This is a genomic window from Rhodococcus sp. NPDC060176 (genome assembly GCF_042728675.1).
Lineage (GTDB): Bacteria > Actinomycetota > Actinomycetes > Mycobacteriales > Mycobacteriaceae > Rhodococcus_F.
In genome coordinates, this window is sequence record NZ_JBHWYS010000003.1 from 846469 (window position 1) to 961248 (window position 114780).

Here is a 114780-nt window from a genome sequence, read left to right on the forward strand (position 1 = left end):
AGGGATTCAGATGAACGACCGCGATGCACTTACGGCCATCTCGACCAAGCTCGACACGCTGATCGGAGCGGAGACCAACGGTCTGCGGGACGAGGTTCCGCCCGGTTCCAGTGTTCAGCGCACCGAGCAGGACGGGGAGCACGGAAGGTGGGGTCACGATTACCGCCTCGCCAACAAGTATCTCGAGGCCCTCGACATCGGTCAGCCCGGGCTCATCGACCGAGACGAGATGGAACGTCTTGCACAGGAGTACATCTGATCGCCGAGACGTACCGTCAGAAGATTTCGCCCATCTCGGTGCGTAGCTGCTTCAGCGTCTGAGTGAGGATTCTGGACACATGCATCTGGGAAAGACCGACCTTCTCGGCGATCTGAGACTGGGTGAGATGACCGAAGAATCTCAGAACGACGATCGTGCGCTCGCGCTCCGGCAATGCAAGGAGCGCGGGCCGCAATGTTTCGTGATTGTCGATCTGACTGATCGCTTCGTCGTACTGACCCAATGTGTCGATCAGAGTCAGTCCGCTCCCGTCGCCGGCGGATGCGGTGTCGAGCGGTGTGGTCCGATACGAGTTGCCGGCGGTCAGCCCTTGTTCGACCTCGTCCGGCTCGATGTCGAGTTCTTTCGCGAGTTCCGCGACGGTCGGAGCACGCCCGAGCGTCTGGGACAGCGACGTCAGCGCCCGGTTCAGGGCAAGGTGTCGTTCTTGAAGGCTTCGCGGGACACGCACGGACCAGCCATGATCGCGAAAATGCTTGCGTACCTCACCCATTACGGTCGGGACGGCGAACGACAGGAAATCCGATCCCTTTTCCACGTCGAATCGCTGCACGGCTTGTACCAACCCGACACGCGCAACTTGTTCCAAGTCCTCGAAAGGCTGGCCGCGCCCCTGGTAGCGGCGTGCGACGTGGGTGGCGAGCGGCAGGCACAATTCGATGATCGAGTTGGTGATCTTTTCTCGGGTCGGATCTTCAGGCGGAAGCGAAGCCATCGAAACGAACAATTCGACAGCTAGTTCGTACTGGTCCTTCTTGTCCGGTGGGACAGTGGTCACGCACGCTCCTGGAGCAAGCCCTTTTCAAGCGTCATCGTCAGCGTGATGTGACCGTCCGCGTCGATTTCCGACTGTTCCAAGCGGACGGAATCGACCAGTGCCTCGAGAACGAACCATCCGAAGCTGTGCGACTTGTCGGGAATCTCGGAGTGCGCAATCACTGAAACGACGGTCCGAAGTGTGCGACCGAACGTCTCGAAACGGCAGGTCAAGTCGCTGGACGGTATCGCATGGCCGATGAGGATACTCGCGACTTCGTCCATCGCCAGGGCAAGATCGGCTGTCCCGTCGACATCCAATCCGGTGTTGTTGGCGACCGTGCGGGTGATTCCACGCAGAGTCGGAAGTTGAGAGTACGACGCTCGGACGCGGAGCGAGGCAATGGAGTCGTGATTAAGTTCGGCTTCGGTCGAACTCGACAGAGGGATCAAGGGACTTCCTGTAGGTAGATGTGGCGGTATTCCGGCAGAACGAGGCAAGGACCGGTAGCGGCCATGCGTGCCGACCATCTCGACCCCAGAGGTGTTCATGCCCTTCGATTACCCTTCGCCCGGCGAACTAACCCTCTTTACTTGAACTAGAGGATGAATTGTGAGACACATCACCTGTGGTGCGCTCGTACCGAATCTCATCTTTCATTTGTGGCGCCTTCGGGTACTGCGACCTCATGGGCACACATTCGGACAGGCAGATCCCCGTACACATACGACCGGAAGGCGTCACGGATGATGCGGTGAAGGCGGCGGGGGTGCTGTCGAATGCCCTCGAAACCGTGGAGCGCGCGCGCGGCGCTCTGTACGACTTCCATCAGCTGATCGGGCACGCGGATTTGATGCTCGACGAGGTCGTCGAGCATCTGCGCACCAGCGGCAACGACGAACTGGCGGATCAAGTCGAGGACGAGTTGATGGGCCGGAACGTGGTCGAGGGGCGTTGGACTTTCCAACTGGTCGAGGAGTTCGACGAGAACTACTGGTCCTTCTTCCGCGAATGCGAGAAGGTGGTGCGCGACCGACTGGCGGGCGGAGTGCCGCATCTCTTCGAATCCGAGATGAAGGAGCGTCGACGCACGCATGGGCGTCGACACCACGAGGCGCGGCCCTGAGTTTCCGCTCTACGAGGTCTGTCCCCGAAGTTATTGCGCCGGTGGGCTCGATACAGCACTGACCAGTGGTCCAGTTCGCGCCTTACGCAACGATTCTCGTTCGGTGGCCGTCATCCCGCCCCAGATGCCGTGTGGTTCCCCGGTCTGGATGGCGTGCACCAGGCATCTCTGCACGACGGGGCACCTGGCACACACCAGCTTCGCCGAACTCTCGCGCTTCGCCCGCCTCGATCCGCGCTCGTTCGTGTCGTCGTAGAACAGAGCCGGGTCGGTGTCGCGGCAGGTGCCGGACAGTTGCCAATCCCACTCGTCGGCAAGGGGCCGCGGAGATGTGTAGGAGCGCATGAACATGGACGTTCCCTTCGCTGCGTGACGAACTCGACTCGGATCGCGGATCCAGGTCGGGTGTTAAGGCAAAGCTCGGTCCCGCCGGCCTGAACCGGCGGGACCTTCGAGGCTCCTCCCTCGAGAGGGAGGATTTCGGGGGTACCTCTGGTCGGTCATTACCCAGCCGCACAAATTTTGAATCCCGGTCGTCAGGAATTCTTTTGATCCACGGCTCGTCTCTCTGCTGCGGCGACAAGACCGCCGGCTCGTCTCTCTGCTGCGGCGACAAGACCGCCGGCGATGTCGCGCACCTTGACGTTCCACTCTTGCGACATCTCGACCAGTAGGTCGAAAGCTTGGTCGGCTGAGCACTCACGCTCGGCCATCAGCAATCCCTTGGCCTGCTCGATCACGGGCCGAGAATCCAAAGCTCTTCGCAGTTCGTCATTTTCCGCGCGAAGGCGGGCGAGTACGTCTGGCGCCGAGCTGGACTGCTGAGCCTGCGGTCGTGAAACCTCGTACACACGATGAAGCACCCCGATCACCCGGCCGTCGTCATCGGTGACGGCGGAATTCACGGTGTTCCAGTAGCGCGTGACAAACAGCCCGGAACCGCGCTCGTCGCGCACGTCGTACCGTTGAGTCGGCATCGCATCACGAGATTTGGTTTGCATCACCCGCTCGAACGACATTGTCAACGAGGAGATTCCGTCGGCAAAAGAGTCGGCAGGATTGTCGGGAAAGGCCTCGAACACTTCCACTCCGTGCAGCTGATCCAAACTGCGATCGGACATGGCAAGGTATTCTCCGTTTGCTCCCCGGACACGAAAATTGCTGTCCACGAGGAGAAGAGAAGAAGTGCTTGCCGCAAATCGATCGCTACTGGCGATCGAGCGGAGAGTGCTCGAACTCATGATTGTGTCGTTTCTGTCCTGTCTTCGACGGCTGCGGCGCCTGGTGATTCAGAAGTAGTTGATTGCGAGGACCCCGAGAGCAGTGCCTGCCACGATCGATCCGAACAACAAACGCTGCTGCAGTACGAACATCTGATACTCGCGACGCGTTTGTGCCGACGTGCCGCGCGAGTCCGCAGACATGCTCCTGCCCTTTCCGGTTGTGGGGAACGCGATTTCGGCCGACCCCCGATCGGCCGAAATCGAGGACGGTGAATCAGTTCTGGCGTGCCTCATTTGCGGCATCCAGCTCGGTGGACGCGCCTTCGTGCACGAGGCTGCCGCCGGAGTTCTCGAGGTGCGCGCGAACGAACCACTGGAACTTTTCCAGCTGTGCCGTCTGGCCGATCAACATGTCTTCGGTGATCGGGTCGATCTTTCCGACGCTCTCGATGGCGGCGCGACTGTCTGTGATGACCCCGGTGTACACCAGGTCGAGCGCCGCGAGGTGAGCGCGAGCATCGTCGCGGCCGACGGAGTAGTCGTCCCACGTCCGGTCACGTTCGATCGCTCCTGCGGTGCCCTTGGGCGAGTTGCCAAGTGCCGCGATACGTTCCGCCACATCATCGGCATAGCCGCGAACCAGTTCCACCTGCGGGTCGATCATCTCGTGCACGCCGATGAAGTTGGGTCCGACGACGTTCCAGTGGACGTGCTTGAGCGTGAGGTGCAGATCGTTGTAGGCGCTGAGGCGTTCCTGCAGGGTGTCGGCGACGGTCGAGCCGTCTGCACTGCTCAGCCCCGGTACGGTGAACTCGGACATATGTTTTCCTCTCGTCATGATGGGGATCGCCCTCCATTGGGGCGGTCGCGCGCCATCGTCAATCGGATCGCGGGTCGGTCAGGTTCAGTGCGCGAGTGCGACTGGTTCCTCTGTCACCGGGTCGCCGAACATCATCGCGATTCGGCGCTTGACCTCTACGGTCGTCAAAGTCGCGCTTGCGGCTGTGATCCCGATGCCGGTGCTGCTCTCGCCCTGTGTGGGCGGGATGTCGATCGTCGTCATCTTGCTCCCGGTGAAGAGTGTGCCGTGAGGGAGTCAGCTGAACCACCAACTCCGACGTCTGGGTGTTCTGCAGCTTCGAGCGCCGGTTTTGGCGCTTTCAGGTGCTACAAAATCTATATCAGCCGATGTAGATAATTGGCAAGGTAGCGGCGTTGCAACTGCGGAAGCAAGTTGCGTGCCGCTTCCGGTCGAAAACACTCCTCACCTGCGCTTACGTGCTCCGTCGGCTCCTCATTTTTCGCCGCAAGTGGTCCTGGACACCTTTGAATCTATGTCGCCGGCGTCAGATTCACTGCCTGATGATGCTAAGGTCGGATGACGCCGACGAAGGCAGCCGACACCGAACTAGGAGGTTCCAGTGACGTCGGAATCTCAGACCCGGGCGCTGCGTGGCGTGTACGGGATCTCAGTGATGTCAGAACTGTCCGGAGTAGGACCTCAAACGCTGCGCCTCTACGAGCGAAGGGGCCTGCTTACACCGACGCGCACGGATGGCGGTACGCGCCGGTACAGCGAGGCTGATCTGGATACGCTCGGACGAATCACCGCGCTGATCGACGACGGAGTCAATCTTGTCGGAATCCGTTTGATCTTGTCTCTCGAGGCCGAGAATGCCGTTCTGGCCGCTCGGATCAGTCAGTTGACTGCGGAAGCCGGCTAGCTTCCGTGGGGTGCGTCGGTGCGGCCAGGGGCGCCGAAATCTGCATCTGCGACGATTTTGTTGCCGGCGCGTTCGATCTGCTCCAGCGCTGTATCCAGGGCATCGACCAGCCATTGATGCGACGCCTCTGCGAGCAGTTGATCGGGAGTGTCGGTCAGTTCGGACTGAAAGAATCTCACCAGCCACAAGTCGCCCAGATCAGGCTGATCCGAAAGCCCGGCAACGGTATTGGTGGCGAGCAGGTATCGGTTGTACTCGAGATCAACACGAATCGCATACTCGCCGAACAGATTCACCACATTGGCCGGCCGATGAGTGGCGGCGGCGAGCGCAATGAGAGCGTCGTTGTAGGTCTCGGAGTACTTCATCGTGAGGGGCATGGTCGGCCTGTCTTTCTGGGCCGATGCAGCATTGCACGGCTATGGCGAGGAGATCAGTTCGCAGCCGCTGCTTGACGATGAACTGAAACCAATCCTAGCTCGAGTATCTGCTCACCCTTGACTCAAGCCCGCGGTGGTCAGTTGTTGCGCGCGAAGTCGGACTCACGCTCCGTGACGAACTGATCTTCCGGGCGCGGTTCAGTCGGGGCAAGGGCGGTCAGGAACGATTCGGCCCACTGATGCACGTCATGCGACATGACCTGGCGATGCAGGGCAGCCATGCGGTGACGGCCCTCTTTCGGATCCTGATGAACAGCGGTCAGGATCGTATTCTTCACGCCGTCCAGATCATGCGGGTTGACCAGATATGACTGTCGTAGTTCCATTGCAGCGCCGGTGAACTCGCTGAGAACAAGAGCGCCACCGAGGTCACCGCGGCACGCTACGTACTCTTTGGCCACGAGATTCATCCCGTCGCGCATCGGCGTCACGAGCATGACGTCGGCAGCGACGAACAGCGCGATCAGTTCTTCTCGGTCGACCGGCTGGTACAGGTAGTGAACGACGGGGCGGCCGATCTGACTGTGGTCGCCGTTGATTCGACCCACCTGTTCCTCGATGACACTGCGTAGATCGATATAGTGCTGCACGCGTTCACGACTGGGCGTGGCGAGCTGCACCATTGTGTACTTCTCCGGGTCCAAGCGGCCCTCGTCGAGAAGTTCCTTCAGTGCCTGCAGCCGCAGGTCGATGCCTTTGGTGTAGTCGAGGCGATCGACTCCCAGAAGGATCTTCTCGGGATTGCCGAGCTCTTCCTTCAATTCGCGTGCTCGGCGCAACACCGATTCGCTCTTCGACTGGCGCTCGAGTTCGGCGGAATCGACGGAGATGGGAAATGCTCCCACCTTGACGACGCGAGAATCGAAATCGACATGCCCCAGCGCACTTCGCACACCGACGCCCGCTGTTGTCGTCTTCAAGCCGAGTAGTTTGCGGGCCAAGAACAGGAAATTGTTTGCGCCACCGGGTAAGTGGAAGCCGATCAGGTCGGCACCCAGCATCCCCTTGACGATCTCCTTGCGCCACGGAAGCTGCATGAAGAGCTCGACCGGAGGAAAAGGAATGTGAAGGAAGAACCCGATAGTCAGGTCTGGCCGCAGCTCACGCAGCATCGCCGGCACGAGTTGCAATTGGTAGTCCTGCACCCAGACGGTAGCTCCGTCGGCGGCGCAACGCGCGGTTTCCTCGGCGAACCGCTGGTTGACCGCGACGTATGTGTGCCACCACGACCGCTCGAACGTCGGAGCCACCAGAACATCGTGGTAGAGCGGCCACAACGTGTCGTTGGAGAACCCCTCGTAGTACTCGGCGAGGTCCTGAGAGGTCAGTTCGACGGGAAATAGGCGGAGGCCGTCCACAACTATGGGATCGACCTTCTCGTTTGCGACGCCCGGCCAGCCGACCCAAGCGCCGTCTCGCTGCCGCAGGATGGGTTCGAGCGCGGTGACGAGCCCGCCCGGACTTCGCTTCCAGTTCTTGCCACCGTCGTCGTCGGCTGCAGTGTCGTCGATTTCCAGATCGACGGGCAGTCGGTTGGCGACAACGACGAATTCGGAAAGCCTTTCGAGATCGTTACTCACGCCGACATCGGCTCCGCCAGGGTCTCGTCCATGATGGCGGCAGCGGACAGGTACGTGACCGCCTCGGCCACAGAGTCGGTGAACACGATGTCGGCATCCATCTTCAACAGGGACAGCGGGCGCCTGACAGGGTGCGCTGCGATCAGTGTCCACGGGACGCCGAGCCTTCGAGCCTTGGCCGAGAGAGTTTCGATGATGGAAAGACCTCCGACGGAGATGAACTGGACGTCCGAGCAGTCGACTACGAACGGGTGACGCTCGCTGATCAGATCATCGACGCACGCCGCAAAATCAGCTCGGGACTGGATGTCGATCTCGCCGCTGACCACCAATGACTGAATGTTTTCCGCAGACGTGACGGTGAAAATGGGGGGACTGTCGGCACGCTCATCTGTAGTTCTCGAAAACTCGTTCATCGAAACTCCTGACGGATTGCTCGAAACGGTTCGTTCGAATCGGTCTGGTTCGAAACGGCCTAGTTCGAAACGGTTTCTTGCGAAACCGGGGAAACGGCACGGGAAGCAACACGCGAACCGTGCACGTCTTCAACGGCTGGGTGCTCAACCGTGCTGAGTGCCTACCCTACCGCATCACGAAACCGCAGGTGAAAAGCGTTAGATCCGTGAGGATTTCAAGGTCCCGTGAGCGCGTGCTCACGGGACCTTGGTCCCGATGATTCAGTTCGGGCGAGATCAGTCGGTGTCGGTCGCCGGACCGGTCGTTGTGGCGCCACCCTCGTCGGCCCACGTGCGCTCGCCCGACGGATCGGTCTGAACGTCCTTGTGCGCGGTGCCGGTGCCGGTGCCGGTGGTCTGCGGCTCGTCCGACTGATCGGTGTGGTCGGTGGGATTCTGTTCGCTCATGGTGTCTGCGTTCCCTTCGGGAAGTAGTTGTTCATGTACTCGTCGTTTCCTGCTCACCCGCGAGGGGTACTCAATAGGAGGTAGTGCGTCAGGTCGAATCGACAACCAGCGAAGTCAGCTGTCACCGAAGCAGGAGATTTCACGTGAACCATATGACCGTGACGACCGAACACCTGCGTGCACTACTTGGCAGCGGCCCCCATTCGGAATTGGTAGCGGTCGGGGGCGAGATCGAGATCTACGTCCCCGATGAAGAAGGGTTCGGACTCGAGGGTATCTCGCTTGTCACTCGCGAGCAGTTGGCCGAACGCCTGCCTTCCTCGCCCGACAACCCCGACGAAGGCGAACTGCGTATCGCTGCAGAATCGTTGAGCGAGATGATCGCCGAACTCGGCGGCTGAAACGCTGCAGCAGCCGACTTCAGATCTGCGGGATCGGATCCGGGGGATACGGGTTCGGTGGCGTCGGAGTGGGCGGCACGGGTGGCGGATTCAGCGGATCGGGTGGTGTCGGCGCGGGAGGTGTCGGCGACCCCGGGTCGGGAACAGGGCCCGGATCCGGGGGTGGGGGAGTGGTCATGAGTGCCGGGTTCCCAAACACGTGCTGAACAAACACCTAGTGTTCGGAACGGCTTTTTGTATTTTTCCCGGCAGGTAGATCGTCGACGATGTCGGTCACGGCGATGTGAACGCTCGCTGCAGAGACCGGTGGTTCCATATTGCCGAGGATCATGTGAACGACATCGACGACCGTGAATCGCACCCGATCCGACAGCTCGGCCAGATCGACTCCGTAGGGCGCAGCCAGTTCGATACGTAGTGAACGTATTTCGTGGCCGTCGACAAAGAATTCGATGCTGCTCGGTGAGCAGTGGTGTCGAGAACGTATCTCTGCGGCGAGGTGGGTGCGGAGGACATGGTCGCTTACCGACACCGTGCCTAGACGCGGACCCTCGGACGCGTGCGCGTTCAGTGGCCAGCCCGATGCCGAGGTCGATCGGAGCGCCCGGATCACCTTGTCGCTGATTCGATCCCAGCCTGGCTCCGGGGCATTTCGCAGGACCTCGGATGCGTGCGCCATCAATGCGTCGGTTCGTGATTCGATCATCGCCACCTCGTCATTCGTTCACTCAGGTTAGCCCGTGCACGATGGTGATGCCCACGCACAGCATCCGGAGTGAGTCTTAGAATCTTTCCGATTTGAACGAACGTGAGCATCTCCACCTCTCGCAGCGTCCAGGCCGCGCGCTGGCGGTAAGGCAATTCCCCCAACGCTTCCTCCAGCGCCTCCAGGAAGGCGGAGTTCGAGGTCGAGTCGAATGGACCGGCCTCGGGAGACGGTACAAGAGGGTCGAGCAGTTTGTCGTCGATCGGTTGAGCTCTCTTGATTCGGTAGCTGTCCACGATCTTTCGTGAACAGATCGCGAAAAGCCATGTTCGCATGGATGATTCACCGCGAAACGATTCGAGTTGACGCCATGCGGCCACGAAGGTGTCCTGGACTACCTCGAGAATGTCGCCTTCGTCCGCGAGCATTCGACGTGCATAGCGGTGGAGCGCTGGTCCGTAGTGGTGCACCAGTGACTCGAATGCTTCTCGGCCGCCGAGTATCGCAGCGTCCACTGTCGCGGTGTCCAAGCCTTCAGGCGCTTCCGTGAGCCCCTGTGTGTGCGGTAACGCCACAGTCGCTCCTCTCGCAGAAATGCGGAAACTCGGCTGCGTTCGAAAGTTGTTCGTCCGGCCGGGGCGTTGAATGTTACGGACCGTAACTAATAAATGTCAGTGATGCACGTCACTCGAATCAGACATTCGGTTTTAGCTTCGAGTCACGACTACACAGGTAGATCGATCAACAGGAGGAGATGACAATGGTCAGCACGCAGGTTGCGACAGCATCTACGAAGGATGTTGCATCATCGAACGACTCGGCTCTGGTGAGCTCGCAAGGAAAGACGTCGATCGCCGACACCGTTGTCTCGAAGATTGCCGGAATCGCCACCAGAGAGGTGAGCGGGGTGTACGACGTCGGCGGCGGAGCATCCCGGGTGGTCGGTGCACTGCGCGAGCGGATTCCCGGCGCAAGTGTCAACCACTCCCAGGGCGTCTCGGTCGAGGTCGGCGAAAAGCAAGCAGCGGTGGACATCGACATCGTGGCCGAGTACGGCGTATCTCTTGCAGACCTGGCCACCGGCATTCGCCGCAACGTCATCGCAGCGCTCGAACGGATGACAGGTCTGGAGGTGACCGAGGTGAACATCACGGTTCACGACGTCCACCTCGACGAAGGCGGCGACGACGAAACAAACGAGTCCAAGACCACACGGGTGCAGTGAGTTCCGAAATCGCTGACACCGTCGCTGAGGCAGTGACGGCTGTACCTGGCGTCGCATCACTTCATGCCGGAATGTTCGGCGAGGTCGGCACCTACCTTCCCGGTCGTCGAGTCGTCGGCGTGCGGGTGACGGAGTCGTCGACCGACGTCCACGTCTGCATCTTCGCCGACGCCGCCGTTCGTGAGACCGCTTTACGTATCCGACAAGCCATTTCGGGACTCGTTTCCGGCCCCGTGAACGTGACGGTGGAAGACGTAGTAGGCCGCCCGCACAATGCCTGAGCGTTCTCGTGGTACTGAACCTGATCGCCGTTCTGCACGAAGAGCGGCGATCAGGAAGCACCACCCTGATGCAGGCGGATCAGCCGCCGCGCTCAATCGAGCGCTCGAACGCATCGACCGGGACTTCGCATCCCCGATCGATGTGGGTGTCCGCACGACGCTGCGCGGCACGATTCGGCAGATAGTCAAACCCGTTCGGGCCCAGTACACCCGGGTGCGCGCTCGGCTACCGGGCGCCAAGACCTATACCGAGATCTGACTCGCACCCTTGAACATCATCCACAACGGAGGATTCACATGACCACCTCGACTGTCGGCCTTCTGGCAGGACTACTTCTCGGAGTCGCAGCTGCTGCAGGCGGTTTCACCGGATTCCTCATCGCGCTGGTTCTCGGCGTGGTCGGTTACCTCGTCGGTGGTCAGCGTGACGGTGAGTTCGACCTCGGTGTGATGCTGAAGGGTCGCGGTCGTGGCTGACACAGCTCTGCCGGAGGCTGTGCTTGGCGAGCCGGGCGAACGCGGAACGCTGACGATTCGAGACAGAGTCGCGCAGAAGCTGGTGATCGAGGCGACTCGCGGAACGCCAGGGGTGCGTCAGCACGCCGGTGGCATGGACAAACTGACCGGGCGCGAATTGCCGAGGGCACGAGTGCTGGTGTCCGGCAGGCGGGTACGAGCCAAGGTGGACATCGCGATCGAGTGGCCCGGATCCTTGTCGGTCATCGGCACCGCGGTGCGGGACAACGTGAGGGCCCAGTTGGAATCGGTCTCGGGACTGGACGTAGACGGTGTGGACGTGTCGATAGTGAGCGTTCTCCCGGCATCGACCAACGGTGATGCGGGAAGGAAAGTGCAGTGACTTCGGACAAGGTCGTACCACCTACCGCCTCGAGGGTTGCGGCTCCGGTTCCATTGGCGACGCCAGGAGCTACGTTCACCGGATTTCTGGTCGCCGCGGCGGTACTGGCGCTCGGCGTGGTCGGGATCCGAGACGTCCTTGTGGACACCGGCGTGATCACGGGGTCGCAGTGGATATCGGGTGCTTTCGAATATGTGGACGGGCTCGCCTTTCAGAGTTGGATGTTGCCGGCCGGAATCGCAGCCGTCGTCATCGGTCTGTGGTTCGTGATCCTCGGACTCAAACCGCGGCGAAAGAAAGCCAATGCCTTGGTCGGAGTCGTTGACACGTGGATCGATCCCGCAGATGTCGCGGCGATAGCGTCGGTACGCGTCGAGTCGTTGACCCACGTTCGCTCCGCTTCGTCGCACGCGACTCGGCGCAAGCTCGAAGTGAAGGCCACGGTCACACTCGATGGGGCCGCGACCGCGGAATCGGAAATCCGTGCCGTGCTGGGGGACTTGACCCAGACGCTGTCACCGTCCCCTCGAATCAAGATTCGCATCCAGACGGGGGAAAGATCATGACCCGAACGGCGACGGTGATAGATCGCGTGGCGACGTGCATCGCGGGACTGCTCTCGATAGCGCTGGGAGTCGCAGCGATCCTCTGGAATCTCGACGTGATCAAGGATCTGCCGGCGCAAATCGACATCCCGTGGGTTGAAGATCTCGGCGACCGCTCGTGGTGGCCGTGGGCTGTCGGGGCTGGTGGGGCTCTGCTTGCCCTACTCGCGTTGCGGTGGTTGATTTCTCATGTGCCACTTCGGCGGGTGAAGGAGATCACGGTTCCGGGGTCGAACTCTCACAATTCGATCACCGCGGATCTGGGTGCGGTCGCCGAAGGAGCGAGTGCATCATTGGAAGGCTTCGACGAAGTGTCGCGTGTTCGAGGAAAAGCGTTGGTCGACCGCGGAGTTCGAACAGTCGATTTGCGGGTGACCTTGAGACGGAGCGTCATATCCGGATCGGAAACGCTGCCCGAGTTGGTTTCTCGGGTCGCCAATACCGGCGATCAAGTCCAAGCGGTAGTCGGTGATCCGTCCGTCGCGACCCGAACTCGCATCGCCGTTGAAAGTGCGAAACACGATGAGCCGAGAACTCTCTGATCAATCGAGGTTTGAGCCGCCTGACGACCGGGTACTGGTAGACCTCCCCATCGCGCACAGAATCATGGATGTTGCTGTGGCACTGTGTGTCACGGTTCTCGTGGCGACTGCGACATCGATGGTGATCGCAATCGTCGTGACGCTGATCATGTGTGGGTCGGTGAGTGTTGTTCGTCGTATGTGTTGAGTAGCCAGTCGTTTTGGTTCTGTCGTGACCACCTGATAGAAAGGTAAGCAGACAATGTGGCTGCTACCGAGTGCACGATCTCCCGCGTCGTGCGGCGGAGAGTCCGGCTGTGTGCAAACACAACCCGCGATCACGGTCTAGTTGCGCGGGCCGATCGCGTGGAACTCTCCCTTCGCCGGCAGTCTCTCATTGCGCCGTCCCTTACCTCAAGGAGTCACAATGCTCTCACTCGGAATCATCGCCTGGATCATTATCGGTGGACTGGCGGGTTGGATCGGCAGTAAGATCATGAAAACCGATGCCCAGCAAGGAATGCTCCTCAACATCGTGGTCGGTGTCATCGGCGGCCTGATCGGTGGCTTCCTGCTGCGGGTCTTCGGTTTCGATGTCGAGGGTGCAGGCTGGATCTTCAGCTTCCTCACCTGCCTTCTCGGTGCCGTCATCTTGCTGTTCCTGGTCAAGGCAGTCACCGGAAAACGCTGACCCACATCTATTCCACGCTGTTCGAGTTCGACCAAATCCCACGACCAAATCTCACGGCCGAATCCTAGAAGGAGAAACACATGTCCGACTTCATCGACAAGGCAAAGCACCGCGCTGAGGATCTCATCGGCGAGGCGAAGGAAAAATTCGGAAATGCCACGGGCAACGATGATCTGGCTGCCGAAGGTGTTGCCGATCAGGGCGAGGCAAAGGTCAAGAAGGCCGGAGACGCTGTCAGTGACAAGGTCTCGGATATCAAGGACAAGTTCACCAACTGAGTGAGCTTCGGGCGCGGTTGATCGGCAAGTCCGATCAACCGCGCTTTTGTGTGTCTCCTCGGCCGTTGCGGCTACCGCGATACGCGAACTTCCGCGTTTCCGCGAGCCACTCCGGAAGCATGCGCATGTGGGTCGGCCTGTGCAGAATCGGATCGAAGGACGGCTGGAGGCAATCCGGGTGGTCCGCGACTTCGTCGAGGCAGAGGTGTCCGATCGGAATCAACTGAAGTTGGATTCTCGCAAGGTAGACGGAGAAGTGCAGAGGGGAATGATCGACGGCCGCCTTCAGCGCGGGCAGTGAAGTGCCGGTCGGGTGGACGCCGCGCGGTGTCACGATCAGCCACGCTGCGGCGCCGCCCGCGCGTGAGTACGGAACCAGTGTGCTGTATCTCGCGCCGTTCCATGAGAATGCCGGAGCGGGAAACATTTTCGAGAAGGTAGAAAGTCCTGATGTTGCGAGAAGAATGTCCCACGGGATTTCATCGGCGCCGACATCATGCAACCGAAGAGCCAGGCCGAGTACGTCTGGTAGGTCCCCCGGTGTTCCGAGTGCCTTCGACATTCGAGCGCTGACGGTAATCGTCGACGACTCCGATACCGGCCACCAGGGAGTGGCCGGTTTCAGTGTTCCCTTCAGTTCGAGCCCGTAAGGGTGGAAAGCCCTGGCCCTGCGCAGCGATGATGCGAATTGGAACGGTGCACCGATCAATGTTCCGATCGCGCTCTTGCCGACGGGGATGATCGAATTGATCGTCACGGGATCCTTATCTGAAAACTTTCCGCCTGCGAAACGCCCAGACTGGACGGACGTTCAGGCGTTTTGACGGGCTTTTTGGCGGCTTCTGTCGGCTTCCCAGTGGCGGTGATTACTAATCATGTGACGTGCCGTAACAAAAGTCTCGCCCGTCGGGATAATTAGCCAAACGCACAAATTGGTCGTTATGGTTTGTTTGTCCGTAACGGTGCGATCGGACCTGTGACCGTCGCGAACTGGCGAGATTGCTACTCGTGATTTGTGTTTGGTGATCGCGCGGAAACAAAAGATGTCGAGGAGACACATTGATGGGCCACACTCGAACTTGGCTGACGCGCGCGCTGGCAATGCCGGTGGCGGTCGCGGTTACTTTAGTGCTTCCGCTCGGCACTGTGGCCTCGGCCCAGGATTTCGAGGACGACTCCGACACTTCGGTTGTCGCCCCAGCTGTTAGCCCGATCTCCTTCACCGAACTCGGGCGGGGAACAGACATCGTGTTCTCCTCCGACGACGCGCCCGTGTTGGTGACCGTGCCGGTGCCGGACGGACTGACCGCAACTGCTGTGACCGGCATCCTGACTGCCCCGACCGACTTCAGTCGGGGGTGGCTCGAAGTGACTGCTGACGGACGTCTGGTAAGCCGCGTCGATTTCGACGCAGGGCAAGCCGGAACCGGTCTACCCATCTCGGTTCCCTTGCAAGGCCTCGAAGTAGTCGACCGAAGCGTGACCGTGTCGATGATCGCTCACCTCGTTCCCGTCGACAACCGCTGCTACGACAGAACGAGATACCAGCCCCTCGCGCTCCGGGATGCTTTTGTCGCCTACGACGGTACCGAGCAGCAGCCGACAACTGTGGCAACGTTCTTTCCTCCGATTTTGAGGAAGGCAACCATCTACGTCACGGACGGCTCGTCGGGGTCGCAGCAGAGCGCGGCTTTGCAACTGAGTGCAGCAATTGTCAACAAGTACGGAAGTCAGCCCGATGCCGTGGTGGTGGAGCAGCTGCCGAACGGCCAGAGCCTACCGTCCGCCGAGCCGGGACTCTTCGAGCGAGCTGTTGTGCTCGGCAACAGCGGGGACGCCGGCATCGATCTTGTGGCGACTCCGAATGGTTCACCTGTGCTGCGGATTTCGGGGGACGACAAGACACTCGTTCCTCAGGTCAGTCTCTTGGCGGCGAACTTCGACGGCTACTGGGCAGCTAGTAGAGCGCTTGCATCGCCGGACAACACAGTCGCCCAGATCTCCCAGGACGCGATCACCGTCGGTGAACTGAAGCTCGGAAAGTTGACAGCTTCCGGTCTCAATCACATCGAGGTCGACGTCCCGTTCAGTCAATCGCAGTTGGGGCGTCCGATGAAGGACGTGTCGGTAAGAATGATCGGTTCCTATGTGCCGTTGCCGAATTCGCGCAACGGAGAGCTTTCGATATCGCTCGGGGATACGAGACTTGCCTCGCAAACGGTGAACGAGACCGGGCGCTTCGACATCGGGGTCGATGTTCCGAACGAACTCCTGCGGCGCGATTTGACGTTCGAGGTCTCGATGGACGTGACTGGCGACTTCCAGTGCGGCACGAGTAGTCCTTCTTCCCTCACCGTCGACCCGGCCAGCACCATCACCTCCTCTACCGGATTTCCGCCGACCCCAGGAGGATTCCAGGCCTTGCCGCAGTCAATGCTGCCAACGCTCGACGTCGGTTTGAGTCGAGGTGATTTTGCCGATCTCATTCGAGCTCAGCGCCTCGTTGTCGCGATGCAGCGGTTGAGCTACCTGCCGATGCAACCGCGTGTACTCCCGTTCGGCGAAGCCGCGACCAGTTCGCTGCCGGCGTTGTTGATCGCGGCGGACGGAACCCTGCCCACTCCGGTTGCTCTACCCATGGACACGGCAGATCAAGGGCTCCTGCGGTTGCAAGGCCTGGAATTCGGTGGGCAATACGGTGCTTTGCAGGTGGTTTCGGGTTCGCACAACGAAGTGGTAGCGCTGACGTCTGAAGGTAATGCGGCCGATGCCGACGCTCTGCTCAACTGGTTGGAGGGCGGGAAGGACAGATTCGCAGAACTGACGGGCGATCTACTGGTGGCGCCTGCGGGCGGAGAGCCGTTCGACATCGGAGTCAACGTCGCACCGTTGGGCACTGCGACATCCGCCGAAGAAGAGACCGGCCTGAGTGCGGTCACAATCGGCTGGATCGGATTCGGGACCGTGGTACTGATCGCTGTGGCCGTCGGTGGTGTGCTCGTGACGAGGCGTCGAGGACAGTGACCGTCACCGATCGCCCGGCCACGTCCGTCGCGGTCCACGATCTGTCGGGCCGAAAGCCCTGGCGGATGTTTGTTGTCCTCTTCGCGATCTACACCGCGTTGGGGGTGTGGATGAACACGGGCATCGGCTTCATCTTCACCGACTCGCTCAGCCGTGTTGCCGCGGTGTCGGCAATGCTGCTCAGCCGTGATCCGCACTTCGCGGCGATCGGATTCGTGTTCACCCCGTTGACGGCGGCCGTCCAGATTCCGATGGGTCTGTTGGGCCACTGGTGGCCGGATCTGCTGCGGTGGAACATCACTGCGGTCGTGATGTCCGCGGCGTTCATGGCTGGTGCGGTGATTCAGATACGCGGGATCAGTCGCGACCGTGGGTGTGCGCGATGGGTCACCGTCGTCCTTACCGTGCTGTTCGCTGTCAATCCGATGATCGTCATGTACGCGGCGAGCGGAATGAGCGAAGCCCCGTTCCTCTTCTTCGTTCTGTGGGCGACTCGTCGTCTGATTCGGTGGATGCGCAGCGACGACGTGCACGACCTCATCGGTGCCGGCCTCGCATTTGCACTGGCGTACCTCACTCGATACGACGCATTGGCACCGCTGTTCGTCGCAGTGGTGCTGGTGACTGTGGTGAGTTGGCGTCGTTTTCAACCGACCGCGGAGGAGCGGGGCGAGGGTGCGGGACCTGGCCTGCGGCTCTGGGCAGCGGCCCTCGACGGTGCCGTCGTGATGATGCCGGGGTTCCTGGCGTTCGTCTTGTGGTCGTTTGCCAGCTGGCTCATCACGGGCCAAGCGTTCCAACAGTTCTCGTCGGTGTACGGGAACAGTTCCATCCTCGAGCAGGCTGGGGCCGGAACCGACTCACCGATTACACGCCTTACCTTCTCGATTACCGAAATGGCCGTACTCGGGCCGGCGCTCCCGGTACTCGCGGTCCTGGCAATCGTCTACGCACTCCGGCGGCGGGACACCGAAGTGGTCGTGCCTCTTGTGCTGTTCGGCGCGATCCTCGGCGCTCAGACGCTTCTGTACGTGATGGGCTCGACGTTTCCCCTTCTGCGCTTCTACATTTCGATCATTCCGCTGTGCTTCGTGCTGGTCGTGCTGATCGCTCCACGCGGCATTCCGGTCGTCACGCGTCGGCCGGGGGCTGCTGCGTCACGCTCGGTGACGACGTACCCCGAACAGTCGGGACCTTCTCTGCCCCTTGTGATCTCTCTGTGCCTGCTGGTGGGCTCGACGTTGGTCACGTTTGTCGCGATGGGTAATGCCCGGCTCGCAGTGCTCGAGCATTCCATTGCCAGCGCGATCATTCCGGGCCGGCAGAATCTCGAGGAGCAGACGAATCTCCGCACGTTTGCGGCGGAGCGTCGCATCGCCAAGTATCTGGACGACTTGCATCTGCCGGAGGGCTCGGTTCTGCTCGACACCGTGGAGAGTTACGCCGTCGTGGCGTCCTCGAACAACCCTCGGCAGTTTGTCGTGCCCTCCGATGCGGACTTCGTGCGCGTACTGAACAACCCCGCCGAACATCACGTCGAGTACATCCTGTCGGTTCCGAATACCGGTCGTGGCGTTTCGGACGCCGTCAATCGGCGCTATCCGACGATGTACGACACCGGTGCAGGCGGGGTCGGTGCACTGGTGCTCGAAGTACCCAACGACGGCGGCATGGACCCGTCGGCCTGGCGTTTGTACCGCATCACCGGTGAACGCCAAACGGGTCGATGAGGCAATTCGTGTGGGAGGATTGTCTGTATGACGTGGATGGTTGCAGATGTCTTCTGAAGAAGTACGTCCGCGTGAGCGTGGCGCAGTCCGGCGCCGTGTCGCTTCCGCTGTAGCCGCCGTTGTGACTGTCGCTGCGGTCGTGGGCGTGTTCACGATGCCCGCAGGCGCCGATTCTCCCGAGCAAGTTCGGGTCGGAGCGTCGTCGAACGGACTGACGCTCGACGGCGAGCCGTGGTGGCCTACCGGGCTCAATGCCTATCAGCTGGCCACTGATTGGTCGGTGAACTTCGGCTGCGGCGCCATGGTCGACCTCGACGCGTACTTCGGTTCGCTGCCACCGAACTCCGTCACACGCTTCAACGCCTTCCAGGCTCTTGCGGTGAACAAATTCTCCGGAGAGATGGATTTCGGCCCGATGGACGCGGTGTTCGACGCTGCGGCGCGACACAACCAGTTCACGATTCCGGTGCTCTCACCCCAGGACAGTGGGTGTGATGACGGGCAATTCAAGTCCAGGGATTGGTACACCGACGACTGGAAGGTCGCGAACCTGATCCCGGGTCGAGCCACCATGAGCTTCCAGGACTGGATGCACACCGCCGTCGACCGTTGGAAGAACGAACCTTCCGTCGCGGCGTGGGAATTGGTGGGGGAGCCGGAGCCAAGTCTGTGTACCGACGCGGCCTGCAATTGGTGGACGAGAACGTGTCCGTCTGATTCCGCGCAGGTGTTGCGGCAGTTCTTCGACACGGCAGGCGCCGAGCTTCGGGCGATTGATCCGAACACTCTGATCACGGCGGGATATGTCGGGGGCGGTCAGTGTGGCACTGCTGGTGACGACTACCAATACGTGAGCGAGTCCGACTTCGTCGACGTTCTGCAGTATCACGACTACGGAGCGGACGGGGTACCGCTTCCGGGCGATCAGTGGAACGGACTGGCGCGTCGCATCGAACAGGCGACGACCGTCGGGAAGCCGTTGTTGGTCGCCGAGACAGGCGAATTGGCGGGCAGTTGTGAATCACTGGCGACCAGAGCCACGAATATCGAGACAAAGCTGACGGGGCAGAAGTCAGCCGGCACGGCGGGAGCCCTCCTGTGGGCCTTCGTGCCGGATCCACGGCCGAACGAATGCACAATGGACATCGGGCCTGACGATCCACTCTTCGACGTGATTACTTCACTGGCAGGTTAGCGCGGTGTCCGGTCGACCCCTCTACTGTTCGCGCAGCGGATATTTGATCACGATTTGATAACAACCTGAACGTGTCTTCGTGATGTGATGATCGTATTTCGTTTGTATTCAATGGCATTCAGTGGCATTCACCTGCGGATAACCGAACTTGAAAGCCGGCGCGACGGGGCGGGACCATCGACGCGGCGCCCGCAGGACCTACGTCCGGTCGCACGAGGACGGTCAGATCGGACCGCTGCGGTCGGAAGTTGTGCTGTACCTGCCCCTTTGGTTGACAGGGCGGTCCCGTTCTGATTGACGTCGAAATGCGGGCACGACCGTTCGCCGTGGTAACGGGTAGTGAGCGGAGTTTGGTGCGACCCTCGTGGGAGTGACAATGCGGGGCGGTGTGTAGCTCTCGCGCGCAACGAATTCCGAGGTCGAGTCAACTTGCGGCAGCATCGGTCGCCCGGTAGACCTTGTGCGCAGGCTGTACATGCGATGTGAGCTTTCGGTCGTCGAAATGAGGGGACGACCGCTGCATGCGCGTAACGGTAAGTGTGTGGAGCATCGCGTGAGCGGAGAGGTGAACGATGACTGGATACTCTGAACGGCCTTTCAAGACTGCGGTGGTACCGGCTGCCGGGATGGGGACCCGCTTCCTTCCGGCCACCAAGACGATCCCGAAAGAGCTACTCCCTGTCGTGGATACGCCCGGGATAGAACTGGTTGCCAGTGAAGCGGCTCAGGCCGGCGCGGAAAGATTGGTGATAGTGACCGCGCCCGGAAAGGCGTCGGTGATCGGGCACTTCGTCGAGGATCTCGTGCTCGAGGGCAAGCTTGCCGCGAGTGGAAAGCACCATCTGCTCGAGCGCGTGCGTCGAGCGCCGGGTCTTATATCCGTGAAGCCTGTCGTACAGGAATCCCCACTCGGCTTGGGGCACGCTGTCGGTCTTGTCGAGTCAGTGTTGGATGCCGACGAGGACTCGTTCGCTGTGCTGCTTCCCGACGACCTGGTTCACCCCTGCGGGGTTCTCGACGCGATGGCGAAGGTGCGCGCCGAGCGCGGTGGTTCCGTGCTGTGCGCGTTCGACGTCGCGCCGGATCGTGTTGGTGCCTACGGAGTGTTCGACGTGCAAGCGCCTGTGGAGGGCGACGATCCCGATGTGCTTGCGGTCGTAGGCATGGTGGAGAAGCCGGACCCGGCGGATGCTCCGTCCACTCTCGCCGCAGCCGGACGCTACCTTCTCGATCGCGCCGTGTTCGATGCGCTCCGGCGAATCTCGCCAGGGCAAGGGGGCGAGCTGCAACTGACGGATGCGATAGCGCTGTTGATCGCGGAGGGGCATCCGGTTCACGTCGTCGTCCATCACGGCACCCGCCACGATCTGGGTAACCCGGGCGGCTTTCTGCGAGCTTCTCTCGACCATGCGCTCAGCCGCACCGAGTACGGACCGGAATTGAGAGTCTGGCTCAAGGAACGGTTGGATCAGCCGGATCCGCAGTTGACCTACTGAAAAATGCCGCCCATGACACCAGAGGTCGAAATATGTTTTGGTGCAAGAGAATCCGCACCATTTCTGCGTGCGCGCATGTGAACGTCGGTAGCCCAGGCTCATTCGGGCGCGCCCGCGATCAATTCCTGTCCCAGGCTAGATGCGATTCTGGCAGCTCAGTGTTGATCGATACCGCTGTGTTGGTCGATACCGCTGTGTTGGTCGATACCGCTGTGTTGGTCGATACCGCGGCGGGCGAGTTCGTCCACCAGGGCTTGCGTCGCGATCGAATTCAGAACCGACGGTGGGGTCGTTCCCGGCCGCGCTTCTTCAGGAGTCAGATAACCGGCGGCTACGAGCACCTCTGTAATCGGAGCGTCGAAGACCTGACATGCCGTCCGCATCGTGTCCTGCGTGGGAGGGCGCTTGGCCGAAAGCCATCGACTCAGTTCGGAAGGTCGAATCTTCAGCGCACGCGCAGCTTCCTGGATGTCGCTGAACGAGCGAAGTTCCAGTTGATGCTCGACCCATGCGGAGAAACCACTCATAGCGGTCATATTGCCTGAGCCGAGAGGTATATGCCACTTCCTTTCGGCTACAAGTCGAGGACATTTGGATATCTGCCATGCCGTGGCAAAGTTTTTCGCCGACGATTCGCTTATTTGCAGTTACGCGACGTCGCTGACGGGGACTGACTTCTTCTCTGAGCGGGGATTATTCAGTCGGCCGTTGGTGAAGGGTGAAATTGAGGGTGAAATGCAAAAAATTCGATTGTCGGAAGCGGGAACTCAATGACAACGCCGAGTCAACTCAGACTGGAAGGCCTTCGCGACGGTGTCGCTCCGACGGCAAGACGAACAGCCAGAATTCCATTTTCGCCTACCATCGTTATCTGGATGGCGATTGCGCTCGTAGTTCCGATATACCGCTCGTTGCCCGGCACGGTCACGCAGTTGTGGGCGATGGCAGTGCTTGTGGTCATCGTGGCCTCAGTAGCGCTGGGACGAGTCGCTCGGCCGCAGTTTGTCAGCATCTGGTTGATAGCCGGCTACGCAGCTCTCGTCGCGACGGTAACGGCGACACGTGGCAGTGATGTCACCGGAAATCTCTACGTTGGAGTCCAACTTTTCATTGTTCTCGGGCTCGGGATATTTGTGATGGTCGCCAATGTCCAGCGTGATCCGGCTTTTGTCAGGCGTGTCTGTATTGCGTTCATAGCAAGCCAATCGGTTTCTGCTCTGGTCGCCGCCATCCAACTGGCTGGTTCATCCGTCTTCGGTTTCGGTGTTGTGAACGGTCGTGCTCCAGGTCTCGCAGGGCATCCGAACGTTCTGGGCATCATGTCCTCACTTGCACTGATTCTCTGCCTGGGGGCTGCGGTGCGAAAGGCGGAGAATCGGCTCGTTCTGGTGCTGATCTCGATCGTGAACGCGGTGGGACTGCTGGCGACCGGTAGTTTGAGTTCGTTGTCGGCCTGCGCGATCGGACTGATCGTCGTGGCGATAACTTCGCGAGTGAAGATCACCACCATCGCCAAGAGTTTTGTCGGTGCCGCCATTCTCTTCTGGATCGCAATCACCTATACCGAGTTCGGCAAGCACCTGGAGACGCCGGCCGATCGATACCTCCAGGTCACCGGCCAGACCAAGGCTGTCAGCACGCTCGAGATCCGTAACGACACTTACGGATTCGCGTGGGACGCGATTCGTGCGCATCCGCTGTCCGGCGTCGGTTTGAACTCGGCGAATGCTGCCTCGTTCGACAACGTCACAGTCGTTCACAATGTGTTCCTACGATCCTGGTACCAAGGCGGGGTGGTCCTCGCCCTTGCCGTGGCACTGATCATCTGCGCGACGGCACTGGTCGCGTTCAGATCGATGAAGTCCGGCAAGAACGCTGCTGCGGCCGGCGTGCTGGTCTCGATGATGACATTCGCTTTGACATCGGCGTTCTTCGAGCAGGCCTACTACTGGCTACCAGTCGTACTCGCCTTTGCATGTTTGTCGACGGAGAGTGATCGGACCGCAAGCTCCAAAGCTCAACCCGCGCAACAAGCGTTGATCGGGAATTGAGACTACGTGTTCAAGCCGTGGAAGGTCTTCTCCCAGTAAGACGGGTTGCGTATCAACTGATATGTGCCTTTGATGGCCGCGATGCTCATCAATACCCAGTAAAGCGGAGCGGTCAGGCAAGCTATCAGCAGCATAGGATTTCGGGTCTCTCGGCATGCCACCAAGTTCATGTAAAGGACTGCGGCGTTACCGAACACGAGTGACACGAGGGCAGGAAAATAGACGTAATTGGGAAACACGTCATGGATGACCTCGGGCTGGCCGAGAATCCAACCCAGACTGATCAGCCAGAACGCCATGTTCAGTGTCGCCACAATGGGTGTCCCCGCCATCAAGATGGTGAAGCGTAAGAATCCGACCGTGCCGAGTCCGCGCCACAGTTTCAACGGTTGACGCATATGGACCAACCAAGTCTGCAGGTAACCCTTGTACCAGCGTGAGCGTTGGCGGATCCAGTTGATCGTGTCGCTGTTGGCTTCTTCGAGCGTCGTCGAGTTCAGAACTGCGGTCCGGTAACCGCTCTCGGCGATGCGGACTCCGAGGTCTGCATCCTCGGTGACATTGAAGGGATCCCAGGCGCCGATCTCGTCGAGCACACTTCGGCGAAGATGATTGGACGTGCCTCCCAGGGGGATTGGTGATTGGCTGCGCATCAGTCCGGGGAGGATGAAATTGAACCAGAGGGCGTAATCGGCCGTGAACCATGCAGTCAACAGATTCTGAGTTCCGTTGTGAAACGCGAGTTTGGCCTGCACACACGCAGTACTCGCTGGAAGCTTCGCGAAAGTCGCTACTACACGGCGTAACTGAAGAGGATCCGGAGAGTCTTCGGCGTCATAGATGGTGATTATCTCGCCGGTCGAGAAGTGCAAGCCGTAGTTGCAGGCTTTGGGTTTGGTACGTGGATCTGCAGCGGGGACCTTCAAGATGCTCACCACTTCATCGACTCCGGCGGCAGTCGCAGCGTCGATCGTGACAGCGTCATCTTCTTCGAGGAGCAACAGCACTTGCAATTTGTCCGAGGGGTAGTCGATTGCACGCATGGCGGAAATCAGGTCCCCGACTACTTCCGGTTCGTTGTACGCCGGAACAAGGATTGTGTAGTGCGGGAGATCTTCATCCGAAAGTGCGCTTGCCTCTTGATCGCTGATCGTCACGATCGAGGAAGCATCCAAACCGCGTGTGAACAACACAAGTCGATCCACCATCGCCCATACGTACCCGAGCGTGCACACCAATGTGAGAACGATGAGCGTGGGAGTCAGGAAGAAGACAAGACAGGCGATTGTGATCGCGAGAATCACGAGCAGGATGTTGCGCTGCCAAGGATAGAACGCAATTGATGCCGATGAAATCGGTTTGCGTTCACGCAGCCCGTTCACAGCGTCGTGGAGTGCGGCTCGTTTGAACTCCTCGGAGCTTTCGTCCTCAACAGAGAGATTGGGAATTACCACTTCTGTGCCTCCACGACAAGCCTTCCGAGTGACTGGAGCATACCTAGGTCCTTGTACTGAGATTCACTGTCCACCGTCGATATCCGGCCTCTGAGCAGAACGGCCAAGGTATTGCTTCCATTCGACGCCATCGATGGTTTCGGTTCGGGGAACAAGGCATTCGGTTCGTGATTGTCCACTGTCAAGAGTGTGACGCGCTGTGCGGCGCCGTCGCCACGTGTCCACACGAAATTGAGATTGCTCCAGGTGAGGAGGAGGGAGTCGTCGACAACGGTGTACATTTCTGCGACCACCCCACGGCTCAACTCAACTCGTACCGTTGGGCTGACACGTGCATTCTGGAGATCATAGGTCGTGTTGCTCGGGTAGACAGCCAAAGTGGATGGGCGACGCACTTGAACAACGTCCATTTGAACGGTGCGTGGACGCATCTGGCTGTCCCATGCAGGGTTGGGCGTGTCAGCACGAATCGTCTGGCGAGTGAGTGCCGAAGTGGAACCGAAGTACTTTCTCGGCCAGTCGTATTCGTTCGTCGAGATTTCACGCCAACCAGCGGGGACGACGAGTCGTGGATCGGATGTCGCCGGTGGCCCCACCGAGACCGGAACGTTCTGTGCGGTGGGCACTGGCGTAAAGAACATCACAATCGCTGCGGCGAACACCACCAGGATCGTCCAGTTGCTGGTTGACGTCGAAGGATTCCGGAGCGGGCGTTCGAACGGCTTCAACGACTTTCCGCGTCGCTCGTACAAGTAGAAGAACCCACCTACCAGCAATGCGCTACCTAATGCCGGTAGCAGCTGGATGCTGAACAACGGTGCAGTCGGGTACTGACGGGAGAGGTAGTAGACCAAGGCTGCACCCAAGACGGACGAGCCGACGAACCCGGCGAATCCCCTCCTCCACGTTCGACTGACGGCGATCGTCGTGGCGGCCGAAGCGACCAGCACCATGATGATGCTGTAGTCGAATCGTGTGCCGCCGAGTTCAGTCGCCAACGTGCGGTAGATGAGCGGAGCCAGGAGGATCGGAACAACCCAAATTGCCCAGTAACGATTCACTGGACGTAATCCGAACATGAGAACCGCTGCGCTCCAGACAAATACCCAAGCCGCGATTACATCGATATGCATCAATTCGTAGTTCTCGGCAAAACGCGGCATGAGGAGTGCCTGCAACCCCAGAGAGACCAGTAAGCCGATACCGCCGACAATCTTGTCCGTCTCTCGGTCGTGGATCGGAAGATCCGGGCCTCGTCGTAAATCTGTTCCGACGGCAGCTATCAGGCACAGCAGAGGGAGGACGAAAACGTATCCGATGGCGGTGCCACTCGCAGTGCTCCTCCACAAATTGGTCCAGGTAGGCCAGAAAGCAAAGATTGTCGCGGCTGCAATCATCAGCCAACGAACTGCGAGGCGGGGGATAATTCCCGACTGCGTGCGTAGGTCGCGAATCTTCAAGATATGTAGTCCTATTCGAACTGGTCGTCTACTCGGGCTGTGCCGGCCGTGTCGGCTGGCGTGATCTTGTGTCAACGAACCCGACTTTTGTCGACCTTACGTGATCGGTCACAAGGTGCGAATCCGAACACTCACCGGCGTGGAATGGCTGAAGCCGGGTAGAAATCTCACATAGTGAGACGAATGGAAAATTCATTTCAGCGATCGGTTTGTCGCAAACTGGACAAGTGACCTGATCTTGGTTCCGAGGTGCTACTTGTATCAGCAAGGGCTGTATGGCTATTCGCCTTCGAATTGCACATCGAATCGGCAGTAGGGACCAAGATCCCGGCCGGGGACGTAGGTCCCCAACGGCGCAGGCACCTTCTGTCGGCGAAAGTCATTGTGTCGGTTACCGAAGGAAATGATCCTCTATTCAGGCGGTATCGGTAATGCGATGCGCTGTGGCAACCGCCTACTGACGAGTAAGGTCCTTCTGTTTGCTGCACTTTCGACGAAGTAACGCGAAAGTTGCTTCTGAATCGATTTTTCGCCCCGTTGTTCCGGTCGAGTTGCGTCCGAAGGGCGAGTCGCAAAGAGGTTGTGCTGCGGTCAGATTGGAATGTGTGGGGGCGTGCGGGGCTACGGGCCTGAACTGGGGCGACTTTGCGTTTGATCCTGCGCGCGGACAGTGCTGAAATGTAATCCACTCGGAGCGTGAGAGCGTTCCGATTCTCGAGGAATTGCACTTTTCGGATCGAAGCGAGCGATTTGCTGTTCCAGCGTATTGCTCGTTCTGGCGAATCACGCTCAACACCTGTCAACGACGTACGAATTCAATGACGCACGGATTCCACGAATGAGGAAGGGACTGATCACGTGACGGCGCTCGACGTGTCCACGCTGGGCAAGAACAAGCACACGCTTCCCCGTGCAGTGCCCGACCTCCGCCGCGGATCGACTTCACGGCGGGAATGGGAAACGGCATACCGCAGGAGACTGTTCCTGGGTGACTCGGTGATCATCGTGGGGACCGTTTTCCTGGCTCAGTGGCTACGGTTCGGCGGAGACGGCCGTGCGGTGAGTACCGGCATCCTCGGGCAACTGAGTTACACAGGTGTGTCAATTGCGTTGTCGGCAATATGGTTATCGTCTCTGGGCATCTTCCGCACTCGATCGATCCGTGTGATCGGCAGTGGCCCCGAAGAGTACCGGCGAATTTTCGTAGCGACAGTGCGCCTCTTCGGACTCATTGCGATTGTCAGTCTTCTGCTGCAGTTGGACATCGCGCGACTCTATCTGGCCTTTGCCTTCCCGGTTGGTCTGACGGCGCTGATGGCAAGCCGCTGGATCTGGCGAAAGGTCATCGCGCGGAAACGGTCTCGAGGCGACTTCCAGACGTCCGTGTTGGTTGTAGGAAGCCCGGTTGCAGTCAAGAAACTGGCCCAAACCTTCGAACGAGCTCCCGGCGACGGTTATCGGGTGGTGGGCGTGTGCCAACCGAGTCAACTAGGTCGTCGGGACAGAGTCATAGTCGTCGACGGCAACGAAATACCGGTTCTCGGGGACGAGCACGACGTGACCGACGCGCTCGACTTGGTCGGTGCCGATGCAGTGGCGGTCACTGCGACGGAACACCTCGGATACGACGGTATGCGGAAGCTGGCCTGGGATCTGGAGTGCAAGGACGTTGATCTTGTTGTGGCGCCTGGAATCCTGGACGTTTCCGGTCCCCGGCTTTCGATGCGGCCGGTGGCCGGTCTTCCGCTGATTCACGTCGAACGTCCCCGTTACCACGGTGCGCAACGGTTCGCCAAGACAGCATTCGACGTCGTCTTCGCGTCTGTCATTCTCATCCTGATCAGCCCGGTGTTGATCGCGACGGCGTTGGCAGTGAAGTTCACCAGTCGGGGTCCTGTGCTCTATCGGTCAGAGCGAATGGGATTGGACGGGGTTCCTTTCCCGATGCTGAAGTTCCGAACGATGGTTCAAAACGCCGACACACAGGTCGACAGTCTCCTGTCGGACAACGAGGGCGCCGGCGTTCTGTTCAAGATGCGTGACGATCCTCGGGTTACCAAGGTAGGGCGCGTCATTCGAAAGTTTTCGATAGACGAGTTGCCCCAGTTCGTCAACGTGCTCCGTCGCGAGATGAGTGTGGTTGGTCCCCGGCCGCCGTTGAGGCGTGAGGTAGAGGCGTACGACGGGGCCGTGAAAAGGCGACTGCTTGTCAAACCAGGGATCACCGGTTTGTGGCAGGTGAGTGGGCGTTCGGATCTTTCGTGGGAAGAAACCGTGCGACTGGACCTGTCCTATGTCGACAACTGGTCGATGGTTGGGGACGTCATGATCGTCGTGAAAACGCTCAAAGCCGTAATGGCAAGTGACGGCGCTTACTGATCGGTTCTGTCATTCTTTCGTATTCAAATCGCGAATCCGATTCGCTATTCCCGGTGAATGCAGCCTGGGATCCGGAGTAGAGGGAATTGCGCAATGCACACTGGCCAATCGGTCACACTCGATGAGAAATTTAGGGGAACCGTTTCGATGTCATCGTCGAAATATTCGATGTACTTAGCGGTAATTCCAACATATCGTAATCCGTGCATCGAAGTGTTGCGCGAGATGGAAAATGACGATCTCTGCATTCTTGCCTCGGACTACGGACTGGATCCTACGGTTCGAACTGGTATCGACAAGGATTTCTATGAGCGAGTTCGACGGATAGGAATCTTCGGTGACAAGGTTCTTCTTCAGGTTGGCTCCTGGAGAAACCCGCTTACCGCTTCCGTGACCATCCTTGATTTGAACCCTCGGAGTCTCACGGCGTGGGGTATTTTAGCCCTTCGACGAATTATGCGACGCCGTACTTTGGTTTGGGGCCACCTTCATCCCAGAGAAGGGTCCTCATCGAAGACGGCTTTTCTTCGAAGGACGATGCGCCGGTTGTCTCAGGGAACTATTCTTTACGGGTACGCCAGCGTGGTCCCAGCCAGGCGGGAGATACCGCACCAGCCAGTGTGGGTAGCACCGAATTCTTTGTACAAGCGCGCGTATATCAACGCCGAGAACGCCACTGAATCGCGTAAATCAATAGTCTATGTCGGTCGATTGGTTGCCGAGAAGAACGTGGATCAATTGGTTCCGGCTTTCCATCGATCGGGCCTCAAAGACAAGGGCGCCGTCTTGGAAATCGTAGGTTTCGGAAATGCGTCGGAAACGATAGAGAGGCAAATTTCAGATCTCGGTCTAGAGGAATCCGTTGTTCTGCACGGACGTATCGAAAGCCCCGTCGAGCTTGCTGAAATCTATGCACGATCAATCATGTCGGTCTCTCCGGGATATGTCGGATTGAGTGTCACTCAGAGCCTGGGATTCGGAGTTCCGATGCTGTATCCCGAGGATGCCCCGCACGCCCCTGAGATCGAGCTTGCCGTAGTCGGTCCGATGCAGAGCTATTCGCCGACAACCGAGGAATCGCTGGCCGTGGCACTACGCGATTACTTTCTGTATCTGGACTCCAATCCCGTATCGGCTGGGGAAATATCAACGAAGGTTGGAGAACTCTATTCCGCTGAGTCGATGGCATCGGGTATCTCTGCCGCGTTGAGAGGGCAGGTCGTTGAATTCGACAAAGACGGATGGCCCAAGGAGATGGTCGCACGATGAGTAACCGATCCCGCCTCCCCTCAGGGGTTAGGCGAGCCCTTCGGGGAATCATGAATGGGCTGGCAATATCGAACGGCAATGTTTCAGTAGGACGCGACTTCAACGCCGGCCGTGGGGCAATCATCAGTGCGCCTCACGGATTGAATATCGGCGATAATGTCAGCGTCGGGCCTCGGACTGTTATCCAGGTAGACGGTTCGATCGGATCCCACGTCATGATCGGAATGAATGTCTACATCGTAGGGCGTGAAGACCACGCGATCGACGAAGTGGGTATTCCGATGCTCGCGTCGACGTGGGTGGGGGACCGAGAGCCTGGCGCTCGTGATTCTGTCGAAATTGGAACAGATGTATGGATAGGCGCTTGTTCGGTGATATTGAGCGGTGTAACGATAGGCGACGGAGCAGTGATCGGGGCAGGTTCGGTAGTGACGAGTGACGTCGAGAGTTTCTCTGTGAATGTCGGAGTTCCCGCACGGAAAGTCGGCGAAAGATTCGAGAGTGATACGCAGAGAAGTGCACACCTGCAAGCTGTGCACGGACTGTCGTCCTGAGTGAGCTGAAAAGGGAAATGAGCACGATGGATAATCGGGGAAACAAAATCCTGATTGTGGGAATCAACTATTCGCCTGAGCCAACCGGTATTGCTCCTTACACTGAGGGCTTGGTAAATGCGGTAGCGGATGCTGGTGCTGACGTCAGGATGGTGACGGGGTATCCACACTATCCATTCTGGAAAAAGATGGATGGTTTCTCAGGACTGTCTTCGGTCGAGAAGTCAGAGAATCTGTCAGTGCACAGACTTCGTCACTACATCCCTCGGAATCCCACTTTCCTGCGAAGAATCCTGATGGAGGCAAGCTTCGCTCTGAGGGCGTCCTGGGCGACTCTTTTCCACCGAGCGGACCTCGTTCTGTGTGTAAGCCCAACACTTTTGTCCTCAGCGGCATTTGTCATCAGGACCAGGCTCTTTCGGTCGCGCACACCCGTGGTGCTGTGGGTGCAGGACTTCTACGGACTAGGCGCTTCCGAGACCGGCCAGCTGAGCGGTGGATTGTCGTCTCTCGTCGATCGAGTCGAATCTTGGATCTTGCGAAAGTCCGATCACGTTGTCGTGATCCATCCGCGGTTCGCGAAACATGCCCGGGAGAACCTCGGCGTCGATTCGAGCAGCATCACGGTTATCAGGAACTGGACCCACCTCGACCTCTCCCAGTCTGCCTGCACCCGAGAGGATTCGCGAAGACGATTGGGCTGGGGGCCGGAACAGAAGATAGTGCTGCACGCCGGAAACATGGGTGCAAAGCAAGGGCTCGAAAACGTGGTGGACGCCGCGCGTTTGCTCGATGCACGGCAGTCCGACATCAAATTCGTGCTGATGGGTGACGGGAATCAGCGAGCCCATCTCGAAGAGTTGTCCAAGGGATGCTCGGGGATCGAATTCATGGATCCTGTTGGCAGCGAGACCTTCACCGACGTGCTGCGTGCAGCGGATGCGCTACTTCTCAACGAGTTGGCCGATCTTCGCAGCATGGCTGTGCCGAGCAAACTCACATCGTATTTCGCCTCAGGGGTGCCAGTCGTCGCGGCTACGTCTGCGGACAGTGCGTCGGGCGAAGAGATCGCCCTGTCAGGGGCGGGAGTACGCGTCGACGCCGGCAATCCGGAGGCGTTGGTTCGTGAAATAGAGATGTTGGTGGCGGACCCCGCCCGTTCTGAGCAACTCGCGCGAAACGGGAGGGAGTACGTGCACGAAGTTTTGTCTCCCGATTCTGCCACCATCGCGTTCGGCGAACTGCTCGACGGACTTGTCAACCGAGCGAGTTCGCCGACTCGATTGACGGAAGCCCGAGCGCGATGACCCACCCACAGCTCTCCCTCGGCGAGTTCACCGGGGCAGGATATGACAAGGGGCGTCCGGCGCCAGTGCAGATCGCCTGGCTCGCGGTAGCACCAGTGTTCCGGGCCTGGTTCGTGCCGGCACGCATGCGGGTCGCCATTCTCAGACTGTTCGGCGCTCAGATCGGCGAGGCAGTCCTGATACGGCACAACGTCAAGATCCATTGGCCATGGAAGCTGTCGATCGGCGATAACACCTGGGTGGGTGAGGGAGCGTGGATCCTCAATCTCGAACCGGTAAGCATCGGGTCGAACAGTTGCGTCTCGCAGGACGTTTTCCTGTGCGCGGGCAGTCACAGCAGAAAATCACGGACTTTCGAGTTCGACAACGGTCCGATCGTCGTCGGTGATGGCGTATGGATTGCGGCGAGATCCACCGTCCTCCGTGGTACGTCGATCGGTGACCACGCCGTTATCGGCGCGAATTGCCTTGTCATATCAGATGTTCCGGCGAGTGCAATTGTTCGTGCCCCGGTCTCGGAGATCGGACGAGGATGAGAAGCACACGGCCGAATTGCGCTGGAGTCTTACAGTCGTTCCGCCACCTGGTTGGTGCCACGTGAAGGTGATGACAAACCCCCTGGTGGTGCAGTTCACCGGAATCGCCGGCGGACGTCTTGTCGGTGCGTTGATTCAGGCACTGAGCATGGTTCTCCTTGCTCGCATCTCCGGTCCGTCCGGCTTTGGAATCTTTGCTGCTGCTTATGGCGTCGGACTGGTCCTTCAAACCGTTCTGAACTTCGGGTTCACTCCGTTTCTGGTTCGAATCCGTGCGTTGGGTGACCAGGAACCGCTCATCGCTTCGACTTTGGAGTTCTCGCGCCGCGCCAATCTGGCCGTTGGGGCCTTGCTTGCAATAATCGCGACTGTGGCCTCGGTCTTCGAACCGAGGCTTTGGTTCGTTGTGCCATTGGCAGTGTGGGTTGTCCTGGACAATTACGTCGAGACGTTGCTTTCGCTACCACTCGCTGACGGGAATACCTGGCAGAACGCCGTATCGTTGCTCCTTCGTCGAGCACTTGCCCTTGTCTTTGTCGCGGCCGCTTGGCTCTCGGGTGTCGATGCAGTGTTCTGGTATTCAGTGGGCCTCGCGTTCTCCTCGATGATCGCTGTCTTCGTGGCCATTCGGCTCGGACCGGTAATCACTCGGATCAGATCGAGGCGATCGTATAAGTCGATTCTTCGCAAGTCATCGCACTTCTGGTTGAATTCCGTTGCCACTCAAACGCGTAACTTCGACGTACTGCTGGTTGGACTCGTGACATCCCCGGCCGTCTCCGGAATCTACGGCGTGACGAGTCGTATCACTACTCCACTGCGGCTGATTCCCACTTCATTTGCGGCAGTTCTCATGCCGGCAGCGGCGCGCTCGACGACTGGGCGAATCACCCAGAGCATTCTGCGACCCGCGATGTATGTGTGTCTTGCCAGCGCGGTGATCTTCGGCGTGATCGCGGCAGTCATACCTGTAGTGGTTCCACCGGTTTTGGGCGCTGCATATGTAGACGCGGTACCGGTAATGCAGGTCGTCTGCTTCAGTTTGATCTTCGCAGCGATCTCGTCGCAGTTGAACGCCATTCTGCAAGGTACGGGCAGAGTTGAAGTTGTCTCCTACATAACTGTTTTGAGCACGTTGATTTGCCTGGTCGGAATCCTGGTGGCGGCTCCCCGCTACGGGGCGCTCGGAGCGGGATGGTCACTCTCGCTCAGCTACGTACTTCAAACCGCTTTCCTGACCTGTGTCGTTGTCGTTGCAATGAGGAGGGATCCCCATGCGTAGGTTCTTCATGAGTATTGCGGCAGCCCAGGGAAATCTGGGAGACATCGAGATACGCCGAACAGCAGTCGATTACATGCGCGACCTGGGATTGAGTCCCGTAGTCTTTTCGGGCCGTATGAGCGCGGAGTACGTCGATGCCTTCGATTGGGAACCAACCGACGAGGTCATGAATTCGGGCTTTCGATTCTGGCGAGCAGTTTTGGCCGATACGGTGCGCCGCAAGCGGGCAGTGATCGTCATGGCTCCTGGGCCTGCAGTCCTGGGAGCTTCGGTCGCGAGCGTCGTCAAACACTCGTTACTTGTGGCCGTCTTTGCGGTGCTTCGCATGTTCGGTACACGAATCCTCGTTTTGGGGCGATCGATCGAGGTGCGAAGTTCCTTCGCGGCGGTACCCGAGAAGATCCTCGTCGGCATAGCCGACGTCTATGCGGCACGTGACAAGCGGACGTGCGAGTATCTGCGAGGTAAGAGCCGGTTCTATCCCGATCTCGCTTTTCGGGGCAGTACTTCTGACGTGGCCAAGTCTGCGGGCCAAGGATCTGCGGCCCGAGAAATAGCGTTGCTTTCGCTTCGACATGACCGACCGGTGAACTACGCGACCCTTCGGTCGATCCACAATCAGGTCTCGGCAAATGGTTTGGATCTGATGGCCTGTTGCCAGGTTGTCGAGGACGACAACCACAACCGTGAAGTTGCTGCGACGCTCGGAATTCCCTACGTGGGATGGGACGATGACGTGACCCATCGGCAACAGGAGTTCGCTCTCCGTGCCCTGTACGAGCGCGCGGCCGTGACCATCAGCGACCGACTCCATGTTTTGATCCTGAGCGCGCGAGGTGGATCGATACCGGTGATGTCGGGCAGCAGTTCGGTACCGAAGCTGAGGGATTCGCTGGAACCGGTACTCGCGCCGCAGGCATCGTGGATGGACGACTCGGCGGGTGGCAGCTTGAATCTCGGGCACGACGAATCTGCCCGAATCTTCCACGGAATGGATTCCGCTGCCGCGGAACTGGAGGATTTGAGATCGCGGATCAAGGGGGCAGTAATGCCGTGAGGGTTTCTCAGTTCTGGTTGTGGGGTCGGTACTCCCACACAACACAATTCGGCCGATGACTATCCGCAGACAAGTATCTGCTTCGAGGACGGGGTTTCAAGTGAAACGCGCACTGATTACCGGAATTACAGGCCAAGACGGTTCATACCTGGCCGAGCTGTTGTTGAGCAAGGGATACGAGGTCCACGGACTTATTCGTAGGTCGTCCACGTTCAATACAGCTCGGATCGATCATATGTATGTAGATCCCCACACCCCCGATGCAAAGCTGTTCCTTCATTACGGAGATCTCAGCGACGGGGCGCGTTTGGTCACCCTTCTCGCACAGATACGTCCGGACGAGGTCTACAACCTCGCGGCGCAGTCCCACGTGCGGGTGAGCTTCGACGAGCCTGAACATACCGGCGACACGACGGGAATCGGGTCGATCAGGTTGCTCGAAGCGGTTCGAATGGCAGGACTCGAATGCAGGTTCTACCAGGCGTCCAGTTCCGAGATGTTCGGTGCGACACCACCTCCGCAAGACGAGCAGACCCCCTTCTATCCGCGGTCGCCTTACGGCGCTGCGAAGGTCTATTCGTATTGGATCACGAAGAACTATCGTGAGGCATACGGGATCTTCGCGGTGAATGGGATTCTGTTCAACCACGAATCCCCCCGCCGTGGTGAGACGTTCGTGACCCGCAAGATCACGCGAGCAGTCGCTCGAATCAAAGCGGGCCTTGAAAGTAACTTGTACATGGGCAATCTCGATGCAATTCGTGACTGGGGTTATGCGCCGGAGTACGTAGAGGGAATGTGGAGGATGCTTCAGGCTGACGAACCGGACGATTATGTTCTCGCGACTGGCGGTAACTATTCGGTCAAGGACTTCCTGACGGTGGCCTTCGAGCATGCAGGACTGAACTGGGAAGATCACGTGCGCTTCGATGAGCGCTATCTCCGTCCGACGGAAGTCGATGCGTTGATCGGGGACGCTGGAAAGGCCGAGCAGAAGCTCGGTTGGAAGGCGACAGTGCATACCCCCGAACTGGCTCGAATCATGGTCGACGCGGACATCGAGGCGTTGACATGTGAGGGCAAGCCTTGGATCGATCGTCCGAACCTGGTGGATTGGGAGCACGCTCGATGACAGGGGAGAACGTGCAGCGGCTCGATCGGAGCGAGCGTGTGTTCGTCGCGGGCCATCGTGGGCTCGTAGGTTCAGCGATTTGGCGTCGGTTGGAAGCCGATGGTTTCAACTGCCTTGTCGGACGCACGTCCGCCGAGCTCGATCTTCGCGACCGCGGTGCAGTGTTCGAATTCTTCGCCGAGGAGAGGCCGAAGAACGTGGTTCTCGCGGCAGCCAGAGTAGGCGGGATCTTGGCGAACAGCACACTGCCGGTGGACTTCATCTCCGACAACCTTCGCATCCAGGTGAACGTGATGGATGCGGCGGCCGAGTTCGATGTCGAGCGCCTGCTATTCCTCGGGTCATCCTGCATCTACCCAAAGTTCGCTCCTCAACCGATTCGCGAAGAGTATCTGCTGACCGGTCACTTGGAGCCGACCAACGATGCGTATGCGATCGCAAAGATCGCCGGAATCCTGCAGGTGCAGGCTGTTCGCAAGCAGTTCGGGCGTCCGTGGATTTCCGCGATGCCGACCAATCTCTACGGCCCTGGTGACAACTTCTCTACCAAGGGCTCTCATGTGCTGCCGGCGCTCATCAGGCGCTTCGACGACGCGCGCCGTGAGGGAGCGGCGTCAGTTGTGAACTGGGGTAGCGGGACCCCACGGCGTGAGTTTCTCCATGTCGACGACATGGCGGATGCCTGTCTTCATCTGCTCGACCACTATGACGGAGTTGAGCACGTCAACGTGGGTACAGGTGAGGACCAGAGCATCGCGGAGATCTCCGCGATCGTGGCGGACGAGGTCGGGTTCGGCGGCGAGATCGAATGGGACCGCACGAAACCTGACGGAACGCCGCGGAAGCTGCTCGACATCGGGAAGCTTCGAGATTTGGGTTGGCAGCCCAGGATCGACTTGCGTGAGGGGATCGCATCGACCGTGGAGTGGTATCGACAGAACGTCGATTCGATCAGGACATGAAGTACTACAGCATTATTCGACGTAAACCCGACTTCGACAGGCAGACATCGTTATGACTTCTCGTATTGCGGTATTCGGCACCGGCTACCTCGGGGCGACACACGCAGCATGCATGGCCGAGTTGGGTCACGAGGTTCTCGGGGTCGATGTCGATCCGAACAAGCTCGCTATGCTCGAAGCTGGGGAGGTTCCTTTCTACGAGCCCGGGCTCGAGGAAGTGTTGCGCCGCAACATAGCCGCGGGACGTCTTCGGTTCACGGCTTCCTACGAGGAGGCCGCAGAGTTCGCGGACATCCATTTCCTCGGCGTCGGTACGCCTCAGAAGAAGGGGGAGTTCGCGGCCGACATGCGTTTTGTCGATTCGGTGATCGAGACCCTCGCGCCTCTGTTGACCAGGCCGGCTGTAATTTTCGGGAAATCGACTGTGCCAGTGGGTACCGCCGAGCGATTAGGTGCACGGGCGCGTGAGCTTGCGCCTGCAGGACAAGACGTCGAGGTGGCGTGGAACCCGGAATTCCTCCGGGAAGGCTACGCGGTGAAGGACACGCTTCACCCGGACCGGCTTGTACTAGGGGTAGACCGCAATCGACCCGGACGCGCAGAATCGGTTGCGCGCGAAGTGTACGAGCAGCTCTTGAACGAAGGTATTCCCTTCGTTGTCACCGACCTTGCCACTTCGGAGTTGGTCAAAGCATCAGCCAATGCCTTTCTGGCGACGAAGATCTCGTTCATCAATGCGATCTCGGAGGTCTGTGAGGCCTCGGGTGCGGATGTCACCGTTCTTGCCGATGCTATCGGCCACGACGAGAGAATAGGCAGACGATTCCTCAATGCGGGAATCGGTTTCGGTGGGGGCTGCTTACCGAAGGACATCCGTGCTTTCATGGCACGCGCGGGTGAACTGGGAGCAGATCAAGCACTCACCTTCTTGCGTGAAGTCGACAATATCAACATGCGCCGTCGTACACGGATGGTCGAGCTGGCTCGTGAAGCGTGTGGCTCGCTGCTCGGAGCCCGTGTGGCGGTTCTCGGTGCCGCGTTCAAACCTGATTCCGACGACGTCCGTGACTCGCCGGCATTGAACGTCGCGGGTCAGATTCAATTGCAAGGCGCTGCCGTCAATGTCTACGACCCGAAGGCAATGGGAAACTCGAAGGCTTTGTTCCCCACTCTCACCTATACGTCGAGCGCACTCGAAGCGTGCGCGGGCGCTGATGTCGTCCTGGTCCTGACCGAGTGGACCGAATTTCGAAAATTGCTGCCGTCGGACCTCGAAGCAATCGTGCGCAAGAAGGTGATCATTGACGGGCGAAATTGCCTGGAACCAAGCACCTGGCGCGACGCCGGGTGGACCTATCGAGGGCTCGGAAGGCCGTAAATCTTTGAAACCAGCCGTAAATCGTCGCAACCGTCAGTGGTCTGCGCCTGGAACGAATCCGCCTTCGGGTGGATTCGCCGAAGCTCGGGACCAAGGTCCGTCGATGGATTCGCTGTGGCGGCGCGGCACGGCGGTTGCGTCCGGCCAATGGTGTCGCAGTGTGGAATAGTGCCTTGTTCTACTGGTGTGCAGTAGCTTTCGGCCTAGTGGTCCGTGGATGCACTTGCGTGGACTTTGGTCCTCGCCGTCCGGTGGCCGTGGGCGATCCTCGCTCGGACGGCGAGAACGAATGTAGCTGCACAGCTGCGCCGAATTGCTGTTGCGGTGGTGAAAAGGTTAATGACACAGTAGAGTTCAGCCCAGCTGTTCGTAGTGTTTGCTCCCAACTCGGACTGAATGCATGCGCTGGGGTCGCCGCAATGCGGTCTCGGCAAGCAAGGCTGGTACAGGAGACGTGGGAGAGGGCCCTGATGTCCACTACCTCGAGCCCGTCGCTACGCCTTCACGTATCGGCTGCATCGTGACGTGCCATATAGGAACGCGAACCTGCTCGTTCCGGACACAAAATCACACTATGTGTGTGCGATAGAAGATTGGCTGCCTCGTTCAGCCTGGATTGAGTGCAGCGGCTCGACAAGCGGCTGTCGATTACTACTCGAAGACGTGATTCGTGTTCGAGCCGAAGGAGATTCGACGATGGATGTACGGGACTACCTGAAGATTCTGCAGGCACGGTGGAAGATAGTCGCTGTCGTCACTGTAGTCGTGATCTTGGGTGCATTGGGCGCCTCGTTGATTGCCACGCCGATCTACCAGGCTTCCACGCGCCTGTTCGTGTCGACCTCTACCGGAACAACCGTGAACGAGGCTTACCAGGGCAACCAGCTCTCGCAGCAGTTGGTCACTTCCTATGCCAAGCTCCTCACCGGCGAGACACTCGCGCAGAGGACGATCGATTCAGTCGGGCCGGATCGGCTCGGCGGGCTTTCCGCTGCGGAGATTTCATCGAAGGTGACCGCCACATCGGCACCGGAGACAGTTCTTCTCGATTTGAGCGTGCAAGATGCGTCGCCTGAACTGGCTCGCGAGATCGCAAATGCGCTGTCGGACGAATTTGTCGTCATGGTCAAAGATTTAGGTACACCCGCCAACGGTGGCACGGCGCCGGCGCGCGTCGTTGTGGAGCAGCGAGCACAAACTCCTGCGGAACCGGTCTCGCCGAAGACGTCGCGGAACGTGGCACTGGGTGCCGCGATCGGGCTTCTGCTGGGGATCGGGTTAGCGGTGGTGCGTGACCGCTTGGACAACACTGTAAAGGAACGAAAGACCGTCGAGGACATCGTTGGTGCGGCGATGGTGGGAACAATTCCGTTCGACAAGGAACGTGAAGTTCATCAAGCGATCAACTTCCACGAAGGCAACTCCGCCAGTGCCGAGGCATACCGTGAACTACGAACCAATCTGCAGTTCCTGGCAGTGGATCGCCCCCCGAGTGTCATCGTCGTGACGAGTTCGCTTCCGTCGGAGGGTAAGACCACGACCGCCGTCAACATCGCACTCGTGCTGGCCGAGGCGGGCAAGAAGGTATGTCTCGTTGAAGGTGACCTTCGTAAGCCGCGTGTGTCGAAGTACCTCGGGCTGATCGGAAGCGTCGGGCTCAGTTCGGTCCTGGCCGGGCAAGCAGATCTGGACGACGTGCTTCAGGTTACGAGCAATGCAGACCTGACGGTTCTTGCCTCGGGTCCGATTCCTCCGAACCCGAGCGAATTGCTGGGGACTGACACTGCGCATGCAGTTTTTGCCGATCTCCGCAGAAGGTTCGACTACGTCATCATCGACGCCTCGCCGTTGCTTCCGGTTACGGATGCTGCAGTTCTGTCTGCTCTGGCTGACGGCGCACTCGTCATTGCTCGTCACGGTTCGACGAAGAGGGAACAGTTGAGCAGGGCGGTGGGCAACCTCCACAGCGTGGGTGCGACGATTCTCGGCACTGTCATAACGATGACCCCGCTGAACGGTCGTGGGGTTTACGAGTACAAGTACTACTACGACTCCGATCCTGTGGCGAGTGTTGACCAGGTGAAAGAGCCGCAGTCGGCGATCTCGGTGCGCTGAAGCTACGCAGCATTTTCTGGCGAGTCCGCCCGTGACGCGATCACTGCACTGATCGCCGAGCGGGCGGACTCGTCTGCGTCTGGCCACCATGTGAGTGCGACCGCGTTGGAGCAGATCGCAGGGGCCGGCAGCACTGCGAAAATTCGCAGATTCACACACTTCTGCTTTCGAAAGGCGTGCTGACGGCGGTGTTAGCAGTCACCGGATCGAGCGATACGGTGACGGGATGAACCAGGAGCAGGCCGATAGATATGATCGCGAATCGGGCATCATCGCTGCTGCGATCGTGCCCAGCTTGCCTGTCGAGGCTCGTACCTATATCGAGAGTGTCCTCGAGATTGGTGACCCTGCCTTTGCTGTCGATCTCGCTTTGCAAGGTGCTCTCGAGTTCGACCTTGTCATCCCTGTTGACATCCGAAGCAACATCGACGCGTTCGTCGTCCTGCTGACCGAGATCGGCGCTGGCGACGTAGATCGCATTCGCCACTGGACTGAACAGGTCAAATTCTCGGTCGGTTTGTGAGGTTGACTCTACCGACGAACCTATACAGAGGACCTGATCTCCTCGGTTGGCGCTAAGCCACGAATATTTGCGGCACCTGACAAAGCGCACCAAAAGCAGTGATACCGAGACCTACTCCCGCAATCCTCAACTCAACGACGGCACGTTTGCTCTCCTCGAAGGCAGCCTTCGCAAACGTGTCCTCGAACGCCTTCTCGATCCGCCTGTCCTCCGACTCGAATCTGGAAGCCTGTTGATTCAGCTCCTAGTTGAGCATGAACATCTCACGACGGATCGCATTCAGATTCGATTCGAGAGCCGCCACGCGCGGCCCCAAACGTTGGCTCGAATCTACATCTACCTCAACGAGCGCCGACGAACCGATCACAACGGATGTAGCAGTGCGGACATGGACGGTCGCGCTGCGACTACGCCGGAACGGAAACAACCTGCGAATCGACTCAGACCAGAACGGCGCGCCCGCTACAGAATGGCGCCAAGCCTTGATCAGACCGATCGCGGCGATTGCCAGGCCTGCAATCTCGAGGACCTTGCCAAAACGGAAAACTACTGGCGCAACGCCAGTGGTTGCTCAGTTATCTGCACCGGTGTTACACCGGTGCAGCCTCCGCGCTTTGTAGCTTCGGGCTGTCGGTCTATCTGTTCATGCGAATAGTGTTGTACTGCAAATATTTGCGGCATCCACACCTCCAGCGGGGGGAGGGGCTACCCAATTGGTCGAGAATTTCGTCTTCGCATATCGCGGCGGGGACCCAGCGGCGAAGTGTCGGACGATTGTTCAGAATTGCCGTGCGGCCGGACGGGCGATAGTTCGATTTGCAGAGCGTTTACCGTCCGCGTGCGGGTTTCCGTACAAACGTGGAGTCCAGTTGACCAAGGCAATGAAAACTATAGGTACGCAATATCAATGGTGAAACATGCGCGTACGTTCCCTCCTGGACGGTGAATAACTGATCTCAATGCTGGCGCCGGGAAGAAGTTAGGAAAGCGCTATTGCCACACTGTCCGGAATGTGGCAAACTCCTCACTGGTACTGACCAGCTAGCCAACTAGTTGCCATGATGTGAGTCGCGGCAATGTCGGGGCTGGCGACGTCAGCGGGCGACGAGAAATCGCCGATCGCCTCGTGTTTGGGTCGTTAGTGGACTCTGCTTCGACCATGGGGTGTGAGCTGCGGCAATGCCGCAATAATTCGACAGTTGGGCCGAGGCCTGGCCATAGTCGTCGCTAACTACAAGGCGCACGTAATGCGACCATTCGCACTGAACGCAGTAATGCGGAGCAGTTGCTTCGCCGTCGAAGTATCTGGATTCGGCAAGGCGGTCCGATGGACCTCGGCCGGCGAACAGCTTCGCGCCGAGTTCTGTGCGTGGGGAAAGGTTTCTGAAAACATGACGGTTCTCGAGATGGCCGCGCCCACGGAAGAACGGCCACAACAACATCGACGAGAGGCTCCGAAGAGGGCTGGCGGAGTATCCGCACGCAGGAAATGGCAATCTGCGTATCTTCGTCGTCTGGCGATTACCGACACGATTATCGTTGCGGCAGTTGTGTTTCTGGCGCAATGGTGGCGATTCGGTAGCGACGTTGATGTCGTCGACGGCGAAGCGCTCGGCCATTTCAGCTACACCGCACTGTCTTTCGCCCTGATTATCGGCTGGTTCGCTGTACTGAGAGTATTTCGCACCAGATCTCCTCGTGTGATCGGAAGTGGCCCTGAAGAGTACCGATTGATCGCTGTCGGAACGCTCCGCCTGTTCGGATTGATTGCGATCGCCAGCCTTCTCCTCCACCTCGAGATCGCGCGCCTGTACCTCGCCGTGGCATTTCCAATGGGATTGACGGCCTTGATCGCGAGTCGTTGGATCTGGCGACGAGTGATTGCTCGAGAGCGAGCCCGAGGTGAATTTCGAACTGCGGTACTCGTGGTCGGTGTACGAGGGGCGGTTGTCGATCTTGCACGGAACCTCGAGCGTGACGATGCCCATGGATACCGAGTCGTCGGAGTCTGTGTACCCGGCTACGGAGGAGACGTCGGCGAGGTTGTCGCAGTGAACGGCCGGGACATTCCGGTGCTCGGAGACGAGCACAGTGTCACCGACGCGCTCGAACAGGTCGGCGCCGACACGGTGGCAGTGACGGCGTCGGAGCGACTCGGGCCGGACGGGTTGCGCAAGCTGGCCTGGGATCTCGAGCGCGATCATGTGGACCTTGTTGTTGCGCCGGGGATTCTGGATGTGTCCGGGCCGAGGCTGTCGATGCGCCCGGTCTCTGGATTTCCGCTGATACATGTCGAGCGTCCGCGCTATCACGGCGCACAGAAGTTCACGAAGACGACCTTCGACATCGTCTTCGCGACGCTGGTACTCACAGTGATCAGTCCGGTGCTTCTGGCGGCTGCGATCGCCGTCAAGCTCACGAGCAAGGGTCCGGTTCTGTACAAGTCGGAGCGGATGGGGTTGGACGGTCAGCCGTTCCCCATGCTCAAGTTCCGCTCGATGGTCCAGAATGCGGATTCTCAGGTCACGGCACTGATGAAGGAGAACGAAGGCGCCGGAGTGCTTTTCAAGATGCGAGACGATCCGCGAGTGACGACGGTAGGTCGTTTCATGCGTCGATACTCGATCGACGAGTTGCCCCAGTTCGTCAATGTCCTCCGGCGAGAGATGAGCGTTGTAGGACCGCGGCCACCGCTTCGGCGCGAGGTCGAGATGTACGACGGTGCGGTCAGTCGCCGGCTACTGGTCAAGCCCGGTGTCACCGGACTGTGGCAGGTCAGCGGACGTTCGGATCTTTCGTGGGAAGACACTGTCCGCCTTGATCTTTCCTACGTCGACAACTGGTCGATGATGGGTGACGTCATGATCGTCGCGAAGACGCTCAAGGCGGTGGTGGGAAGTGATGGCGCCTACTGACAACAAGGCGGCACCGGCGCCTTGCGAGAACAAGGCACCGAACAATCCGCTGATCTTGCGAACGGCACTGGTGATCGCGGTCATCGGCGCGAGCGGAGCCTTTCAGGCGTACACGCAGAAGACAGCGCTCGGATCGTTGCTCGTACACGGTTCGGCCGCTCTCGCGGCGACACTGGCGTTGGTCTACTTCCTCGATCGGCGATACTCACGCAACACGACCTGGCCGGTCTTCGCGCTTCTGGTCGCGGCCGTCGTCCCGGCAACCAGCTGGTACTGGTCGACGTTGCCTCGGAACTCCGCCGTCGCCGGCATCGTCATCGTGTGCCTGGCGATCACGGGAATCATCGTCGCCCGTGAGTTGACGTTCGCGGTGCGAGTACGGACCGTTGCCCTCACCTTGATGGTACTGCTCGTGTTGTCACTGCTGGTCGTGTTCCTCGATCCTTCGACTGGCATCGACGTGGACACACGCGCTGTCACGTATCGCGGAATCTTCACGCACAAGAACACTTTGGGCCGAATGGCTGCGATCGAAGTTGCACTCGTCGCTGTCATGCTCATGCTGCCCGACGTCAAGCGGATTCCGTGGGTGGCGGCGCTGGCTGTCGCCGGCATCGTGTTGTTCGAAGCCCGGAGCCAGACCAGTCTCGTCGCAGCAGGGATTGCGCTGGCGACAGTTCTTGCTCTGAAGTGTTTTCGACGGACACCGAACGCTCACCTCGCCTCGACTGTGATCATCGGCCTGTACCTCGGGGTGTCCGGCGCGATGAAGGTGCTCGGACCCGATGTCGCAGAATTACTCTCGCGAGACGCCACGTTGACCGGCCGGCTTCACCTCTGGACCGTTTCGAACTACTACGCCGAACAGCGGCCTCTGCTCGGATGGGGCTTCGGCTCGGTGTGGGCGCCGGACAGTGCAGTGGGGCAGATGATTCGGTCCAAGCTTTCTTTCTCGGCGACCAGCGCACACAACGGAATGCTTGACATACGGCTGCAGATCGGTTGGATCGGATTCCTGCTGCTGTTGGCCGGCTACTACCTGCTTTTGAGTACTTCTCTTTCGCGTGCTCACAGCAGGACCGAGTACATCGCCATCGTCGCGCTGATGGTTCTCGTCTTCTCGATGGACTTGACGGAGTCGACGCTCTTCTTCGGCGCTATGTGGTTGATCGTGTGGGTCTTCCTGGCTCCGTACGGACCCTCCACACCCCGTTCACACGGTCCCCGCAGCGCCGAACTGTCTATCGGTGGGGGCCGTACCGACAAGAACATCGCCAACAAATCCGTTTCGCCGCGAAGAGGAGGCGAGTGAGATGTACAAGTCATTCGATGTAACCCGCACGGAGACCGATGTGAGCCCGACGCCCGACGTTCGATCGGCGGCACCGAAAGCACTGATGTTCCATGCGATCTATCGAAATCCGGGTGGTGAGGAACAGAGCTTCGCAAATGAGTCCAGGCTCCTCGAATCGATCGGGTACGAGACGGTTCGGTGTACCACCGAAAACAACAAAATCTCTCGAAGACCGTGGGCGGGCGCCGCAGCAGTGTTCAGTCCTCGGGTACTCGTCGATGCGTTGCGAATCATCCGCTCGGAGCGACCGGACATCGTTTACGTCAACAACCTCTGGCCGGCGTTTTCGGCTTCGTTGCTCGTGGCCGCAAGGGTCGCCGGAATTCCTACGCTGCAGGCGGTTCGGAACTATCGCCTGGTAACACCCTCGGCCAAGTTACGCGCCGATGGCACGTGCACCGAATGCGGTTCCACCAACTACTTCACGAGTTGTGTCCGCAACGGATGCTACGGAAACAGCCGACTGCAGAGCCTTGTCTGCTACCTGAGCGCTGCGGCAGTCAAGCTCAGCGTCTTGGGGTGGAAGCAACACAGGTTCGTCGCAACGAGCGCGATGACAGCACGTCTGGTCGAGGGACGACTGATCGAATCCGACCGCGTCGTGGTTCGTCCGAACTTCGGGTTCGAAGAAAATGAACCCGAATTCCGGAGCAATGATTCGGTTGTGTGTGTCAGCCGACTGACACCCGAGAAGGGCGTCCTCGACTTGGTGCGTAACTGGCCCCAGGGTGCCGGATGCCCCTCCCTCACAGTTCTCGGTGACGGACCGCAGTATGGCGAGATCTCCAGCTTGAGTGCAGCTCTCGACAACGTCACGATGGCCGGATTCACGTCACACGAAGATGTGATCGAGATACTCCGCCACAGTGCGGCGTCCGTGGTGCCATCTCAATGGGCAGAGCCGTTCGGACGCGTCGCGATCGAATCGATGTCGGTGGGTACCCCCGTCATCTACGCAACCAACGGTGCACTCGCGGACATCGTCGGACCGGGCGGAACGCCCCTTCATTCCCTGGAAGAATCGTCGATCCGCGAGGCACTCGCACGGATCCTCGGGGCGGACGACCGATCCGCGATACGCAAATCCGCATATCGTCACTACGCGAGTCGCTTCACCTCGTGCAAGGCGGCGACGTCGATGCGTGAGCTCATCAACGAGGTGAGGTCGTGAACGATCGCACTCGGCATGTGACATTCATGGCGGATCAGGGACTTTCGAGCATCCTTACTTTTGTCGTTCTCACCTCGGTGGCACGACTCGGTGGTCCGATCGAAGTCGGCCAGGTTGCCGTCATTCAATCGGCGGGTTTGTTGGCACTGGCGCTGGGGCGAGCGATCGGCGTCGACGTCTGGCTCTCACGAGGAGCGAGGTCCGACGAGCGTCGGCCGGCTTTGGCGCCCACGATCGTGCTGTCGGCAGTATCGGTGACATCGGTGTGGGCACTGTTCTTGATCGCCGGGTCGGACTCGATGAATCTCACGGTATATGCCTTGGCCGCAGTTGGTTTCGTGATCTTTGACGTGATACGCACGATGTTGATGCACGATGGTGCGAGTTGGATCTCCGCGTCGATACAGATCGTGACACTCTCGTTCGTACTTGTTGCAGCTTTCCTGGTCGAGAATCTGACACTTGCTCTCGTGACCTACACGGTCGGTGTCTTCGTTGCGCTCGCTCTCGGTCACGCATCCATGCGTCTGGTGCCGCCGGTGCCGTCGATCAGGTACTCGCGCACGCACCGATACAGATCCGTGCCGTTCGCGATCGAGATATTGATGGGATCAGCTGCGCAGCAGGCAATGTTCTTGATACTGACCGTGGTGGCATCGATCTCGATGATCGGTGAGATCAGAACTGCCCAGACACTGCTCGGTCCACTGTCCTTGATGTTCGCAGGTATCTCGCCGATCCTGATGCGCAAGTTCGGAAGTGGTGTCGAATCGATGAGCCCGAGCGAGTGCATGGCACTCGGTCGCCGAGTGGGATTGCGGATCTTCCTCGTCTCGATCGTCTGCGTTTCGCTGATCTGTCTCGTGCTCGAGATTCGGCTCTCGGGAGTTCGATTGACGGATCACCTGGTCGGGCCGCATTTCCCGAACTTGATGCCGGTCATTCTGCTGTGCGGACTGGCAGTGGCGTTCAACGGGATTCTTCTGGGTGTAGGAACGTCGATTCGAGTCGTGGACAAGACCGGAACGCTCAACACATTTCGCGCATTGCTGCTGCCGCTGCAGTTTCTGATCGTTCTCGGAGCGGGATTGTCCGACGATGCCGTCTATGTCGCAGGAGCATTGGCGGTATCTGCTGGTGTCAGTGCGAGCGTCGTGCTCCTGGTCTCGATGAACGACGTCTCTCGGCCGAAGGTTGGTCTCTCATGAAGGACCTGAGCGGCGTCATGGTCGCGATTTTGACGTACCGTCGCGAATCGGCACTTGCGCACTGCATTGACAGCGTCAGGGCGTCGATCGTGGCTGCCGGCGTTGCGGCCGAGATCGTGGTAGGCGACAACGATCCTGATTCCACCACACCGACATACGTCGTCGACGGGATCGAGCGACTGCATCTCGGGTTCGGCGGGGTATCGGCAGCGCGACGTGCACTCGTCGATCTCGCCAACGCGCGAGAACGTCGATACATCGTGTTCGTCGATGACGACGAATATGTCGAAGTCGACTGGCTGTCGAATCTCCTCGCCTGCGCCGCAGATTTCGACGCGGGTGCCGTGGCCGGTCCTGTGATTCCGGTGGGTCTGCCTGCTTCAGAACTTCCATTGCACGCCCGTGTTCGCCACACCACCGGCACTCCGGTTGCGTCGGCAGGTGCTGGAAACCTGTTGTTGGACCTGAAGGCTTTGAACGGCTTGAACTTCAGTGTCGATTGGGATCTACCTGGCGGCGAGGACACCGAGTTCACACTCCGGATGTGCGCCGGCGGTGTCCGGTTGCTGTGGTGCGACGAGGCAATTGCGTACGAACCCGTCGACGCGGATCGGCGTCGGGATTCCTGGCTCTTCGCACGATACGTCAACAACGGCCGGATCCTGGCGCTCTGTCAGGGACAACTCACCGCGCCGCAGTTGACGGTTCAGATCGTCAAGCGAGCTGCTCTCGTACTCGCAGCGGCCGTGGCGACACCTGTCGCCGTGTTCAGCCCGCGTGTCAAACGCATCATTCTCGATCACGGTGCACGCAACATCGGTTGGTTCTCACAGCAATTCGGCCGCCACGATTCTCGGATGTCACGCGCACAGAGGCTGGAGGTAGCGCGATGACACGGTTGTTGATGACGGCATACGCCTGCGATCCGAATCAGGGTAGTGAGTCCGGGGCGGGTTGGGCGCTTCTCTCGGCGGCTTCCGAACTGTGTGAGTCGATCACGGTGGTGACTCGCTCCGGTGAGGCTCCCACGTTGGAATCCGCGTGTGAACAACTCGGTTGCGAAGTTCGAGTCGTGCGAATGGCGACGTTGACCGCGGAAGAAGCCGGATCGTACGGTCGATACCTCCGATGGCTCTGGCACACTTCACTGTTCGTTCGGCGTGAAGCGGCACACTTCGACGTCCTTCACCACGCAACGTTCGCCTCCGACTGGCTGCCCCCACCGGTGCTGTTCGGTGGAGTCGGTGGCAAACGACTCGTGTGGGGGCCTGCCGGCGGAAACACCTACCCGCCGATGTCACTCGCCAGGAGTGTCGGTATGCGATACCTGGCCGCCACGGCTGTTCGCACCTGCTCGACGAAAGTCGTACGGGCACTGACCCACATCTTCGTGTCCGGGCGCGTCGACACCTTCATCGCGATGAACTCCGACAGCGGCCGCGGGGCCCCGCGAGCCTGCGACGTCGTCGTCCAGCCCAATTGCGTTCTGGACTACGACGGAATCGAAGTTCAATCGGTACCCAGACCGAAACGAAAACTGCTCTTTGTGGGAAGGCTGTTGCAGTACAAGGGGATCGACCTGATACTCGACGCGCTCGAGCATCTCGGTACCGATTGGTCCATGACCTTTGTCGGGGAAGGGCCCGCGCGAGCGCGAATCGAGAAGTCGCTGCCCTACCGGCGTGGTCAGATCACGCTTCACGGGTGGCGCGACAGATCGGAAGTGATGAGAGAGATGGGGGCCTCCTCGGCCTTGCTCTTCCCGAGCATGCACGATTCCGGCGGTTGGGTGGCCGCCGAAGCTGCCGCGGTGGGCCTCCCGGTGGTCTGTTTGGATCTCGGCGGTGTACCGACTCTGGCCGGTCGGAACGCCGTGGCGATTCCGGTTGCGCCGACATCCACGCTTCCCGCGCGTATTGCTCGATCGATTGTCGAGACCGAGCTTTCTCTCTTTGAACCGCAACGTGATTGGACTCGATCCCGGTTGGAATCGATCTTGTCGCGCAGTTACGGCCAGTGCAATGAACGTCAACAAACGAACTCGGAAAAGTGGTGAGACAGATGAGCAGTCCGTTCGAGGTCATCGAGGTAGGTGGCATTCCGTTTGCCGCGACCAATCTCGAGGGAGCTACCGATTGGGTAGTCAACGAGAGGCGGGAGGGGGTGGGAACCGGAGTCTCCGTGAGGTTGTCGAATTCCTACTGCGTGTCGGCGGCACACAATGATCGCGACTACTCCGCAGTGCTGAAAGGCCCCGGGGTGAACTTCGCAGACGGAACCCCGGTCAGCTGGGTCATGCGGTTGACAGGTGGCGGTGCCATTTCCGATCAGATCGGTGTGCGACCAGTTCGCGGTCCGTCGTTCTTCGAGGCCACGCTGGACAAGGGACGCCGCTACGGCCTTCGTCACCATTTTGTCGGCACGACAGAAGAGACGTTGAGTCTCTTGAGAGATCGAGTAGAGGAGTTGTACCCGGGCATCAAGGTGGCCGGCACCTATGCGCCACCGTTTGCCGAGTTCAGCAAGGAGTTCGTCGACGACATCATCACGAAGGTCGGTCCGTCGTCGCCGGACATCGTGTGGGTCGGTCTGGGTGCACCCAAGCAGGATTTTGTCACGAAGGCGATAGCAGACCGAACCGACTACGTGGCCGTCGGAGTGGGTGCCGCCTTCGATTTCCTGGCGGGAACTGTTTCCGAAGCACCAACTTTCGTCCAGAACTCGGGTTTCGAGTGGCTGTATCGACTTGTGTCGGAACCCAAGCGTCTATGGCGACGCTACCTGTTCGGTAACTCGACTTTCCTCCGGCTGGCATCACGTGACATACGAAATGTCTTCGGCCGTTCGGGGGGACGCACATGAGCAAGATCAAGACCGCCGAGCGATTCGGAGGAATACGGACCACAACCGTGGATTCGCAACCATCAGGCGGGCTGTCCCGCAACGGAAGGAACGCAGGATGAAACGCGCACTGATTACCGGAATCACGGGGCAGGACGGCTCTTACCTCGCCGAGTTGCTGCTCTCCAAAGGCTATGAGGTTCACGGACTGATCCGTAGATCTTCGACGTTCAACACTTCGAGGATCAACCACATCTACGTGGACCCGCACGATGCAGGTGCTCGACTCTTTCTTCACTACGGTGACCTCAGTGACGGAGCGCGTCTGGTGACGCTGCTCGCGCAGATCAAGCCGGACGAGGTGTACAACCTCGCTGCGCAGTCTCACGTCAGAGTGAGCTTCGACGAACCCGAACACACCGGGAACACCACCGGCGTCGGGTCGATCCGACTACTCGAAGCGGTTCGGATGGCCGGACTCGACTGCCGGTTCTACCAGGCGTCGAGCTCCGAGATGTTCGGTGCGACACCACCACCGCAGAACGAGGAGACACCGTTCTACCCTCGCTCGCCCTACGGTGCGGCGAAGGTGTACTCGTACTGGATCACCAAGAACTATCGTGAGGCGTACGGGATCTTCGCCGTGAACGGAATTCTGTTCAATCACGAGTCACCCAGGCGTGGTGAGACATTCGTGACGCGGAAGATCACGCGCGCAGTCGCACGTATCAAGGCGGGTATCGAGGATCACCTGTACATGGGCAATCTCGATGCGATTCGCGACTGGGGATACGCGCCGGAGTACGTGGAGGGAATGTGGCGCATGCTGCAGGTCGACGAGCCTGAGGATTTTGTGCTCGCCACCGGTGGCAACTACTCGGTGCGCGACTTCCTCACCGTCGCTTTCGAACATGCAGGTCTGAACTGGGAAAACCACGTTCGATTCGACGAACGGTATCTTCGGCCGACCGAGGTGGACGCACTGATCGGGGATCCGAGTCATGCCGAGCGCAAGCTCGGTTGGAAGGCCGGCGTCCACACACCCGAACTGGCCCGGATCATGGTCGACGCAGACGTCGAAGCGCTCGAGCACGAAGGGCGACCGTGGATCGACACTCCGGCACTTCCCGACTGGTTGGCGACGCGATGAGTGATTCGTTCGCGCCGCGACCCCTCGATCGAGACGCACCGTTCTACGTGGCTGGACACCGAGGTTTGGTCGGCTCTTCGGTGTGGCGACACCTGGAATCTGTCGGCTTCTCCAGGTTGCTCGGAAAGACGTCGGCCGAACTCGATCTACGTGACCGGGAAGCTGTTTTCGATTTCTTCGCCCGCGAAAAGCCGACCAACGTGATCCTCGCAGCGGCAAAAGTTGGTGGGATTGCGGCGAACAGCACGTTCCTCGTCGACTTCCTGTCGGAGAATCTGCGCATCCAGGTGAACGTGCTCGACGCCGCCCTCGCGCATGGTGTCGAGCGTCTCCTGTTCCTCGGATCATCGTGCATTTACCCGAAATTGGCGCCGCAACCGATCAAGGAGCAATACCTCCTCACCGGTCATCTCGAGCCGACCAACGACGCCTATGCAATTGCAAAGATCGCGGGAATACTCCACGTCCAAGCTGCCAGGCGGCAGCATGGTCGCCCCTGGATCTCGGCTATGCCCACCAACCTGTACGGCCCGGGAGACAATTTCTCGCCACGCGGATCGCACGTACTTCCCGCACTCGTTCGGCGTTACGACGAGGCGCAGTCGTGCGCAGTCCAGTCGGTTGTCAACTGGGGGAGTGGCAACCCGCGCCGTGAATTCCTGCATGTCGACGATCTGGCGTCGGCGTGTCTGCATCTGCTCGAAAACTACGACGGTGCATCGCATGTCAACGTCGGAACCGGCGAGGATCACACAATTCGTGAGATCGCTTCGATAGTCGCCGCGGAGGTCGGATACACCGGAGAGACGCGGTGGGACACCTCGAAGCCGGATGGAACGATGCAGAAACTTCTGGACGTGAGCATGATTCGTGAACTCGGGTGGCGGCCGACGATCGGATTACGCGAGGGTATCGCGTCGACAGTCTCGTGGTACCGCGACAACATCGGTGCCGTACGCACCTGAATCGCTTTTCCCATCAACACACTTCGCACACTCTCGAGAAAGCAGATCGAGCAACATGAGCACTCGCATAGCAGTATTCGGCACGGGATACCTGGGCGCGACACACGCGGCCTGTATGGCCGAACTCGGTCACGAGGTCCTCGGAGTGGATGTCGATGCGGCAAAGCTGGAGAAACTGGCAGCAGGTGAAGTTCCGTTCTACGAGCCAGGGTTGGGCGAGGTCCTACGAAGAAACATCGATCGAGGGCGACTGAAGTTCACGTCGTCGTACGAGGAAGCCGCACAATTTGCGGACGTGTTCTTCCTCGGCGTCGGGACGCCGCAGAAGAAGGGCGAGTTCGCCGCGGACATGATCTACGTGGACGGGGTGATCGAGACTTTGGCGCCGCTGCTCACCAAACCCTCGGTCATCTTCGGCAAGTCCACGGTGCCGGTGGGAACCGCGGAACGGCTCGGTAAGCGCGCGCGGGAACTGGCACCGATCGGTGACGGCGTCGAAGTCGCGTGGAATCCCGAGTTTCTCCGTGAAGGATTTGCCGTCCAGGACACGTTGCACCCGGACCGGCTGGTGCTCGGGGTCGATCGAAATGTCCGCGGTCGGGCAGAATCTGTTGCGCGCGAAGTTTATGCAGAGCTCATCGATGAGGGGATTCCGTTTCTTGTCACGGACCTTGCGACGGCGGAGTTGGTCAAAGCGTCAGCGAATGCTTTCCTGGCCACGAAGATCTCGTTCATCAACGCGATCTCCGAAGTGTGCGAGGCCGCGGGCGCCGACGTCACGGTGCTCGCCGACGCGATCGGGCACGACGTTCGGATCGGACGTCGATTCCTCAACGCGGGAATTGGTTTCGGCGGAGGATGTTTGCCGAAGGACATCCGTGCCTTCATGGCCCGCGCCGGGGAACTCGGTGCCGACCAAGCACTGACGTTCCTGCGCGAAGTCGACAACATCAATATGCGCAGACGTACCCGAATGGTCGAATTGGCTCGGGAGGCATGCGGATCGCTGCTCGGCGCGCGAGTTGCAGTTCTGGGTGCCGCATTCAAGCCTGACTCGGACGACGTTCGTGACTCGCCGGCACTCAATGTCGCGGGTCAGATTCAGCTCCAAGGTGCCGCAGTGAATGTGTACGACCCGAAGGCCATGGACAATTCGCGCGCGCTCTTCCCGACGCTGACCTACTCGGCAAATGCGTTGGAGGCCTGTGAAGGTGCCGATGTCGTCCTGGTATTGACCGAGTGGCCCGAATTCTTGAAGTTGCAACCGTCTGATCTCGACTCGGTGGTTCGCAAGAAAGTGATCGTCGACGGGCGTAACTGCTTGTCGCCAGCCGGCTGGCGAGGCGCGGGTTGGACATACCGCGGATTGGGACGTCCGTGAGCACAGGGCATGGTGCCTGCTGCAGTTGATCGATATCGAAGTTGAGAAAGCCCGGTTCGCCCTAGCGGCCTGACCGGCAACAACCGCTCAGACCCGCAGTGGGCATGCGTGAGCCGAAGGAGACATCAAGATGGAAATAATCGACTACCTCAAGATATTACAAGCCAGGTGGCGGACAGTCGCGGTCGTAACCGTGCTCGGAATCCTGGGAGCACTTGGTGCGTCCCTTCTTTCGACACCGATCTACCAGGCCTCGACCCGGTTGTTCGTGTCGACGTCGGCGGGAACCTCGGTCAACGAGGCACTTCAAGGTAGCCAGCTGTCGCAGCAGCGAGTTCTGTCGTATACAAAACTTCTGACGGGTCGAACGCTCGCACAGCGGACGATCGACGAACTGGGGCCGAGAGTGGTCGGCGGGATGTCGGCTGACGAGTTGGCCTCCAAGGTCACTGCAACGTCGGCGCCCGACACTGTGTTGATCGACCTCGCAGTCAAGGACGCGTCACCGGAACTCGCACGCGAGATAGCGAACACGCTCTCGTCCGAATTCGTCGCATTGGCACAGGAACTGGAGACACCCGAGAACGGCGGAACACCGCCTGCACGTGTGGTCGTCGAGCAGCAAGCTCAAGAGCCGACTGTTCCCGTGTCACCCAAGACTTCGCGCAACCTCGCGCTCGGAGCAGTGGCGGGACTGCTGTTGGGGATCGCTCTTGCGCTGATTCGCGATCGACTCGACAACACGGTGAAGGATCGTCGAACGGTGGAAGAGATCGCGGGTTCGGCGATGGTGGGCACGATCCCGTTCGACAAGGACGTCGAAGTGAACCACGCGATTGCTTTCAGTGAAGGTAATTCCGTGAGTGCCGAAGCGTTCCGCGAATTGCGCACCAACCTTCAGTTCCTCGAAGTCGATCACCCACCTCGCGCGATTGTCGTCACGAGTTCGCTTCCCTCCGAAGGTAAGACAACCACGGCAGTGAACATCGCACTGGTCTTGGCAGAGGCAGGTAAATCGGTCTGTCTGATGGAAGGTGATCTCCGGAAGCCGCGGGTATCGAAGTACCTGGGATTGATCGGGAGCGTCGGTGTCAGTTCGGTACTCTCTGGTCAAGCGACCCTGGATGACGTGCTGCAGCCGACCGAATTCGCCGGGCTGACCGTGCTGGCCTCGGGACCGATCCCGCCGAACCCGAGCGAACTGCTCGGCACGGACACGGCCAAACATGTTCTGGAGGAACTGCGGGCGCGATACGACTACGTCATCATCGACGCCTCTCCGTTGCTACCCGTCACGGACGCTGCAGTTCTGGCTGCCATGTCGGACGGCGCTCTGGTGATCGCCCGACACGGCTCCACGAAGCGTGATCAACTGGCGCGCGCCGTCGGAAACCTGCAGAGCGTGGGAGCACACGTCCTGGGCAGTGTCATCACGATGACTCCGTCTCGAGGACGTAATGCATACGAGTACAGCTACTCCTACGAATCGGACAAGTCGCTACCGCAGTTGACCGCGGTGCCGTCGCTCAGCCCTCACCGAAGCGAAGTCGGCTGAGCAACGGGCCCACGAGGTCGGCGATCTGAAGTCCGATCTCGTGAAAGAGCTTCTCTTCCTTACCCATCGGATCCGTGACGTCCTCGGGTTCGGTGGCACGAAAACGCGGTCTGGCGGCGGCGAGATCGTCGACACTGCCGGCGTCGGCGAGCGTGGCCAACCGTGCGGCCTCTCGAAGGGTGAAGGTGCGCTTCAGTCGGGTCGGAGCCATCGCCAGGACTTTGTCCCGGTGACTTTCGGTCATCGTGAGAATGAGATCGGCATCCGCAGCCAGCGCCGTCGTCAGACGTCGGGCTTGAAAATCTCCGGGGTCGCCGCCGAGATCCGCGAGAACCCGTGCCGCTGTCGGCTCGATCGGGTGTCCGACCATCGCCCGGGTGCCGGCACTCGAAGCGGTGAATCCGGTGGCCCGGGCTTCGGCGGCATAGGCACGCGCGAGGCGTTCACCGGTAGGTGATCGGCAGATATTTCCCGTACAGACAAAGAGAACGTGCATGGCAGAAGCATAGGTCGCAGGCGCGACGCACTCGTCGTACGCCCGATGTTGGTTTCGCGCCCACCTCGCGTACGCGTGTCGGAAAGTTCGGGCGCATACCAACAACACATGAAAATGACCGTGTTCGGAACGGGATACCTGGGGGCGACCCACGCAGTGTGTATGGCCGAACTGGGCCACGACGTGCTGGGAGTCGACATCGACCAGTCCAAGGTCGACAAGTTGTCTCGGGGGGAGGTCCCGTTCTTCGAGCCGGGCCTGACCGAAATGCTGGAGAAGAATCTGGGGGCTGGTCGGCTCCGGTTCACGACGTCCTACGCCGACGCCGCGGAATTCGCCGACATTCATTTTGTCGGGGTGGGGACTCCGCAGAAGAAGGGGGAGTACGCCGCGGATCTGAGTCACGTTCATTCGGTGATCGACATGTTGGCGCCGTTCCTTCGACGGCCTTCGCTTATCGTCGGCAAGTCGACCGTCCCGGTGGGCACGGCTGCGGCTCTCGGCGAGCGACTGCGGGCCACCGCGCCCGCGGGTGGCGCCGTCGAGGTGGCCTGGAATCCGGAGTTTCTGCGTGAGGGGCACGCTATCGCGGACACCCTGAGCCCTGATCGGTTGGTTCTGGGGGTTGATCGTGATCGACCGGGAAATGCCGAAGGTGTTCTTCGTGAGGTGTACGCCGAGATGTTAGGTGCGGGGGTGCCGTTCCTCGTGACCGATCTGGCTACATCCGAGTTGGTCAAAGGATCTGCGAATGCGTTTCTCGCGACCAAAGTGTCCTTCATCAACGCGATTGCGGAGGTGTGTGAGGCCACCGGCGCCGACGTCTCGATGTTGGCGGACGCTCTGGGATACGACGACCGGATCGGCAGGCGGTTTCTGAATGCGGGGTTGGGGTTCGGCGGTGGTTGCCTGCCGAAGGACATTCGGGCATTCATGGCACGCGCCGGCGAGTTGGGTGTAGACCAAGCGCTGTACTTTCTTCGTGAGGTCGACAGCATCAACATGCGGCGACGAACAAAAGCAGTGGAACTGGTGACGGCAGCCTGCGAAGGCGGTTTGCTGGGAGCTAACGTGTCGGTGCTCGGGGCCGCATTCAAACCCGAATCCGACGATGTTCGCGATTCGCCTGCGCTGAACGTGGCGGGAATGATGCAGCTTCACGGGGCGGCAGTTACCGTCTTCGATCCGAAGGCGATGGACAATTCTCGCCGACTGTTTCCCACCCTGCACTACGCAACCTCCACGTCAGACGCCTGCAAGAATGCTGATGTCGTTTTGATCGCGACCGAATGGGACGAGTTCGCCTCACTCGTGCCTGCCGATCTGGAACCCCTTGTTCGTCGACGCGTGATCGTCGACGCCAGAAATTGCCTCGATCCGAAGGTCTGGCGTGCTGCCGGATGGAACTATCGCGGATTAGGTCGCTAGGTCGAACGTCCAGGTTGCGAAAAAGTAGCTGCATCTGGCTGTTAGATGCGACGCGCGAACCTCGCGGACCACCCCTAGTGGGTAGACTTCCGGCCGGGGAATGACGGGGTCTGCTGACAAGACCCGTCCACGGTCGACGAAGGTGGATCATGAACTTGGTTTTGGGCGTGACGGTGGGAGCCAGCGCTGTGCGTTTGGCGCGACCGGGGACGCCTGACCACAGCGGTCCGGTGTTTCGATCGAGATCGGTTGAGCGGGGGCGGGACGTCCCGGAGGACATCGCTGCAGAAGCGACCCGAGTGGCGTTGTCCGAGAATGCCGAACTCAGCAGTCATACGGTCGTCGTCTACCGGGATCAAGCGCAAGCCGGTGCACTCCAGACCGCGTTCGAACAGAAAGGTGTCGACAACTTCGAGTTGGTTCCCGAAGTTTCGGCGACGCTCCGGATGCTCGAGGAACCCGGTGCGCTGACCGACCAGAACACGCTTGTCGTCGTCGACATGGGTAGTTCGGGATCGACGATCAGCGTTGTGGACAGGCATACGAGGTCTACCGTCGTGACCGCTCGGTCGACTCGGGTCAGTGGAGACCATTTCGACGACCTCGTCTACTCCGACCAAACGGTGCGTCGCCGAATTGCGACGCCGGCCGACCCGGGCGGCGACTCCGAACTGCAGGCGCGATGCCGACTTGCCAAGGAACAGCTGTCCACACGGAGCGCCGTGTGCCTGCCCGGCCCTGGTGGGCTTCTCTTGCTGTCGCGGGAAGTCTTCGATTCCCTGGTCATCACGTCGGTGGAGGCATTTGCGCGAGAAATACGCGAGGTCATCGCTACGTCCGGCCGCAACCCGGACGCGATTGTCCTCATCGGCGGCGGCGCGCGCGTCCCGATCGTGCGGGCGACTCTCGCGGCGTGGCTCGATTGCCCCGTCATCGCGCCCGAGCAGCCTGAACTGGTGACCGCACAAGGTGCTGCGCTGATCGCGGAGTTGTCCGTGACGCCGTCGTCACGCCCGGTCGCCGCGCCGGTTCAGGTCCCGGCGGTGGCGCCGATCTTCGCGCCTTATCCGATTCACACACCGGCGGAGGTGCCCGTCCCGGTACAGGCGTTCAGTCATGGAGGAGTCGCGACGCTCCCCGAATCGGAGCGACCGAAAGCTGCGCCGGAGGTTGCTGCCGAGGTGAAGTCTGTTCCGCAGGAACAGAGGTCGAGTCCGTACGCTGCGGAACTGCCGCAGCCACGACCGAACCGACACGAGCAACGATTCGACCAAAGTGCAGATTTTGTCGTCACTGACAGTGAACCGGTCACGGACGGGTTCGGGGCCGAGCAGGACGCCGATACCGTGGCCGTGATGGTTGACGCCCAGGCGTACTCGGCAGTGCGCGAAGACAAGGGAGTCGGAGCAGGGACCGCACATCCGTCGTGGCTCGCCGGAACACAGACTGTGGAAACCACATCCACCGAGCCCAGGAATCCACTGCGTTTTGCCGGCCTCGGCGCCGGTGTGATCGCGGCAGTCGTCATCGTCGGACTGGGGTTGGGCTACGGCGGAAAGGTCTTCGGAGACTCCGAACAAGCCGGACCTGTGGCAACCGAGGTGACTACGACAGCCCCGACGACCACGACCACTCCGCCGCCGCCGACCACAACGACGCCGCCTCCGACTACGACCGAGGAAGCCCCACCCGTCGTCGAGGCACCGCCGGTTGTGCAGGACACCTACATGCCGCCGGCACCAGCACCTGCGCCTCCGCCGCCCGCGATCTACATTCCCGGACTGCCGCCGATTCTGTTGCCAGTCCTTCCTCCGATTCCTGGACTCTGAGGCCCGGTTCTCAGCGTTTGGAGTGGCGTCCACCTGAAGTCGAACCGGCCTTTACCGCACTGCCGGGTGGCCGCGCGAGAATCACGGCGATGGCAGTGGTGAGCGGAACCGAAAGAGCCAGAGCTATTCCGCCGACCGCGGACCGTACGATTTCGATCGCGACGGCGTCACCGACCAAAACGTCTTGAAGCGGGCGCCCGCTGACACTGAAGAGCAGCAGCAACGGCAGAGCCCCGCCCGCGTACGCGAGAACCAAGGTGTAGACCGTGCTGGCGATGTGATCGCGTCCGACCCGCATCGCACCGCTGAAGACTTTTCGGCGGGACGCGTGCTTGTCGAGTTCGGCCAACTCGAACGCCGAGGATGCCTGGGTGATGGTGACGTCGTTGAGGACGCCCAGTGAGCCGATGATGAATCCCGCCAACAGCAGGCCGGTGATGTCTATGTGCTCGATGTACGTCTGAACATTGGTGTTCTGCTCTTCGGACAAGCCGGTGAGATGAGTCAGTTCGATACAGAGGTAGGAGAGAACGGCAGCGAGCACCATCGCGGCGAGGGTACCCAGCAATGCGGAACTGGTTTTCAACGAGACGCCATGCGCCAGATAGAGAACCGCGTACAAGATCACCGCCCCGGCGACCAGTGCAACGGGTATTGCAGGCTTGCCGTCAAGTAAGGCGGGGAGGAGAAATCCGACGACAACGCCGAAGGCGATCACCAGGCCGACAAGTGCGCGCAGTCCGCGCCACCGCGCAACGGCGATGATGACGACGGCAAACGCGACGACGATCAGCGCCAGCGGGAGTCCACGCGAATAGTCCTCGAAGGAGTACTGCGTATTGCCGTTCGGGTCCGTCTGACGCACGAGTCGAATGTGGTCACCCACGCGAAGGTCCGGCTGACCGGCACCTGGAATGACCTCGAGCAATGTCTTCGTTCCGGCATTAGGCCCGGATTCGATATCGACGATACTTCGCTGACATTGATAGGCAGAGGTGGGTGGCGGTTGCGGTGCGCCGACGAATACCCTTCCAGCGGAGGAGCTTCCGCAGTCGCCGAGGTCCTGCATCGTGACAGTGCCCGCTTCGGTTTCCACCGAGCTGCCGTCGGCGTTCTGAAACGGGAGCGGGACGGGAATGGTGTTCTTGTCCGGCCACAGCGCGATTGCTGCTGCGACGACGACCATACCGATGACGACGAGCAAGCCGATGACGACGCGGGATGCGGTGGGCCCGATCTGGATGGGTCCGCCGTGGCCGTGGCCGTGACTCATCGGAAACGGAGTGTCGGACTGGGGATTTGCACCGGTGCAATGTTATCGGCTCCGAAGCGAATGATCAGCTTCTGTGGATAGTGTCGATCGACGGCAGTTTTGATCAACGGCAGTGTTGATCAACGGCAGTGTCGGCACAGGCAATAACCGGGAGAGAAGTACCGGAATGTGAAAACTGGGATTGGTCGAGCTGGGTGGCGGGGAACAGGGGGGGTTGTCCCCGCCACCACCCTGGTATCCACAGGGGGGGGGAGGGATACCAGGTGCTCGCGGCACCGAAGTGCTGATAACTAATGTACCCAATTTCAAACCGATTTGGCGCGTTGTCCAACTACCAATTTCACAACGAATCACGTACCGGTTGGACCGTTTTCACATCAGGGCAGGTCACTAATTAGTTAAAGTGTCAATCAAACCGCGTGGTTTGCGAAATATGTGACCAAGGTCGCACAAATGCCCCGCCGTTTTACGTTTACGGGGCATTTGTACAACGAATTGTTTACTCGATTTCGCCCGGATTCGGCCGGAGAATCTACTGCTTGTAACTGGTGAGGAAGTTGCCGAATCGTTCGATGGCCACGGCAAGATCTCGGGCCCACGGGAGCGTCACGATCCGAAGGTGATCGTGGTTCGGCCAATTGAATCCGGTGCCCTGAACCATCAGGATCTTCTCCTGGAGAAGCAGGTCCTGAACCAACTTCTCGTCGTCGTGGATCTCGTAGACGTTCGGATCCAGACGAGGGAACGCGTAGAGCGCGCCGCGAGGTTTCACGCACGAGACACCAGGAATCATGTTCAGCCGCTCCCAGGCGACGTCGCGCTGTTCGAGCAGGCGGCCGCCGGGCAGGATCAGGTCCTCGATGCTTTGGTGTCCGCCGAGAGCGACCTGAATGGCGTGCTGTCCGGGAACATTGGGGCACAGCCGCGTCGACGCCAGGAGATCGAGCCCCTCGAGGAAGCCGGCCGCATGATCCTTCGGTCCGGTGATCGCCACCCAGCCGGAGCGGTAGCCCGCGACACGGTAGGCCTTCGAGAGGCCGTTGAACGTCAGGCACAGCAGATCAGGGGCAAGCGTCGCCAGTGAGATGTGCTTTGCGTCGTCGTAGAGGATCTTGTCGTAGATCTCGTCGGCGAGCAGCAGAAGCTGATGCTTGCGCGCCAGATCGACCAACTGCTGCAGAACCTCCATCGAGTAGACCGCACCCGTGGGATTGTTCGGGTTGATGACGAGGAGAGCCTTGGTCTTGTCGGTGATCTTGGATTCGATATCGGCGATATCGGGATTCCAGTCGTTGGCCTCGTCGCAGAGGTAATGGACGGGTGTGCCGCCGGACAAGCTCGTCATCGCCGTCCACAACGGGTAGTCGGGCGCTGGGATCAGCACCTCGTCGCCGTTGTTGAGGAGAGCTTGCATCGTCATCGTGATCAGCTCGGAAACACCGTTGCCGAGGTAGATGTCGTCGACGTCGAGCTCGGGGAAGCCGGGAACCAGCTCGTATCGCGTCACGATCGCGCGCCGCGCCGACAGAATGCCCTTGGATTCCGAATAGCCCTGCGCATAGGGCAGAGCAGCAATCATGTCCCGCATGATCACATCGGGAGCATCGAATCCGAACGGTGCCGGGTTGCCGATGTTGAGCTTGAGGATCCGGTGCCCTTCCGCCTCCAACCGGGCGGCATGCGCGTGCACCGGTCCACGGATTTCGTACAGGACGTTCTGGAGCTTCGACGACTGCTCCAGCTCGCGCTGCGGCTGACGATGGCGGGCGGGTTCTGGTGTGCTCACGAGTTACATGATCCCACCACTGTGCAAGTGCATTGTCGGGGACTGTGCAAGTGCATTGTCGGGGACCGTCTCGCACGACCCGTTGGCTATTGTCGAGCGATGACCCCGAGCGAGCAGATTGCAGCCCCGTACGGATCGTGGACTTCGCCGATCACAGCAGCTGATCTCGCTGCAGGCGGGCACCCAGTCGAGGGCGGACGATACGTCGGCGACGAGATCTGGTGGGCCGAACTCCGGCCGACCGAGAGCGGTCGGACGTCGATTCGTCGGTCTGGTCTCGACAACCAACCCGTCGACATTCTCCCTGCGCCATGGAATGCGCGGACCAGGGTTCACGAGTACGGCGGTGGCGCCTGGACCGTCACGGAGTCCGGGAAACTGGTCTTCAGTGAATTCTCCGATCAACGTGTGTACGTCCTCGACGGCCTCACTCCGCGGGCTCTGACGCCAGAGCCGGCGTCGCCGGCCGCGCTACGGTACGCGGACCTGCAGATCGTGAACGGCGAGGTGTGGGCGGTTAGGGAAGCGCACGCTGTCGACGGGACGATCACTCGCGACATCTGTGCGATACCGCTGGACGGCTCCGGTGAGATTCGCTCGATCGTCGGCGGCTCCGATTTCCTCTCCTCACCGAGGCTTTCGCCGAGCGGAACCAAGATCGCCTGGATCGCGTGGGATCATCCCCAAATGCCCTGGGACGGTACCGAACTTCGGGTCGCTCCACTCGTCGACGGCGTCGCGCAGGCGTACTCCGTGCTGGTCGGTGGATCCGAAGAGTCTGTTCTGCAACCGGAGTGGATCACCGACGACGAGCTCTACGCAATCAGTGATCGCAGCGGCTGGTGGAACATTTATCGCGTCGGCGCCGAGATCACCCCGATCTGCCCGACGGATGCGGATTTCGGTGGGCCGCAATGGCGATTCGGCGCGCGCTGGTTCGTCGAACTCGACAACGGACACCTTCTCACCGCACGCACCGTGGGAACCGACACACTGGCGGTACTCGACCCGGCGTCGGGAGAACTGCGCGACATCGCGATCCCTGGCGTCACCAGCATCGGCCTCATGCAGGTCCGTGGAGACCGACTGCTGCTCACCTCGGGCGGAGCAAAACTGGCGGGTGCGCTACGTGAATTGAACCTCGGTACCGGCGAACTCGAAGAAATCCGTTCTTCGGTCGAAGAATTGCCCGAGTCCGCCTATCTCCCGGAAGCGCGGGCCGTCGTCGCCCACGGGCAGGGGCGAGAAGTGCATGCCGTCGCGTATCCGCCGCGCAGTCCGCGATACAAAGGTCTCGACGGTGAACTGCCGCCGTACGTCGCGTTTGTTCACGGTGGCCCGACGGCACACGTTGCACCGGCACTGAACCTCGTCTACGCCTTCTTCACCAGCCGCGGAATCGGCGTCGTCGACGTGAATTACGGAGGGTCGACCGGTTACGGACGGGAGTATCGCAACCGACTGCGCGGACAGTGGGGCGTCGTCGACGTGCAGGATGTCGTCACCGCCGTCACCGGGTTGGCCGAGCAGGGACTTGCCGATCCGGCCCGCCTTGCCATCGAGGGCGGATCTGCCGGTGGATGGACCGTTCTGGCCGCACTGACAACCTCCGACGTGTTCGCTTGTGGTGCTTCCTATTTCGGCGTGGCCGAACTGGACCTGTTCGTGCAGGAAACTCACGATTTCGAATCGCGCTACGTCGACGGTTTGATCGGTCCGTTGCCGGAATCTGCCGACCTGTACGCGGAACGTGCTCCGCTCAACAACGTCGACGGGTTGAACTGCCCGGTGTTGCTGCTCCAGGGTCTCGACGATCCGATCGTGCCACCCTCGCAGGCGGAGCGATTCCGAGATGCCCTGGTGGCCAAGGGCATTCCGCACGCGTACCTGGCCTACGAGGGTGAATCCCACGGATTCCGCAAGCAGTCGACCATCATCAGCTCACGTAACGCCGAGTTGTCCTTCTACGGGCAAGTTCTAGGATTCACCCCACCCGGCATTCCGGCACTGGAGCTGTGGGAGCCGGCTGGTACCTGACCGGCCCGCGCGAGAAGGCCGCCGTGATCCGACCTGCCACCGCCGAAGGAGTCGACAGGTCGGACCAGGTCCACCTCGCTACCTGCCAACCTGCGTCACGGAGCCGGTCTTCGCGGAGTTTCTCGTTCCAGAGCACGTCCTCGGCGCTGCGACCGGCGGGCACCAGTCGGCCGTACTTGATGCGACCGTCGAACTCTCCGACAGTGCGCTGTTCACGCCACAGGAAGTCGACGCGACCGACCAGCCCGCGAGCGTCGTGGATTTTGACCTGTGGCTCGGGGAGCGGCAAGTGCTCGCGGATGAACAGCGCGAGGCTGCGTGATTCGCCGACGCTTTCGAGACGGGAGTCCATCGCAGCGAGGGCGTGGAGCGCGTGTCGATGTCGCGGGTGGTTCGGGCTGAGCGCAATCGAGTCCGTGAGCGCTTCCGTCGTCAATGACGACCGGTGCAGTGCTGAATTGCCAACCACGAGAGCCTGTTCGAAAGGTAGCACTCTGGCGAGATCGGCAACGGTGCGAGCCGGAGTCGTGACGCGCAGACCATCGACCTCGGTGATCTCGTTGTCCGTCAGCGATGTCGAGTGCACGTGACGTCGAGCGGACTTTCGGCCACCACCTCGCCGGTTCCGGGACAGGTGGACGGCCCTGAGCGGAGTGTTCCAGAGCTCGAAACCGTGCAGCACCGCAGCCGAGATGTGGCTGACAGCGGCACCGGATGAAGCGGCGCAGGCCACGGCCTCGGTCCGCAATCGATGTCGTCCGTATGCGTCGAGGCGGGACAGGTGGCCGCTGTCCACGTACGCACCACGATGGATTCTGGCCCAGGTTCCACTGGCGCAGGCCTGCCGGATCTCGGCATCGGTGCGACCGATCGAAAGTTGGTCCGGCCTGCGGATGATATGTGTCTGTTCCCCCATGTCGATCGATCTTGGTGCACGTGGCGACGAGAGGGAAGTGGTGATCCGGAGGTTGTGGATAAGTTCGAGTGAGCACCACTTGTCCACAGTGCGAACTGGTTTCATCCCGTTGGAGGGGGTGTTGAGTAGACGGAAACGGTGGCCGGTTCTCGACGTTGCGCTCGGGTGTTCCTTGCGTTCGGAGCGTTTGCGTGCCACGCTGTAGAACTATGACTACAGGAAAGGCGGACACCGCCACCGTCGCGTGAGCGCCGCACCGATTCGCTCGTCGGCATCACGTCGAGCGACATTGCCCGAGAACTTCAATCTCTTCGATGAAGACAGTCTGGCCCTGGAAAAGATCCGCGACGTTTGGCTCGAACGCGGATTGTGTACTCGTCCTGCTGATCGAAACACCGCAGAGTCCTCTGTCTCGCAGCTGTATCGGCGGTCCGGACTGCCGAAACCGGAGTTCGTCTGGGTTCCGTCTCCCCGTGCCGGTTCGGACCTGATCGTCACCGAAGGACTGTCGACCAAGATGTCCTTGGACGGCGCCGGACTCGACTGCGCATCTGGGTATATCGCGAGCATGTTTGCGGCATCGCGCCGACGCATGGACGCGCGAATCGAATGTCGGAGAACCGGCTGGCAGATAGAACGCCGGCAGAGGGAGCGTCTGATCAGGGCATCCGTTTGGGAATCGTTGCACACCACGCTGTTCGACGGCGTCGCAGCTGCGATACGAACGATGTTGACCCCGGTGGCAGGCAGGGTGACCTGGTACGGACAGCAAGAAGCCCATCGAATCGCGTACTACGACACGTTCCGCCGATATGGTCTTGCGACATTCGAGTCGGAAGACCGTGAGCTTCTGGACGTGCAAACGGCGCTGGCTGACTCGACCGGGTGGTGGTGGGCGTTCGACAATGTGTGCATCATGGCTGAACGACCCACCGCCTTACATGCCGAACCGATTCCGGGCAGCGCGCAGGGAGCGCAGCGGTTGCACCATTCTGATTCCCCCGCAATCAAATTCGACGACGGCACAAACGCGTTCGTTCTGCACGGGGCGATCGTTCCCGACTGGGTGGTGCTCGACCCGAACCCCGACCGGATCGCGCAGGAGCGCAATGTCGAGATCCGCCGATGTGCGATCGAGCGCGTCGGCTGGGATACCTACATCGAGATTGCCGGACTGACACTGGTCGACGAAACTGACGATCCCGGCAATGCAGGTTGTCTCCTTCAGCTCTACGCGTCACCGAAAGGCTGGGGCCGAAGTGGACGAATCCTGCTCGCGGTCAACGGCTCTCTCGAGCGCGATGGGCATCGACGGCGATACGGTCTTCACGTGCCGGGATGGTTCACGTCCGCGATGGATGCCGCCGGATGGACCTACGGCATCACCGGTGCCGACTATGCACGCCTCGTTCGCCGAACCTGAACGTCAAACGGACCCCAACCTCAAACCCCTGGTGATACTTATGAACTCGAACATGACCTTGTCCGCTCTTACCACCCTCACCGGCCTCGATGTCTTCGACTATCTCGACAAGGAAGTGTCCATTCCTGTGGTCGACGGTCTTCAGGCACAGGGCGATCTCATCGTGATCCCGTTCTCGCTGCTTGCAAACATCGTCGCGCCTCTGCCGTGGACTCGATCAGTGAACGTTCCGCTCTCCGGAGTGGAACTGCTGCGAAGTGCGGCGGGCGGGAACCCTCACAGCTTGGTTGCAGATGCAGGGGAGTGCAGGTGGTCGACGCCGGTGAAAGATGCGCGGGGCCTTGCACTCGGCGTGGTCGACACCCGGGTGACTGCGTACCTCATCCATCCGGAGCACGGCGCGACCGGCATCGCTCCGGGGCGTTACGTCATCGGACGGCAGCAGGAAAGGGGTGTCGGGCGTGCGCGCGGTGCGGTGATGCTTGTCGCTGATTGACACGCAGGCCTCGAGTTGGCGGGGGAGTGAGCACCACTTGCGTAGGGCGAGCACCGGTTTCCGCGTGCTGCACGGTGTGTTGGGTCGAGGGAAAGGGTGCTCGGTCGGCTAGGGGTTCCCACACAAACGCGAATGCCCCCACCATGACGGTGAGGGCATTCGCAGGTGGTGCGTCTACTTCTTGCGGCCGGGAGCCTTTGCGCCGGCCTTGAATCCGAGTCCGCCGGCCTTGGGGGCGGGCGGCGCGGCAGCAGGTGCCGGAGCTTCCGCGGGTGCGGACGCCTCAGCAGGTGCTTCTGCCTTCACGGGTTCTGCCTTCACGGGTTCGGCCTCCGCAGCAGGTGCCTCCGCAGTCGGTGCCTGCGCTGCCGGCGCCTGGGCTGCAGCGGGGGCTGCCTTCCGAGCACCGGGAGCCTTTGCGCCCGACTTGAATCCGAGTCCGCCGGCCTTGGCGACCGGTGGAGCCTTCGGAGCTTCCGCCTCGGCGGCCGGAGCCTCTGCCGGTGCAGTCGGTGCAGTCGGTGCAGCGGCGGGTGCTTCGGGCGCAGCGGCAGGTGCTTCAGAAGCAGGGGCTGCCTTCGCTCCAGGAGCCTTGGCCCCGCCCTTCATCTGCAGTCCCTTGCCGCCGGGAGCCTTGGCGCCGGACGCCAGGCCCAGACCCTTCGGCTTGGCGACGGGCGCAGCAGCTTCGGGTGCAGCAGCCTCAGCAGCGGGAGCTTCCGCTGCCGGTGCGGCAGCGGCCTTGGCTCCGGGTGCCTTGGCGGCGCCCTTCATCTGCAGTCCCTTGCCGCCGGGAGCCTTGGCTCCGCCCGCAAGACCGAGGCCCTTTGGCTTTGCCGCCGGTGCGGCGGGTGCTGCGGCTTCGGCAGAGGGAGCTGCGTCGGCTTCGGCAGGAGCGGCCTTCTTGGCGCCGGGAGCCTTTGCCCCGCCCGCCATTCCGAGTCCCTTGCCGGGTGCCTTGGCGCCGGGAGCTTTCGCTCCGGGTGCCTTGGCGAGGCCCTTCATGGCGAGGCCCTTGCCGGCGGGAGCGGCCTTGGCTTCCGGCGTCGCAGCTGCTTCCTCGACTTCGGCGACCCGATCCTGCTCGACGGTTTCGGCCTTTGCCTCAGCAGCGACCGGTGCCTTCTCCCGCGGGATCACCTTGATGTTCTCGGTGAGCTTGGCGGGTTCGAGGCGGGTGACGGAGTTGAGCATCAGCTGTGCGACGTCGACAACCTCGACGCCTTCGCCCTGGCCTTGCTCCTGGCGGGCAGTGACGCCGTCGGTGAGCATGACGCGGCAGAACGGGCAACCCGTGGCGATCTTCTTGGGGTTGGTGGAGAGCGCTTCGTCGACGCGGTCGACGTTGATGCGCTTGCCGATGTTCTCTTCCATCCACATGCGGGCGCCACCGGCACCACAGCACATGGAGCGTTCACCGTGACGCGGCATTTCGACGAGCTTGGCGCCCGAGGCTTCCATGAGTTCACGGGGAGCGTCGTAGACCTTGTTGTGGCGTCCGAGGAAGCACGGGTCGTGGTAGGTGACGTCTTCGCTCACGGATGCAACGGGGATCAGCTTCTTCTGACGCACCAGACGGTTGAGCAGCTGGGTGTGGTGCACGACCTCGTAGTCGCCGCCCACCTCCGGGTACTCGTTGCCGAGGGCGTTGAAGCAGTGCGCACAGGTGACGACGATCTTGCGCTTCTTTTTCTCGATACCGTCGAAGACGGAGTTGAGCATCTCGATGTTCTGCATCGCGAGCTGCTGGAACAAGAACTCGTTGCCGGCACGACGAGCGGAGTCGCCGGTGCAGGTTTCGTCGGCGCCGAGAACCATGAACTTCACTCCCGCGGTGGCGAGTAGCTCGGCAACGGCCTTGGTGGTCTTCTTGGCACGGTCTTCGTAGGCACCGGCGCAGCCGACCCAGAAGAGGTACTCGTAGTCCTCGAAGCTGTCGGCATCCTTGCCGAAGACGGGGATCTCGAAGTCCATCTCGCCTATCCAGTTGAGACGGTCCTTGGAGTTCTGACCCCAGGGGTTGCCCTTGTTCTCGAGGTTCTTGAACAGGCCGGCGAGCTCGGAGGGGAACTCCGACTCGATGAGGACCTGGTAGCGGCGCATGTCGATGATGTGGTCGACGTGTTCGATGTCGACGGGGCACTGCTCGACGCAGGCGCCGCAGTTGGTGCAGCTCCACAGGGTTTCGGCGTCGATGACCGGGGCCATCTCACCTTCGACGGTCTCACCGACGAGCTTGCGGTCGGCCTCGAGTCGTGCGGCCTCCGGGATCGCGGCGAGGGCGCCTTCCTTGACGTTGCCTTCGGCGTCGACGAGACCGATCTCGTCGCCGCCCATGTCCTTGCGTCCACCGGCTAACAGATACGGGGCCTTGGCATAGCCGTGGTCACGCAGCGACATGATGAGCAGCTTGGGGGAGAGCGGCTTTCCGGTGTTCCACGCGGGGCACTGGGACTGGCAACGCCCGCACTCGGTGCAGGTGGTGAAGTCGAGCCAGCCCTTCCATGAGAAGTCTTCGATATTTCCGGCGCCGAGGGTGTCGGTGTCGGGATCGACGTTGTCCATGGTGAGGGCTTTGCCCTTGGACATCATGGGCTTTGCGGCGCCGAGGGCGACGGTGCCGTCGTCCTCACGCTTGAAGTAGATGTTGAAGAACGCCGAGAAGCGGTGCCACGCGACACCCCAGGTGATGTTGCGGCCCACGATCGCGAGCCAGATCATGCCGGTCATCAGCTTGACGAACGCGAACACCGAGATCATGACGGGGCTGGCGGGAAGCAGTTTGGCGACCTGCATGGTGAAGAAGTCGGTCCACGGGTTGGCGTGGCCGTAGGTCGCGATCTTGCCGGCCTTGACCATGATCATGCCCAGGCCCTCGAGCAGGACGATGCCTTCGATGACGTAGGCAGCCTTGAAATTGGAGCCGCCGAAACGGGACAGGCGCGCGGGCAGACGCGGGTGGTTGAGCTGACGGATCACGATCAGCGTGGTGATACCGATGACGGTGCCAAGGCCGAGGATCTCGTCCCACAGGTGCCACGCCCACGTGTTACCGAAGATGGGCCAGTGGAACTCGGGGTTGAACGTCTGGCCGTAAGCCTCGAACCACAGCAGGAATCCGCCGAGGAAGCCGACCATGACGAGCCAGTGGGCCCAGCCGACGCTGCGGAACTTGTTCATGCGCGTGTGCGCGATGAACTCGATGATCATCTGCTTGAAGCGAGGGAAGAACGGGCGCCATCGATCGGGTGCCGACTGGCCGATGCGCACGGTGTTGAACATCCTCAATGCACCTGAGAGGAAGATGTACCAACACACCAAGCTCAGCAGTGCACCAATCGTGCCCAACGTAATCGTCAGGGCATTCATGTCGCGGCCTTTCGTTTCAGGGCGACGCGTCGGCCACCTCGGGACAGCCCACTGATACTAACCTGCGTTATGTTACCCGCCAGTAACTAGCATTACCAGCCTGTAGGTACCGGCTGGTAACCGCTCGTGGCCTGGAGAGATCAATCTTCTGCGTCCGACGGGCTTGGCCAGGCGCAGACATGTCTGGTCGTCACGTTAGGCGGTGCCCATCAGGTGTCCATCTGTCAGGCAGCCCTAACTCGGGTTCCGAGCAGGTGAGGCCAACCGACCGGCTGTTATCGTTACGCCCGTCACGCACAGGGGACACGGGTGGTGTGAGTCATCGACTTGCGCCCGCCCGATCCCGGGGAGGATTGAAAATGTTCATTCGTAAAGCTGCGGCCGTCGCAGCGATGACCATTGCCGCTACGGGCATCGCTGCAGGTACTTCTTACGCAGCTCCGGAGACGTCACCCGACGTTTCGTACACCGCCGAGGTCGTCGACCAGGCTGTCGTCACCACCATCGACGCCGGAGCATTCCGAGTCTCGGGTGACGGAACACACGTCGACCTGCAGAACAGCCAGGGCGCAACTCTCGTGAGCCTGCCGCTCGCGTTCAACCTCGGCGACGTTCAGTTCCCGTTCGACGAGACCGTCAGTGAGGACGGCAAGACCCTCACCCTCAAGCCGAACCTGGATCCGGCCAGCTCCAAGCCGAAGCCGGTCGCTGCCGAGTTCACCCCGGTCGCTTCGCCTGACGAGGATCAGAAGGCCATCGAGAAGTTCCAGTCACAGCTCGGGCTTGCCACGCAGATCGGTAGCCTCACCGGCACGATCGTCGGTGCAGTCATCGGTTGCATCGTGGGTCTGCCCGGCCTGGTTGTCGGCTGCCTGCCCGGCATGGTCACCGGCGCCGGTATCGGTGGAGTCGCCGGTACCATCCTCGCCGGCGGTGGAACCGCCATTGTCGCGGGTATGGACCTGATCAAGGTCCTGAACGCTCCGGCTGGAACAACTCTCTTCCAGTAGAACGTCACGGACTCCGAAACGGGCGCCACACCTTCAGAAGGTGTGGCGCCCGTTTTGCTACCTCAGGGAATGTGTGCGATCAGTAGTCGCGAACCTTCAGGCCCGGATTGGCCGCGAGGATGTCGTTGATCGGCGTCGCGTACTGCGTCGGTGCTTCCTGTCCGAACAATGTCTCGGCCTGAGCGATCTCGCACAGGGGCGAGGTGGCGACGTTGGAGGCACTCGTGATGCCCACTGCCAGCGTTCCGGAGACGATGGGGCCACCGCTGTCACCCTGCAGGACGCAGATGTTGGTGGTGAAGCCGTTGTCGAGGGTGTGATCCAAAACCTTGGCGACGCGGTTGACGCCGGTGACGACGCCACAGCTGAAGCCGGTGGTCGACCCTGCCTTGCAGACCGGGGCGCCCACAACAGGATCGGCGGTACCGGTGATGTTGACCGAGCGGTTGAACGGGACCCGCACGCTGTTGTTCTCGAAGCGGTACTTCGCGTTGTCGTCGATGTTGATGATCGAGTAGTCGCGTCCGTCGAAGCTGCTCTTGGCGAAGTATCCGACGCGGGGTCCGGTCTGGTTGTTCACCATCGGGAAGACCTGGCTGGAGTTCGAGGTGCCGGCGGCGGCGCGGTTGGGATCACAGTGGCCGGCGCTGATGTTGACCGTGCGTCCTGAACCGTCGGTGCCGTTGAAGCCGAACGAACAACGCAGCCCGGTGTTACCGGAGGTTGCGCCGAAGGCGTCTCCGCCCAGTGCGGCGTCGCCGGTGGCGGACCCGGTTGCGGGGATGAGGTCCGCGACGATCGGGGGAACCAGTAGCGGAGCAGCGGTGTGTACAACAGTCCGCTTCAGGAATTCAGGCAATTCGATGCCGGCGGCAGGATCGGCCGTGAGGGCGACTCCGTTGCCGACTACGTCGACGGCAATGCCACGCACGAGGTCAGCGACCTCGGCAGGCTGCGAATCGAGCCACGTGTTGAGCGCCGAGAGCTGACCCTGCAGAGCCTGCTCGCTCTGAGCGACGTCCTTGACCTCGAAGCCGGCCTTCTCGGCGGCCTCGCGGGCGGCGTCCTTGTCTCGACCGTCAGCGAGAGCGACGACGCCCTTGCCGAGGTCGTCGAGCCAGACACCGGCAAAGGAGTCGGGGAACTGGACGCGCGCGATGGCGGCGAACTCGGCGAGCTTCTGCGCGAGCTCGGAACGCGAGACGAACTGGTCGGGCGTCAGCGCCAAGTCATGCTGTAGAGCTTCGGCGAGTTCGACGGGCAGATGGGCTGCCTGATCGGATACCCCGGATTCGTTCGGTTCTGCGTTCGCGACCGCGGTAATCGGTCCGAGGAGCAGCAGCGCGGCCGAACCGAACACTGCGGCACGACGTGCGATGGAGCTTCGCATGAGGGCCTTTCCACTTCGTTGACCGCGTACCACCCCCCTGGGAGCACACGGATACGGCTCACGGACTTGTGGTGAGCCGATCACAGTCGACCATGACTATATGGGTTCGAACGCACTAATCCCACCCGTTACACAAGCGCGCAGCGGGGACTCCGACCGACAACAGCACTGTGCCCGCCGATCGAGAAACGGATCGGCGGGCACAGTGAGTAGCTCAGGGCTGGGTCAACCCGCAGTGCGAACGCGGATTCCGGAACCGACACCGCCGCCGGATGCGCGATCTGCCGCGTCGAGAATGTCTCCGACCGGAATGCCGAGATTCGAGGTTCCGCCCGAGGTCGCCAATACCAGGTTCGCTTCGTTGCAGCTCGGGGCGCCGCTGCTGTTGGAGCCGCTGGTGATGCCCAGCGCCAAGGTTCCGGAAACGATGGCGCCGCCACTGTCGCCGGCGAGGGTGCACGCGGTACCGGCGAATCCGCGGACTGTTCGCGAATCACCGTCTGCCATGACCAGCTGTGTTTCGACGCGATCCGCCGCCACGACGCCACAGGTGAAGGACGACGTCTGGCCCGACTTGCAGATGGGGGCGCCGATCACGGGACGTGCTGTTCCGGTGATCGCGAGGGTGGTTCCGTTGGCGCCGCGGACGGCAGCGCGGTCGAGGCCCGCATCGATGCCCGACTGGTCGAACTTGATGACCGAGTAATCGAGATCGCCGGCGTTGTTGCCGACCGAAGACTGTGAGAAGGCGCCGATCAACTGACTGTCGTCGACGTTCGCGTGATTCGGCAAGTAGACCGGCGACTTCGAACCCTCGGCCGGATTGCAGTGTCCAGCACTGATATTGAGTGCGTTGTTCTGATTGTCGACGGCGTTGAACCCGAACGAGCAGACCGAGATGTTCTCGGTCGGCGTCTCGCGAATGGGGCCCGTCGACGTGATGTAGGTGTCGCCGCCGAGTGCCCGGGGATCAACCGATCCGCCACCGTCCGGGCTGAGAACGATCTTGGTGTTCTCGAGCAGGGTCGGAAGATTGAGTGCCTGCCCGACGGGGCTGTTCGCGACGTCGATGACAACCTGGTTGTTCAGGACGTCGATGGTCGCCGAATTGACTGCGCGTGAGATTTCCTTGGGCAGCCCGGCAATCCATCCGTTGACGTCGGCCAGTGTCTTCTCGAGAGTGTCGGCGGAGACGGGGGCGACGTGCGTGCGGTAACCGTCGTCGGCGGCGATGCGTGCAGCTTCGGTAGTGGTGACGGCTACGACGGGTTGACCGTCGAGTCCCATCCACGAGCCGGCGTAGTCGCCGGGACGCTCGGACTTGAAATCCTGGGCGTACGCACCGAGCTCCTGAGCTTTGGCAGCGCGGTCCAGGTACTCCTGCGGGGAGATCTTCAGATCGCGGGTGATCGCCTCGACAAGCTCAGCCGGAAGCTGGTCGGCTTCGAGCTGTTCGACATGCGTGTCGGAGGCGGGCTCTGCCGATGCCGTCGTGATGAATGGAGCTGCGAGCAGTAGTGCCGAGGCGCCGACCACAGCGGTGCGGATCGCCAACGAGTTACGCATGAAATCCCTTCAAGTCCCCGGCACCGAGCCGGTAGGTACCGCACCCACCATAGGGGAAAAGTTTCGAGGAGGAATGTGCGCCTCCTGTCGAACAGTTGAATCCTATTGTCTAACCGGGCATTCCGGGTCTCGGGGCCACCGGCATTGCGGGCATGTCGGGATTCGGAACCGCCGGATCGGTTGTGTCGGTCGGGTTGGAGGGCTGTGTCGGCGTCGTCTGTGTATCAGTGGGGTCGGTCACGGTGGGAGTGTCCGGGGTAGCCGGATCGACAGGATCCAGCGGTCTGACGACCGGCGGCAGGTTCTCGATCCGAAGTGGGTCGATCTGGACGGTGATCGGCGATCCCTGCTGCACGGGGGCGTTCGCCGTTGTCGATTTCTCGGCACTGGCGCGTGGATTCTCCGGCGTGGTCTGGGATTCGGATGAGGTCGGATCCGCTTCGGATGACCACCACTGCGCCGTCGGCTGCGCGCCGAGTGCGGGTACTTCCGACGGGAGCGAGGTCGGTGATTGCGAAACCGCGCCGGACGGACTCGCCGCGGTGGCGGGCGTGGTGCCGGGGGACAAGGGAGATTGTGCGTCGAGAATCCCGGGTGCCGGAACTGTCGGGGTGTGTCCGATGATGACCGCTGCCGCACAGCCAGACACCGTCAGAAAAACTGCGGCGGCTGCTGCGGCGATGATCGGTCGGCGCTCCGACTGCCACTGACGATTGCGCCAACTGTCGGCACTCGCTGCTTTCGTGACCGCTGCCTCCACGTCGGATTCCGGCTCCGGTTCGATCAGGACGAACGGCGGAAATTCCTCGGGGGTCTCCTCCGGTTCGAAAAGAGCGGTTGGCTCGGGTTCGGAAAAGGCATCGGATTCGGAACACGGAGTGGTGATCGAGAAGGGCGCGGCCAACGCTGCGGCTCCGCGAGCCGCACTGTCGTCGGCATCCGGATCTGCGAGCCAAGCCGCGGAGGCGTCCTCTTCCGGAATCAGTTCGACGCCGTCGAGATCCATGCTGTCGAGTGCGACGCGCAGTGCGTCGACGGAATCGCTCGACCAACCTGCGGGAATCACGGCAGAGATGTCCAAGTTGTGTTCGGTGAGTGCGCGAACCTCCTTGACCAGGCAATACATGGCCGTCGCTACGAGTTCTTCCCCCCCGCGTCATGTGCTCGGAGAAGTTGTCGATATCGTCAGTTCCGACCCTGTCGAGGAACCCCCGCAACCCGGCGGAACCAGTCGCGGTTTCACCTAGCTGAACGGTGCCGTCAGGGGCGTGGTGCAGCACCGATTCGCGTTCGAGGGTCACCAGCACCGAGTCAGGTTTCGCGATCGCAGCAATGCTTCGTTTATTGCCGACGGCGAGTCCGACTCCCCAATTCATAGCGATCCCCGTTTCACAGTTACCGAACTTTGCTCGGCATGCAGGTCCTGATTCCTGTGAAAACTATCACTTAAACGGATATACGCAACCCTACGGACAATATTCAGCTAACTATTTGTTCGCCGCTGTCATGCTTCGAAGGATGGTGAGCAATTCCGAACGGGACTGTGCCCCGATGCGCCGCTTGATGCGTGCGACATGGTGCTCGACGGTTTTGGCGGAGATGTAGAGACGTTCGCCGATTTCCCGATACGTCAGGCCGACGACGACGAGTTCGGCAACTTCTTGTTCGCGCTCGGTCAGTACCGACGGTGGTGTCGCGCTGTCGGCCGAATCGGTTGCGATCGTTTCTGCCGTCGACGTTGTGCGTAGCGAGCGCGCAACGTGGAGCAATGCCGTCGCCGATTTGGTGTCCGGGGTGCGCAGCGCTGCTTCGCCGGCGAGGCGGGCCGCGTCCCAGGGGAGTCCGATTCGGCTGAGCGTTCGCGCAGCGGCTTCGACTTCGTCTGCGTCGACGCTGCCCTGCATGAGTAGGAGCCACTGGCGGCCGGCGGTCGCCAAACCGGCTGCGTAAGTGTGGGTTTTGGCTGATTCTGCGAGTGCATGCGCGTGTGGAAGGAGGTCGGCCGGCGACTGCGCGAGGATCGATGCCTGGACGCCGTACCAATGAAGCGGCGAAGACCACAGCGGCGGCTCGCCGAGTGCGCGGAGGAGTGAGCGCGCGTCGTCGACAAGATGCTCGACCTGCTCGGCCTCGTCGAGTCGTACTGCCGCAAGCCACAGTTCGCCGATGGGAAGCAAATTGAAGAGATCCACGCTGCAGGACGAGAGGGCGCCTGCCGCGCCGGACCAAGCCCGACGCAACTGGGCGAGATCGCCGGAGCGCCGAGCGAGAGCCACGATCAGAGCATGCAGAAACAGTGCGTCACGTTCTCGGAGGGGGCCGCGGACTACCTCGTCCGGTAGGTCGTCGACAGCAGTGTCGTTCCCACGGATCATCGCGATCCAGGCGCCGAGAATGTGAAGCCGTGCCCACGTGTGGCTGCTTGCGTCGTCGGCGGCGATCGCGGCGGTGACTACAGCGGCGGCGCGTTCATGTGCACCGTTGTGCAGGAGCGCCAGAGCGACCAGTGCCGGGGCGGAATCAGGCTGGAATTGCGAGGTGTCAGCGCCGCCGGGGAGGGAGAGCGCGCGTGACATCGTATTGAGCGCACTCGGTGCACTCCCCGTTACCGATTGCATCAGTCCGTTGGCGAGAGTGGCAGCGCCGACCGTGGTGCTCGACGGTGATCCGGTGTGTCCGGTGAGCGCCGCGTTCGCGTCGTCGACACTGCCGATGCCGAGGAAGGTGATTGCGGCGAAGGGGGATTCGGTTCCGGTGCGCTCTGGCCCGAGCCAGGCGTAGAGATCAGCAGCAGCGCCGAGTTGACCACACATGGCGGATGAAGCTGCGCGGACCCGCACTGCCGTCGCCAGTTTCGCGTTGTCGAGATCGGGTTCGGCGATGACGGAATCTGCCAGGCGGCACGCGGTGTCGAGGTCACCACTTCGAGCCGACACCTGGGCGTACAGCAGCGTGTCGGCCAGGTCGAGAGGCTCGATCGAATGCACACGACGAAAGAGATCTGCCGCGACCGCCGGCATGCTGCCGTCGACTGCGTCTCGTAGCACGGCCGTGAGATCGCGGTGGCGGATGCCGGAGTCGAAAAGCCTTCGTGCTGTGTCGATGTCGAGAGTTCGCGCGTGCGCGCGTGATTCGACGATTCTGATCAGCTCGCTGCGGATACGCCCGGTGCTGGTCGACTCTGCCAAGACGCTCGCGACGAGGGGAGATCGCGACCCGAACAGTCCGGACGCCAAGGCGCGGTCGAATGCGGCTGTGAGGCTGAACTTCTCCTGTCCCAGATCGAGTTCGAAAGCGTCGACGTCCGGGACGGCGAGTGAAACCTCGAGGATCTCCCGCTCGATCGGATGCAGAGCGGTGACCTGATGGAGAAAGTGTGTGCGTACGGCCGGCGCCATTTCCGGGCGGCCCGCCGAGGCGGCGGCGAAGTACGCTTCGATGGCACCGAAGGAACCACCGGCAAGGTGCTCGAGCGTCAGCATGGCGCGGTCGTCGAGCGGGACTCTTCGCTCTGCGGCGATCTTCCGAATATCGGATCGGTTCAACGGGTTCAGGTGAAGGACGGTACCGAAACTCGAGATGCTCGCGTAGATCGGTGCGAGTGGAGGATCGATTCGATCGGAGGCGATGACAACTCCGAGGTCGTCGCGTTGAACAAGCTCGTTCAGGGCACGGATTTCATCGGAGGTCAGAGCCTGCGCGTCCGCGATCACCACAATCGCATCGGCCGGGACATCATGTGCGAGCGTGGTGACCACGGGCTTGTCACCCGATTCGATTCTTTTCCGCACTGCCCTCGACACTTGGGGTCGAGCGCTGGCGTCGGTACCGGTGACGAACAGGCGCAGTGGCGATGCAGTCAGATCGATGCCGCGCAAAAGTCCTGCGATGTAAGACGATTCGGTGCCGCTGTCACGGTTCATCGAAGGCCTGCCGGTCAGCGGATCGGCGCGGTGACGCCGCCGACGACACCTCCGACGACGTTTCCGACACCACCGACGACGTTACCGAGACCTCCGACCACGCCGCCGACACCGTTCCCGACGCCGTCGACCAGGCCGCCGACTCCGTTGCCGATGCCGGTCGCAGCATCACCGACACCGGTTCCGACACCAGCTCCAGGTGCGGGCGCGGGCGCTGGTGCCGGGGCGGGAGCCGGTGCTGGTGCCGGGGCGCCGGGTGCGGCAGGTGCAGGCGCCGACTGGGCGGTCTCACCCGGTGCGGGCGCAGATCCAGCCGGTGCACCGGCAACCGGAACTGCCCCTGGTGCCGTCGTCGAACCGCCTGCGGCAGCGGGAGAACCGGGCTGATTGTTCTGAGTTCCGTTGTTCGCAGTCGTGGATCCGGTACCTGCCGCTTCGGCTGCCGTCGTGCTGCCGGGAGTAGAGCCTGCGGTGGTCGATGCGGTCGAGGAGGTGGACTCGCTCGTGGTGTTCGCTGAACTGGACGGGACGTTGATCTTGTCCATGGCTGTTCCGATTCCGAGCCCGCCTGCGGCGAGCACGATGAATGCTCCAACCACCGCAGCAACTACGCCCACCCTCGACGAGCGTCGAGTCGCCGTGTTCTCTTCCTCGGTCGGCTCGGCAAGCAGCGGAGTGGAGAAGGCCGGAACCGGTGCGGGCTTGCGGGTGGGCTCGGCGGGGACAACAGGGACAGCGAGTGCCGTGGTGGCTGTCATTTCTGTCGCCAGCGTCGCAGCGCCGGACGCCGCGCACGACGCCGGATCGGCATCGGCGATCACGGGAACACGAAGCTCCGCAGACAATAATTCGGCGACAAGGGGAATGGACGAACTTCCGCCGGCCAGAACAACCTGATTGACATCGCTGGATTCGACGCCGGCAGATCGCAGGCTTTCGCGAACCAAGGCCACCGATTCAGTGAGGGCGGGGCGGATCAGATCCTCGAGCTCGGAACGAACGAGTCGAACGTCGCTGATTGTACCGGGAAGTGCGACGCGGGCAACGGTTTCCGTCTCGGTGGAAAGCTCCTCCTTGGCTGCGCGAGCATGCTCACGCAGCGTTTCCAGCGCTTCAATCGTCTGGGGAGCAAAGGGATCGAGGGCTGCGAAGTGATCCGACACCGCATCGAGCAGGTGCACGGTGACGAGGTGATCGAATTCGTCACCGCCGATGTCCTCGCTGCGCAGCGGCTTGCCGAAGATCTCGCTCCGTCCGCCGGTCGTGGACATCATCGTGACGTCGAGCGAACGGGCGCCGAGGTCGTAGACGACGGTCAGACCGTCGTTGACAACAGTTCCGGAGGCGGCGAGCCACGCCATGACGGCCGCGGGTTCGGCGACGAGAGTTGCGCCGTGAACCCCGGCGCCATCCAGCGCGGACTCCATGGTGCGTGCTGTGTGGCGGTTCCACCCCACAGGGTGAGCCAGGACGACCGTCGGCCCTTCGCCGCTGCCCGCCTGGCCGACGAGCGCGTCTACCGCTGTTGCCGCGAGATCCTCGCCGCGGTACTCGGTGCCGTCGGCGGCAAGTATCGGAATCGGATCGCCGACGCGCTCGACAAATCCGGTGATGACGGATCCGTCGTCCAATTGCAGTGCACTGGGTAAGCGGACCTGTTGCGTTTCACCGGTTGAGCCGTCGCTGACAGCTACGAGAGTGGCCGAACCGATGCTGATGCCGAGCCCTGCCGCCATGAACGAACTCCCCTGGTCGTGGGCGACAGAAGGACTGTCGCGGTTGTCTGCGATGTCGGTTTCAGGACCAAGATCGTTACCGGATTGGAGGCGCTCCGACGAAGTAGGGGGCCGATCCCCTAATCGGGGCAAATCCCCTAATAAGGCCAGTCGTGGCCCGTAGGGGACTTCCCCGTCCGCCCCGGCAGAAGAGGGGGGTGCTCCCCGTTGGCCCCGGTCGCAAAAGTTCTTAGCGTTGATTCCACTCGCTACCTCTGGCAGCGCACCAGTTTCCGGAGCACCGGCAACAACCCACCGGCAACATCACGGTCAACATCACGGTCAACGAACTTCAGGAGAACCCGCCATGGCAACGAACGCCGTACTCGAATTCATCCTCGGGCTACTTCGCGACGACGAGGCAGCTGCCAACTACTGCGCCAACCCGACCGCGGCTCTCAACGCTGCAGGTCTGTGCGACGTCAGCCCCGCCGACATCGTCGCTGTTGCTCCGCTGGTCGCCGAGTCCGGACTCTTTGCCGGTGGCGGCGCCGACCTGTCCGCGATCGTCAACGCCGGCGCGTCCGCTGCCGGTGCGATCGGCGGCGGGCTCGGAATCGGTGGTGGACTCACCGGTGGCCTCGGTGGCGGTCTGGGGGGCAGCCTGGGTCTCGGCGCCGGTGCGGGCCTGGGAGTCGGAGGCGCCCTCGGCGGCCAGTTCGATCTGGTCGGCGACTTCGCAGCAGCCCTCAGTGCTGCGCTTGCCATCGGCGGCGAGATCAGTGCCGACCTCGGCGCAGCCTTCGGCGCCGTCATCGAAGCCGGCCTCGGCCTCGGTGGCGCACTCGACCTCGGCGGCGCACTCGATCTCGGTGCACAGCTCAGCGCGGCTCTGGGTGGTGCGCTCGGAGTGACCGGCGGCCTGACCGCGGAACTGGGAGCAGCGCTCGACGCCGCAATCGGCGCAGTCGGCGGACTCGACCTGACGGCAGGGCTCAGCGGAGCCCTCGCACCCGTCTTCGCCATCGGCGGCGACCTCGGAGCGGACCTCGGACTGGCTCTCGGTGGACTCCTCGGCGGCGCAGCAGACCTCAGTGGTCTCCTCGACATCGGCGGCGAACTGGGTGCAAGCCTGACCGGCGCACTGGAATCCGCCCTTGCCCTCGGCGGCGGCCTGGACCTGGCCGGCGCTCTGACGGGTGACCTCAGCACGGCGTTGTCCGGCGTGCTCTCCGGTGTCCTGGGAGCCGGCGGCACGATCGGCGCCGATCTGGGTGCATCGCTCGGCGGCGTTCTCGGCGCGATCACCGACGTCAGTGTTCTCACGGATATCGCGGGAGGGCTCGATCTCGGTGCTGCCCTCAGCGGCGCCCTCGGCGGAGCACTCGGCGTCGGCGGCGGCTTGGAAACCGCACTCGGCGGCGCACTCGACGCAGCACTGGGCCTCGGCGGCGGACTCGACCTCGACGCAGTGCTCGGCGGCGGCGCAGACCTCGGCGCTCAGCTCAGCGCGGCACTTTCCGGCGCTCTCGGTGCCGGCGGAACGGTCGGAGCCGACCTGGGCGGCGCACTCGGCGGACTGCTCGGGGGAGCACTCGACCTCGAAGGCGGACTCGGCGCCGACCTCGCGGCGGCTCTGGGCGGAGGCGCGAATCTGTCGACGGCCCTCGAAGGCGTCCTCGGTTCGGCGCTCGGCGTCGATGCCGGGCTCGCGGGCGGCCTCGGCGGCGCACTCGACGCAGCACTGGGCGCAGGCGGACTTACCGGAATCGACGTCGGTGGTGTACTCGGCCTGGGCGGCGAAGCAGGCTTGGCTGCCGGTGTGGCGGCGGCTCTCGACTCCGCTCTCGCAGGTGCAGGCGGCCTGGGTGCTGTCGGTTCGGTGGGTACAGACCTCACCGGCGCGCTCGACGGTGCCTTGGGCGCAGGCCTCGGGGCTGGATTGGGCGGCTCTCTCGACAGCATTCTCGGTGCCGAAGGTGCCCTCGGTGGAGCGCTGGACTCGGCACTGAACATCGGCGGAATCGGTACCGGCGCTATCGGCGCCGACCTGCCCTCCGTCGACCTCGGCGCAGTGAACCTCGGTCCGATCTCCGCCGAACTGCCTTCAGTCGACCTCGGAAGCATCGCGGCGGACGGCCTGAACCTCGGCGCTGTGACCGGCGATCTCGGAGCAACGGTGGGCGGCGCTCTGGACGCAACAGCAGGTCTCGACGCAACCGCAGGCCTCGATGCAGCCACGAACGCGGCGGCCGGCTTGGGCGGGTCGCTCGGCGGTGCAGTGAGCGGGTCGCTCGGAGGTGCACTGAACGGTGTCACCGATCTCGGTGGATCGCTCGGCGGGGCTGTCGGAGCAGTCACCGACGTGACCGGTTCGATCGGTGCAGACGCAACCGCGGCTGCCGGTGGCACCGTCGACGGTGGCGGTACCGTTGGCGGCGGTGGAGTCGCTGACCTGGGTGGATCTCTCGGTGGAGCGGTCAGCGGAGTGTCCGACCTGACGAGTTCGTTGACCGGTGCGCTGAACCCGTGGTCGTCGATCGATGCGACCGACGCTTTCGGTTCGGGTTCCGCTTCGGGCCTGAGCGCCGATACCGGACACTCGCTCTTCGCCGAGGATTCGGTTGCAGCACCGGTCGATCACATCGATCCGGTGGCGGTTGTCGATCACCTGCATCCCTGATCTGCTGACGCAGGAACTGAAATCGGTCAAAATGACCTGATGTAACAAATCCGGCCCTGCGCGCGCTATGCGTTCGCAGGGCCGGATATTCGAGTCGGGAAGAATTGCGGGTCAACGTAGCTCATGAGTGATTCAGCGAGTCAGGTAAGCAACCGGAAGGCGCGCGTCGCGTCGTCGACGGCGTCGCTGCTCGAACGGACAGCAGCAGTGGCGAAGGATTTCGGGCGCACGGATCTGGTGCGTCGACTCGAGAACGCTCAGGTCAGAGTCAACGACCCGCGTATTCGCATCGTGGTGGTCGGCCCCCTCAAGCAGGGCAAGAGCCAGTTCGTCAATTCGCTGCTCGGCATCGACGTCTGCTCGGTCGGTGACGACGAGACCACTGCCGTGGCGACGGTCGTGCAGTACGCGGAGACCGCAGTAGCCGAACTTATTCTCGCCGATCCGGGCGCGGCGCCGATCCGGGTACCACTTCCGCTCGAAGAACTCATGGGGATCACCCCGGCCACACCTCGCGCCGAAGGGCGCGAGGTTCTGCGCGTCGAGGTCGGTGTGCCCAGTCCGCTGTTGGCCGACGGTTTGGTACTGATCGACACCCCTGGCGTCGGCGGTCATGGAAATCCGCATGCTGCAGGAACATTGGGTTTGATCACCGCGGCCGATGCCGTGTTGGTTCTGTCGGACTCCAGCCAGGAGTTCACCGAACCCGAGCTTGGATTCATCCGCCAGGTCGTCAATCTGTGTCCTGCGGTGGCCGGGCTGATCAGCAAGACCGATCTGTACCCGCACTGGCGGCAGATCCTCGACGCCGACCGCGGACACCTCCAACGCGCCGGGTTGGACCTGCCACTCATCCCGATCTCCTCGGTACTGCGCTCGCATGCGCTGAGGCTGGGGGACAAAGAACTCGAAGCGGAATCCGGCTTCCTGGACCTCTATCAGTTTTTGCGGGACAACGTCGTTGCGCGTGCCGAGTCGAATACTCGACGCGCAGTTGCGATGGACGTGCGTTCTGCGGCAGCGCATCTGACGTTGGAGATGGGTAGTGAGCTTGCCGCGCTGAAGGACCCGTCGACTGCGCAGGCAGCGGTCGCGGGGCTGCAGCGCGCCCGGGCAGCGGCCGAGGAACTGCACAAAAAGACCTCACTCTGGCAACAGAGCCTCGGCGACGGCATCGCAGACCTCGCCGCCGACATAGATCACGACCTCCGCGACCGGTTGCGCCGGGTCACCCGCCAGGCCGAGGAGACGGTCGACGAAGGCGATCCCGGTAAGGACTGGGACGTCGTGGGGGAGTGGCTCGAGCAGGAGATCGCCACCGCGATCGGTGACAACTTCGTGTGGGCTCACGACCGTGCGCAGTGGTTGGCAGAAGTTGTGGCACAGCACTTTGCGGAGACCGGCGACGTCGCGCTACCGCATCTCGACGTCGCCGACACCGACGGTTTCCTGGAACCGGTCGGCGCATTGTCGGATCTCGAGTCGGGCCGAATCGGCATCACTCAAAAGGTTCTGGTCGGTATGCGCGGCTCGTACGGTGGCGTTCTGATGTTCGGCTTGATCACCACGATGATGGGCATGGCTCTGGTCAACCCGATCTCCATCGGCGCCGGGGTCCTGCTGGGTACCAAGGCCTATCGTGAAGACAAGCAGGCTCAGGTACTCAAGCGTCGGGCCGAGGCGAAAGCGGCCATCCGACGGTTTGCCGACGACGTCAGCTTCCAGGTGGGCAAGGAATCAAAGGATCGACTCCGCCTGGTGCAGCGGCTGTTGCGTGATCACTTCACCGCCATCGCCGAGCAGGCGCTGCGCTCGATCAATGAATCCCTTCGCGCCACGCAGGAAGCCGCGCAGCTGGAGTCGAGCGAGCATGCCGCTCGTATCAAGCGTCTGGAGACCGACATGCGCGTCGTCGCCGAGCTCGACGCCGTTGCCGGAACGTTGATCGGCGAAACTCCCGCTCCTGCTTCGGCAAAGGTGACCAACGCATGAATGCAACGACCGCCGTGACTGCTGTGGAGTCGGCACACGCACTGATCGACCACGCCAGACGGGTCTACGCCGATCAACCGCAGACCCGAGCCCAGTTGGAAGAATGTGCGGCCAGGCTCGACGAGCCGCTGAGGGTGGCGCTCGCCGGCTCCCTCAAAGCGGGTAAGTCGACGCTGCTCAATTCGCTTGTCGGACAGGATATAGCGCCGACCGACGCGACGGAATGCACACGCGTCGTCACCTGGTATCGGAACGGGACAACGCCGCAGGTGACCGCGACGGCCGAGAACGGCGCCGAGTTCAACGTGCCGGTGACACGCCGCGACGGCAGGCTCACCTTCGATCTGGGCGAGTACACCGCAGACTCGGTGGACCGCATCGACGTCGACTGGCCGTCTTCGGCTTTGGCGCGTACGACGATCATCGACACACCGGGTACCTCGTCGCTCTCGACCGAGGTTTCGGCCCGCACGTGGGACATGCTTGTTCCCGACGGCGGGGCGCCGGGCGCGGATGCAGTGGTCTATCTCCTGCGGGCCCTGAACGCCAGTGACATGCAGTTTCTCGGGAAGATCGCGGATCACGTGGGCGGAGAATCCGGGCCGCTCGGAGTGATCGGTGTTCTCTCGCGTGCCGACGAGGTCGGCGCAGGCAGGCTCGACGCGTTGTCTTCGGCGAAGGACGTCGCGGCACGATTTGCCGAGGAGTTGGAGCGAACCGGCCTGTGCCAGTCGGTGGTTCCGGTGGCAGGTCTGCTCGCGCTCGCTGCGCGGACGATGAGGCAGAGTGAGTTCGCGGCCTTCTCGGCGCTCGCGCAGGTTCCGGCCGAGGATCTGAGCCTGGCGCTCCTCTCCGCGGATCGCTTTGCCAGGCAGGACAGTCCGCTGCCGGTCGATGCTGCCATGCGGGCGCAATTGGCCGATCGGTTCGGGCTCTTCGGAATTCGCCTCGCCGTGACGTCGATCAAGTTGGGGGCTACTGATTCACCGTCCCTGGCGGCCGAATTGTTGGAGCGCAGCGGCCTGGACGAACTGCGTCAGGTGATCGACGTTCAATTCGGTCAACGGGCAGATCAGCTCAAATCGCATACAGCGCTGGTGACACTGGGAAGAATCCTCGAAGCCGATCCGAGCGAGGAAGGCGATCAGATCGCGGCGGAGGCGCAACGGTTGCTCGCCGATGTTCACGGTTTTCACGAACTTCGCCTGCTCGGGCGTCTTCGTTCGGTACACACGGATCTGCCACCCGACGACCTGGCACAACTGCAAAGACTGATCGGTGGCTACGGAATCCGGGCCAGTGACCGGCTGGGCTGCGAACCGGAAGAATCGCCGGAGGTGCAGCGTGCGCGGGCTACTGCGGCGGTCCGGCGATGGCGCGAACTGTCCAGACATCCGCTCTTCGACAGATTCACCTCGCGCGCCTGCCTGGTTGCTGCCCGCAGCGCCGAGGGCGTCCTGGCTGAAATTGTGCCCGAATAGGGACCCGTTCACTATGCGAGCGCCGGAAGAGGGTTCTATCTTGAGTTCGGGATGATCCGGACATAACTCCCAGGTTCGGGTCCCACCTCGATGGGAGCACGCGCATGGCGAGTGACATCAAGTCCGCATCACCGGATCGAGCCACCTTCGTCCTGGGGACGCTCATCCTGGTGGCTGCGGTCGCGAACCTCAATCTCTCGGTCGCGAACGTCGCGCTACCCGACATCGGGCGGGCTTTCGACGCCAGTCAGACGCAACTGAATCTGATCGCGGTCGGCTACTCGCTGGGCCTGGCCGGAACAGTGCTCTACCTGGGGGCCTTGGGAGACCGATACGGGCGCAAGATGCTGCTGGTCACCGGCATGGCGTTGTCCATTCCGGCGTCGATCGTGGCGGGATTCGCCGGAAACTTCGAAGTTCTCTTCCTCGCCCGAATAGTCGGAGGTGTTTCGGCAGGTCTGGCATTCCCGACGACGCTGGCCATCATCACAGCGCTGTGGGCAGGACCGGCACGAACCAAGGCGATAGCCATGTGGTCGGCCATCGGCGGCGCGATCTCGGCACTGGGGCCGATCGTCGCGGGCGCGTTGCTCGAGCAGTTTCACTGGGGATCGGTCTTCTTCGTCACCCTTCCGTTGGCTCTCGTGGCACTCATCTGCTCACTGATGTTGGTGCCCGCTCACGTCAACGAGACGACCGAGCGAGTCGATCATCTCGGCGGCATCGTTTCGATCGTCTTCATCGGGGCGCTGGTGCTGTCCATCAACTTCGCGCCGGTCAAGGGTTCGGGCGCGATGGCACTCGTGCTCGGTGCGATCGCGCTCGTCGCGGGCATCGGGTTTTTCCTGCAGCAACGACGCGCGGTCAATCCACTGTTCGACCTTCACGTAGCTGCGCGCCCAACTTTCTGGGTCGCAGCCGTGGGCGGATTGGTGGTGTTCGGATCGCTCATGGGTGCGATGTTCATCGGCCAGCAGTTCCTGCAGAACGTACTGAGTTACTCGACGCTGGCAGCCGGTGCGGCCATCATTCCGGCGGCCCTGGCGATGGTGATCGTTGCGCCGCGTTCGGCGACCATGATCGAAAGGTACGGCGCCCGAGTCACTCTGCTCTCCGGGTACCTGTTTGTGGTTCTCGGATTGTTTGTCGCGCTGTTCATGTGGAACGAAAGCACGCAGTATTGGCAGGTTGCGTTGGCCTACGCACTTGTCGGCATCGGCGTCGGACTCGCCGGCACACCGGCATCGCGCTCCCTCACCGGATCCGTTCCCGTGCATCGCGCGGGTATGGCGTCGGGAACGTCGGACCTGCAACGCGACCTGGGCGGCGCCATCATGCAGTCGATTCTCGGCGGCATACTCACCGCCGGGTACGCAAAATCGTTGGGGAATGCGATCTCGTCCTCGCCGAACGCATCCGAGGTGACTCCCGAAACTCAAGCCGCGCTCACCAAATCCTTCTCCAGCGCCGAAGTTCTGGCGGAACGCTACCCGCAATACGCGGAGCAAATCATGACCGCCGCCAAAAACGCCTTCCTGGACGGGGATACAAACGCCTACATCGCGGCGATCATCATCGTGTGTGCCGGTGCCGCGGTGGTGACGTTCTTCTATCCGCGTCGCGAGCGCGAACGAGTTCTGCTGGCGCAGTACGCGGCGGAATCCGATCTAGCCGCGGAGAAGAGTGCGGAGAAGAGTTGAGCACGCTCTGGTACTGATGAGGGATGCCACAGCTACTTCTCATCGATTCGTCCGCCGAACTCCACCACTCGACCTCACGTGATCTGACCGCACTGTTCGCTGCGCAGTGGTCGGAGATCAGCCCTAATCACACGATGGTGACGTTGGACCTGCACCGAGATCCCTTGCCGCACCTCGCGGACGCGGCCCTGCACTACGCACCACGCTTGCGCGTCGACGGAGAGAGTCCGGACGCCGACGCAGAAACACTGCAGGCTCGGGTCATCGAGCAACTCGCCGCGGCGGACGTAGTCGTGATCGGTGCACCGATGTACAACTGGTCGATCCCGTCCACGTTGAAAGCGTGGATCGATTACGTACACGTCCTGGGTACAACGGTGCCTTTCGACACTCGCACTCAGCCCATGGCAGGCAAGCCCGTGGTGATCGTGTCCAGTCGCGGAAACACCTATGCGCCGGGTTCGGGGAACGAGGCCGACGATCACACCGTTCCGCCGCTCGTTCAGGTATTGGGGGTGTCGATGGGCATGGATGTCTCCGTCATCACCGCGGAACTGACCTTGGCGCAGCGTATTCCGGCGATGGCGCCGCTGATCGAGCAGGGTGAGGCGAGCCTGCGGGCTGCCCGGGAGTCGTTGACCGAGCTGGCCCGTACCTTAGGAGCCTGATCAGGGGCTTGATCAGGGCGCCTGACCAGGTTCAGGCGAGAGCCGAGATCATCGACGCCACGTCTTTCGGCTCTGCGTCGTAACCGGGGAAGTAGCAGCACACTTCGTCGGCATGCTCTCCGAACCGCCGCCGAATCTCGGTCGCACATTCTTCCGGGGTGCCGACGACGGCGAGTGTGGTCAGCATCGGATCGGTGATCAACGAGGCCATGTCGGCGTAGCCGCCTCGCTTCGACAGGGTATTGAGTTCCGGCTGCACCTCCCCCCACCCTTCGACGTCGAGCACCGGACGGTATGCGGGCGTCGATCCGTAGAACGAGAGCAGCGCCCGGACGCCTCGGGCGGCCGCGGCGAGTTGATCGTCGCTGCGGCCGACGCCGACGATGACCTGCGGGATGATCGTGAATTCGTCTCGGGTGCGTCCGGATTCGCGAAGGCCTGTATCGACGGCCGGAAGTGTGCGCTCGAGGAAATGTCGCTCCGAGTGGAACGGCATGACCAGTAGTCCGTCGGCAACCTCCGCGGCGGTACGGGTCATCACCGGCCCGAGTGCCCCCATCAGGATGGGCGGCGGTCCATAGGGATTGGGGCCGGGGTCGAATGTCGGCGGCATCAGAGTGTGGGTGAAGAACTCGCCGCGGAAGTTCAGCGTCGAGGTGTTCTCCCACGCCGTGAAGATCGCCTTGACCGCGGCGACCGTCTCCTTCATGCGGGCCGCTGGACGCGACCACGTTGCGCTGTAGCGTTTTTCGATGTGCGGTTTGATCTGCGACCCGAGACCAAGCCGAAAGTGGCCGCGACTGAGCAACTGCAGGTCGTTGGCCGAATGCGCCAGATGCATGGGACTGCGGGGGAACGCGATGGCGACGTTGGTCATCAGGTCGAGGTCGACGGCCGAAGCGGCTTCGACGAGTGGGAAGAACACGTCGTGCGGCCCCTCGAACGTGAACAGGCCGCCGGCGCCGGTCTCCGCGAGTTCACGGCTGCGAGCAGCGCCTGCGCCTGGTGCGGAGTCGAGTTGTACGTGAATCTTCATCGGCGTGCTCGCAGCCAGTCACTGACACCGGGAGCAAATGGCGCGATCGCCGCCACCGCGACAAGGACGCAGTAGAGAATCGGACCCCACGTCAGGACTCCAGCGCCGATATCCGCTGCGCCGTCGACCAGAGACATGAAGCCGAGCCCGGCCGCGATGCTCGAGGCTCCGACGATCGCCGTCATCACCCGCCCGGCGTTCTTGCGTGCGCGGAGGAGTTGAAGGCTCAAAAGTGCGAGCAAGGCCAGGACGAGAGCGCCGCCGCCGCTGCCCGCGAGTACGACGGTCACGGCGTCGGAGATGTCGGTGGACGAGTATCCGGGGTTGTCGCGTGCAGTCGATTCTTCGAGAGCGGATCGGACGTCATCGAGGCTGGTCACTACCACTCCGGCGATTCCGGCCAACACCACGAACGAGCCGATCCAGGCAGAAGCAGACAAGGTCACGGCTTTGGGTGTCTCGTCGCTCGCCGGCGCTCGGAGTGGCCGAACCGAGACGTCGGGTCGCTCGGGTGCCGGGCGTGGAGGTGACGGGCGAGCAGGTCGAGCGGGGGAATTGTCGGGATCGGTCACTGGCCGATCGTAGCCATTTGGAGAGATGCCGAAGTGATGTGGCGCACTTTTTCGCCTTTTCGGGGAAGGCGGGAACAAATCTACGTGGGCTGTAGTTGACCATTTCGACAAGCTTGAGCGCCCCCGGCTCAACTTCAAGTTGACTCCCGGCCGCGGTCGGAGGCAAACTTGAGCGGAGGACGCTCACCAAGCGAAAAACTCGCGGTCATGTTCGAGATCAACCACTCGAGCAGAGAACCGCAGAACGAAAGGTAGGAACACTATGGCTCGTGCAGTCGGTATCGATCTCGGTACGACCAACTCGGTAGTTGCAGTGCTGGAGGGCGGCGAGCCCGTAGTGGTCGCCAACGCCGAAGGCTCACGTACCACCCCCTCGGTGGTCGCATTTGCCAAGAACGGCGAGGTTCTCGTCGGTCAGCCCGCGAAGAACCAGGCAGTCACGAACGTCGACCGCACCCTCCGTTCCGTCAAGCGCCACATCGGCACTGACTGGAACGTTGAAATCGACGGCAAGAAGTACACGCCGCAGGAAATCAGCGCCCGCACGCTCATGAAGCTCAAGCGTGACGCGGAGGCTTACCTCGGCGAAGACATCACCGACGCCGTCATCACCGTCCCCGCGTACTTCGAGGACGCGCAGCGTCAGGCAACCAAGGAAGCCGGCCAGATCGCCGGCCTCAACGTCCTTCGTATCGTCAACGAGCCCACCGCGGCTGCACTGGCATACGGACTGGACAAGGGCGACACCGAGCAGACCATCCTGGTCTTCGACCTCGGTGGCGGCACCTTCGACGTCTCCCTGCTCGAAATCGGCGACGGCGTCGTCGAGGTTCGTGCAACCTCCGGTGACAACCACCTCGGTGGCGACGACTGGGACGAGCGCGTCGTCGCTTGGCTGGTCGACAAGTTCAAGGCTCAGAACGGCATCGATCTGACCAAGGACAAGATGGCCCTGCAGCGTCTGCGTGAAGCTGCGGAGAAGGCGAAGATCGAGCTCTCCAGCTCGCAGAGCACCTCCATCAACCTCCCGTACATCACGGTCGACGCGGACAAGAACCCGCTCTTCCTGGACGAGCAGCTCTCCCGCAGCGAGTTCCAGAAGATCACCTCCGACCTGCTCGATCGCACCCGTGCGCCGTTCCAGGCAGTGATCAAGGACAGCGGAATCGCCGTCAAGGACATCGACCATGTCGTGCTCGTCGGTGGCTCCACCCGTATGCCGGCCGTCTCCGATCTGGTTCGTGAACTGACCGGTGGCCGTGAGCCCAACAAGGGTGTCAACCCGGACGAGGTCGTCGCCGTCGGCGCCGCACTCCAGGCCGGCGTGCTCAAGGGCGAGGTCAAGGACGTTCTGCTCCTCGACGTCACGCCGCTTTCCCTCGGTATCGAAACCAAGGGTGGCGTGATGACCAAGCTCATCGAGCGCAACACCACCATCCCCACGAAGCGTTCCGAGACCTTCACCACGGCTGACGACAATCAGCCTTCGGTGCAGATCCAGGTCTTCCAGGGTGAGCGCGAAATCGCTTCGCACAACAAGCTGCTCGGCTCCTTCGAGCTCACCGATCTGCCGCCCGCCCCGCGTGGCGTTCCGCAGATCGAGGTCACGTTCGACATCGACGCCAACGGCATCGTGCACGTGACGGCGAAGGACAAGGGCACCGGCAAGGAAAACACGATCAAGATCCAGGACGGCTCCGGTCTGTCCAAGGAAGAGATCGAGCGCATGGTCAAGGACGCCGAGGCTCACGCCGAGGAAGACAAGGCCCGTCGCGAAGAGGCAGAGGTCCGCAACCAGGCCGAGTCGCTGGTCCACCAGACGGAGAAGTTCGTCAAGGAGCAGCGTGAAGGTGAGAACGCGGGCAAGGTCTCCGAGGAGATCCTGACCAAGGTCGAGGCAGCGGTCAAGGACGTCAACGACGCCCTGGCAGGCACCGACATCGCTGCAGTGAAGACCGCAGTGGAGAAGCTGGGCACCGAGTCGCAGGCTCTGGGCCAGGCCATCTACGAGGCTTCCGCTGCAAACGAGGCCGGAAACACCGACGGCGCAGGCAATGACGACGACGTCGTCGACGCCGAGGTTGTCGACGAGCCCACCGACTCGGACAAGAAGTGACCTCGGACAACTCCGAGAACAACCCGGTCGACCCCGAGACCGGTGCACAGGGAGAGGCGGCGGGGGAATCCCTGCCGCCGCTCGACTCGGAAGACACAGGGGTAGTTCAGGAAGCAGAGTCGATCGTGGAGGAAGCATCCGCCACCGATCAGCTCGCCGAACGGACTGCGGATCTGCAGCGCTTGCAGGCGGAGTTCACCAACTACCGTCGTCGCGTCGAGCGTGACAAGCAGGTCATCAAGGAAACCGCGCGGGCTTCGGTCATCACCGAGCTCATCGGAATTCTCGACGATCTGGATCGCGCTCGGGCGCACGGTGATCTGGAAACAGGTCCGTTGCGTGCGCTCGCGGACAAGCTCAACACGACCCTGACGGGTCTGGGTCTGACCGACTTCGGTAACGAGGGTGACGATTTCGATCCCGCGCTCCACGAAGCGGTGCAGCATGAAGGCGAAGGCCACGACCCCGTACTCGGGACGGTCATGCGCAAGGGTTACAAGCTCGGCGACCGGGTCCTTCGGACCGCGATGGTGGCCGTGGCGGACCGGGTGGGCGACAAGCCTGCAGACGGTTCAGAGGAAGAAGCGAAGTAAGAGTGAGAGGAGGAGACGCCCAGTGAGTCAACGGGAGTGGATCGAGAAGGACTTCTACAAGGAGCTGGGCGTCTCGTCCACCGCCACGGCCGACGAGATCAAGAAGGCGTATCGCAAGCTGGCCCGGGATCTGCATCCCGATGCCAACCCTGACGACGCGAAGGCGGAAGAGCGTTTCAAGACAGTCAGCGAAGCTCATGCAGTGCTCTCCGATCCGGAAAAGCGCAAGGAGTACGACGAAGCCAGGCGGCTGTTTGCCAGCGGCGGCTTCGGTCCCCGCGCGCAAGGCGGCGGCGGATTCAACCCCGGCGCTGGTGGTTTCGACATCAACGACCTGTTCGGCGGCGGCGCCGGTGGACAGGACTCGGGACTCGGAGACATCTTCGGCGGATTGTTCAACCGTGGGGGAGCGGGCCAGCGCACAGCTGCACCCAACCGCCCGCGTCGAGGCAAGGATCTCGAGACCGAGACGACGCTCGCCTTCCGCGAAGCAGCGCTCGGTGTCACCGTCCCACTTCGTCTGACCAGCCCGACGTCGTGCACCACGTGTCACGGCAGCGGCGCAAAGCCAGGCACCAGCCCGCGAGTGTGCCCGCATTGCAACGGAACCGGCGTAGTGAGCCGGAACCAGGGCGCTTTCGGATTCAGTGAGCCGTGTGACGACTGCCGGGGAACCGGCTCGATCATCGACTCGCCTTGCGAGGACTGCCACGGTAGCGGCGTCACCAATCGCACACGGACCATCACGGTACGGGTGCCTGCCGGTGTGAGCGATGGCCAGAAGATCAGACTCAAGGGCAAGGGTGAAGCGGGACTCCGCGGAGCTCCGGCCGGCGACCTGTTCGTCAACATCCGCGTCAAGCCGGACAGCGTCTTCGGCCGCAACGGTGACGACCTGACATTGACGGTTCCGGTGAGCTACGGCGAGCTGGTACTGGGTACGACCCTGTCGGTGCCGACGTTGGACGGCCGTGTCGGAGTGAAGGTTCCGGCCGGAACGGTGGACGGACGTATTCTGCGAGTTCGCGGACGTGGCATCCCCAAGCGTCCCGAGGGCGCTGGTGACCTTCTGGTCACCGTCAAGGTGTCCGTCCCGCAGAAGTTGGACGACCCGGCGATCGAAGCGCTGAAAACCTATCTCGAGGCCGAGAAGGCGAGCGGGTTCGATCCACGGGCCGGGTGGGCCGGTGCATGATGACCGAGCGACCGCAGAATCAATGGGATGCGACGGTCGATCCTGACGCTCAGATCTTCGTGATCTCGGTGGCAGCCGAGTTGGCCGGAATGCATGCGCAGACCTTGCGTAACTACGACCGGCTCGGGTTGGTCACCCCGCACCGAACCACCGGTGGTGGACGACGGTACTCCCCGCGTGATGTTGCCCTTCTTCGTGAAGTGCAACGGCTTTCGCAGGACGAGGGCGTCAACCTTGCCGGAATCAAACGGATCATCGAACTGACCAACCAGGTCGAGGCTCTGCAGCACCGCGTCCGTGAATTGGCCGAGGAAATCGCGAAAGTCCATGCGGGCTATCGCCGGGACCTCGTGCCGATCCCGCGTAACAACGCGTTGGTGGTTTGGAAGCCTCGCAACCAACGCTAGTCGGAACTCTGGAAACACGGCCCCGCGCCTAGTGGGATTCACTTCGTCGAATCCCCTGAGCGTGGGGCCGTTTTGTGTTTCCACCCAGCGGGAATCGATCTGTTGACGCGACTCCGATGTGCATAGCGTCCGCTTTCATGACTCCTCTTTTGCGCGTTTGACGTTATCCAGATCACATTCTATGCTCCAACCCAAGCAACTGCTTGCTAGATCATCAAGCGGGTGCTTGGTTGGCTGGTGCTCGAAATCAGGCGTGTCCACCGGCCGACCCTTCTTTCGTCAGGTATTCGCCTGACGTTCGGTGCATACATGTGTTCTAGGAGTGCAGACATGAATCGTCGGCCCATTCTTGTTGCGGCAGTAGCCGTGACGGCTCTGGCTCTTGCAGGATGTAGTGGTTCTTCGGAGTCCGATGGTGGCGCGGACTCGCCTTACCGAGTTCTGCTGACCGGCGGAATCAGTGCACAGGGAGTCCTCGCGGCGAACTCGCAGACCTCGCTGCTCGCCACCAAGGCGGGAGTTCAGGTCCAGAACGAGGCCGGGGGAATCGGTGGCCGTCAGATCGAACTCACCACGGTGGACGACGCAGGTGATGCAACGATCGCCGTCACCAAGCTGCGCGAAGCCATCAACTCGGGTAACAAGCCTGACCTCTACCTCAACTCGGGTCCTTCGTCGATCGCGGCTGCGGTTCTCCCGATCCTCAAGCAGAACAACATCCTCTCACTGAGCATGGCGCCTTCTCCTGATTCTACGGACCCGTCGAAGTTCCCGCTGAACTTCGACCTGGCTCCAGGTGCGACGGACACTGCTCGCGGAATCTCCGAGTATGCAAAGACCAAGGGCTACAGCAGCGTCGGAGTGCTGCACGGCAGTACCGCCTACGGTGAGCTGTTCGGCGAAGAGATGACCAGCGCTCTGCAGTCTGCCGGTCTGAAAGCTGCCGGAAACGAGGAGTACGACGCCGCCGCGCTGGACATGACTGCGCAGTTGCAATCGCTCAAGAATGCCGGTGCCGCGGCAATCGCCTTGGACGCGTACGGCGCTCCCCTCGGATATGTTCTGCAGAGCCTCGAGCGTCTCGGCTGGGACGTACCGCTGGTCGGAAACACCTCGGTCTCTGCCACCAACCTGATCGCGAACGATCCGCCGGCCGGTGTGCTCGGCACGCCCCAGGTGAAGAACCTTGTGACACAGGTGTTCACCAGCACGGTGTTCGATCCGAACAATGCGCTCGTCAGCACCATGGTGGACACGATGGCGTCGCTGGGCTCCATCCCGTCGACACTCATCCTTGCCGACAACTACGACGCTTTCCCCCTCGTCGCGGCGGCAGCGGAGAAGGTCGGCAGTTCGACCGATCCGAAGAAACTCGCCGAGGCGCTGGAAACCTCGGAGGTCCAGGAGAAGGCCAAGACTGCCTTCCTCTCGCGCTACAACTTCAGCTCCGACAACCACGGCCCGAACCCGGACACCAGTGAGCTGAAGTTCATCAGTCCGACGAAGATCCTCAACGGTCAGTTCGGAAACCCGGCCGCATCATGACCATTCTGTGGTCCGGTTTGGCACTCGGCGCGGTCTACGTGCTGGTTGCCATCGGGTACAACATCGTTTTCGTTTCCTCCAACACTTTCAACTTCGCTCAAGCTCAGCTGATGATGGTGGGCACCTTTGTCGCCTACACGGGTCTGGTGACCCTGAAACTCCCTGTTCTCGTGGTGGCCGTCATGGCGACCGTGACCGTGATGCTCCTCGCATCGGTCGAGGAGATCGTCGCGATCAGACCGGTGGCCGACCACCAGAACCAATTGGTCACGACGTTGGGTGTTGCCACTCTGCTCAACGGCGCCACCCAATTGATCTGGGGCGGTGAACCTCTCACGGTTCCGTTCTTCGGATCGAACGAACCGATCACCCTGCTCGGCGGCCGTACCTACCCGGTCGAGATCGCTCTGCTGGTGGCGGCGATCGCACTGGTCATCGGGTTGAGTTACGTCTCGAAGAAGACGATGACGGGTCTGGCTCTGATCGGTATCTCTGAGGATCGTGAAGCGGCGATGCTGCGCGGAGTCAACGTACGACGGTTGGCGTTGGGTGCGTTTGCCTTCTCGGGTGCCTTGGCCGGAGTCCTCGGACTCCTTGTCGGTCCCAAGACGTTTGCGGTTGCGACGTTGGGTGCCGCACTGGCACTCAAGGGGTTCGTGGCGCTGGCGATCGGCGGGTTCGGCTCTCTGCCAGGCGCTTTGATCGGCGGGTTGACCGTCGGCCTGGTGGAGTCGTTCACCGCCCTGTGGGCGGGAAGTCAGTACAGCAATATCGCCGTCTTCACGGTGCTGATCGTCATCTTGATGGTCAAACCTGCCGGCTTGTTCGGCAATGTCCGAGAACGGGTGGTGTGAGATGGTAAGTGCGTGGCGGACTTTCCGTTCCCTTCCGAGCTGGATCATCCCGCTGGTCCTGGCCGTGGTGATCTTGCTGCTCCCGGTCCTCGGGCTCGATCTGTCGACATCACGGCAGATTCAATTGGCCTGCATCCTGGCGCTTGTCGTCAGTGGCCTGAACCTGAGCCTCGGCTTTGCCGGTGAACTGGCCCTCGGCCAGGCCGCGATGTACGCGGCCGGTGCCTACACCGCAGGTCTGATGTCCCAGGCAGGTCACACCGACATCCTGCTCCAGCTTGCTGCTTCCGGTGCGGTGGCACTGGCTGTCGGCATCCTGACCGGTGTTCCCGGTCTGCGCCTGGGCAACTGGTCTCTGGCGATGACGTCGTTCTTCCTGGTGCTGCTGGTACCGGACGTACTGGCGATCTTCGGCGGCAAGACCGGTGGCCGAAACGGCCTCACCGGTATGGAGCCGCCGACGCTCTTCGGTTCCGAACTCGACACCCAGCAGTACTACATGGTGGTAGTCGTCGTGACCGTCCTCTGGTTCGCTGTGATGCGCAACCTGGTGGTCTCGCGCCACGGCATCGCGTTCCGCACACTCAAGCAGTCGCCAGTTCTGGCGTCGTCGCAGGGTGTGTCGGTCTTCCGGATGAAGCTGCTCGGTTATGCCATCGGTGCGTTCCCGGCTGGGCTGGCGGGTGCGCTGTTTGCCAACACCGACCTGTTCATCTCGCCGGAGGCCTTCGGGTTCACCTTTGCCACAGCAGTTCTGGCGGCGTCGATCCTCGGCGGTGCGGCAAGTGTGTACGGCGCCGTGGTCGGTGCCGCGATCATGCAGCTCGGTCCCAACCAGTCGACGGCATTCCAGGAGTATTCGCTGATCTTCTACGGCGGCTTCCTGATCATCGGCGGTGTGCTGCTCTCCGGTGGTTTGACCAAGGTCGGGCGAGCGATCGTCTCGAAACTCGATCGCAAGGCCGGCTTGGGCGTTGTCGCTGCGAAGGAAAACAGCGGTGGAACACCGGAACTGGCGCCGATCAACGGTGCACGGTTGGTGGTCGACGGAGTGTCCAAAGCGTTCGGTGGCAACCAGGCACTCAATGCGGCAACTCTGACTGCAGAAGCCGGTAAGGTCACTGCGTTGATCGGGCCGAACGGTTCAGGCAAGACGACCATGCTCAACATGATCTGCGGTTTCTACACCGCCGATGCGGGCGTGATCACGATCGGTGACACGGTCGTCTCGCAGTCGTCACCGCACAAGGTGGCGCGCGTGGGTGTGGCGCGGACGTTCCAAACTCCGACGATTCCGGAGAACATCACGGTTCTGGAAGCGGTTGCATCCGGACGTTATTCGGTGCACCGTGCGTCGATGGCGTCGGCCGTGCTTCGCCTTCCCAGCTTCCGCAAGATCGCGAAGGCCGACATCGTCGAGGCCGAGCGTGTCCTCGAACTCGTGGGGATGTCGCACTTGCGCAACGAGATCGCGACCTCACTGCCACTGGGGATGCGTCGCATGCTCGAAGTTGCTCGCGCCGTCATCGCCGAGCCGAGGGTAGTCCTCTTCGACGAGGTGGCATCCGGACTCGACGAGGACGAACTCGAGCGCCTGGCAGATCTGATCCGGGTACTGCGAGATGCCGGGGCCACAGTGGTGTTGGTGGAGCACAACTTCCGCCTCGTGCTCTCGTTAGCTGACGAGATAGTCGTGCTGGCACAAGGGCAGGTGATCGCCACCGGCGATGCCGCCACCATCGAACATCACCCACGAGTGCTCAGTGAGTACCTCGGAGTGAAGTCCGGTGACGAAGAAGCGTTTGTCGAAGAAATCGGCGCAGTAGACCATCAGACCAGCGAGGTGAAGTGATGGAACCGATTCTCAAGGTCCGGAACCTGCAGACAGGGTACGGCGATCTGCGCGTCGTCTGGGATGTGTCGTTCGACGTCTATCCCGGTCAGGTGACCGCTCTGCTCGGACGCAACGGGGCAGGCAAGACGAGCACGCTCCGCGCCCTGTCCGGACTCAACAAAGTGGCCTCGGGGACCGTCGAGATGGACGGCGCCGACATCACCGGAGTTCCCGCGCACAAGCGGGTGCGGCAGGGGATGGCGTACGTGCAGGAAGGGAAACGGGTCTTCCACAAGCAGACCGTCGAGCAGAACCTCCTGCTCGGCGGGTACACCCGTAAGGTGAAGCGCAGCGAACTCATGGAGTCCGTCGAGTCCATGTACGAGATGTTCCCGATCTTGGGGGAAAAGCGTTCGCTTCCCGCCGGTTCCATGTCGGGCGGTCAGCAACAGATGCTCGCGATCGGTGCGGCACTGATGGCGCAGCCCCGATTGCTCCTGCTCGACGAACCTTCGGGAGGGCTGGCTCCCGTGATTGTCGGCGAGGTGATGGACCGCGTGCAGCTACTCAAGGAAACCGGGCTCGCGGTCCTGCTGGTGGAGCAGGCAGTGGAGGCCGCGATGAGCGTCGCCGATCACGTGACAGTCCTCGACATCGGCAAGGTGGTTCTCGACGCCGACGCGAAGGACATCGACGACCTGGCAGTTCTCAAGGACGCGTACTTCGGACGCGTCTGAACAGCAGTGACGTACTTCAGCCCGGCCACCTCGGCCGGGCTGAAGTCGTTTCCCGCTCCGTGGCACGGTTACTAGCCGTCTCGGGGCCATCGATCTACCGTCCTGCACACAACTCCTGCGAGAGGCAAACTTGATGACCGCTGCTCCCGACGTACTTGCCCCGGCAAAGCTAGGCCCGGTGACCCTTCGAAATCGAATCATCAAGTCCGCGACGTTCGAAGGCAAAACTCCCGACGCCCTGGTCACCGACGAACTGATCGAGTTCCATCGCCGCCCGGCAGCCGGGGGAGTCGGGATGTCCACCGTCGCGTACTGCGCCGTCGCACCGGAAGGGCGCACCGAATACGGCCAGCTGTGGATGCGGCCCGAGGCGCTCCCCGGGCTGCGACGACTCACCGATGCCATTCACGCCGAAGGGGCTGCTGCGTCGGCGCAGCTCGGGCATGCCGGTCCGGTGGCAAATCAGAAGTCGACCGGTCTGCCTGCGCTAGCACCGTCGAGTTCGTTCAATCCGTTGAGCATGAGGATGATTCGCACTGCCACCACAGCGGACATCACCAGAATTGCGGCGGCACACGGGAGCGCTGCGCGACTTGCTGTCGAGGCAGGATTCGACGCCGTCGAGATTCACTTCGGTCACAACTATTTCGCGAGCTCGTTCCTGAGCCCGAAACTCAACCGTCGTAAGGATTCCTACGGCGGATCACTGGAGAACCGGGCCCGCGTCGTACTCGAAACTGCGCGCAGTGTGCGCGATGCCGTCGGCGACAAGATCGCGATCTTGGCCAAGCTGAACATGGACGACGGTGTGCCAGGCGGATTCTGGGTGGACGAAGCAATCCAGGTTGCGCAGTGGCTCGAAGCATCCGGAAGCGTCGACGCGCTCGAATTGACGATGGGCAGCTCACTGCTCAACCCGATGTACCTGTTCAAGGGCGATGCGCCGATCCGCGAGTTCGCCGCCGCTATGCCGCAACCAGTTCGACTCGGTGTGCAGTTGGTGGGCAAGAGCATGCTGCACACCTACCCGTACAAGCCGCTGTTCATGCTGGAAGAGGCTCGGCAGATCCGTGCTGCGGTGAAGTTACCGCTCGTGCTCCTCGGCGGTGTCACGGACAAAGCGGGTATGGATACGGCGATGGCGGAGGGATTCGAGTTTGTCGCCATGGCGCGGGCGCTGCTCAGAGAACCGGATCTGATCAATCGGATCGCGGCCGAATCCGATACTCATTCACTGTGCATCCACTGCAACAAGTGCATGCCTACGATCTTCAGTGGCGCCCGCTGCGTGTTGGTCGAGCGGGTCTAGGGGCCGGCACACACCACGTCCCGACATCCATGTGGATACCGGGTCGTGGGCCGTAGCGAAACAAGTTTGTTTGATTCAGCCTGTCTGGTTCAGTTCTGTGTGAAGACGTCGTACGACGCGTTCATCGTGGGGTAGCCGGTGGCCATGTAATCGGTGAGGATGACGTGCGTCGGGTCGCCGATGATGCGAGTCCCGTCGAGAGTGGGGTTGCCGGCGTAGTTGTTGGCCGCCATGACGGTCTGTACACCGTCGGCCACGTTGTAGGTGACATCGACGCCGATACCGCGGGGATCGCTGCTGTAGGCGGTGACGATTTCGGTTGTGTGCGGGGCCAGGTAGGAGCGGGGGCCGTTGATCCACTGTCCGTAGGGGTTGGACGCGCTGTCCAGCAGCATCGGGTTGTCGGTGTTGTTGGTGATGGTCATGGCAACCGTCGGGCCGTCGGTCGGCATGGTGCCGGCGTTGGCGACCGCTGCGGTTCCCAGTGCGGTTCCGCCGACAGCGAGGGCGATTGCGGTGACTGCTACGAAGCGAGTGGTGTTGGTACGCATGATGTCTGCTCCTGGGATGGTGTGTGGTTGCCGTTCTCGGCGATGAATCAATCTTGTCGCGAATGAGTGCTGCTGTATGTCCGCCGACGGGGCCTTGGCGGGGGTGAATCGTCTGTCCCCCGATCGGGGGAGGCGTAAGTGCTCGCATTGCTGGTTCGGGCGTGAGAAAGTGAGCAATGCGCGAAGGCACGAAGCCGCTGGCCGGCAAGGTTTCCGTGGTGGTCGGCGACGATCACCCGTTGTTCCGTGAGGGCGTGGTTCGGGCTCTGACCGGCAGTGACAGCATCAACGTCCTGGGCGAGGCCGACGACGGCGCAGCAGCGCTCACAATGATTCGCGAACTACGCCCGCAGGTCGCGCTGCTCGACTTCCGGATGCCGCACCTGGACGGAACTCAGGTCGCCGCCGCAGTGGTTCGAGACGAGCTTCCGACGCGGGTGCTACTGCTCAGTGCTCACGACGAGTCGTCCGTCGTCTATCAGGCTCTACAAGCGGGTGCTGCCGGATTCCTGCCGAAGGAATCCACTCGCGCCGAGATCGTGAGCGCCGTGCTCGACTGTGCTGCGGGCCGAGATGTGTTGCCGCCCAGTATCGCCGCCGGATTGGTGGGAGAGGTTCGGCGTCGCAGTGAACCGTCCGGCCCGACGCTCAGCGCCCGCGAACGTGAAGTCCTCGGATTGATCGCGCAGGGCGCCAGCATCCCCGCCATCGCCTCTCAGCTCTTTCTCGCGCCCTCCACCGTCAAAACCCACGTTCAGCGCCTCTACGAGAAACTCGGAGTCAACGATCGAGGCGCCGCCGTCGCCGCCGCGATGCGGCAGGGTCTGTTGGAGTGAGCAGGCGTCACCGGAGGACGTACGTGACATTCATGGCCGGGTAACCCGAGGTCATCGTCACCGTGACGTCGTGGCCATCGGTGGCGTACGTTCCGCCGGCATCCGCCCTGGTCTTCGAGTTGGTGGCACTGAAGACAAATACTCCACCGTCGTCGGAGCGGTACGTGAGCACGATGGGGAAATCGTTCTGGTTCTTGCTCGTGGCGACAACGTTCACGTTCATGTTCGGGAGGATGTAGTCGGCCGGCGGGACGATCCAGTCGCCGTTCGGGTTGGATGCGTCGACCAGATACAGGGCACCGAAGCCCGAATTGCTGATCATCGCCGTCGTGACGGAGGTGTCGGTCATCGACTTCACGGCGTTCGCACCAGCGGCGCGGGCGACCAGAGCTGCCATGCTGAGGCCGGAAAAGGTAACCGCTTCGGATCGAATTGTGTTGGTGCTCATGATGTTTCTCCTCGTATTTGTCGGTCTCGGTGACCGTGTGTTTCGGTGATGAGATAACTATGGCCCCGAAATCCCTTCAGGTCTGTCCACCTACGGGTCCGAGTGCTGGATGACATCGGTGTCCCCCGATCGGTGGACACCAACGCTCTCCACTGCCGTAGCCCACCCAGTGTCATGGGGTGGAGGCTCTGCCCACCCAGTGTCAGGGGGTGGAGGCTCCGCCCACCCAGCGGGAGAACCCGTTCCTCTACCAACCAGTCCACTCATAGCGTGACCACCATGACCGATCCTGACTTCTCCACCGCACCACTCGACGTCGTAGTCATCGGCGCCGGCGTCGCCGGCATGTACGCGATGCACCGACTTCGCGAGCAGGGGCTGCGTGTCCACGGCTTCGAGGCGGGCTCCGGAGTGGGCGGAACATGGTATTTCAACCGTTACCCGGGCGCACGCTGCGATGTCGAGAGTTTCGACTACTCCTACTCGTTCTCCGAAGAGCTGCAACAGGATTGGGACTGGAGCGAGAAGTACGCGGCGCAGCCGGAAATCCTGTCCTACCTCGATCATGTTGCCGATCGCTTCGACCTGCGCAGTGGGTTCACTTTCGATACCCGTGTCCAGAGCGCACAGTTCGACGAGGGCTCGTCGACGTGGCGAGTGCACACCGACGGTGGTCATGACGTCACCGCACGCTTCGTTGTCTGCGCCACCGGCAGCCTCTCGACCGCGAACGTCCCGAACATCGCAGGTCGGGAGACTTTCGGCGGCGAGGTGTTCCACACCGGCTTCTGGCCGCACGAGGGCGTCGATTTCACCGGCAAGCGAGTCGGGGTCATCGGCACCGGATCGTCGGGCATCCAGTCCGTTCCTCTGATCGCCGAGCAGGCCGATCACCTCTTCGTATTCCAGCGTTCCGCGAATTACAGTGTGCCGGCAGGAAACACGCCTCTCGATGACAAGCGGCGCGCCGAGATCAAGGCTGACTACGCAGAGCGTCGAGCGCAGTCCAAGCGCAGTGGCGGCGGATCACCGTTCGTCTCGGACCCGCGCAGTGCGCTTGAGGTGGCCGAAGCCGAGAGGAACGCGGCCTACGAGGAGCGGTGGAAGCTCGGCGGTGTTCTGTTCGCCAAGACCTTCGCAGACCAGACCAGCAACATCGACGCCAACGCGACGGCGGCAGCGTTTGCCGAGGCCAAGATCAGATCGGTGGTCGAAGATCAGGCCATCGCAGACCTGCTGATCCCGAACGACCACCCCATCGGGACCAAGCGGATCGTGACGGACACCGACTATTACCAGAGCTACAACCGTGACAACGTGAGCCTGGTCGATCTCAAGAGCGCACCGATCGAGGCGATCGACGAGGCCGGGATCAAGACGGCCGACTCGCACTACGAACTCGACGCATTGGTGTTCGCCACCGGTTTCGATGCGATGACCGGGGCACTCGATCGCATCGAGATCCGTGGCCGCAACGGCGAGACCTTGCGAGAGAATTGGCACGCAGGCCCGAGAACGTACCTCGGGTTGGGCATGCACGGCTTCCCGAACCTGTTCATCGTCACCGGGCCGGGTAGCCCGAGTGTGCTGTCCAACATGATTCTCGCTGCCGAGCAGCACGTCGACTGGATCGCCGACGCGATCGGCCATCTCGATTCCAACGGCATCGACACGATCGAACCCAGCGCAGAAGCCGTGAACAGCTGGCTCGAGGAGTGCTCGCGCCGGGCGTCGGCAACGCTGTTTCCATCCGCGAACTCCTGGTACATGGGAGCCAACATCCCGGGGAAGCCGAGGATATTCATGCCATTCATCGGGGGCTTCGGTGTCTACTCCGACATCTGTGCTGACGTGGCAGCAGCGGGATACCGAGGCTTCGAGCTGAACAGTGCGGTGCACGCATGAGTCGGCTGGAGGGCAAGCGCGTATTGGTGACCGGTGCGGCCGGCGGAATGGGGCGCTCACACTGCGAGCGGCTCGCCGAAGAAGGCGCGTCCGTGATCGCGCTGGATGTCGAACAGGCGCAGTCGGGTTTGGCGGAAACCGCTCAGGCAGTGCGTGATCGAGGTGGCGTTGCGGCCACCGGCGTCGCGGACATTCGGGACTTCGACGGCTTGGCCGCCGTAGTGGCAGAGTGCGTTGCCGAACTCGGGGGTCTGGACGTCGTGGTCGCCAACGCCGGCGTCTACGACACGCCTGGACCGACGTGGACCATCGAGCCGGCGGTATGGAACCGTTCGCTCGACGTCAATCTCACCGGCGCGTGGCACACGGTCAAGGCCTGTGTTCCGCATTTCGCCGACGGTGGGTCTGTCGTTCTGGTCAGCTCGACAGCGGGAATCAAAGGTATTGCCGGAGCAGGTCACTACAGTGCTGCCAAGCACGCCGTGGTGGGTCTGGCCAGAACGTTGGCCAACGAGCTGGGGACGGAAGGCATTCGGGTCAACTCCGTGCATCCGGGTTCGGTACGTACTCCGATGATCATCAACGAGCGAGTGTTCGCGAACCTGTGCCCGGACATCGAGAATCCCACCGAAGCAGACGCTGCTGCAGTGCTCAGCGCTCGCAACTTGCTGCCCGTTCCCTGGGTCGATCCGGTGGACGTCAGTAATGCGGTCCTGTTTCTCGCATCCGCGGAGTCCCGCTACATGACCGGCTGTCAGTTGGTTGTCGACGCCGGCCTGACCCAGAAAGTGTGAATTGATGACTTCTCGATTGGAAGGCAAGATCGCGCTGATCACGGGTGCGGCACGAGGAATCGGGCGGGCTCAGGCCGTGCGTTTTGCCGAAGAGGGCGCGGACATCATCGCGGTCGACGTGTGCACCTCGGTGGAAACCACAGTCACGCCGCCCGCGACGGAGGCCGATCTGGCCGAGACCGTCGCGCAGATCCAGGCGCTGGGGCGAAAGGTCGAATCCGCTGTAGTGGACGTTCGGGATCTCGAGGCGCTGCGAAGTGCCGTCGACTCGGCCGTCGAAGCGCTCGGTGGTCTCGACATCGTCTGCGCTACAGCCGGTATCACGTCCTCTGACGGGGCGCTGACCATGTCTGAAACGATGTGGCAGACCATGCTGGACGTGAACCTGACCGGCGTGTGGCACACCACCACCGTTGCGGCTCCGCATTTGATCGAGCGAGGTGGGGGATCGATGACACTCACCAGTTCCATCGCCGGGCTGCGGGGGTTGGTCGGGGTTGCGCACTACACAGCGGCCAAGCACGGTGTGGTCGGTTTGATGCGCTCGCTGGCAAAGGAATTGGCGCCGTACAACGTGCGCGTCAACACTGTTCATCCCACCAACGTCAACACCCCGATGATTCAGAACCCGTTGGTTCGCGGCAAGTTCCGCCCGGACCTCGAGAACCCCACCCGCGAGGAATTTGCTGCCGCGGCGATGACGATGAACATGCTCGCCATTCCGTGGATCGAACCGGTGGACGTGGCGAACGCTGCACTGTTCCTGTCCTCCGACGAGGCCCGCTACATCACGTCTGTCGCACTGCCAGTCGATGCGGGCAGTTCGTCCCGCTGACGTTGTGACACGCTGAGTTCCGCCACGGTGTGTAGCGTCGGTTTCACCCAACCGAAAGGCGCACACCGTGGCGGAACGACGCTATCTGGAAGTCACCGTCGGGACCAACATCGTGATGGTCCTCGACCACCGCACTGTGGAGGTTTTCGACCGCACCGCCGCGAGCACGAGTGAAGTGGCCCGCTGGCACGTCGAACACATTGCAGTGAAGGCAAAACCGTCGAAGTCGGGTCTCAAACTCACTATCGGTAATCGGCTCGCTGACGACTCCATCGCGGTAGCGGGGCCACGAGCATCGCTCACCGTTCCGCCGGAGGACGAAGCCGCCGTCGTCGCGTTCTTCGACGAGGTCAAGGCCGCTCGGGTGTGACTCAGGCGCCCGCTGTCGCGCGCGCGGCAGCATGGGCGCCGGCAACCCGGCCGAACGCCAAGGCATCGGCGATATGGAATCCACCGTCCTTCGCCGCGCTGTACGTGGAACTGACGGCGCCCGCCGCATAAAGTCCTGGAATCGGATTGCCGGCAGTATCGAGAACGCGGGAATGACCGTCGCGGCGCGGTCCGCCGTTACTCCAACCCAGCAGTGGCGGTGCGGCGACGGCGTAGAACGGAGCCGTGGCCACCGGGGCCAACGTCTCGGGATTGCGACCGAACGAATGGTCTACGCCGTCCGCGCACGTCTCGTTGTAGCGTCGCACGCTCGTTTCCACGACGGTTGGGTCCAGTCCGAGCTTCCCGGCGAGTTCGGTGAGCGTGTCTGCCTTGACGATCCATCCCTTGTCGATCTCAGCTTGATTGTCCGCACTCCACTCGTACCCTTCGTCGAGAACTCTGTGGCCGACGGGCAGTGCGTCGCGACCGGGGCTCAGTTGTCCAGCCAACCTCATCGTCTCGTCGAAGACGATGTTCATCGGTTGCACTGGAAAGTGTTGGTAGGAACCTTCTCTGAACACATGACCGTGCCGCATTTCGGCCGACTCGTCGGTGAAGCGTCGACCTTCCCGGCTGAGGAACACATAGTTGTGGGCATTCCACAGTGCCAGGAAGAAACCCGTCGGATTCTCGGGATCACCGGGGATTCCCGTAATGGTCATCATGTTGTTCATGTGCCACAGATCTGCGCCTACCGCTTGCGCCATGCGGTGACCGTCGCCGGTAGCCGATGGTGAGCCCCAGATCTTCGGATTCTCCAGACGCAGGTAGTCGCGCACCATCGTCGGATTTGCTTCGAATCCTCCGGTGGCAAGGACGACACCCCGGCGCGCCTGGATCTGCGAAGTTTTTTCACCCGAACGGATCTCGACTCCGGTCACCGCTCCGGATTCATCTGTCAGGAGTCTGGTGGCTTCGGTGTCGAAAAGAGTTGTGATGCCGCGTTCCGCGAGAGCGGAGACGAGGAACCGGTAGAGAAGTTCATTGCCCATCTTCCCTTCGACGGTGTCCATCCCTGCGTAACAAGAACTTCCGTCGAGTTCGGCGAACTCTGCTGTGGAATGGAAATCGCCGGTCATCGCTACAGTTGCACCCAGACTGCGGAGCCAGTCGGACAGCCCGTGAGTGTTCTCGGCCCAGGCATCGATGACGTCGTCGGCAACGGGGAACTCCCCGTTCAACGAACGCAGGAAGGTTCGGGCGGCAGCGGGGTCCTGGTTGACGAACCATCCACTGCCGGACAATCGAGTGTTGCCGCCCGCGGAATCGGGTCCGCTCTTTTCCAGAATCACGATCGATGCGTCGTCGGCGTGCGCTTGGAGCGCTGCGGCCGATCCGGCAGCGCCCGATCCGATGACGAGTACGTCGACAATGTTATCCATGTCACAGAAGGTATTGCGGAATGGTGGTGCGGCGAACTCACCTTCCCGATGAGCGAGAAAGCCAGTGGTCGACGCCGCAGAGACGCCGCCCCGCAGGCACGTCGGGGGCCAGGCGAGGTGCTTGCGTTCAGTGCGTCAGGGGTAGCGCCAAAAGTGCGATATCGCGCTGTGACATTTTCGAGACTCTAGCGTTACAGATCTGGATGTGTTGGTGAAACCTGCCGTTGGCAGAGTTCGTCTGGAACGCAGTGACCGACACGGTTGGTTATCCGAAGCACAGTGATTCATCGCTGATTCCGGCGGTGGGGCACGCCGAGTCCAGACAAGAGGGTTTCATGACTACGATCAACGAACGTTCTTCAGCTGCAAATGTTCTCGATCTATTTGACAGCGCCCTCCGAGAAGGGCATCGGTACAGTATCGACGTGGAAAGCTACACCCCTTCGTATGCGGTATTGAGGCTTTCCGGGGAATTGGACATGGGTCAGCGTGTGGAATTGGTGCATGCTCTCGACCGACTTCTTCTGGTCGGCACCGATATTCACGTCGATCTCTCCGGCGTGACCTTCATGTCGTCCGGAGTGGCGAATGCCGTTGTCGATGCTGCGGGGCGTGGCAACAACCGCATTCGCTTGTTTGCCCCGACGCGAGCGGTCTCCATGATTTTTCAGGCTCTCGGCGCCTCCGAACTCATTGCGGGCGATGCCACGTCGACCGCTGATGCACTCGGCGCTTGAGCCGGAAACAAATCCCACGAACGATGTGAAGTGAGCAGCGCTCGATACGCGTTGACTTGGTTCCTGGTCTGATCTGCGTCTCGATGTGCATTTTGCGGCGCGGGATCAGGTTGTCGTCACCGGGTTGCGCCGAGATTTGCGATAGTCTCGTTCAGTGTCGAGCAGCCGGCGCCGCCATCGACGCGTCCGGCCGCATGAACGCTTGGTGGTCCCGACTCGTAGTGAAGAGCCACACCATGGCGTATGACACCAGCAACGGTTCGACATCGTCGAATTCTCCGATCACCCAGTTCTCCGATGTGATTGGTCTGGAAGTAAGCATGCAGTTCGCACCGATACGCCGCCTCGACGACCACGCACTTGCAGGTGTCGAGCTGCAATTGCGTGGGCCTGACAATTCCTCTCTGTGTTCGGCGCATGCCCTTCGCCGCGCCTCGCAATTGATGCAGCAACGCTCGGAATTCGACAGTCACAAACTGGCCATGTCCCGTACTGCCCTCGCATGCACGGTCGCGGATCGCCTGCCGTTACTGGTGGCCGTCGACTCGGCTTCCCGAGCAGCTCTGAACGCTCCTGGTATCGAAGGAGCGACGAGAAATCTGCAACGGATCGTCATCACGGTTGACAGCGCATCGGTGCTTACCGATCCCCACAACTCTCTGGCAGTGATCAGAGAAGCCCGCGCGGGCGGGCGTCTGATTGCACTCGACGGCGTCGGCATCGACAGGCACTCGGCGACACTTCTGTCTTTGGTTGAACCCGACATCATTATCACTTCCGCTGAATTGCTTTCCAAGGCAGCATATTTCGAAGTCGGAACGACAGTGCACGCGCTCGGCGCCTACGTCGAGCGATCGAACGCGATTATCCTTGCCGAGGGTGTCGACTCGGAATCGTCCCGTCTTGCCGCAATCACCATCGGAGCCACATACGGAACGGGTGAGTTGTATCCCGCAGTCGCCGATCCGAGTTCATTGTTGTCCGAACCGGTCGTCGCGATGCCCGATACTCCGGTGTGGAGTGATCCCATCCCCGAAGTGGGCACTCCCTACTCGATCGTGTCTGCTCACAGCCAGATCCGGCGCGGTACCAAGCGTCTGTTGATCCAACTGAGTAAGTCCCTCGAAGCACAAGCCGCCACATCGGGTTCCTCGATGCTTGTTCTGGGCACTTTTCAACAAGCCGAGCATTTCACTGCATCCACAACTGCACGGTGGCGTCATCTCGCCGATACCGTGGGGTTTGCCGGTGTCTACGGTGTCGGTCTGTCCGTGATGCTCGACGGTAAAGTTCAACACGCACCGCTCGAACCGGGTGATGATCTCGTCAACGAGTGGACGGTCGTCACTCTGGGGCCACACCATGCCGCGATGCTGTCGGCGCGAGATCTTCATGACAACGGTCCAGATCTCGAACGGACCTTCGACTTCGTGCAAACCTACGATCGCACCAGTGTCACCCAGGCAGCGCACTCTATTCTCCGTCGCTACCCCAAGACGAATTCGTGAACCCAGTACCGATGTCCTCGAAGTTCGCCGCGAGCGCTGCTTGACCGGCGATCGTGGCTAAGGATTGGACGGGCGCCGCGCAAGACGTCTCTTTGCTGCAGTGTTGAGTAGATACCTTTCGGCGACCGTGTAGTCCGTGACGGTTGCGCCATCCGGCGTTGTGGTGTGGGTGAGCAGTTCGAGATAGCGGCGACGGAAGATATGGGCGTCTGATTCTGCAAGTAAGAACTCCGCCGCTGCGACGACCTCTGGTTTCGGAGCAGCGTGTGTGTGCCGGTTTCGGGCAGGCTGAGTGCTCATGTTTGCCTCTTGATTTCGAAAGCTTCTGTGCCGGTGGCCATGTGCAAGGAGATCTTCGTTTCATCACCGGTCATGAGAAGTGGTGAGTAGCTTCAGATCGATCGGCTGTCCGTCGGGGGAACGGCATTTGTGCCGCCTCCACCGAACGGTTCCCAGGCACACCAGTGCACCTTGTCTTCGAGTCGGTTCTGGAGAACTTCTTGGCATGCATCGGATCCGAGGACTGCGACCCATCGTCTACCGGCCATCGAGAACCACGGGGCTTCGCCGCAACGATCCCAGCCGTTTTTGTATCAAAGCAAGAGGTTCGCGGATGTATTCGAAAAGTTTGATCTATTCCGGGTAGTCCCGAATTGCCTGAGATGGGACGCAAGCGCGACAGGATGGGTGGAGCAGCCAGGATCTTCGACATCACGTACCTGCCTTCCGTTTACATCTGACAGTGATTCCTGTCAGATTGGGCAGTCTGCGTCACATTCGCGTCGTCTGTCAACATCGACACGCTGCTTCTCCGACACTCCGCCGGTATGCCGGTCTGAGTGGTGGGCAGCGGGCATCGCTTCAGCGTGAAGCTTCCTCGCCGCAGGACTGGAAGTCTGTGCTGCCGCGGCAGACAGGGGGCGACCGTGACCGCCAGCGGTTTGCATGCCAAGCTGACAGAGCGATATTTCTACGAGAGTTTCACCAGTAGAGACCCACTCCTCCAGCAGTTTTCGACGGAATCGTCGACGCGGCTGCACTCTGTACGGCGACCGAGCTTGGCCTCCCCATCAGGGTGCGATCAACGGATTACTTTTCGTGGGCGGCATGTGTCGTGATGTGCGGCAGGCGCGGGTCGGCGTTGTCGATGACGCAGTCGGCCCGAGTCCAGGGCTTCGCAGCGGCGAAGTACAGCCGTTGGCCGCCGACATATCTGTTCATCGACGGATGTTCCGGATCTGCGTTTGTTCCGTCGCGAAGGTTCATACGCTGGGCGGTGATCCCGAAGGGCACGTCGAGGAAGATCGAGTAGTCCCATCGTCCGGCGAGTTCGTCACGATGCAGGAAAAGGCCTTCGACGAGGACGATCGCTCCATCGGCTGCAACGAGGTATGCGTCGCTGTCCCGTCGTTGTCGGTACTCGCGGCTCCCTCGCGGCGTCAGTGGGTCGAGAACATGTCGTTCGAGGGCGTCGTAGTCGTAGCTGTCGAGCCAGAACCCTTCCGGTGATTGTCGCCCTCTACGATGGCGAATCTCCGACGGATTGAGGAAGTCGTCGACGTGAATCACGATGACGGGGCGTGCATTCAGCTGTGCCGCCAGGCTTTTTGCGAAGGTCGTCTTCCCGCTCCCGTCGACGCCGTCGATCGCGACGAGAGGCGAGCCGCGCAACGCGGATACTTCGGCGGCCAAGATTTCGAAGACCGACGCAGTGCTCATCGATCAGTTCCTACAGCACTCGCAGCAGCACGAAGAGACCCCGTGTCGTACAAAATTCGGTGGCCGTCTTCGAGCACGCGCCTCGTGCCCCCGTCGAGCGGAACGTCCGCCCAGCTTTCAGTCGCGAAATTCAGTTCGACGAGAAGACCGGAGCCCAGGCGGAAGCGTCGCTCTCGGATCGGTCCCCAGTTGGCTGCTCGGACGAAACGCGCGTCGGGACGGATCTGCACGAACCAGCCTTCATCGGCCAGTGCCTCCGGGTTTTCGGCCAGGATCATCAGATCGAGATCACTTGCCATACGCTCCGCACCGCGCGCGTACGACCCGACCAGCGCTACAGCTTTGACGCTGTCGTGCTCACCGGCCCATCGTTCAACGTCGACGAGCAACGAGTTGACTGCGCGTTTTCGCCCCTTCAATCGTGCTGACATGACGGGTATCTTTCCTCACCAAAGGGAAGTCGAGCGCAGTCCTGCCCATATCCTTGGTGGAGTTACGTGACAAACCTATGGGAGAAGATGCACATGTCCACGACCAATGAAGGCAGTCGATGAAGACGATCATCGTGTGTACCTCTGTCTCCCACGGCAATACGCGGCGGATCGCCGACGTCATCGGCGAAGTTCTCGATGCTCGCGTGGTCGAACCCGGCGACATCGACGCCGCGGAGCTCGCCGACTACGACCTCGTGGGCTTCGGATCCGGGATCTACCTGCGCTCGTACCACGAAAACCTACGTGCGTTCATCGAGTCGCTCCCCGAAGAACGCCGATCCAAGGCATTTGTCTTCGCCACCAGTGGTTTTCCCGACAAGGGGATTCACCGCTTCTCACGCCCACTGGTTCAGCTCCTCGAACAGAAGGGCTTCGATGTGGTCGCAGCCTTCTCGTCGCGTGCGTGGGATACGTATCTGCCGTTCAAACTCGTCGGCGGCATCCGGAAGGGGCGGCCGAACGCCGACGACTTGGAATCGGCGCGCATGTTCGCCGAAGTGCTACGCGGAAGCGTTCAGGACAGCTTGCCCGGCACCGGGTAACTGCGAAGGCTCATCTCGAGCTCGCCGGCGTCGGCAAGGTCGTTGATCGTCTGACGCAGAGCGCCACATGTCCGCTGAGCGTTGGCACGGCTGTTCGCGCGCCCCAGCTCCGGGCACACTTCCTGCGACTCTTCGAGCCATTGAACGCTGGTGTGCGCGTCGCTGTACTTCTCGACCAGGACACGATTTCCGCAGTTGCGGCAACTGACCTGCCGCATCAGCGTGCAATCAGATCGGCCGGTGACCAGAAGGCGCGCATGCTCGTGATCTTCGCGTCCGCATCGAACGTCATGACGTCGATGGGTTCGACCTCGTAGACCTGATCGCCCACCGGCGTGACGACGCGGAAGTGGAAGGCCGCGCTGGATCCGCTCACCCGCAGGGTAAGCAGTTCCGTCTCTTGCGAACCGCCCTCGAGAGCGCCGTAGAACTCGGTGATCGCAGCCTTGCCGACGCGGGGTTCGCTGCCGACCGGGTCTTCGAGCGTTGCGTTCTCGGCGTAGAGGGCGGCGATGTCCGCTGACGATCCGCGAGCCACGGCGTCGAGGTAGGTGGTTACCGTCGCCGTGATCGCGGTCGTGGTGTCTGGTTCGAGAGTGGTCATCGAGTTAGTCCGATCAGTCGAGAAGTTCAGGGTCTGACAACTACTTCGGACGCTATCGGTGCTGTCTCGATTCGGCGCCGCAATCTCCCACGCAGCGGGACGGGCACAAGAAACTCAGGCGTCGAAGCGTCCGAATCCACCGCGATAGAACAGAAGCGGACCGTCATGGCGCAGCACGTTCAGATCGGTGATGCGTGCGACGACGATGGTGTGATCACCGGCGTCGTGCTCTTGCTCGACGGTTGCCTCGATGCGGGCCAGCGCGCCGCTGAGCGCCGGAGCACCGTTGCCGGCGGCATCCCACTCGATGCCGAGGAACTTGTCGGTTCCGCCGCGCGCGAAGGCGGAACACATGTCCTGCTGATCGTGGGCGAGAACGTTGATGCAGAGAGTTCCGGATTCACGAAGCTTCAGCCAACTCGTCGACGTCTTCGCCGGGCAGAACGAGAGCAGCGGGGGATCGAGCGATACCGAGACCAGGGACTGGCAGGTGAAGCCCAGTGGCGAATCTCCGTCGTGAGCGGTGATGACGGTGACGCCGGTGCAGAAATTGCTCATCACGTTACGAAGTGTGCGCCCGTCCAGAACTGGCGGCTCGGCGTTTTCCACGGACATGTCGTCTCCTTGTTCGAACTCTGCAAACAACTTCAGAAGCAACGATGTGTGGCGTCGCGGCCGTAATCCAGCGGCAGTCCCACTCAATGGCAGTAATGCCGTCTCTGCCCGGATCCGGACCGCCGAGTGCCAGGTGAAGGGGTCTCACACAAATTTGATCCCGCTCAGCGGTCCGTTCGGATTCTACGAAACCAGCAAATCACCAGTGATTGTTAGACTTCGGGCATGTCCGAACCTGATGACGTGTCCCGAGGACTTCCCGCTACCAGCTGGGCAGTGCTCGGAATGCTCACGTTCGGGGAGGAACTGACCGGAAACGATCTGAAGAAGTGGGCTGACTGGAGCGTCGGCTTCTTCTACTGGAGCCCGTCCATCAGCCAGGTCTACGCAGAGTTGAAGAAGCTCGAAAGCATCGGGTTCGTGGAGTCTCGGGTCGTCTCCGAGCCGGGTGTACGCGGCAAGCGCCTCTACTCGATCACCCAATCAGGAACCGACGCCGTCCGGACGTGGTCACGCGAAGCTCCAGTGGAGGTTCCGGTGCTCAAGCACGGCGTGATGCTGCGTCTGTGGATGGGGCATCTCAACGAGCCCGAGCGACTGAAGGCGCTGGTGGAAGCCCACATCGCCAACGTCGAAGAGCAGATTCGACGCGCGAAACTCCACGCAGATCATGCCGAGAACGAGCCGGCCTGGTCGTTCCCGGTCATGACGTTGCGCTGGTCGGAGCGTTACTTCCGAGCAGAGATCGAACTTGCTCGCGAACTTCTCGAAGACATCGATCGTGCGTCCGCCGAGTACGCGAACGTCGCCGAGCACGATCGACTGGGATCGCCGTTGCCCTCGACGCCTGGCAGATGGAAGAACGTCGAGGAGTACGTGTTGGCGCTCGAGCAGGCCGGGCTCACCGGTAACGGCTCGACTATCTGAGTCAGGCCCCGGCTGCGGTCGGCATGTTGCGTAGCAGGTGACGACGCTGCAATGTCGGGGTGACGCTC

General features: G+C 61.4%; 109 protein-coding genes (1 of these 109 only partly in view). 70 read left to right on the top strand and 39 right to left on the bottom strand.

Features of this window, described 5'->3' with window-relative positions:
- Positions 1 to 10 precede the first annotated feature (10 nt).
- Positions 11 to 259 carry a hypothetical protein gene (locus ACFWEM_RS18880; protein WP_030535920.1) on the top strand — a complete coding sequence of 83 codons (249 nt, stop codon included), beginning with the start codon at positions 11 to 13 and terminating at the stop codon, positions 257 to 259.
- 16 nt (positions 260 to 275) lie between these two features.
- Here the strand turns inward: ACFWEM_RS18880 and ACFWEM_RS18885 are convergent, their stop codons facing one another.
- Complete coding sequence (locus ACFWEM_RS18885; protein WP_378535889.1) at positions 276 to 1058, bottom strand: SigB/SigF/SigG family RNA polymerase sigma factor; 783 nt, start codon at positions 1056 to 1058, stop codon at positions 276 to 278.
- Complete coding sequence (locus tag ACFWEM_RS18890; protein ID WP_378535891.1) at positions 1055 to 1588, bottom strand: ATP-binding protein; 534 nt, start codon at positions 1586 to 1588, stop codon at positions 1055 to 1057. The genes ACFWEM_RS18885 and ACFWEM_RS18890 overlap by 4 nt, the downstream gene beginning before the upstream one ends.
- Before the next feature lie 137 nt (positions 1589 to 1725).
- Between ACFWEM_RS18890 and ACFWEM_RS18895 the strand changes: the two genes are divergently transcribed.
- Entirely contained in the window at positions 1726 to 2163 is a 438-nt protein-coding gene (locus ACFWEM_RS18895) for a hypothetical protein (protein WP_378535893.1), read from the top strand.
- Between the two features lie 30 nt (positions 2164 to 2193).
- On the opposite strand, the gene ACFWEM_RS18900 is transcribed toward ACFWEM_RS18895, so the two are convergent.
- The 5 genes from ACFWEM_RS18900 to ACFWEM_RS18920 form a co-directional block, all read right to left on the bottom strand.
- A complete protein-coding gene (locus tag ACFWEM_RS18900) occupies positions 2194 to 2514 on the bottom strand; it encodes a WhiB family transcriptional regulator (RefSeq protein ID WP_378535895.1) in 321 nt (106 codons plus the stop codon).
- A gap of 185 nt (positions 2515 to 2699) precedes the next feature.
- Positions 2700 to 3404 (bottom strand): ANTAR domain-containing protein, encoded by a 705-nt coding sequence (locus ACFWEM_RS18905; RefSeq protein WP_378535897.1) that lies wholly within the window; start codon positions 3402 to 3404, stop codon positions 2700 to 2702.
- Between the two features lie 48 nt (positions 3405 to 3452).
- Entirely contained in the window at positions 3453 to 3587 is a 135-nt protein-coding gene (locus ACFWEM_RS18910; RefSeq protein WP_020968725.1) for a hypothetical protein, read from the bottom strand.
- Positions 3588 to 3660: 73 nt separating this feature from the next.
- A complete protein-coding gene (locus ACFWEM_RS18915; protein ID WP_378535899.1) occupies positions 3661 to 4206 on the bottom strand; it encodes a Dps family protein in 546 nt (181 codons plus the stop codon).
- Positions 4207 to 4290: 84 nt separating this feature from the next.
- Positions 4291 to 4449 carry a hypothetical protein gene (locus ACFWEM_RS18920; protein ID WP_378535901.1) on the bottom strand — a complete coding sequence of 53 codons (159 nt, stop codon included), beginning with the start codon at positions 4447 to 4449 and terminating at the stop codon, positions 4291 to 4293.
- A 358-nt stretch (positions 4450 to 4807) separates the two neighbouring features.
- Here ACFWEM_RS18920 and ACFWEM_RS18925 point away from each other — a divergent pair, with 358 nt between their 5' ends.
- A complete protein-coding gene (locus ACFWEM_RS18925) occupies positions 4808 to 5110 on the top strand; it encodes a MerR family transcriptional regulator (RefSeq protein ID WP_378448631.1) in 303 nt (100 codons plus the stop codon).
- Here the strand turns inward: ACFWEM_RS18925 and ACFWEM_RS18930 are convergent.
- The 4 genes from ACFWEM_RS18930 to ACFWEM_RS18945 form a co-directional block, all read right to left on the bottom strand.
- Complete coding sequence (locus ACFWEM_RS18930) at positions 5107 to 5490, bottom strand: hypothetical protein (RefSeq protein ID WP_378535903.1); 384 nt, start codon at positions 5488 to 5490, stop codon at positions 5107 to 5109. The two genes, ACFWEM_RS18925 and ACFWEM_RS18930, sit on opposite strands and share 4 nt — an antisense overlap.
- Positions 5491 to 5627: 137 nt before the next feature.
- Positions 5628 to 7130 (bottom strand): trehalose-6-phosphate synthase, encoded by a 1503-nt coding sequence (locus tag ACFWEM_RS18935; protein ID WP_378535905.1) that lies wholly within the window; start codon positions 7128 to 7130, stop codon positions 5628 to 5630.
- Positions 7127 to 7546 carry an STAS domain-containing protein gene (locus ACFWEM_RS18940; RefSeq protein WP_378535907.1) on the bottom strand — a complete coding sequence of 140 codons (420 nt, stop codon included), beginning with the start codon at positions 7544 to 7546 and terminating at the stop codon, positions 7127 to 7129. The genes ACFWEM_RS18935 and ACFWEM_RS18940 overlap by 4 nt, the downstream gene beginning before the upstream one ends.
- Positions 7547 to 7822: 276 nt before the next feature.
- Positions 7823 to 7993: a PI-type proteinase gene (locus tag ACFWEM_RS18945; RefSeq protein WP_378535909.1), complete on the bottom strand. Its 171-nt coding sequence runs from the start codon at positions 7991 to 7993 to the stop codon at positions 7823 to 7825.
- Between the two features lie 152 nt (positions 7994 to 8145).
- On the opposite strand from ACFWEM_RS18945, the gene ACFWEM_RS18950 reads away from it, so the two are divergent.
- Entirely contained in the window at positions 8146 to 8394 is a 249-nt protein-coding gene (locus ACFWEM_RS18950) for a hypothetical protein (RefSeq protein ID WP_007726566.1), read from the top strand.
- Positions 8395 to 8608: 214 nt separating this feature from the next.
- On the opposite strand, the gene ACFWEM_RS18955 is transcribed toward ACFWEM_RS18950, so the two are convergent.
- A complete protein-coding gene (locus tag ACFWEM_RS18955) occupies positions 8609 to 9100 on the bottom strand; it encodes a hypothetical protein (RefSeq protein ID WP_378535911.1) in 492 nt (163 codons plus the stop codon).
- Entirely contained in the window at positions 9097 to 9675 is a 579-nt protein-coding gene (locus ACFWEM_RS18960) for an RNA polymerase sigma factor (protein ID WP_378535913.1), read from the bottom strand. Before ACFWEM_RS18960 ends, ACFWEM_RS18955 begins: the two co-directional genes overlap by 4 nt.
- A 185-nt stretch (positions 9676 to 9860) precedes the next feature.
- On the opposite strand from ACFWEM_RS18960, the gene ACFWEM_RS18965 reads away from it, so the two are divergent.
- The 9 genes from ACFWEM_RS18965 (at position 9861) to ACFWEM_RS19005 (ending at position 13560) form a co-directional block, all read left to right on the top strand.
- Positions 9861 to 10325: an Asp23/Gls24 family envelope stress response protein gene (locus ACFWEM_RS18965; protein ID WP_378535915.1), complete on the top strand. Its 465-nt coding sequence runs from the start codon at positions 9861 to 9863 to the stop codon at positions 10323 to 10325.
- Positions 10322 to 10606: a hypothetical protein gene (locus ACFWEM_RS18970; protein WP_378448622.1), complete on the top strand. Its 285-nt coding sequence runs from the start codon at positions 10322 to 10324 to the stop codon at positions 10604 to 10606. The genes ACFWEM_RS18965 and ACFWEM_RS18970 overlap by 4 nt, the downstream gene beginning before the upstream one ends.
- Positions 10599 to 10865: a hypothetical protein gene (locus tag ACFWEM_RS18975; protein ID WP_378535917.1), complete on the top strand. Its 267-nt coding sequence runs from the start codon at positions 10599 to 10601 to the stop codon at positions 10863 to 10865. Before ACFWEM_RS18970 ends, ACFWEM_RS18975 begins: the two co-directional genes overlap by 8 nt.
- Before the next feature lie 38 nt (positions 10866 to 10903).
- The gene (locus ACFWEM_RS18980; RefSeq protein ID WP_230816399.1) at positions 10904 to 11083 is read left to right on the top strand and encodes a hypothetical protein; all 180 of its coding nucleotides are present in this window, start codon (positions 10904 to 10906) and stop codon (positions 11081 to 11083) included.
- Positions 11076 to 11465 carry an Asp23/Gls24 family envelope stress response protein gene (locus tag ACFWEM_RS18985; protein WP_378535919.1) on the top strand — a complete coding sequence of 130 codons (390 nt, stop codon included), beginning with the start codon at positions 11076 to 11078 and terminating at the stop codon, positions 11463 to 11465. The genes ACFWEM_RS18980 and ACFWEM_RS18985 overlap by 8 nt, the downstream gene beginning before the upstream one ends.
- Entirely contained in the window at positions 11462 to 12031 is a 570-nt protein-coding gene (locus tag ACFWEM_RS18990) for a DUF6286 domain-containing protein (protein ID WP_378535921.1), read from the top strand. Before ACFWEM_RS18985 ends, ACFWEM_RS18990 begins: the two co-directional genes overlap by 4 nt.
- Positions 12028 to 12612, top strand: coding sequence for a hypothetical protein (locus ACFWEM_RS18995; RefSeq protein WP_378535923.1), 585 nt, complete (start codon positions 12028 to 12030; stop codon positions 12610 to 12612). The genes ACFWEM_RS18990 and ACFWEM_RS18995 overlap by 4 nt, the downstream gene beginning before the upstream one ends.
- Positions 12613 to 13018: 406 nt before the next feature.
- Positions 13019 to 13282, top strand: a complete 264-nt coding sequence (locus ACFWEM_RS19000) for a GlsB/YeaQ/YmgE family stress response membrane protein (protein WP_378535925.1) — start codon at positions 13019 to 13021, stop codon at positions 13280 to 13282.
- Positions 13283 to 13362: 80 nt separating this feature from the next.
- The gene (locus ACFWEM_RS19005) at positions 13363 to 13560 is read left to right on the top strand and encodes a CsbD family protein (protein ID WP_378448616.1); all 198 of its coding nucleotides are present in this window, start codon (positions 13363 to 13365) and stop codon (positions 13558 to 13560) included.
- Positions 13561 to 13594: 34 nt separating this feature from the next.
- Here ACFWEM_RS19005 and ACFWEM_RS19010 read toward each other — a convergent pair whose 3' ends face one another.
- Entirely contained in the window at positions 13595 to 14317 is a 723-nt protein-coding gene (locus ACFWEM_RS19010; RefSeq protein WP_378535927.1) for a hypothetical protein, read from the bottom strand.
- A 305-nt stretch (positions 14318 to 14622) separates the two neighbouring features.
- Here ACFWEM_RS19010 and ACFWEM_RS19015 point away from each other — a divergent pair, with 305 nt between their 5' ends.
- The 4 genes from ACFWEM_RS19015 (at position 14623) to ACFWEM_RS19030 (ending at position 21005) form a co-directional block, all read left to right on the top strand.
- Entirely contained in the window at positions 14623 to 16584 is a 1962-nt protein-coding gene (locus tag ACFWEM_RS19015; protein WP_378535928.1) for a hypothetical protein, read from the top strand.
- A complete protein-coding gene (locus ACFWEM_RS19020) occupies positions 16581 to 18314 on the top strand; it encodes an ArnT family glycosyltransferase (protein ID WP_378535929.1) in 1734 nt (577 codons plus the stop codon). Before ACFWEM_RS19015 ends, ACFWEM_RS19020 begins: the two co-directional genes overlap by 4 nt.
- 46 nt (positions 18315 to 18360) lie before the next feature.
- Entirely contained in the window at positions 18361 to 19509 is a 1149-nt protein-coding gene (locus ACFWEM_RS19025; RefSeq protein WP_378535930.1) for a beta-mannosidase, read from the top strand.
- Positions 19510 to 20081: 572 nt separating this feature from the next.
- Positions 20082 to 21005 (top strand): UTP--glucose-1-phosphate uridylyltransferase, encoded by a 924-nt coding sequence (locus ACFWEM_RS19030; RefSeq protein ID WP_378448611.1) that lies wholly within the window; start codon positions 20082 to 20084, stop codon positions 21003 to 21005.
- A gap of 155 nt (positions 21006 to 21160) precedes the next feature.
- On the opposite strand, the gene ACFWEM_RS19035 is transcribed toward ACFWEM_RS19030, so the two are convergent.
- On the bottom strand, positions 21161 to 21532 hold the full coding sequence (locus ACFWEM_RS19035) for a helix-turn-helix domain-containing protein (protein WP_378535931.1): 372 nt from the start codon (positions 21530 to 21532) through the stop codon (positions 21161 to 21163).
- A 348-nt stretch (positions 21533 to 21880) separates the two neighbouring features.
- Here ACFWEM_RS19035 and ACFWEM_RS19040 point away from each other — a divergent pair, with 348 nt between their 5' ends.
- Entirely contained in the window at positions 21881 to 23056 is a 1176-nt protein-coding gene (locus ACFWEM_RS19040) for an O-antigen ligase family protein (RefSeq protein ID WP_378535932.1), read from the top strand.
- Between the two features lie 2 nt (positions 23057 to 23058).
- Here the strand turns inward: ACFWEM_RS19040 and ACFWEM_RS19045 are convergent, their stop codons facing one another.
- Both ACFWEM_RS19045 and ACFWEM_RS19050 read right to left on the bottom strand, forming a co-directional pair.
- Positions 23059 to 24510, bottom strand: a complete 1452-nt coding sequence (locus ACFWEM_RS19045) for a glycosyltransferase (RefSeq protein ID WP_378535934.1) — start codon at positions 24508 to 24510, stop codon at positions 23059 to 23061.
- Entirely contained in the window at positions 24504 to 25970 is a 1467-nt protein-coding gene (locus ACFWEM_RS19050; protein WP_378535936.1) for a hypothetical protein, read from the bottom strand. Before ACFWEM_RS19050 ends, ACFWEM_RS19045 begins: the two co-directional genes overlap by 7 nt.
- Positions 25971 to 26828: 858 nt before the next feature.
- On the opposite strand from ACFWEM_RS19050, the gene ACFWEM_RS19055 reads away from it, so the two are divergent.
- The 23 genes from ACFWEM_RS19055 to ACFWEM_RS19165 all read left to right on the top strand — a co-directional run bounded on the left by ACFWEM_RS19055 (position 26829) and on the right by ACFWEM_RS19165 (position 55004).
- Entirely contained in the window at positions 26829 to 28349 is a 1521-nt protein-coding gene (locus ACFWEM_RS19055) for a sugar transferase (RefSeq protein ID WP_378535938.1), read from the top strand.
- A 225-nt stretch (positions 28350 to 28574) separates the two neighbouring features.
- Positions 28575 to 29618, top strand: coding sequence for a glycosyltransferase (locus tag ACFWEM_RS19060; RefSeq protein WP_378535940.1), 1044 nt, complete (start codon positions 28575 to 28577; stop codon positions 29616 to 29618).
- A gap of 281 nt (positions 29619 to 29899) precedes the next feature.
- The gene (locus ACFWEM_RS19065; RefSeq protein WP_230816482.1) at positions 29900 to 30172 is read left to right on the top strand and encodes a DapH/DapD/GlmU-related protein; all 273 of its coding nucleotides are present in this window, start codon (positions 29900 to 29902) and stop codon (positions 30170 to 30172) included.
- 26 nt (positions 30173 to 30198) lie between these two features.
- Positions 30199 to 31479 (top strand): WcaI family glycosyltransferase, encoded by a 1281-nt coding sequence (locus ACFWEM_RS19070; protein WP_378535942.1) that lies wholly within the window; start codon positions 30199 to 30201, stop codon positions 31477 to 31479.
- Positions 31476 to 32015, top strand: a complete 540-nt coding sequence (locus ACFWEM_RS19075) for a DapH/DapD/GlmU-related protein (protein ID WP_378535944.1) — start codon at positions 31476 to 31478, stop codon at positions 32013 to 32015. The genes ACFWEM_RS19070 and ACFWEM_RS19075 overlap by 4 nt, the downstream gene beginning before the upstream one ends.
- 70 nt (positions 32016 to 32085) lie before the next feature.
- Entirely contained in the window at positions 32086 to 33297 is a 1212-nt protein-coding gene (locus tag ACFWEM_RS19080) for a lipopolysaccharide biosynthesis protein (protein ID WP_378535946.1), read from the top strand.
- The gene (locus ACFWEM_RS19085; protein ID WP_378535948.1) at positions 33290 to 34354 is read left to right on the top strand and encodes a polysaccharide pyruvyl transferase family protein; all 1065 of its coding nucleotides are present in this window, start codon (positions 33290 to 33292) and stop codon (positions 34352 to 34354) included. The genes ACFWEM_RS19080 and ACFWEM_RS19085 overlap by 8 nt, the downstream gene beginning before the upstream one ends.
- 100 nt (positions 34355 to 34454) lie before the next feature.
- Positions 34455 to 35486, top strand: coding sequence for a GDP-mannose 4,6-dehydratase (gene gmd, locus ACFWEM_RS19090; protein ID WP_230816379.1), 1032 nt, complete (start codon positions 34455 to 34457; stop codon positions 35484 to 35486).
- A complete protein-coding gene (locus tag ACFWEM_RS19095) occupies positions 35483 to 36448 on the top strand; it encodes a GDP-L-fucose synthase family protein (RefSeq protein WP_378535950.1) in 966 nt (321 codons plus the stop codon). Before gmd (ACFWEM_RS19090) ends, ACFWEM_RS19095 begins: the two co-directional genes overlap by 4 nt.
- A gap of 52 nt (positions 36449 to 36500) precedes the next feature.
- Positions 36501 to 37826, top strand: a complete 1326-nt coding sequence (locus ACFWEM_RS19100) for a UDP-glucose dehydrogenase family protein (protein WP_378535952.1) — start codon at positions 36501 to 36503, stop codon at positions 37824 to 37826.
- Positions 37827 to 38522: 696 nt separating this feature from the next.
- Positions 38523 to 39941 (top strand): polysaccharide biosynthesis tyrosine autokinase, encoded by a 1419-nt coding sequence (locus tag ACFWEM_RS19105; protein ID WP_378535955.1) that lies wholly within the window; start codon positions 38523 to 38525, stop codon positions 39939 to 39941.
- A 226-nt stretch (positions 39942 to 40167) separates the two neighbouring features.
- Complete coding sequence (locus tag ACFWEM_RS19110) at positions 40168 to 40464, top strand: hypothetical protein (protein ID WP_378535957.1); 297 nt, start codon at positions 40168 to 40170, stop codon at positions 40462 to 40464.
- Positions 40465 to 41855: 1391 nt separating this feature from the next.
- On the top strand, positions 41856 to 43379 hold the full coding sequence (locus ACFWEM_RS19115; RefSeq protein ID WP_378535959.1) for a sugar transferase: 1524 nt from the start codon (positions 41856 to 41858) through the stop codon (positions 43377 to 43379).
- The gene (locus ACFWEM_RS19120; protein ID WP_378535961.1) at positions 43366 to 44691 is read left to right on the top strand and encodes an O-antigen ligase family protein; all 1326 of its coding nucleotides are present in this window, start codon (positions 43366 to 43368) and stop codon (positions 44689 to 44691) included. The genes ACFWEM_RS19115 and ACFWEM_RS19120 overlap by 14 nt, the downstream gene beginning before the upstream one ends.
- 1 nt (position 44692) lies before the next feature.
- Positions 44693 to 45904: a glycosyltransferase family 4 protein gene (locus ACFWEM_RS19125; protein WP_378535963.1), complete on the top strand. Its 1212-nt coding sequence runs from the start codon at positions 44693 to 44695 to the stop codon at positions 45902 to 45904.
- On the top strand, positions 45901 to 47112 hold the full coding sequence (locus ACFWEM_RS19130; protein WP_378535965.1) for a hypothetical protein: 1212 nt from the start codon (positions 45901 to 45903) through the stop codon (positions 47110 to 47112). Before ACFWEM_RS19125 ends, ACFWEM_RS19130 begins: the two co-directional genes overlap by 4 nt.
- Positions 47109 to 48005: a glycosyltransferase family 2 protein gene (locus tag ACFWEM_RS19135; RefSeq protein WP_378535967.1), complete on the top strand. Its 897-nt coding sequence runs from the start codon at positions 47109 to 47111 to the stop codon at positions 48003 to 48005. Before ACFWEM_RS19130 ends, ACFWEM_RS19135 begins: the two co-directional genes overlap by 4 nt.
- Entirely contained in the window at positions 48002 to 49168 is a 1167-nt protein-coding gene (locus ACFWEM_RS19140; protein WP_378535969.1) for a glycosyltransferase family 4 protein, read from the top strand. Before ACFWEM_RS19135 ends, ACFWEM_RS19140 begins: the two co-directional genes overlap by 4 nt.
- 5 nt (positions 49169 to 49173) lie before the next feature.
- Positions 49174 to 49974 (top strand): WecB/TagA/CpsF family glycosyltransferase, encoded by an 801-nt coding sequence (locus tag ACFWEM_RS19145; protein ID WP_378535971.1) that lies wholly within the window; start codon positions 49174 to 49176, stop codon positions 49972 to 49974.
- A 97-nt stretch (positions 49975 to 50071) separates the two neighbouring features.
- On the top strand, positions 50072 to 51103 hold the full coding sequence (gene gmd, locus ACFWEM_RS19150; protein WP_378535973.1) for a GDP-mannose 4,6-dehydratase: 1032 nt from the start codon (positions 50072 to 50074) through the stop codon (positions 51101 to 51103).
- Entirely contained in the window at positions 51100 to 52068 is a 969-nt protein-coding gene (locus tag ACFWEM_RS19155) for a GDP-L-fucose synthase family protein (protein ID WP_378535975.1), read from the top strand. The genes gmd (ACFWEM_RS19150) and ACFWEM_RS19155 overlap by 4 nt, the downstream gene beginning before the upstream one ends.
- Before the next feature lie 55 nt (positions 52069 to 52123).
- Complete coding sequence (locus ACFWEM_RS19160) at positions 52124 to 53449, top strand: UDP-glucose dehydrogenase family protein (RefSeq protein WP_378535977.1); 1326 nt, start codon at positions 52124 to 52126, stop codon at positions 53447 to 53449.
- 130 nt (positions 53450 to 53579) lie between these two features.
- A complete protein-coding gene (locus ACFWEM_RS19165; RefSeq protein WP_378535979.1) occupies positions 53580 to 55004 on the top strand; it encodes a polysaccharide biosynthesis tyrosine autokinase in 1425 nt (474 codons plus the stop codon).
- Here the strand turns inward: ACFWEM_RS19165 and ACFWEM_RS19170 are convergent.
- Positions 54976 to 55500, bottom strand: a complete 525-nt coding sequence (locus ACFWEM_RS19170; protein ID WP_378535981.1) for a low molecular weight phosphatase family protein — start codon at positions 55498 to 55500, stop codon at positions 54976 to 54978. The two genes, ACFWEM_RS19165 and ACFWEM_RS19170, sit on opposite strands and share 29 nt — an antisense overlap.
- A gap of 108 nt (positions 55501 to 55608) precedes the next feature.
- On the opposite strand from ACFWEM_RS19170, the gene ACFWEM_RS19175 reads away from it, so the two are divergent.
- Together ACFWEM_RS19175 and ACFWEM_RS19180 are read left to right on the top strand one after the other, a co-directional pair.
- On the top strand, positions 55609 to 56928 hold the full coding sequence (locus tag ACFWEM_RS19175; RefSeq protein WP_378535983.1) for a UDP-glucose dehydrogenase family protein: 1320 nt from the start codon (positions 55609 to 55611) through the stop codon (positions 56926 to 56928).
- Between the two features lie 149 nt (positions 56929 to 57077).
- On the top strand, positions 57078 to 58757 hold the full coding sequence (locus tag ACFWEM_RS19180; RefSeq protein WP_378535985.1) for an Hsp70 family protein: 1680 nt from the start codon (positions 57078 to 57080) through the stop codon (positions 58755 to 58757).
- A 10-nt stretch (positions 58758 to 58767) separates the two neighbouring features.
- Here ACFWEM_RS19180 and ACFWEM_RS19185 read toward each other — a convergent pair whose 3' ends face one another.
- Positions 58768 to 60030, bottom strand: coding sequence for a YibE/F family protein (locus ACFWEM_RS19185; RefSeq protein ID WP_378535987.1), 1263 nt, complete (start codon positions 60028 to 60030; stop codon positions 58768 to 58770).
- Positions 60031 to 60562: 532 nt separating this feature from the next.
- A complete protein-coding gene (locus ACFWEM_RS19190) occupies positions 60563 to 61816 on the bottom strand; it encodes a pyridoxal phosphate-dependent aminotransferase (RefSeq protein ID WP_378535989.1) in 1254 nt (417 codons plus the stop codon).
- A 99-nt stretch (positions 61817 to 61915) separates the two neighbouring features.
- Here ACFWEM_RS19190 and ACFWEM_RS19195 point away from each other — a divergent pair, with 99 nt between their 5' ends.
- A complete protein-coding gene (locus ACFWEM_RS19195) occupies positions 61916 to 63853 on the top strand; it encodes a prolyl oligopeptidase family serine peptidase (RefSeq protein ID WP_378535992.1) in 1938 nt (645 codons plus the stop codon).
- Here ACFWEM_RS19195 and ACFWEM_RS19200 read toward each other — a convergent pair.
- On the bottom strand, positions 63801 to 64769 hold the full coding sequence (locus tag ACFWEM_RS19200) for a hypothetical protein (protein WP_378535994.1): 969 nt from the start codon (positions 64767 to 64769) through the stop codon (positions 63801 to 63803). The two genes, ACFWEM_RS19195 and ACFWEM_RS19200, sit on opposite strands and share 53 nt — an antisense overlap.
- Before the next feature lie 244 nt (positions 64770 to 65013).
- Between ACFWEM_RS19200 and ACFWEM_RS19205 the strand changes: the two genes are divergently transcribed.
- Together ACFWEM_RS19205 and ACFWEM_RS19210 are read left to right on the top strand one after the other, a co-directional pair.
- Positions 65014 to 66192, top strand: coding sequence for a DUF6745 domain-containing protein (locus tag ACFWEM_RS19205; protein ID WP_378535995.1), 1179 nt, complete (start codon positions 65014 to 65016; stop codon positions 66190 to 66192).
- Positions 66193 to 66232: 40 nt separating this feature from the next.
- Positions 66233 to 66688 (top strand): hypothetical protein, encoded by a 456-nt coding sequence (locus tag ACFWEM_RS19210; protein WP_378535997.1) that lies wholly within the window; start codon positions 66233 to 66235, stop codon positions 66686 to 66688.
- Positions 66689 to 66862: 174 nt separating this feature from the next.
- Here ACFWEM_RS19210 and ACFWEM_RS19215 read toward each other — a convergent pair whose 3' ends face one another.
- Positions 66863 to 70057, bottom strand: coding sequence for a (Fe-S)-binding protein (locus ACFWEM_RS19215; protein WP_378535999.1), 3195 nt, complete (start codon positions 70055 to 70057; stop codon positions 66863 to 66865).
- A gap of 359 nt (positions 70058 to 70416) precedes the next feature.
- Between ACFWEM_RS19215 and ACFWEM_RS19220 the strand changes: the two genes are divergently transcribed.
- Positions 70417 to 71067 (top strand): ammonium transporter, encoded by a 651-nt coding sequence (locus ACFWEM_RS19220; protein ID WP_378536001.1) that lies wholly within the window; start codon positions 70417 to 70419, stop codon positions 71065 to 71067.
- A 79-nt stretch (positions 71068 to 71146) separates the two neighbouring features.
- Here ACFWEM_RS19220 and ACFWEM_RS19225 read toward each other — a convergent pair whose 3' ends face one another.
- The 5 genes from ACFWEM_RS19225 to ACFWEM_RS19245 all read right to left on the bottom strand — a co-directional run bounded on the left by ACFWEM_RS19225 (position 71147) and on the right by ACFWEM_RS19245 (position 79682).
- Positions 71147 to 72457: a S1 family peptidase gene (locus tag ACFWEM_RS19225; RefSeq protein WP_158170301.1), complete on the bottom strand. Its 1311-nt coding sequence runs from the start codon at positions 72455 to 72457 to the stop codon at positions 71147 to 71149.
- Between the two features lie 225 nt (positions 72458 to 72682).
- Entirely contained in the window at positions 72683 to 74023 is a 1341-nt protein-coding gene (locus ACFWEM_RS19230) for a S1 family peptidase (protein ID WP_347871605.1), read from the bottom strand.
- A gap of 109 nt (positions 74024 to 74132) precedes the next feature.
- Positions 74133 to 75104: a hypothetical protein gene (locus ACFWEM_RS19235; protein ID WP_378536003.1), complete on the bottom strand. Its 972-nt coding sequence runs from the start codon at positions 75102 to 75104 to the stop codon at positions 74133 to 74135.
- A gap of 406 nt (positions 75105 to 75510) precedes the next feature.
- On the bottom strand, positions 75511 to 77946 hold the full coding sequence (locus ACFWEM_RS19240; protein WP_378536005.1) for a LuxR C-terminal-related transcriptional regulator: 2436 nt from the start codon (positions 77944 to 77946) through the stop codon (positions 75511 to 75513).
- Between the two features lie 14 nt (positions 77947 to 77960).
- On the bottom strand, positions 77961 to 79682 hold the full coding sequence (locus ACFWEM_RS19245) for an Hsp70 family protein (RefSeq protein ID WP_378536007.1): 1722 nt from the start codon (positions 79680 to 79682) through the stop codon (positions 77961 to 77963).
- 346 nt (positions 79683 to 80028) lie between these two features.
- Here ACFWEM_RS19245 and ACFWEM_RS19250 point away from each other — a divergent pair, with 346 nt between their 5' ends.
- The 5 genes from ACFWEM_RS19250 to ACFWEM_RS19270 all read left to right on the top strand — a co-directional run bounded on the left by ACFWEM_RS19250 (position 80029) and on the right by ACFWEM_RS19270 (position 88185).
- Entirely contained in the window at positions 80029 to 82344 is a 2316-nt protein-coding gene (locus ACFWEM_RS19250; protein WP_378536009.1) for an IniB N-terminal domain-containing protein, read from the top strand.
- Between the two features lie 123 nt (positions 82345 to 82467).
- Positions 82468 to 84336 carry a dynamin family protein gene (locus ACFWEM_RS19255; protein WP_378536011.1) on the top strand — a complete coding sequence of 623 codons (1869 nt, stop codon included), beginning with the start codon at positions 82468 to 82470 and terminating at the stop codon, positions 84334 to 84336.
- Positions 84333 to 85817 (top strand): dynamin family protein, encoded by a 1485-nt coding sequence (locus ACFWEM_RS19260; RefSeq protein ID WP_378536013.1) that lies wholly within the window; start codon positions 84333 to 84335, stop codon positions 85815 to 85817. The genes ACFWEM_RS19255 and ACFWEM_RS19260 overlap by 4 nt, the downstream gene beginning before the upstream one ends.
- A 104-nt stretch (positions 85818 to 85921) precedes the next feature.
- Positions 85922 to 87517 carry an MFS transporter gene (locus ACFWEM_RS19265; protein WP_378536015.1) on the top strand — a complete coding sequence of 532 codons (1596 nt, stop codon included), beginning with the start codon at positions 85922 to 85924 and terminating at the stop codon, positions 87515 to 87517.
- Positions 87518 to 87540: 23 nt separating this feature from the next.
- Positions 87541 to 88185: an FMN-dependent NADH-azoreductase gene (locus ACFWEM_RS19270; protein WP_378536017.1), complete on the top strand. Its 645-nt coding sequence runs from the start codon at positions 87541 to 87543 to the stop codon at positions 88183 to 88185.
- 31 nt (positions 88186 to 88216) lie between these two features.
- On the opposite strand, the gene ACFWEM_RS19275 is transcribed toward ACFWEM_RS19270, so the two are convergent.
- Both ACFWEM_RS19275 and ACFWEM_RS19280 read right to left on the bottom strand, forming a co-directional pair.
- Complete coding sequence (locus tag ACFWEM_RS19275; protein ID WP_378536019.1) at positions 88217 to 89221, bottom strand: TIGR03617 family F420-dependent LLM class oxidoreductase; 1005 nt, start codon at positions 89219 to 89221, stop codon at positions 88217 to 88219.
- A complete protein-coding gene (locus ACFWEM_RS19280; RefSeq protein WP_378536021.1) occupies positions 89218 to 89793 on the bottom strand; it encodes a hypothetical protein in 576 nt (191 codons plus the stop codon). Before ACFWEM_RS19280 ends, ACFWEM_RS19275 begins: the two co-directional genes overlap by 4 nt.
- Before the next feature lie 262 nt (positions 89794 to 90055).
- Here ACFWEM_RS19280 and dnaK point away from each other — a divergent pair, with 262 nt between their 5' ends.
- The 9 genes from dnaK (at position 90056) to ACFWEM_RS19325 (ending at position 100383) form a co-directional block, all read left to right on the top strand.
- Positions 90056 to 91909 (top strand): molecular chaperone DnaK, encoded by a 1854-nt coding sequence (dnaK, locus tag ACFWEM_RS19285; RefSeq protein WP_019749384.1) that lies wholly within the window; start codon positions 90056 to 90058, stop codon positions 91907 to 91909.
- Entirely contained in the window at positions 91906 to 92502 is a 597-nt protein-coding gene (grpE, locus tag ACFWEM_RS19290) for a nucleotide exchange factor GrpE (protein ID WP_378536026.1), read from the top strand. The genes dnaK and grpE overlap by 4 nt, the downstream gene beginning before the upstream one ends.
- A gap of 22 nt (positions 92503 to 92524) precedes the next feature.
- Complete coding sequence (gene dnaJ, locus ACFWEM_RS19295; protein ID WP_050656306.1) at positions 92525 to 93697, top strand: molecular chaperone DnaJ; 1173 nt, start codon at positions 92525 to 92527, stop codon at positions 93695 to 93697.
- Complete coding sequence (locus ACFWEM_RS19300) at positions 93694 to 94104, top strand: heat shock protein transcriptional repressor HspR (protein ID WP_003944355.1); 411 nt, start codon at positions 93694 to 93696, stop codon at positions 94102 to 94104. The genes dnaJ and ACFWEM_RS19300 overlap by 4 nt, the downstream gene beginning before the upstream one ends.
- 330 nt (positions 94105 to 94434) lie before the next feature.
- Positions 94435 to 95649 carry an ABC transporter substrate-binding protein gene (locus ACFWEM_RS19305; protein WP_378536028.1) on the top strand — a complete coding sequence of 405 codons (1215 nt, stop codon included), beginning with the start codon at positions 94435 to 94437 and terminating at the stop codon, positions 95647 to 95649.
- Positions 95646 to 96503: a branched-chain amino acid ABC transporter permease gene (locus tag ACFWEM_RS19310; RefSeq protein ID WP_378536030.1), complete on the top strand. Its 858-nt coding sequence runs from the start codon at positions 95646 to 95648 to the stop codon at positions 96501 to 96503. The genes ACFWEM_RS19305 and ACFWEM_RS19310 overlap by 4 nt, the downstream gene beginning before the upstream one ends.
- 1 nt (position 96504) lies before the next feature.
- Positions 96505 to 98355, top strand: a complete 1851-nt coding sequence (locus tag ACFWEM_RS19315) for an ATP-binding cassette domain-containing protein (RefSeq protein ID WP_378536032.1) — start codon at positions 96505 to 96507, stop codon at positions 98353 to 98355.
- Positions 98355 to 99074: an ABC transporter ATP-binding protein gene (locus ACFWEM_RS19320; RefSeq protein ID WP_138870008.1), complete on the top strand. Its 720-nt coding sequence runs from the start codon at positions 98355 to 98357 to the stop codon at positions 99072 to 99074. The genes ACFWEM_RS19315 and ACFWEM_RS19320 overlap by 1 nt, the downstream gene beginning before the upstream one ends.
- Positions 99075 to 99207: 133 nt before the next feature.
- The gene (locus ACFWEM_RS19325; protein ID WP_378536035.1) at positions 99208 to 100383 is read left to right on the top strand and encodes an NADH:flavin oxidoreductase; all 1176 of its coding nucleotides are present in this window, start codon (positions 99208 to 99210) and stop codon (positions 100381 to 100383) included.
- Between the two features lie 89 nt (positions 100384 to 100472).
- On the opposite strand, the gene ACFWEM_RS19330 is transcribed toward ACFWEM_RS19325, so the two are convergent.
- Entirely contained in the window at positions 100473 to 100934 is a 462-nt protein-coding gene (locus tag ACFWEM_RS19330; protein ID WP_283305945.1) for a hypothetical protein, read from the bottom strand.
- 176 nt (positions 100935 to 101110) lie between these two features.
- On the opposite strand from ACFWEM_RS19330, the gene ACFWEM_RS19335 reads away from it, so the two are divergent.
- Entirely contained in the window at positions 101111 to 101770 is a 660-nt protein-coding gene (locus ACFWEM_RS19335; protein WP_378536037.1) for a response regulator, read from the top strand.
- 7 nt (positions 101771 to 101777) lie between these two features.
- Here the strand turns inward: ACFWEM_RS19335 and ACFWEM_RS19340 are convergent, their stop codons facing one another.
- Positions 101778 to 102218, bottom strand: coding sequence for a hypothetical protein (locus ACFWEM_RS19340; protein WP_378536039.1), 441 nt, complete (start codon positions 102216 to 102218; stop codon positions 101778 to 101780).
- A gap of 279 nt (positions 102219 to 102497) precedes the next feature.
- Between ACFWEM_RS19340 and ACFWEM_RS19345 the strand changes: the two genes are divergently transcribed.
- The 4 genes from ACFWEM_RS19345 to ACFWEM_RS19360 all read left to right on the top strand — a co-directional run bounded on the left by ACFWEM_RS19345 (position 102498) and on the right by ACFWEM_RS19360 (position 106122).
- The gene (locus ACFWEM_RS19345) at positions 102498 to 104123 is read left to right on the top strand and encodes a flavin-containing monooxygenase (protein ID WP_378536041.1); all 1626 of its coding nucleotides are present in this window, start codon (positions 102498 to 102500) and stop codon (positions 104121 to 104123) included.
- On the top strand, positions 104120 to 104917 hold the full coding sequence (locus ACFWEM_RS19350) for a mycofactocin-coupled SDR family oxidoreductase (protein ID WP_378536043.1): 798 nt from the start codon (positions 104120 to 104122) through the stop codon (positions 104915 to 104917). The genes ACFWEM_RS19345 and ACFWEM_RS19350 overlap by 4 nt, the downstream gene beginning before the upstream one ends.
- Before the next feature lie 4 nt (positions 104918 to 104921).
- Positions 104922 to 105752: a mycofactocin-coupled SDR family oxidoreductase gene (locus tag ACFWEM_RS19355; protein ID WP_378536045.1), complete on the top strand. Its 831-nt coding sequence runs from the start codon at positions 104922 to 104924 to the stop codon at positions 105750 to 105752.
- A 67-nt stretch (positions 105753 to 105819) separates the two neighbouring features.
- The gene (locus ACFWEM_RS19360) at positions 105820 to 106122 is read left to right on the top strand and encodes a hypothetical protein (protein WP_378448553.1); all 303 of its coding nucleotides are present in this window, start codon (positions 105820 to 105822) and stop codon (positions 106120 to 106122) included.
- A gap of 1 nt (position 106123) precedes the next feature.
- On the opposite strand, the gene ACFWEM_RS19365 is transcribed toward ACFWEM_RS19360, so the two are convergent.
- Entirely contained in the window at positions 106124 to 107566 is a 1443-nt protein-coding gene (locus ACFWEM_RS19365; protein WP_378536047.1) for an FAD-dependent oxidoreductase, read from the bottom strand.
- A 425-nt stretch (positions 107567 to 107991) separates the two neighbouring features.
- Here ACFWEM_RS19365 and ACFWEM_RS19370 point away from each other — a divergent pair, with 425 nt between their 5' ends.
- Positions 107992 to 108303, top strand: a complete 312-nt coding sequence (locus ACFWEM_RS19370; RefSeq protein ID WP_378536049.1) for an STAS domain-containing protein — start codon at positions 107992 to 107994, stop codon at positions 108301 to 108303.
- A 236-nt stretch (positions 108304 to 108539) separates the two neighbouring features.
- A complete protein-coding gene (locus tag ACFWEM_RS19375) occupies positions 108540 to 109811 on the top strand; it encodes an EAL domain-containing protein (protein ID WP_378536051.1) in 1272 nt (423 codons plus the stop codon).
- Positions 109812 to 109868: 57 nt separating this feature from the next.
- On the opposite strand, the gene ACFWEM_RS19380 is transcribed toward ACFWEM_RS19375, so the two are convergent.
- The 3 genes from ACFWEM_RS19380 to ACFWEM_RS19390 all read right to left on the bottom strand — a co-directional run bounded on the left by ACFWEM_RS19380 (position 109869) and on the right by ACFWEM_RS19390 (position 111961).
- Positions 109869 to 110111 carry a hypothetical protein gene (locus ACFWEM_RS19380; protein ID WP_378536053.1) on the bottom strand — a complete coding sequence of 81 codons (243 nt, stop codon included), beginning with the start codon at positions 110109 to 110111 and terminating at the stop codon, positions 109869 to 109871.
- A 789-nt stretch (positions 110112 to 110900) separates the two neighbouring features.
- The gene (locus ACFWEM_RS19385) at positions 110901 to 111530 is read right to left on the bottom strand and encodes a uridine kinase (RefSeq protein WP_378536055.1); all 630 of its coding nucleotides are present in this window, start codon (positions 111528 to 111530) and stop codon (positions 110901 to 110903) included.
- On the bottom strand, positions 111527 to 111961 hold the full coding sequence (locus ACFWEM_RS19390) for a nucleotidyltransferase domain-containing protein (protein WP_378536057.1): 435 nt from the start codon (positions 111959 to 111961) through the stop codon (positions 111527 to 111529). The genes ACFWEM_RS19385 and ACFWEM_RS19390 overlap by 4 nt, the downstream gene beginning before the upstream one ends.
- A 119-nt stretch (positions 111962 to 112080) precedes the next feature.
- On the opposite strand from ACFWEM_RS19390, the gene ACFWEM_RS19395 reads away from it, so the two are divergent.
- The gene (locus tag ACFWEM_RS19395; protein WP_378536058.1) at positions 112081 to 112566 is read left to right on the top strand and encodes a flavodoxin family protein; all 486 of its coding nucleotides are present in this window, start codon (positions 112081 to 112083) and stop codon (positions 112564 to 112566) included.
- On the opposite strand, the gene ACFWEM_RS19400 is transcribed toward ACFWEM_RS19395, so the two are convergent.
- The 3 genes from ACFWEM_RS19400 to ACFWEM_RS19410 form a co-directional block, all read right to left on the bottom strand.
- Complete coding sequence (locus tag ACFWEM_RS19400) at positions 112539 to 112784, bottom strand: hypothetical protein (RefSeq protein WP_317552662.1); 246 nt, start codon at positions 112782 to 112784, stop codon at positions 112539 to 112541. The genes ACFWEM_RS19395 and ACFWEM_RS19400 overlap by 28 nt on opposite strands.
- Positions 112784 to 113170, bottom strand: coding sequence for a nuclear transport factor 2 family protein (locus tag ACFWEM_RS19405; protein ID WP_378536060.1), 387 nt, complete (start codon positions 113168 to 113170; stop codon positions 112784 to 112786). Before ACFWEM_RS19405 ends, ACFWEM_RS19400 begins: the two co-directional genes overlap by 1 nt.
- Before the next feature lie 114 nt (positions 113171 to 113284).
- Entirely contained in the window at positions 113285 to 113785 is a 501-nt protein-coding gene (locus ACFWEM_RS19410) for a flavin reductase family protein (protein ID WP_378536062.1), read from the bottom strand.
- A 225-nt stretch (positions 113786 to 114010) separates the two neighbouring features.
- Here ACFWEM_RS19410 and ACFWEM_RS19415 point away from each other — a divergent pair, with 225 nt between their 5' ends.
- A complete protein-coding gene (locus ACFWEM_RS19415; protein WP_378448547.1) occupies positions 114011 to 114712 on the top strand; it encodes a PadR family transcriptional regulator in 702 nt (233 codons plus the stop codon).
- A 1-nt stretch (position 114713) separates the two neighbouring features.
- Here ACFWEM_RS19415 and ACFWEM_RS19420 read toward each other — a convergent pair whose 3' ends face one another.
- Positions 114714 to 114780, bottom strand: partial view of an IclR family transcriptional regulator gene (locus ACFWEM_RS19420; protein WP_283305929.1) — the final stretch only. The gene runs 716 nt beyond the window's last position; 67 of the gene's 783 nt are visible here — the last part of the coding sequence; its start codon lies off the right edge, out of view; its stop codon occupies positions 114714 to 114716.

Bases quoted from the DNA above. Each gene is read 5' to 3' on its own strand.
- ACFWEM_RS19015 (WP_378535928.1), top strand. From the start codon at position 14,623: ATGGGCCACACTCGAACTTGGCTGACGCGCGCGCTGGCAATGCCGGTG.
- ACFWEM_RS19395 (WP_378536058.1), top strand. From the start codon at position 112,081: ATGAAGACGATCATCGTGTGTACCTCTGTCTCCCACGGCAATACGCGG.
- ACFWEM_RS19025 (WP_378535930.1), top strand. From the start codon at position 18,361: ATGTCTTCTGAAGAAGTACGTCCGCGTGAGCGTGGCGCAGTCCGGCGC.
- ACFWEM_RS19135 (WP_378535967.1), top strand. From the start codon at position 47,109: ATGAAGGACCTGAGCGGCGTCATGGTCGCGATTTTGACGTACCGTCGC.
- ACFWEM_RS19175 (WP_378535983.1), top strand. From the start codon at position 55,609: ATGAAAATGACCGTGTTCGGAACGGGATACCTGGGGGCGACCCACGCA.
- ACFWEM_RS19170 (WP_378535981.1), bottom strand. From the start codon at position 55,500: ATGCACGTTCTCTTTGTCTGTACGGGAAATATCTGCCGATCACCTACC.
- ACFWEM_RS19365 (WP_378536047.1), bottom strand. From the start codon at position 107,566: ATGGATAACATTGTCGACGTACTCGTCATCGGATCGGGCGCTGCCGGA.
- ACFWEM_RS19345 (WP_378536041.1), top strand. From the start codon at position 102,498: ATGACCGATCCTGACTTCTCCACCGCACCACTCGACGTCGTAGTCATC.
- ACFWEM_RS19165 (WP_378535979.1), top strand. From the start codon at position 53,580: ATGGAAATAATCGACTACCTCAAGATATTACAAGCCAGGTGGCGGACA.
- ACFWEM_RS19145 (WP_378535971.1), top strand. From the start codon at position 49,174: ATGAGCAGTCCGTTCGAGGTCATCGAGGTAGGTGGCATTCCGTTTGCC.
- ACFWEM_RS19180 (WP_378535985.1), top strand. From the start codon at position 57,078: ATGAACTTGGTTTTGGGCGTGACGGTGGGAGCCAGCGCTGTGCGTTTG.
- ACFWEM_RS19415 (WP_378448547.1), top strand. From the start codon at position 114,011: ATGTCCGAACCTGATGACGTGTCCCGAGGACTTCCCGCTACCAGCTGG.
- ACFWEM_RS18920 (WP_378535901.1), bottom strand. From the start codon at position 4,449: ATGACGACGATCGACATCCCGCCCACACAGGGCGAGAGCAGCACCGGC.
- ACFWEM_RS19305 (WP_378536028.1), top strand. From the start codon at position 94,435: ATGAATCGTCGGCCCATTCTTGTTGCGGCAGTAGCCGTGACGGCTCTG.
- ACFWEM_RS19400 (WP_317552662.1), bottom strand. From the start codon at position 112,784: ATGCGGCAGGTCAGTTGCCGCAACTGCGGAAATCGTGTCCTGGTCGAG.
- ACFWEM_RS19115 (WP_378535959.1), top strand. From the start codon at position 41,856: ATGACGGTTCTCGAGATGGCCGCGCCCACGGAAGAACGGCCACAACAA.
- ACFWEM_RS19230 (WP_347871605.1), bottom strand. From the start codon at position 74,023: ATGCGTAACTCGTTGGCGATCCGCACCGCTGTGGTCGGCGCCTCGGCA.
- ACFWEM_RS19410 (WP_378536062.1), bottom strand. From the start codon at position 113,785: ATGTCCGTGGAAAACGCCGAGCCGCCAGTTCTGGACGGGCGCACACTT.
- ACFWEM_RS18975 (WP_378535917.1), top strand. From the start codon at position 10,599: ATGCCTGAGCGTTCTCGTGGTACTGAACCTGATCGCCGTTCTGCACGA.
- ACFWEM_RS19110 (WP_378535957.1), top strand. From the start codon at position 40,168: ATGAACCAGGAGCAGGCCGATAGATATGATCGCGAATCGGGCATCATC.
- ACFWEM_RS18940 (WP_378535907.1), bottom strand. From the start codon at position 7,546: ATGAACGAGTTTTCGAGAACTACAGATGAGCGTGCCGACAGTCCCCCC.
- ACFWEM_RS19355 (WP_378536045.1), top strand. From the start codon at position 104,922: ATGACTTCTCGATTGGAAGGCAAGATCGCGCTGATCACGGGTGCGGCA.
- ACFWEM_RS19375 (WP_378536051.1), top strand. From the start codon at position 108,540: ATGGCGTATGACACCAGCAACGGTTCGACATCGTCGAATTCTCCGATC.
- ACFWEM_RS19120 (WP_378535961.1), top strand. From the start codon at position 43,366: ATGGCGCCTACTGACAACAAGGCGGCACCGGCGCCTTGCGAGAACAAG.
- ACFWEM_RS19405 (WP_378536060.1), bottom strand. From the start codon at position 113,170: ATGACCACTCTCGAACCAGACACCACGACCGCGATCACGGCGACGGTA.
- ACFWEM_RS19245 (WP_378536007.1), bottom strand. From the start codon at position 79,682: ATGGCGGCAGGGCTCGGCATCAGCATCGGTTCGGCCACTCTCGTAGCT.
- ACFWEM_RS19160 (WP_378535977.1), top strand. From the start codon at position 52,124: ATGAGCACTCGCATAGCAGTATTCGGCACGGGATACCTGGGCGCGACA.
- ACFWEM_RS19270 (WP_378536017.1), top strand. From the start codon at position 87,541: ATGCCACAGCTACTTCTCATCGATTCGTCCGCCGAACTCCACCACTCG.
- ACFWEM_RS19325 (WP_378536035.1), top strand. From the start codon at position 99,208: ATGACCGCTGCTCCCGACGTACTTGCCCCGGCAAAGCTAGGCCCGGTG.
- ACFWEM_RS19000 (WP_378535925.1), top strand. From the start codon at position 13,019: ATGCTCTCACTCGGAATCATCGCCTGGATCATTATCGGTGGACTGGCG.
- ACFWEM_RS19320 (WP_138870008.1), top strand. From the start codon at position 98,355: ATGGAACCGATTCTCAAGGTCCGGAACCTGCAGACAGGGTACGGCGAT.
- ACFWEM_RS19185 (WP_378535987.1), bottom strand. From the start codon at position 60,030: ATGAGTCACGGCCACGGCCACGGCGGACCCATCCAGATCGGGCCCACC.
- ACFWEM_RS19215 (WP_378535999.1), bottom strand. From the start codon at position 70,057: ATGAATGCCCTGACGATTACGTTGGGCACGATTGGTGCACTGCTGAGC.
- ACFWEM_RS19060 (WP_378535940.1), top strand. From the start codon at position 28,575: ATGGAAAATGACGATCTCTGCATTCTTGCCTCGGACTACGGACTGGAT.
- ACFWEM_RS19005 (WP_378448616.1), top strand. From the start codon at position 13,363: ATGTCCGACTTCATCGACAAGGCAAAGCACCGCGCTGAGGATCTCATC.
- ACFWEM_RS19140 (WP_378535969.1), top strand. From the start codon at position 48,002: ATGACACGGTTGTTGATGACGGCATACGCCTGCGATCCGAATCAGGGT.
- ACFWEM_RS18945 (WP_378535909.1), bottom strand. From the start codon at position 7,993: ATGAGCGAACAGAATCCCACCGACCACACCGATCAGTCGGACGAGCCG.
- ACFWEM_RS19095 (WP_378535950.1), top strand. From the start codon at position 35,483: ATGACAGGGGAGAACGTGCAGCGGCTCGATCGGAGCGAGCGTGTGTTC.
- ACFWEM_RS18900 (WP_378535895.1), bottom strand. From the start codon at position 2,514: ATGTTCATGCGCTCCTACACATCTCCGCGGCCCCTTGCCGACGAGTGG.
- dnaK (WP_019749384.1), top strand. From the start codon at position 90,056: ATGGCTCGTGCAGTCGGTATCGATCTCGGTACGACCAACTCGGTAGTT.
- ACFWEM_RS19225 (WP_158170301.1), bottom strand. From the start codon at position 72,457: ATGCGAAGCTCCATCGCACGTCGTGCCGCAGTGTTCGGTTCGGCCGCG.
- ACFWEM_RS19065 (WP_230816482.1), top strand. From the start codon at position 29,900: ATGCTCGCGTCGACGTGGGTGGGGGACCGAGAGCCTGGCGCTCGTGAT.
- ACFWEM_RS19070 (WP_378535942.1), top strand. From the start codon at position 30,199: ATGGATAATCGGGGAAACAAAATCCTGATTGTGGGAATCAACTATTCG.
- ACFWEM_RS19340 (WP_378536039.1), bottom strand. From the start codon at position 102,218: ATGAGCACCAACACAATTCGATCCGAAGCGGTTACCTTTTCCGGCCTC.
- ACFWEM_RS19350 (WP_378536043.1), top strand. From the start codon at position 104,120: ATGAGTCGGCTGGAGGGCAAGCGCGTATTGGTGACCGGTGCGGCCGGC.
- ACFWEM_RS19030 (WP_378448611.1), top strand. From the start codon at position 20,082: ATGACTGGATACTCTGAACGGCCTTTCAAGACTGCGGTGGTACCGGCT.
- ACFWEM_RS19075 (WP_378535944.1), top strand. From the start codon at position 31,476: ATGACCCACCCACAGCTCTCCCTCGGCGAGTTCACCGGGGCAGGATAT.
- ACFWEM_RS19300 (WP_003944355.1), top strand. From the start codon at position 93,694: ATGATGACCGAGCGACCGCAGAATCAATGGGATGCGACGGTCGATCCT.
- ACFWEM_RS18910 (WP_020968725.1), bottom strand. From the start codon at position 3,587: ATGTCTGCGGACTCGCGCGGCACGTCGGCACAAACGCGTCGCGAGTAT.
- ACFWEM_RS18980 (WP_230816399.1), top strand. From the start codon at position 10,904: ATGACCACCTCGACTGTCGGCCTTCTGGCAGGACTACTTCTCGGAGTC.
- ACFWEM_RS19220 (WP_378536001.1), top strand. From the start codon at position 70,417: ATGTTCATTCGTAAAGCTGCGGCCGTCGCAGCGATGACCATTGCCGCT.
- ACFWEM_RS19380 (WP_378536053.1), bottom strand. From the start codon at position 110,111: ATGAGCACTCAGCCTGCCCGAAACCGGCACACACACGCTGCTCCGAAA.
- gmd (WP_378535973.1), top strand. From the start codon at position 50,072: ATGAAACGCGCACTGATTACCGGAATCACGGGGCAGGACGGCTCTTAC.
- ACFWEM_RS18955 (WP_378535911.1), bottom strand. From the start codon at position 9,100: ATGATCGAATCACGAACCGACGCATTGATGGCGCACGCATCCGAGGTC.
- ACFWEM_RS19390 (WP_378536057.1), bottom strand. From the start codon at position 111,961: ATGTCAGCACGATTGAAGGGGCGAAAACGCGCAGTCAACTCGTTGCTC.
- ACFWEM_RS19260 (WP_378536013.1), top strand. From the start codon at position 84,333: ATGAATGCAACGACCGCCGTGACTGCTGTGGAGTCGGCACACGCACTG.
- ACFWEM_RS19275 (WP_378536019.1), bottom strand. From the start codon at position 89,221: ATGAAGATTCACGTACAACTCGACTCCGCACCAGGCGCAGGCGCTGCT.
- ACFWEM_RS19385 (WP_378536055.1), bottom strand. From the start codon at position 111,530: ATGAGCACTGCGTCGGTCTTCGAAATCTTGGCCGCCGAAGTATCCGCG.
- ACFWEM_RS19240 (WP_378536005.1), bottom strand. From the start codon at position 77,946: ATGAACCGTGACAGCGGCACCGAATCGTCTTACATCGCAGGACTTTTG.
- ACFWEM_RS18895 (WP_378535893.1), top strand. From the start codon at position 1,726: ATGGGCACACATTCGGACAGGCAGATCCCCGTACACATACGACCGGAA.
- ACFWEM_RS18905 (WP_378535897.1), bottom strand. From the start codon at position 3,404: ATGAGTTCGAGCACTCTCCGCTCGATCGCCAGTAGCGATCGATTTGCG.
- ACFWEM_RS19255 (WP_378536011.1), top strand. From the start codon at position 82,468: ATGAGTGATTCAGCGAGTCAGGTAAGCAACCGGAAGGCGCGCGTCGCG.
- ACFWEM_RS19250 (WP_378536009.1), top strand. From the start codon at position 80,029: ATGGCAACGAACGCCGTACTCGAATTCATCCTCGGGCTACTTCGCGAC.
- ACFWEM_RS19265 (WP_378536015.1), top strand. From the start codon at position 85,922: ATGGCGAGTGACATCAAGTCCGCATCACCGGATCGAGCCACCTTCGTC.
- ACFWEM_RS19210 (WP_378535997.1), top strand. From the start codon at position 66,233: ATGAACTCGAACATGACCTTGTCCGCTCTTACCACCCTCACCGGCCTC.
- ACFWEM_RS19315 (WP_378536032.1), top strand. From the start codon at position 96,505: ATGGTAAGTGCGTGGCGGACTTTCCGTTCCCTTCCGAGCTGGATCATC.
- ACFWEM_RS19195 (WP_378535992.1), top strand. From the start codon at position 61,916: ATGACCCCGAGCGAGCAGATTGCAGCCCCGTACGGATCGTGGACTTCG.
- ACFWEM_RS18880 (WP_030535920.1), top strand. From the start codon at position 11: ATGAACGACCGCGATGCACTTACGGCCATCTCGACCAAGCTCGACACG.
- ACFWEM_RS19200 (WP_378535994.1), bottom strand. From the start codon at position 64,769: ATGGGGGAACAGACACATATCATCCGCAGGCCGGACCAACTTTCGATC.
- ACFWEM_RS19035 (WP_378535931.1), bottom strand. From the start codon at position 21,532: ATGAGTGGTTTCTCCGCATGGGTCGAGCATCAACTGGAACTTCGCTCG.
- ACFWEM_RS18950 (WP_007726566.1), top strand. From the start codon at position 8,146: ATGACCGTGACGACCGAACACCTGCGTGCACTACTTGGCAGCGGCCCC.
- ACFWEM_RS19125 (WP_378535963.1), top strand. From the start codon at position 44,693: ATGTACAAGTCATTCGATGTAACCCGCACGGAGACCGATGTGAGCCCG.
- ACFWEM_RS18890 (WP_378535891.1), bottom strand. From the start codon at position 1,588: ATGAACACCTCTGGGGTCGAGATGGTCGGCACGCATGGCCGCTACCGG.
- ACFWEM_RS18965 (WP_378535915.1), top strand. From the start codon at position 9,861: ATGGTCAGCACGCAGGTTGCGACAGCATCTACGAAGGATGTTGCATCA.
- ACFWEM_RS19040 (WP_378535932.1), top strand. From the start codon at position 21,881: ATGGCGATTGCGCTCGTAGTTCCGATATACCGCTCGTTGCCCGGCACG.
- ACFWEM_RS19330 (WP_283305945.1), bottom strand. From the start codon at position 100,934: ATGCGTACCAACACCACTCGCTTCGTAGCAGTCACCGCAATCGCCCTC.
- ACFWEM_RS19105 (WP_378535955.1), top strand. From the start codon at position 38,523: ATGGATGTACGGGACTACCTGAAGATTCTGCAGGCACGGTGGAAGATA.
- ACFWEM_RS19100 (WP_378535952.1), top strand. From the start codon at position 36,501: ATGACTTCTCGTATTGCGGTATTCGGCACCGGCTACCTCGGGGCGACA.
- ACFWEM_RS19335 (WP_378536037.1), top strand. From the start codon at position 101,111: ATGCGCGAAGGCACGAAGCCGCTGGCCGGCAAGGTTTCCGTGGTGGTC.
- ACFWEM_RS19310 (WP_378536030.1), top strand. From the start codon at position 95,646: ATGACCATTCTGTGGTCCGGTTTGGCACTCGGCGCGGTCTACGTGCTG.
- ACFWEM_RS19085 (WP_378535948.1), top strand. From the start codon at position 33,290: ATGCGTAGGTTCTTCATGAGTATTGCGGCAGCCCAGGGAAATCTGGGA.
- ACFWEM_RS18930 (WP_378535903.1), bottom strand. From the start codon at position 5,490: ATGCCCCTCACGATGAAGTACTCCGAGACCTACAACGACGCTCTCATT.
- ACFWEM_RS19155 (WP_378535975.1), top strand. From the start codon at position 51,100: ATGAGTGATTCGTTCGCGCCGCGACCCCTCGATCGAGACGCACCGTTC.
- ACFWEM_RS19080 (WP_378535946.1), top strand. From the start codon at position 32,086: ATGACAAACCCCCTGGTGGTGCAGTTCACCGGAATCGCCGGCGGACGT.
- ACFWEM_RS18995 (WP_378535923.1), top strand. From the start codon at position 12,028: ATGACCCGAACGGCGACGGTGATAGATCGCGTGGCGACGTGCATCGCG.
- ACFWEM_RS18915 (WP_378535899.1), bottom strand. From the start codon at position 4,206: ATGTCCGAGTTCACCGTACCGGGGCTGAGCAGTGCAGACGGCTCGACC.